Source organism: Polynucleobacter sp. UB-Tiil-W10 (assembly GCF_018881605.1).
In the GTDB taxonomy this organism is placed as follows: domain Bacteria; phylum Pseudomonadota; class Gammaproteobacteria; order Burkholderiales; family Burkholderiaceae; genus Polynucleobacter.
In genome coordinates, this window is sequence record NZ_JACVPZ010000001.1 from 1422227 (window position 1) to 1535279 (window position 113053).

The 113053-nt window shown below is 45.5% G+C and carries 124 protein-coding genes (2 of these 124 cut by a window edge); 70 read left to right on the plus strand and 54 right to left on the minus strand.

What is annotated here, in order from left to right; all coding sequences use genetic code 11:
• Positions 1–155, minus strand: partial view of a PP2C family protein-serine/threonine phosphatase gene (locus ICN33_RS07290; protein ID WP_216195798.1) — the beginning only. Its footprint begins 1174 nt before the window's first position; 155 of the gene's 1329 nt are visible here — the first part of the coding sequence; the start codon lies at positions 153–155; its stop codon lies beyond the left edge, outside the window.
• 244 nt (positions 156–399) lie between these two features.
• Between ICN33_RS07290 and ICN33_RS07295 the strand changes: the two genes are divergently transcribed.
• The 14 genes from ICN33_RS07295 (at position 400) to ICN33_RS07360 (ending at position 13192) form a co-directional block, all read left to right on the plus strand.
• Complete coding sequence (locus tag ICN33_RS07295) at positions 400–741, plus strand: STAS domain-containing protein (RefSeq protein WP_216195800.1); 342 nt, start codon at positions 400–402, stop codon at positions 739–741.
• Positions 742–780: 39 nt separating this feature from the next.
• On the plus strand, positions 781–1197 hold the full coding sequence (locus ICN33_RS07300; protein WP_216195802.1) for an ATP-binding protein: 417 nt from the start codon (positions 781–783) through the stop codon (positions 1195–1197).
• Between the two features lie 183 nt (positions 1198–1380).
• On the plus strand, positions 1381–1875 hold the full coding sequence (locus tag ICN33_RS07305; RefSeq protein ID WP_216195804.1) for an arsenate reductase ArsC: 495 nt from the start codon (positions 1381–1383) through the stop codon (positions 1873–1875).
• A gap of 93 nt (positions 1876–1968) precedes the next feature.
• Complete coding sequence (locus tag ICN33_RS07310) at positions 1969–4905, plus strand: ABC transporter substrate-binding protein (RefSeq protein ID WP_216195805.1); 2937 nt, start codon at positions 1969–1971, stop codon at positions 4903–4905.
• Between the two features lie 322 nt (positions 4906–5227).
• Positions 5228–5770 carry a YqhA family protein gene (locus ICN33_RS07315; RefSeq protein WP_216195807.1) on the plus strand — a complete coding sequence of 181 codons (543 nt, stop codon included), beginning with the start codon at positions 5228–5230 and terminating at the stop codon, positions 5768–5770.
• 36 nt (positions 5771–5806) lie between these two features.
• A complete protein-coding gene (locus ICN33_RS07320) occupies positions 5807–6604 on the plus strand; it encodes a ferritin-like domain-containing protein (protein WP_216195809.1) in 798 nt (265 codons plus the stop codon).
• Positions 6605–6613: 9 nt separating this feature from the next.
• Positions 6614–8512: a radical SAM protein gene (locus ICN33_RS07325; RefSeq protein ID WP_216195811.1), complete on the plus strand. Its 1899-nt coding sequence runs from the start codon at positions 6614–6616 to the stop codon at positions 8510–8512.
• A gap of 64 nt (positions 8513–8576) precedes the next feature.
• Positions 8577–9278, plus strand: coding sequence for a hypothetical protein (locus ICN33_RS07330; protein ID WP_216195813.1), 702 nt, complete (start codon positions 8577–8579; stop codon positions 9276–9278).
• Positions 9279–9304: 26 nt separating this feature from the next.
• Complete coding sequence (locus tag ICN33_RS07335; protein WP_255530700.1) at positions 9305–9982, plus strand: hypothetical protein; 678 nt, start codon at positions 9305–9307, stop codon at positions 9980–9982.
• A gap of 28 nt (positions 9983–10010) precedes the next feature.
• Positions 10011–10664: a 7-carboxy-7-deazaguanine synthase gene (gene queE / locus ICN33_RS07340; protein WP_216195818.1), complete on the plus strand. Its 654-nt coding sequence runs from the start codon at positions 10011–10013 to the stop codon at positions 10662–10664.
• Positions 10665–10680: 16 nt separating this feature from the next.
• The gene (gene queD, locus ICN33_RS07345; protein WP_216195820.1) at positions 10681–11145 is read left to right on the plus strand and encodes a 6-carboxytetrahydropterin synthase QueD; all 465 of its coding nucleotides are present in this window, start codon (positions 10681–10683) and stop codon (positions 11143–11145) included.
• On the plus strand, positions 11146–11604 hold the full coding sequence (tadA, locus tag ICN33_RS07350) for a tRNA adenosine(34) deaminase TadA (RefSeq protein ID WP_216195822.1): 459 nt from the start codon (positions 11146–11148) through the stop codon (positions 11602–11604).
• A complete protein-coding gene (locus ICN33_RS07355; protein WP_216195824.1) occupies positions 11601–12545 on the plus strand; it encodes an LD-carboxypeptidase in 945 nt (314 codons plus the stop codon). Before tadA ends, ICN33_RS07355 begins: the two co-directional genes overlap by 4 nt.
• Before the next feature lie 17 nt (positions 12546–12562).
• Positions 12563–13192, plus strand: a complete 630-nt coding sequence (locus tag ICN33_RS07360; RefSeq protein ID WP_255530703.1) for a heme-binding protein — start codon at positions 12563–12565, stop codon at positions 13190–13192.
• On the opposite strand, the gene ICN33_RS07365 is transcribed toward ICN33_RS07360, so the two are convergent.
• Genes ICN33_RS07365 through ICN33_RS07385 form a run of 5 tightly spaced genes read right to left on the minus strand, consistent with a single transcriptional unit; the run spans position 13189 to position 18743 of the window.
• A complete protein-coding gene (locus tag ICN33_RS07365; RefSeq protein WP_216195826.1) occupies positions 13189–14076 on the minus strand; it encodes a 23S rRNA (adenine(2030)-N(6))-methyltransferase RlmJ in 888 nt (295 codons plus the stop codon). The genes ICN33_RS07360 and ICN33_RS07365 overlap by 4 nt on opposite strands.
• Positions 14077–14079: 3 nt before the next feature.
• Entirely contained in the window at positions 14080–14871 is a 792-nt protein-coding gene (locus ICN33_RS07370; RefSeq protein WP_216195828.1) for a phosphatase PAP2 family protein, read from the minus strand.
• Between the two features lie 5 nt (positions 14872–14876).
• A complete protein-coding gene (locus ICN33_RS07375; protein WP_216195830.1) occupies positions 14877–16136 on the minus strand; it encodes a glycosyltransferase family 9 protein in 1260 nt (419 codons plus the stop codon).
• 17 nt (positions 16137–16153) lie between these two features.
• Positions 16154–17197 carry a lysylphosphatidylglycerol synthase transmembrane domain-containing protein gene (locus tag ICN33_RS07380; RefSeq protein ID WP_216195832.1) on the minus strand — a complete coding sequence of 348 codons (1044 nt, stop codon included), beginning with the start codon at positions 17195–17197 and terminating at the stop codon, positions 16154–16156.
• 49 nt (positions 17198–17246) lie between these two features.
• Positions 17247–18743 (minus strand): glycosyltransferase family 39 protein, encoded by a 1497-nt coding sequence (locus tag ICN33_RS07385; RefSeq protein WP_216195835.1) that lies wholly within the window; start codon positions 18741–18743, stop codon positions 17247–17249.
• Between the two features lie 47 nt (positions 18744–18790).
• Between ICN33_RS07385 and ICN33_RS07390 the strand changes: the two genes are divergently transcribed.
• Complete coding sequence (locus tag ICN33_RS07390; RefSeq protein WP_216195837.1) at positions 18791–19588, plus strand: DUF3047 domain-containing protein; 798 nt, start codon at positions 18791–18793, stop codon at positions 19586–19588.
• A 7-nt stretch (positions 19589–19595) separates the two neighbouring features.
• Here the strand turns inward: ICN33_RS07390 and ICN33_RS07395 are convergent, their stop codons facing one another.
• Positions 19596–21884 (minus strand): cation-translocating P-type ATPase, encoded by a 2289-nt coding sequence (locus ICN33_RS07395; RefSeq protein WP_216195838.1) that lies wholly within the window; start codon positions 21882–21884, stop codon positions 19596–19598.
• Positions 21885–21935: 51 nt separating this feature from the next.
• On the opposite strand from ICN33_RS07395, the gene ICN33_RS07400 reads away from it, so the two are divergent.
• The 12 genes from ICN33_RS07400 (at position 21936) to ICN33_RS07455 (ending at position 32978) form a co-directional block, all read left to right on the plus strand.
• A complete protein-coding gene (locus tag ICN33_RS07400; RefSeq protein WP_216195840.1) occupies positions 21936–22130 on the plus strand; it encodes a heavy-metal-associated domain-containing protein in 195 nt (64 codons plus the stop codon).
• 190 nt (positions 22131–22320) lie between these two features.
• On the plus strand, positions 22321–23409 hold the full coding sequence (gene apbC, locus ICN33_RS07405; RefSeq protein ID WP_216195842.1) for an iron-sulfur cluster carrier protein ApbC: 1089 nt from the start codon (positions 22321–22323) through the stop codon (positions 23407–23409).
• A gap of 32 nt (positions 23410–23441) precedes the next feature.
• On the plus strand, positions 23442–23957 hold the full coding sequence (locus tag ICN33_RS07410) for a DUF3305 domain-containing protein (RefSeq protein WP_370623234.1): 516 nt from the start codon (positions 23442–23444) through the stop codon (positions 23955–23957).
• Positions 23957–24508: a DUF3306 domain-containing protein gene (locus tag ICN33_RS07415; protein ID WP_216195846.1), complete on the plus strand. Its 552-nt coding sequence runs from the start codon at positions 23957–23959 to the stop codon at positions 24506–24508. The genes ICN33_RS07410 and ICN33_RS07415 overlap by 1 nt, the downstream gene beginning before the upstream one ends.
• An 11-nt stretch (positions 24509–24519) precedes the next feature.
• On the plus strand, positions 24520–26610 hold the full coding sequence (locus tag ICN33_RS07420) for a 4Fe-4S binding protein (RefSeq protein WP_216195848.1): 2091 nt from the start codon (positions 24520–24522) through the stop codon (positions 26608–26610).
• Positions 26607–27269 (plus strand): molecular chaperone, encoded by a 663-nt coding sequence (locus tag ICN33_RS07425; protein ID WP_216195850.1) that lies wholly within the window; start codon positions 26607–26609, stop codon positions 27267–27269. Before ICN33_RS07420 ends, ICN33_RS07425 begins: the two co-directional genes overlap by 4 nt.
• A gap of 115 nt (positions 27270–27384) precedes the next feature.
• A complete protein-coding gene (locus ICN33_RS07430; protein ID WP_216195853.1) occupies positions 27385–27606 on the plus strand; it encodes a hypothetical protein in 222 nt (73 codons plus the stop codon).
• A gap of 67 nt (positions 27607–27673) precedes the next feature.
• A complete protein-coding gene (locus ICN33_RS07435) occupies positions 27674–30652 on the plus strand; it encodes a molybdopterin-dependent oxidoreductase (protein WP_216195855.1) in 2979 nt (992 codons plus the stop codon).
• A 27-nt stretch (positions 30653–30679) separates the two neighbouring features.
• Positions 30680–31336: a formate dehydrogenase FDH3 subunit beta gene (fdh3B, locus tag ICN33_RS07440; RefSeq protein ID WP_216195857.1), complete on the plus strand. Its 657-nt coding sequence runs from the start codon at positions 30680–30682 to the stop codon at positions 31334–31336.
• Positions 31336–31572 (plus strand): hypothetical protein, encoded by a 237-nt coding sequence (locus tag ICN33_RS07445; protein WP_216195859.1) that lies wholly within the window; start codon positions 31336–31338, stop codon positions 31570–31572. Before fdh3B ends, ICN33_RS07445 begins: the two co-directional genes overlap by 1 nt.
• Positions 31573–31619: 47 nt before the next feature.
• Positions 31620–32675 carry a formate dehydrogenase subunit gamma gene (locus ICN33_RS07450; protein WP_216195861.1) on the plus strand — a complete coding sequence of 352 codons (1056 nt, stop codon included), beginning with the start codon at positions 31620–31622 and terminating at the stop codon, positions 32673–32675.
• A 9-nt stretch (positions 32676–32684) separates the two neighbouring features.
• Entirely contained in the window at positions 32685–32978 is a 294-nt protein-coding gene (locus ICN33_RS07455) for a hypothetical protein (protein WP_216195863.1), read from the plus strand.
• Here ICN33_RS07455 and ICN33_RS07460 read toward each other — a convergent pair whose 3' ends face one another.
• Entirely contained in the window at positions 32979–33686 is a 708-nt protein-coding gene (locus ICN33_RS07460) for an ATP-binding cassette domain-containing protein (RefSeq protein ID WP_216195865.1), read from the minus strand. It abuts the gene before it with no gap.
• Positions 33679–34374 carry an ABC transporter permease gene (locus ICN33_RS07465; protein ID WP_216195868.1) on the minus strand — a complete coding sequence of 232 codons (696 nt, stop codon included), beginning with the start codon at positions 34372–34374 and terminating at the stop codon, positions 33679–33681. The genes ICN33_RS07460 and ICN33_RS07465 overlap by 8 nt, the downstream gene beginning before the upstream one ends.
• Positions 34375–34440: 66 nt before the next feature.
• On the opposite strand from ICN33_RS07465, the gene ICN33_RS07470 reads away from it, so the two are divergent.
• Genes ICN33_RS07470 through cls form a run of 3 tightly spaced genes read left to right on the plus strand, consistent with a single transcriptional unit; the run spans position 34441 to position 36865 of the window.
• Positions 34441–34641, plus strand: coding sequence for a (2Fe-2S)-binding protein (locus ICN33_RS07470; protein WP_216195871.1), 201 nt, complete (start codon positions 34441–34443; stop codon positions 34639–34641).
• A gap of 38 nt (positions 34642–34679) precedes the next feature.
• A complete protein-coding gene (locus tag ICN33_RS07475) occupies positions 34680–35393 on the plus strand; it encodes an endonuclease/exonuclease/phosphatase family protein (protein WP_255530704.1) in 714 nt (237 codons plus the stop codon).
• On the plus strand, positions 35390–36865 hold the full coding sequence (gene cls / locus ICN33_RS07480; RefSeq protein WP_216195873.1) for a cardiolipin synthase: 1476 nt from the start codon (positions 35390–35392) through the stop codon (positions 36863–36865). The genes ICN33_RS07475 and cls overlap by 4 nt, the downstream gene beginning before the upstream one ends.
• Here the strand turns inward: cls and ICN33_RS07485 are convergent.
• Positions 36862–38046 (minus strand): CaiB/BaiF CoA-transferase family protein, encoded by a 1185-nt coding sequence (locus ICN33_RS07485; protein ID WP_216195876.1) that lies wholly within the window; start codon positions 38044–38046, stop codon positions 36862–36864. The genes cls and ICN33_RS07485 overlap by 4 nt on opposite strands.
• Before the next feature lie 12 nt (positions 38047–38058).
• Complete coding sequence (locus ICN33_RS07490; RefSeq protein WP_216195878.1) at positions 38059–39228, minus strand: acyl-CoA dehydrogenase family protein; 1170 nt, start codon at positions 39226–39228, stop codon at positions 38059–38061.
• 160 nt (positions 39229–39388) lie between these two features.
• On the opposite strand from ICN33_RS07490, the gene ICN33_RS07495 reads away from it, so the two are divergent.
• The 4 genes from ICN33_RS07495 to ICN33_RS07510 all read left to right on the plus strand — a co-directional run bounded on the left by ICN33_RS07495 (position 39389) and on the right by ICN33_RS07510 (position 42128).
• Positions 39389–39892, plus strand: a complete 504-nt coding sequence (locus tag ICN33_RS07495) for a YqaA family protein (protein WP_216195879.1) — start codon at positions 39389–39391, stop codon at positions 39890–39892.
• Positions 39893–40005: 113 nt separating this feature from the next.
• Positions 40006–40782 carry a 3-hydroxybutyrate dehydrogenase gene (locus ICN33_RS07500; RefSeq protein ID WP_216195882.1) on the plus strand — a complete coding sequence of 259 codons (777 nt, stop codon included), beginning with the start codon at positions 40006–40008 and terminating at the stop codon, positions 40780–40782.
• Between the two features lie 144 nt (positions 40783–40926).
• A complete protein-coding gene (gene sodB / locus ICN33_RS07505) occupies positions 40927–41505 on the plus strand; it encodes a superoxide dismutase (protein ID WP_216195883.1) in 579 nt (192 codons plus the stop codon).
• 29 nt (positions 41506–41534) lie between these two features.
• Entirely contained in the window at positions 41535–42128 is a 594-nt protein-coding gene (locus ICN33_RS07510; protein WP_216195885.1) for a urate hydroxylase PuuD, read from the plus strand.
• Positions 42129–42214: 86 nt separating this feature from the next.
• Here ICN33_RS07510 and ICN33_RS07515 read toward each other — a convergent pair whose 3' ends face one another.
• The 3 genes from ICN33_RS07515 to ICN33_RS07525 form a co-directional block, all read right to left on the minus strand.
• Complete coding sequence (locus ICN33_RS07515; RefSeq protein WP_216195888.1) at positions 42215–43384, minus strand: NAD(P)/FAD-dependent oxidoreductase; 1170 nt, start codon at positions 43382–43384, stop codon at positions 42215–42217.
• A 58-nt stretch (positions 43385–43442) separates the two neighbouring features.
• A complete protein-coding gene (locus tag ICN33_RS07520; RefSeq protein ID WP_370623235.1) occupies positions 43443–43610 on the minus strand; it encodes a rubredoxin in 168 nt (55 codons plus the stop codon).
• 61 nt (positions 43611–43671) lie between these two features.
• Positions 43672–44157, minus strand: coding sequence for a rubrerythrin family protein (locus tag ICN33_RS07525; RefSeq protein WP_216195892.1), 486 nt, complete (start codon positions 44155–44157; stop codon positions 43672–43674).
• Between the two features lie 144 nt (positions 44158–44301).
• Here ICN33_RS07525 and ICN33_RS07530 point away from each other — a divergent pair, with 144 nt between their 5' ends.
• Both ICN33_RS07530 and ICN33_RS07535 read left to right on the plus strand, forming a co-directional pair.
• The gene (locus ICN33_RS07530; protein ID WP_216195893.1) at positions 44302–45207 is read left to right on the plus strand and encodes a hydrogen peroxide-inducible genes activator; all 906 of its coding nucleotides are present in this window, start codon (positions 44302–44304) and stop codon (positions 45205–45207) included.
• 82 nt (positions 45208–45289) lie between these two features.
• On the plus strand, positions 45290–46390 hold the full coding sequence (locus ICN33_RS07535) for an alkene reductase (RefSeq protein WP_216195895.1): 1101 nt from the start codon (positions 45290–45292) through the stop codon (positions 46388–46390).
• Between the two features lie 57 nt (positions 46391–46447).
• On the opposite strand, the gene ICN33_RS07540 is transcribed toward ICN33_RS07535, so the two are convergent.
• The 5 genes from ICN33_RS07540 to ICN33_RS07560 form a co-directional block, all read right to left on the minus strand.
• Positions 46448–46624, minus strand: a complete 177-nt coding sequence (locus tag ICN33_RS07540) for a hypothetical protein (protein ID WP_216195897.1) — start codon at positions 46622–46624, stop codon at positions 46448–46450.
• Between the two features lie 23 nt (positions 46625–46647).
• Positions 46648–47184: a cytochrome b gene (locus ICN33_RS07545; protein ID WP_216195899.1), complete on the minus strand. Its 537-nt coding sequence runs from the start codon at positions 47182–47184 to the stop codon at positions 46648–46650.
• A 97-nt stretch (positions 47185–47281) separates the two neighbouring features.
• Positions 47282–47473, minus strand: coding sequence for a hypothetical protein (locus ICN33_RS07550; RefSeq protein WP_216195901.1), 192 nt, complete (start codon positions 47471–47473; stop codon positions 47282–47284).
• 23 nt (positions 47474–47496) lie between these two features.
• Positions 47497–48138 (minus strand): hypothetical protein, encoded by a 642-nt coding sequence (locus tag ICN33_RS07555; RefSeq protein ID WP_255530706.1) that lies wholly within the window; start codon positions 48136–48138, stop codon positions 47497–47499.
• A gap of 159 nt (positions 48139–48297) precedes the next feature.
• Entirely contained in the window at positions 48298–49443 is a 1146-nt protein-coding gene (locus ICN33_RS07560) for an L-lactate dehydrogenase (RefSeq protein ID WP_216195903.1), read from the minus strand.
• A 146-nt stretch (positions 49444–49589) separates the two neighbouring features.
• On the opposite strand from ICN33_RS07560, the gene ICN33_RS07565 reads away from it, so the two are divergent.
• Both ICN33_RS07565 and ICN33_RS07570 read left to right on the plus strand, forming a co-directional pair.
• Positions 49590–50492 (plus strand): DMT family transporter, encoded by a 903-nt coding sequence (locus ICN33_RS07565; protein WP_216195905.1) that lies wholly within the window; start codon positions 49590–49592, stop codon positions 50490–50492.
• Positions 50493–50616: 124 nt separating this feature from the next.
• Positions 50617–51765, plus strand: coding sequence for an aminotransferase class V-fold PLP-dependent enzyme (locus tag ICN33_RS07570; RefSeq protein ID WP_216195907.1), 1149 nt, complete (start codon positions 50617–50619; stop codon positions 51763–51765).
• A gap of 92 nt (positions 51766–51857) precedes the next feature.
• Here ICN33_RS07570 and ICN33_RS07575 read toward each other — a convergent pair whose 3' ends face one another.
• On the minus strand, positions 51858–52487 hold the full coding sequence (locus tag ICN33_RS07575; RefSeq protein ID WP_216195909.1) for an FABP family protein: 630 nt from the start codon (positions 52485–52487) through the stop codon (positions 51858–51860).
• An 81-nt stretch (positions 52488–52568) separates the two neighbouring features.
• Here ICN33_RS07575 and ICN33_RS07580 point away from each other — a divergent pair, with 81 nt between their 5' ends.
• A complete protein-coding gene (locus ICN33_RS07580) occupies positions 52569–52835 on the plus strand; it encodes a protein tyrosine phosphatase (RefSeq protein WP_216195911.1) in 267 nt (88 codons plus the stop codon).
• A gap of 15 nt (positions 52836–52850) precedes the next feature.
• Here ICN33_RS07580 and ICN33_RS07585 read toward each other — a convergent pair whose 3' ends face one another.
• Both ICN33_RS07585 and ICN33_RS07590 read right to left on the minus strand, forming a co-directional pair.
• Positions 52851–53828 (minus strand): DMT family transporter, encoded by a 978-nt coding sequence (locus ICN33_RS07585; protein ID WP_216195913.1) that lies wholly within the window; start codon positions 53826–53828, stop codon positions 52851–52853.
• Positions 53829–53834: 6 nt separating this feature from the next.
• Positions 53835–54719, minus strand: coding sequence for an NAD(P)H-hydrate dehydratase (locus tag ICN33_RS07590; protein WP_216195915.1), 885 nt, complete (start codon positions 54717–54719; stop codon positions 53835–53837).
• A gap of 64 nt (positions 54720–54783) precedes the next feature.
• Between ICN33_RS07590 and ICN33_RS07595 the strand changes: the two genes are divergently transcribed.
• Positions 54784–56199, plus strand: a complete 1416-nt coding sequence (locus tag ICN33_RS07595; RefSeq protein WP_216195916.1) for an MBL fold metallo-hydrolase RNA specificity domain-containing protein — start codon at positions 54784–54786, stop codon at positions 56197–56199.
• A gap of 14 nt (positions 56200–56213) precedes the next feature.
• Here the strand turns inward: ICN33_RS07595 and ICN33_RS07600 are convergent, their stop codons facing one another.
• The gene (locus ICN33_RS07600; protein WP_255530707.1) at positions 56214–57032 is read right to left on the minus strand and encodes an ABC transporter substrate-binding protein; all 819 of its coding nucleotides are present in this window, start codon (positions 57030–57032) and stop codon (positions 56214–56216) included.
• 58 nt (positions 57033–57090) lie between these two features.
• Entirely contained in the window at positions 57091–57297 is a 207-nt protein-coding gene (locus tag ICN33_RS07605) for a hypothetical protein (RefSeq protein WP_216195917.1), read from the minus strand.
• Positions 57298–57462: 165 nt separating this feature from the next.
• Here ICN33_RS07605 and ICN33_RS07610 point away from each other — a divergent pair, with 165 nt between their 5' ends.
• The 3 genes from ICN33_RS07610 to ICN33_RS07620 are packed head-to-tail and all read left to right on the plus strand — an operon-like array spanning position 57463 to position 60088.
• Positions 57463–58320: an LOG family protein gene (locus tag ICN33_RS07610; RefSeq protein ID WP_216195919.1), complete on the plus strand. Its 858-nt coding sequence runs from the start codon at positions 57463–57465 to the stop codon at positions 58318–58320.
• Positions 58321–58348: 28 nt separating this feature from the next.
• A complete protein-coding gene (locus ICN33_RS07615) occupies positions 58349–58861 on the plus strand; it encodes a hypothetical protein (protein WP_216195921.1) in 513 nt (170 codons plus the stop codon).
• Between the two features lie 3 nt (positions 58862–58864).
• Complete coding sequence (locus tag ICN33_RS07620; RefSeq protein WP_216195923.1) at positions 58865–60088, plus strand: aminoacetone oxidase family FAD-binding enzyme; 1224 nt, start codon at positions 58865–58867, stop codon at positions 60086–60088.
• On the opposite strand, the gene ICN33_RS07625 is transcribed toward ICN33_RS07620, so the two are convergent.
• Positions 60085–60846 (minus strand): TerC family protein, encoded by a 762-nt coding sequence (locus tag ICN33_RS07625; RefSeq protein WP_216195925.1) that lies wholly within the window; start codon positions 60844–60846, stop codon positions 60085–60087. The genes ICN33_RS07620 and ICN33_RS07625 overlap by 4 nt on opposite strands.
• 124 nt (positions 60847–60970) lie before the next feature.
• Positions 60971–61360 carry a group II truncated hemoglobin gene (locus ICN33_RS07630; RefSeq protein ID WP_216195926.1) on the minus strand — a complete coding sequence of 130 codons (390 nt, stop codon included), beginning with the start codon at positions 61358–61360 and terminating at the stop codon, positions 60971–60973.
• 104 nt (positions 61361–61464) lie between these two features.
• Between ICN33_RS07630 and ICN33_RS07635 the strand changes: the two genes are divergently transcribed.
• On the plus strand, positions 61465–61992 hold the full coding sequence (locus ICN33_RS07635; protein WP_216195928.1) for a hypothetical protein: 528 nt from the start codon (positions 61465–61467) through the stop codon (positions 61990–61992).
• A 50-nt stretch (positions 61993–62042) separates the two neighbouring features.
• Here the strand turns inward: ICN33_RS07635 and ICN33_RS07640 are convergent, their stop codons facing one another.
• Both ICN33_RS07640 and ICN33_RS07645 read right to left on the minus strand, forming a co-directional pair.
• A complete protein-coding gene (locus ICN33_RS07640; RefSeq protein ID WP_216195931.1) occupies positions 62043–62264 on the minus strand; it encodes a TIGR02450 family Trp-rich protein in 222 nt (73 codons plus the stop codon).
• A gap of 21 nt (positions 62265–62285) precedes the next feature.
• A complete protein-coding gene (locus ICN33_RS07645) occupies positions 62286–62603 on the minus strand; it encodes a hypothetical protein (protein WP_216195933.1) in 318 nt (105 codons plus the stop codon).
• Between the two features lie 128 nt (positions 62604–62731).
• On the opposite strand from ICN33_RS07645, the gene ICN33_RS07650 reads away from it, so the two are divergent.
• Positions 62732–63781, plus strand: coding sequence for a fumarylacetoacetate hydrolase family protein (locus tag ICN33_RS07650; RefSeq protein ID WP_216195935.1), 1050 nt, complete (start codon positions 62732–62734; stop codon positions 63779–63781).
• Positions 63782–63818: 37 nt separating this feature from the next.
• Here the strand turns inward: ICN33_RS07650 and ICN33_RS07655 are convergent, their stop codons facing one another.
• Positions 63819–65408: a rhodanese homology domain-containing protein gene (locus ICN33_RS07655; protein ID WP_216195937.1), complete on the minus strand. Its 1590-nt coding sequence runs from the start codon at positions 65406–65408 to the stop codon at positions 63819–63821.
• A 31-nt stretch (positions 65409–65439) separates the two neighbouring features.
• Positions 65440–66414, minus strand: a complete 975-nt coding sequence (locus tag ICN33_RS07660; protein WP_216195939.1) for a tripartite tricarboxylate transporter substrate binding protein — start codon at positions 66412–66414, stop codon at positions 65440–65442.
• A gap of 161 nt (positions 66415–66575) precedes the next feature.
• Between ICN33_RS07660 and ICN33_RS07665 the strand changes: the two genes are divergently transcribed.
• Positions 66576–66764, plus strand: coding sequence for a hypothetical protein (locus ICN33_RS07665; RefSeq protein ID WP_087909716.1), 189 nt, complete (start codon positions 66576–66578; stop codon positions 66762–66764).
• A 94-nt stretch (positions 66765–66858) separates the two neighbouring features.
• Here ICN33_RS07665 and ICN33_RS07670 read toward each other — a convergent pair whose 3' ends face one another.
• Positions 66859–67152, minus strand: coding sequence for a DUF1330 domain-containing protein (locus ICN33_RS07670; RefSeq protein ID WP_255530709.1), 294 nt, complete (start codon positions 67150–67152; stop codon positions 66859–66861).
• Positions 67153–67265: 113 nt separating this feature from the next.
• Between ICN33_RS07670 and mmsB the strand changes: the two genes are divergently transcribed.
• Positions 67266–68147: a 3-hydroxyisobutyrate dehydrogenase gene (mmsB, locus tag ICN33_RS07675; RefSeq protein WP_216196593.1), complete on the plus strand. Its 882-nt coding sequence runs from the start codon at positions 67266–67268 to the stop codon at positions 68145–68147.
• Between the two features lie 14 nt (positions 68148–68161).
• Here the strand turns inward: mmsB and selD are convergent, their stop codons facing one another.
• The 7 genes from selD to ICN33_RS07710 all read right to left on the minus strand — a co-directional run bounded on the left by selD (position 68162) and on the right by ICN33_RS07710 (position 73911).
• A complete protein-coding gene (gene selD / locus ICN33_RS07680) occupies positions 68162–69229 on the minus strand; it encodes a selenide, water dikinase SelD (protein ID WP_216195941.1) in 1068 nt (355 codons plus the stop codon).
• Positions 69230–69263: 34 nt separating this feature from the next.
• Complete coding sequence (locus ICN33_RS07685; protein ID WP_216195943.1) at positions 69264–69842, minus strand: TlpA disulfide reductase family protein; 579 nt, start codon at positions 69840–69842, stop codon at positions 69264–69266.
• Positions 69835–70944: a transglutaminase family protein gene (locus tag ICN33_RS07690; protein ID WP_216195946.1), complete on the minus strand. Its 1110-nt coding sequence runs from the start codon at positions 70942–70944 to the stop codon at positions 69835–69837. Before ICN33_RS07690 ends, ICN33_RS07685 begins: the two co-directional genes overlap by 8 nt.
• Before the next feature lie 73 nt (positions 70945–71017).
• The gene (locus tag ICN33_RS07695) at positions 71018–72298 is read right to left on the minus strand and encodes a DEAD/DEAH box helicase (protein ID WP_216195948.1); all 1281 of its coding nucleotides are present in this window, start codon (positions 72296–72298) and stop codon (positions 71018–71020) included.
• 135 nt (positions 72299–72433) lie between these two features.
• Positions 72434–73012: a hypothetical protein gene (locus ICN33_RS07700; protein WP_216195950.1), complete on the minus strand. Its 579-nt coding sequence runs from the start codon at positions 73010–73012 to the stop codon at positions 72434–72436.
• A 20-nt stretch (positions 73013–73032) separates the two neighbouring features.
• Positions 73033–73467, minus strand: a complete 435-nt coding sequence (locus tag ICN33_RS07705; protein ID WP_216195952.1) for a YbgC/FadM family acyl-CoA thioesterase — start codon at positions 73465–73467, stop codon at positions 73033–73035.
• A 6-nt stretch (positions 73468–73473) separates the two neighbouring features.
• Positions 73474–73911 carry a GNAT family N-acetyltransferase gene (locus ICN33_RS07710; RefSeq protein ID WP_216859653.1) on the minus strand — a complete coding sequence of 146 codons (438 nt, stop codon included), beginning with the start codon at positions 73909–73911 and terminating at the stop codon, positions 73474–73476.
• Positions 73912–74072: 161 nt separating this feature from the next.
• Between ICN33_RS07710 and ICN33_RS07715 the strand changes: the two genes are divergently transcribed.
• Positions 74073–74654, plus strand: a complete 582-nt coding sequence (locus tag ICN33_RS07715; RefSeq protein WP_255530711.1) for a hypothetical protein — start codon at positions 74073–74075, stop codon at positions 74652–74654.
• 105 nt (positions 74655–74759) lie between these two features.
• Here ICN33_RS07715 and ICN33_RS07720 read toward each other — a convergent pair whose 3' ends face one another.
• From ICN33_RS07720 to ICN33_RS07730, 3 genes are read right to left on the minus strand one after another with little or no spacing between them, the layout of a single operon-like run.
• Entirely contained in the window at positions 74760–74984 is a 225-nt protein-coding gene (locus tag ICN33_RS07720) for a molybdopterin-binding protein (protein ID WP_215348965.1), read from the minus strand.
• A gap of 8 nt (positions 74985–74992) precedes the next feature.
• The gene (locus ICN33_RS07725; protein ID WP_216195954.1) at positions 74993–75874 is read right to left on the minus strand and encodes a substrate-binding domain-containing protein; all 882 of its coding nucleotides are present in this window, start codon (positions 75872–75874) and stop codon (positions 74993–74995) included.
• 5 nt (positions 75875–75879) lie between these two features.
• Complete coding sequence (locus tag ICN33_RS07730; protein ID WP_216195956.1) at positions 75880–76704, minus strand: substrate-binding domain-containing protein; 825 nt, start codon at positions 76702–76704, stop codon at positions 75880–75882.
• A gap of 76 nt (positions 76705–76780) precedes the next feature.
• Here ICN33_RS07730 and ICN33_RS07735 point away from each other — a divergent pair, with 76 nt between their 5' ends.
• Positions 76781–77803: a substrate-binding domain-containing protein gene (locus ICN33_RS07735; RefSeq protein WP_216195958.1), complete on the plus strand. Its 1023-nt coding sequence runs from the start codon at positions 76781–76783 to the stop codon at positions 77801–77803.
• 50 nt (positions 77804–77853) lie between these two features.
• On the plus strand, positions 77854–78609 hold the full coding sequence (modA, locus tag ICN33_RS07740; protein ID WP_216195960.1) for a molybdate ABC transporter substrate-binding protein: 756 nt from the start codon (positions 77854–77856) through the stop codon (positions 78607–78609).
• Positions 78610–78616: 7 nt separating this feature from the next.
• On the opposite strand, the gene ICN33_RS07745 is transcribed toward modA, so the two are convergent.
• The 3 genes from ICN33_RS07745 to ICN33_RS07755 form a co-directional block, all read right to left on the minus strand.
• The gene (locus tag ICN33_RS07745) at positions 78617–79243 is read right to left on the minus strand and encodes an FMN-binding negative transcriptional regulator (protein WP_216195962.1); all 627 of its coding nucleotides are present in this window, start codon (positions 79241–79243) and stop codon (positions 78617–78619) included.
• Between the two features lie 68 nt (positions 79244–79311).
• Complete coding sequence (locus ICN33_RS07750; protein WP_216195964.1) at positions 79312–80073, minus strand: hypothetical protein; 762 nt, start codon at positions 80071–80073, stop codon at positions 79312–79314.
• Complete coding sequence (locus tag ICN33_RS07755) at positions 80073–80414, minus strand: cupredoxin domain-containing protein (protein WP_216195966.1); 342 nt, start codon at positions 80412–80414, stop codon at positions 80073–80075. Before ICN33_RS07755 ends, ICN33_RS07750 begins: the two co-directional genes overlap by 1 nt.
• Before the next feature lie 91 nt (positions 80415–80505).
• On the opposite strand from ICN33_RS07755, the gene ICN33_RS07760 reads away from it, so the two are divergent.
• From ICN33_RS07760 to ICN33_RS07770, 3 genes are all read left to right on the plus strand, one after another.
• A complete protein-coding gene (locus ICN33_RS07760) occupies positions 80506–80751 on the plus strand; it encodes a FeoA family protein (protein ID WP_216195967.1) in 246 nt (81 codons plus the stop codon).
• A complete protein-coding gene (locus ICN33_RS07765) occupies positions 80744–82657 on the plus strand; it encodes a ferrous iron transporter B (protein ID WP_216195969.1) in 1914 nt (637 codons plus the stop codon). Before ICN33_RS07760 ends, ICN33_RS07765 begins: the two co-directional genes overlap by 8 nt.
• Before the next feature lie 97 nt (positions 82658–82754).
• Positions 82755–83798 (plus strand): fumarylacetoacetate hydrolase family protein, encoded by a 1044-nt coding sequence (locus ICN33_RS07770; protein WP_216195970.1) that lies wholly within the window; start codon positions 82755–82757, stop codon positions 83796–83798.
• Between the two features lie 90 nt (positions 83799–83888).
• On the opposite strand, the gene ICN33_RS07775 is transcribed toward ICN33_RS07770, so the two are convergent.
• A complete protein-coding gene (locus tag ICN33_RS07775) occupies positions 83889–84776 on the minus strand; it encodes a fumarylacetoacetate hydrolase family protein (RefSeq protein WP_216195972.1) in 888 nt (295 codons plus the stop codon).
• 112 nt (positions 84777–84888) lie between these two features.
• Between ICN33_RS07775 and ICN33_RS07780 the strand changes: the two genes are divergently transcribed.
• From ICN33_RS07780 to ICN33_RS07790, 3 genes are read left to right on the plus strand one after another with little or no spacing between them, the layout of a single operon-like run.
• Entirely contained in the window at positions 84889–85875 is a 987-nt protein-coding gene (locus ICN33_RS07780) for a tripartite tricarboxylate transporter substrate binding protein (protein ID WP_216195974.1), read from the plus strand.
• Complete coding sequence (locus ICN33_RS07785) at positions 85875–86672, plus strand: class II aldolase/adducin family protein (protein ID WP_216195976.1); 798 nt, start codon at positions 85875–85877, stop codon at positions 86670–86672. Before ICN33_RS07780 ends, ICN33_RS07785 begins: the two co-directional genes overlap by 1 nt.
• Before the next feature lie 21 nt (positions 86673–86693).
• On the plus strand, positions 86694–87491 hold the full coding sequence (locus tag ICN33_RS07790) for a hypothetical protein (RefSeq protein WP_216195978.1): 798 nt from the start codon (positions 86694–86696) through the stop codon (positions 87489–87491).
• 12 nt (positions 87492–87503) lie between these two features.
• Here ICN33_RS07790 and ICN33_RS07795 read toward each other — a convergent pair whose 3' ends face one another.
• Positions 87504–88505 carry a tripartite tricarboxylate transporter substrate binding protein gene (locus ICN33_RS07795; RefSeq protein ID WP_216195980.1) on the minus strand — a complete coding sequence of 334 codons (1002 nt, stop codon included), beginning with the start codon at positions 88503–88505 and terminating at the stop codon, positions 87504–87506.
• Between the two features lie 106 nt (positions 88506–88611).
• Here ICN33_RS07795 and ICN33_RS07800 point away from each other — a divergent pair, with 106 nt between their 5' ends.
• From ICN33_RS07800 to ICN33_RS07810, 3 genes are read left to right on the plus strand one after another with little or no spacing between them, the layout of a single operon-like run.
• Positions 88612–88893 (plus strand): SemiSWEET transporter, encoded by a 282-nt coding sequence (locus ICN33_RS07800; RefSeq protein WP_216195981.1) that lies wholly within the window; start codon positions 88612–88614, stop codon positions 88891–88893.
• Between the two features lie 35 nt (positions 88894–88928).
• Positions 88929–89621, plus strand: a complete 693-nt coding sequence (locus ICN33_RS07805; RefSeq protein ID WP_216195983.1) for a fumarylacetoacetate hydrolase family protein — start codon at positions 88929–88931, stop codon at positions 89619–89621.
• Positions 89622–89642: 21 nt separating this feature from the next.
• A complete protein-coding gene (locus ICN33_RS07810) occupies positions 89643–90704 on the plus strand; it encodes an alpha/beta fold hydrolase (protein WP_255530713.1) in 1062 nt (353 codons plus the stop codon).
• 14 nt (positions 90705–90718) lie between these two features.
• Here ICN33_RS07810 and ICN33_RS07815 read toward each other — a convergent pair whose 3' ends face one another.
• Positions 90719–91498, minus strand: coding sequence for an enoyl-CoA hydratase/isomerase family protein (locus ICN33_RS07815; RefSeq protein WP_216195985.1), 780 nt, complete (start codon positions 91496–91498; stop codon positions 90719–90721).
• Positions 91499–91585: 87 nt separating this feature from the next.
• Here ICN33_RS07815 and ICN33_RS07820 point away from each other — a divergent pair, with 87 nt between their 5' ends.
• The 7 genes from ICN33_RS07820 to ICN33_RS07850 all read left to right on the plus strand — a co-directional run bounded on the left by ICN33_RS07820 (position 91586) and on the right by ICN33_RS07850 (position 97352).
• Positions 91586–91744 (plus strand): DUF5993 family protein, encoded by a 159-nt coding sequence (locus tag ICN33_RS07820; protein ID WP_216195987.1) that lies wholly within the window; start codon positions 91586–91588, stop codon positions 91742–91744.
• A gap of 6 nt (positions 91745–91750) precedes the next feature.
• Entirely contained in the window at positions 91751–92314 is a 564-nt protein-coding gene (locus tag ICN33_RS07825) for a disulfide bond formation protein B (RefSeq protein ID WP_216195989.1), read from the plus strand.
• 33 nt (positions 92315–92347) lie between these two features.
• The gene (locus ICN33_RS07830) at positions 92348–93343 is read left to right on the plus strand and encodes a tripartite tricarboxylate transporter substrate binding protein (RefSeq protein WP_255530714.1); all 996 of its coding nucleotides are present in this window, start codon (positions 92348–92350) and stop codon (positions 93341–93343) included.
• 216 nt (positions 93344–93559) lie between these two features.
• A complete protein-coding gene (locus ICN33_RS07835; protein ID WP_255530715.1) occupies positions 93560–95251 on the plus strand; it encodes a hypothetical protein in 1692 nt (563 codons plus the stop codon).
• Between the two features lie 11 nt (positions 95252–95262).
• Positions 95263–95619: a YcfL family protein gene (locus ICN33_RS07840; protein ID WP_216195993.1), complete on the plus strand. Its 357-nt coding sequence runs from the start codon at positions 95263–95265 to the stop codon at positions 95617–95619.
• 65 nt (positions 95620–95684) lie between these two features.
• The gene (gene lpoB / locus ICN33_RS07845; protein WP_370623236.1) at positions 95685–96269 is read left to right on the plus strand and encodes a penicillin-binding protein activator LpoB; all 585 of its coding nucleotides are present in this window, start codon (positions 95685–95687) and stop codon (positions 96267–96269) included.
• Positions 96270–96305: 36 nt separating this feature from the next.
• A complete protein-coding gene (locus tag ICN33_RS07850; protein ID WP_216195997.1) occupies positions 96306–97352 on the plus strand; it encodes a hypothetical protein in 1047 nt (348 codons plus the stop codon).
• Positions 97353–97376: 24 nt separating this feature from the next.
• Here ICN33_RS07850 and ICN33_RS07855 read toward each other — a convergent pair whose 3' ends face one another.
• The 5 genes from ICN33_RS07855 to trxA all read right to left on the minus strand — a co-directional run bounded on the left by ICN33_RS07855 (position 97377) and on the right by trxA (position 102961).
• Positions 97377–98768 carry an MATE family efflux transporter gene (locus ICN33_RS07855; RefSeq protein ID WP_216195999.1) on the minus strand — a complete coding sequence of 464 codons (1392 nt, stop codon included), beginning with the start codon at positions 98766–98768 and terminating at the stop codon, positions 97377–97379.
• 3 nt (positions 98769–98771) lie between these two features.
• A complete protein-coding gene (locus ICN33_RS07860) occupies positions 98772–100490 on the minus strand; it encodes a glycosyltransferase family 39 protein (RefSeq protein ID WP_216196001.1) in 1719 nt (572 codons plus the stop codon).
• Between the two features lie 89 nt (positions 100491–100579).
• Positions 100580–100927, minus strand: a complete 348-nt coding sequence (locus ICN33_RS07865; RefSeq protein ID WP_215293968.1) for a type B 50S ribosomal protein L31 — start codon at positions 100925–100927, stop codon at positions 100580–100582.
• 189 nt (positions 100928–101116) lie between these two features.
• Positions 101117–102379: a transcription termination factor Rho gene (gene rho / locus ICN33_RS07870; protein WP_011903147.1), complete on the minus strand. Its 1263-nt coding sequence runs from the start codon at positions 102377–102379 to the stop codon at positions 101117–101119.
• 255 nt (positions 102380–102634) lie between these two features.
• A complete protein-coding gene (gene trxA / locus ICN33_RS07875) occupies positions 102635–102961 on the minus strand; it encodes a thioredoxin TrxA (protein WP_068948270.1) in 327 nt (108 codons plus the stop codon).
• A gap of 98 nt (positions 102962–103059) precedes the next feature.
• Here trxA and ICN33_RS07880 point away from each other — a divergent pair, with 98 nt between their 5' ends.
• The 3 genes from ICN33_RS07880 to ICN33_RS07890 are packed head-to-tail and all read left to right on the plus strand — an operon-like array spanning position 103060 to position 110135.
• Positions 103060–106065: a PD-(D/E)XK nuclease family protein gene (locus tag ICN33_RS07880; protein WP_216196003.1), complete on the plus strand. Its 3006-nt coding sequence runs from the start codon at positions 103060–103062 to the stop codon at positions 106063–106065.
• Positions 106062–109577, plus strand: a complete 3516-nt coding sequence (locus tag ICN33_RS10490; protein ID WP_370623237.1) for a UvrD-helicase domain-containing protein — start codon at positions 106062–106064, stop codon at positions 109575–109577. Before ICN33_RS07880 ends, ICN33_RS10490 begins: the two co-directional genes overlap by 4 nt.
• A gap of 54 nt (positions 109578–109631) precedes the next feature.
• Entirely contained in the window at positions 109632–110135 is a 504-nt protein-coding gene (locus tag ICN33_RS07890) for a DUF1993 family protein (protein WP_216196006.1), read from the plus strand.
• A gap of 206 nt (positions 110136–110341) precedes the next feature.
• Here ICN33_RS07890 and ICN33_RS07895 read toward each other — a convergent pair whose 3' ends face one another.
• The gene (locus tag ICN33_RS07895; protein WP_216196009.1) at positions 110342–111328 is read right to left on the minus strand and encodes a tripartite tricarboxylate transporter substrate binding protein; all 987 of its coding nucleotides are present in this window, start codon (positions 111326–111328) and stop codon (positions 110342–110344) included.
• Positions 111325–112392 carry a tartrate dehydrogenase gene (locus ICN33_RS07900; protein ID WP_216196011.1) on the minus strand — a complete coding sequence of 356 codons (1068 nt, stop codon included), beginning with the start codon at positions 112390–112392 and terminating at the stop codon, positions 111325–111327. Before ICN33_RS07900 ends, ICN33_RS07895 begins: the two co-directional genes overlap by 4 nt.
• Before the next feature lie 218 nt (positions 112393–112610).
• On the opposite strand from ICN33_RS07900, the gene ICN33_RS07905 reads away from it, so the two are divergent.
• On the plus strand, positions 112611–113053 hold the 5' portion of the coding sequence (locus ICN33_RS07905; protein ID WP_216196013.1) for a LexA family transcriptional regulator. The gene runs 58 nt beyond the window's last position; 443 of the gene's 501 nt are visible here — the first part of the coding sequence; the start codon lies at positions 112611–112613; the stop codon falls past the right edge of the window.

Here is a 113053-nt window from a genome sequence, read left to right on the forward strand (position 1 = left end):
GTATTTGTTCTTGCTCGAATGAATTGAGCGGTAATCGTTGCAAAAGTCGCCGTTACTATTACCGTAATCGTGTGCGACTCCCAAAGGGTCAATTGCCCCTTAAAAATAGTTTCCTTTGCCAACTCATACAAAGCCATTAATATCGCGACGCACAAATATGTGCCAACCAATTGCTTGATTGAGAAGTTGGATCTATGGGGGGACGTTTTGGGTGCCTTAGTCATTGATTTATATACTAAATAACTTAGATTCTAAGGTGGGAATGAAAGTGGGAAGTCGGAAGTTGGTATTGTCATTAAAGTGTCATTATCTAATTAGATACTTGTAAAATTTAGAGTCTATTTAAAAGAAGCATAGCTTAAATTAGATCCTTTCACTTAATTACACTAAATTCACACCATGCCTATAGACTTTGCCGATAAAGATAATCTCAGACTCATTATGATTGATGGTCGACTTGACAGTGCCGGGTCCGATGAGATTGCAATGAGATTTGCAGCAATGTCATCAGGTGCAAAGCCGGCAGTAGTAGTCGATCTGTCTAAAGTTTCTTTCTTATCCTCCATTGGGATTAGGTTGATTATTCAAAATGCAAAATCGCTCCAAAACAAGGGCGGAAAAATGATTCTGTTTGTTGGGGACAACGAACAAGTCAGCACTACATTAGATTCCACGGGTATAAGTGCTTTGGTACCGATGTTTTCTGAACTCACCCAGGCTGAACAGGCCGCTATAGCTTGATCACCTGATTTAATTGTTAATGTGAAAATGGGGGCGCCCTTGTCTCAATTTGCTATCAATGCAGATCGTTCAGAAATCAGATCAGCATCCAATTGGCTTGAAAAGACATCCTTGCAGTATGGGGTGCCAACAAACAAAGCCCTAGTCCTAGATCAATGTTTGGATGAGATTTTGATGAACATTGTGATGCATGCAGGGTCAACTGCAACCCAAACCCCGGTAGAGCTTGAATTTGCTATTCATGGGGTTGTTGCAGGCAAAGAGATCGCCATTACTGTGAGTGATTCTGGTAAGCCATTTAATTCAGCCCTGGCATCTCCAAAAGCCATTGCCAGCACCCTAGAGGAGGCCGAACCCGGTGGATTAGGTTTGGCCATCATTAAGGGGCTTTCAAGTCGATTGGCTTACGAATTTAGGAATGGCCGTAATTTTTTAACATTCGCCATTTTGGTTTAAATGCATCAAATTGGTGCTATCCGTTCCTCATAAGCCGTCAAAATTCTGTCATAGATTTGTCATAAATTCTCAATAGACTGCAGTGTGTTCGCAGTGAGAAGATCAGACGAAAAACCTATTCTGAGGTTTTCATTCCTGTTCTTTAATAGAGGCGGTATGTAAAATATTTCTATTATTGGTGATATGAAAAAATATAAGGTTCTCTTTTTGTGTCACCACAACAGTGCTCGCTCAATCATTGCCCAAGCTCTTGCGACGACTCATTTAAGTGGTAAATTTGAAGGATTTTCAGCCGGACCTGTTCCCGCTGAATCTTTGAGTCCTTACGCCACCGAATTGATCCAAGAGCTAAATTATCACGGCGAAGCTCTAGAGCCAAAAAGTTGGGATGTGTATTCATCTCCAAACGCCCCCAAAATGGACTTTATTATTTCTTTGTCTGACAGAGCAATTGGTGAAGGTGTACCTCTATGGCCTGGAAGCCCGGCTACCGCCCATTGGGATTTTTCTGACCCAGCGCATACCAATGGTACAAACATGGAGATTAAAAGAGCTTATGTATCTTTATTGAATGGCTTGCAAGCACGTATAGATATTATGGCTGCCCTCTCTTTTGAGAGATTGGATAAATATAGACTTCAAGATGAATTAAAAGCGATTCATCTAAATTTGCAGTGAAATTATTTTCTGGGTCTAAAACTGGTTTTCTAGACTGTCTCCTACCCCTTGCGTGCATCATTTTCCTAGATTGGCTTTGAATTAATGCGGCCTATGAAAAAAATTGCCAATCATCTCTCTTTAAATTTGGATCAGATTAGGCATAAATCAAAAAAATGGAAGGCTATTGCAGTTTCCATCATCGTTGTCTTTTTGGTGACGCTGACTCTCGGCCTTACTGCGTATTTTGACTTGCCTCCGGGGGCGCTGGCTTTACATTATTTGCAATCTGAATCTGACAATCAGGCTGATTTGCTCGATGTCGTTGCTATTGCGGATTTCTCAGGGCCCACTCGGATGATTGGACAAGATCTTGCCCAGGGATTTAAAGATGCGGCAAGCGCAGGTAATATTTCAAATGATGTACGTCTCATTATTAGGGATGACCGCGGCAATGCAAATGCAGTAGCAGCCTTGGCTGATAGTGCTGCAGCAGGCTTTAGTACGCTGGCAGTAATTGGCCCAACCCAGGCACTGGGTTACCAAGATATGACCGCATCTTTGGAGGAGGGAATGGTTCCCGGGCTGGTTCCGATTAGTCCTCCAACCATTCATCAAAATGAAAAATGGATCTTTGCTCTACAACCAAGCCAAGAAAGACAAGGTGAGTTTGTTAGTAACCTACTTTTGAAGATCCAAAAAACGAACTCGACGGCATTCATTACTCTTGAGGGCGATGCCAAAAATGGTTACGCTAACGGGTTCCAAAAAGTTTTTTCTAAAATTGGAAAAAATAACTTTGCATTAAAGGCATGGCCGAAAAATGGTGATAAAGAGGTCATTGCGCAATTGCTCAAGTCTATTTCAGCTTATGATTTCGTTGCCTTTTCGTTGCCAACGGATGAGGCTGTTCTGTTGGTAAAAGGGCTGAAGGATGAAAATTTTGCAGGGCAGTTAATAGGCTTTGGCGGCGCAAGTCTCCCCACTTTCCCCGATCAATTTCGTGAGTTTCCAAAAGAGCGTTTAGCACCTGGGTTTTATACGAATGGCTTAATGAGTGTGACGCCATTTCTTCCAAGCATGGCGGATGAGCGTGCGCGTGAGTTTATTAATGTCTACCAAAAACGGCGCCAAGAAAATCCTTCTTGGGCATATGCCTATGGATATGATTCTGGTTACCTATTAAGCGCCTTCATTGAAAAGTTAAAGCGTGACACTCCCGATTGGAAAAAACTACCTCCCGAAGAGATTCGTAAAAGTTTCCAAAGCTATCTATCTTCCTTGAATGGTAGCCATGGCAAGGAGGGGGCTTTCACCGGCCGTATGCGCTTAGACCAAAATCAAGAGCGCGATATTCCTCCAACATTAGTTTCCTTTCGGAACGGCAAGCAATTACCTTATTTAATGCAGTATGGAACCGATGCTGCACGCTTCAACTTTGCTGAGAAAGTTTCTGACAATAAAATTCAAGTTGATAACCGAGTATATGATTTGGTCCCGGTCATATTTACTGGGCTCATCCCACGAGAAATCAGCTTTATTAATTTAGAAAAAAGAACTTTTACTGGGGAAGTTGATATCTGGTTCCGCGGAAGCTTGGCTATTGATGCTGACGATATCGTTTTCCCAGCCCTGTTTACTGATAATCCCTCATTTACCGTTCTGGAGTCCTCTGACGGTAAGCATGAAAAGTATCGACTTTATCGTTACCGTGGGGTCTTCAAATTTGAGGCATTAGCAAAAGATTTGGCCTTGGGTCAACTACCTTTGTCGATTGCTTATCGACACAAAACACTGGACTCTTCGCAATTGCGTTTTGTGATTGACGAGGGGAACATTGGCAGTGCAGCCTCAATCATTAAAGGGATGGAAAAGGCTGAGGTCTTAGCGCCGGAGATGGACTATCGCGCAGAAACTACCAGTCTCGCGATTGATACGGATATTGTTAATTCCTTAGGAAACCCTGCATCAGCCACCGGCGAAAGAAGTTTTTCAGAATTTAAGGCGTCTTATGGGTTGCGCAATAAGAATGCCATGCTTGGATCCTATTTGGGCAGCAAGCTGGACTGGAGAATCTCCAGCAGCATCACCTTTTTCTTCGCCCTGATCGCTTGCATCCCTTGGCTAATGAGGTCGTATTTTAAAACTCGTAAGAAACTAGGTCGTTTAATCACTATTGAATCTGGGTTATTGGCCGTCTTTTTTGTAGAGATCTGTTTATTTTTTAGCCCCGCCCTAGATAAGGTAAATGCTATCTGGTTAGTTACTATTCAGAATGCATTCACTGCTTTTTACTATTTTGCAATTGCCGCCACTTTAAATCTCGGTGTGGATTGGCTTATCGAAAGACAAAAGTCAAAGAAGACGGCGCTTCAGGGCTCTTTAAGGGTACTTCTGGCCACCATCATTTATTCAACTTTTTTTGGTTTCTATTACACGGATGTATTAAACCGTGACATTCTTCCTGTCTTGGCCGCCTCCTCGGTCATTCTTACCGTGGTCGGATTAGCCTTGCGGGAATTAATTTTAGATGCTTTGGGTGGAATAACAATAGGACTTGAAGGCGCAATTAAGCCAGGAGATTGGGTATTTATAAACGCTAAAGATCACAACATTGATGGAATGGTCGAAGAATTGGGCTGGAGGAATGTGCGAATTCATTCTAGAGATGGATTGGTGCACTTCATTCCAAATTCAATCCTCATTCAGCAAACAGTCACCAATGCATCCAGTGATGGTGGATTCTCCAGAGTTGAAATTCCATTTGAAGTAAGCACATCAGCCAACTTAGAACAGTTGATTGAAGTCATTAGATTGGCTGTCATTGACTTACTTAAGGACAATGAATTTGTTGATCATTCAAGGTCAATCCGAATCATTTGTGAAGAAATTGAGTCGGATGGAGTTCAGTTAGAAGCGCATATTTTCTATCGAGCCGATCAATCAAAAGATCAGTTATCTACATCCGTTCTAGAGTTGGTAAATCGCATACTACTAGAGCAAAACGCTTTGCCGTTTATGTCAATTGCTGTTAGGGAGCGATCTAACTAGAGCGCAAGAAGTTATTGCTTTAGTATTTGCGCTCTTAACGATGTGTCCGCTACACCTACGCCTGCAACGTACAACCAGTACTTGCGTAAAATACGTAAGCGTATAGAGCCTTCATTAATCAACAACTCTGCACCACCGAGTTACTTATGTAAAAGTTGCAAAAATATCATTAATAAATATAACTCATTGTTTTATAAGTATTTTTTAATAAAGTCACTATTGGATGTCAGTGGATAGTCGAAGATTTCCCAATTGGTTATTACCGCATAAATAAAGTTTCGCCTTTAATATACTGGTAGCCCAACAGACAAGGATATTGTTAATGAATCAAGATGCAACAAAAGGTCAGCCCGATAACTCTGGCTTTATTGAAAAAAGCTTAGAGCAGTTGATATTCAATAGCCGCTGGATTTTGACTATCTTTTACGTCTTTCTAGTGTTTGCACTCGTGATTTTGGCTATCAAGTTTCTACAAGAATTTGCGCATTTTAGTTTGAGTTTTTGGGATGCATCAGAAGCTGAATTTTTAACTAGTGTATTAGCGCTTGTTGATAAAACACTTTTAGCAAACTTATTAATCCTGGTTATCTTTTCAGGTTATGAAAATTTTGTTTCTGTTATTGGCGCCGCTAAAGACAGCGATGATAGGCCGCGTTGGATGGGGGAGGTTGATTTTGCTGGCCTTAAACTCAAACTGATCGGCTCAATTGTCGCCCTCTCTGGCATTAATCTTCTTGCTGCATTCTTGGAAATTTCTACTACTAATAAAGATGACTTGGGTTGGATGATTGGCATCCATCTTGTTTTTGTTGTTACTGGTGTGTTATTTGCGTTATCTGAGCGCGTGATGATTCATCACAAATAGAGTGTCTTAGGTCGTAAATGAAATCAATCAACACCCATGCTTGAGTTACGAGAAGCTTCCCTCGCAATATTAGCAAGCGCGGATGTAAGAACTAAGGTCAGTCAGTTATTCGAGTTGTACGACGGGTATCAAAATCACGAAGTCACTCTCGACCTTGCCCGTAAGATTAACGGTGGAGATTTCATTCTGCCTGGGCGCCCAGAAAAGCCTGAATTGGTACTTCCTAAGTTGGTTCCCAAAAGAAGAATGGATACGCCAGAAGGTAGGGCGGGATTATTGCATTCACTTGCCCATATTGAATTTAACGCGATGAACCTTGCCTTAGATGCTATTTGGCGATTTTCTGATATGCCCAAGGAATACTACGAGGACTGGCTTAAGGTTGCCAAAGAAGAGGCCTACCACTTCAGCCTGGTCAATGAGCATTTGCTTTCACTTGGATTTTCTTATGGAGACTTCCCTGCGCACAATAGTCTATGGGAGATGGTCGAGAGAACTACTGACTCAGTAATCGCCAGAATGGCGCTAGTTCCCAGAACAATGGAAGCAAGAGGCTTGGATGCGGTACCAATGATTCGTGATCGTTTCATGCAAATCAAAGAGACTAGAGCAGTTGAGATTCTTGAAATCATTCTGAATGATGAAATAGGCCACGTATTGATTGGCAATCGTTGGTTTAATTTTCTTTGCACAAAAGATCATCTTTCCCCAATTGCAGCCTATCGAGAGTTGGCAATGAAATATCGTGCGCCCGTATTAAAAGGGCCATTTAATATAGAGGCGCGCAAACAGGCGGGTTTTACAACTGAAGAATTAAATCTTCTTGAGGCTTAGTAGATGAATATGAAGGTATTAAGCCTCATTCCGCCAATGACGCAGCTTAATACGCCATACCCTTCCACGGCTTATCTCACTGGATTTCTGAGGTCTCGCGGCATTGATGCGGTTCAAGAGGATCTCGCATTGGCTCTTGTCCTGAGCTTTTTTACTCCTGAGGGCATGGCTGAGATTCGTTCTGAAGCGCTTAATATTCCTGAAGAGAATCGTAGTGCCAGCGTCAATTTTTTCTTAGATTATTTTGATTCTTATCGGTCCACCATCTCGCCGGTGATTCGATTCTTGCAGGGTCGCGATAGCACCTTGAGTCATCGCATTAATACCCGTGATTTTTTACCTGAGGGTCCTCGCTTTGCATCGCTCGATGTATTTGAAGACGAGGAAGCCTCTGACTCATTGGCTTGGGCTTTTGGCGCGCTCGGCTCACAGGATAGGGCTCGTCATCTGGCAACCCTATATCTCAATGATCTTTCGGATGTATTGCGTGATGCTGTTGATGATCGTTTTGAGTTTGTGCGCTATGCAGAATCACTTGCAAGCAGTCAGCCTACCTTCACACCTTTGGCTGAGGCACTCAAAGCCAGTCCAACACTGATGGATTTGCATTTACAGGCGCTTGCTAGTAATGCGATTGAGTGCCATCAGCCTGGCTTGGTGCTTTTGTCTGTACCTTTTCCGGGGGCGATGTACGCAGCCTTACGCATAGCCCAGGTGATTAAGGGTACTCATCCAGAAATCAAGATTGCATTAGGGGGTGGCTACGTCAATACAGAGCTACGAGAATTATCGGATTCTCGCATTTTTGATTATGTTGACTTCATCACGCTAGATTCAGGAGAGAGGCCGCTCTTGGCTTTGCTTGAGCATCTCAAGGGTAAGCGTTCTGCAGAGCGATTGGTCCGCACTTTTATACGCAACGCTAGCAATCAGGTGCAGTATTTAAATTGGCAAGAGCCCGACGTACCTTTTGAGGAGGTCGGCACTGCCACTTGGGATGGTTTGCCTCTAGATTCCTATTTATCACTTCTCGACATGCTAAATCCCATGCATCGCCTTTGGAGTGATGGCCGTTGGAATAAGCTAACAGTTGCACATGGCTGTTATTGGAAAAAATGTAGCTTCTGTGATGTGTCTCTCGACTATATTTCTCGTTATGAAACTGCTTCGGCAAGTTTATTGGTAGATCGTATTGAGCAAATAGTTGCTGAGACTGGTCAGACAGGCTTTCATTTTGTAGATGAGGCTGCTCCTCCGAAAGTATTAAAGGCCTTAGCTGAGGAACTTATCCGTCGCAAGGTACTTATCTCTTGGTGGGGAAACATTCGCTTTGAGAAAACCTTTACTTCTGAATTGGCTGATCTTTTGGCAAGAAGTGGTTGCATCGCCATGTCTGGTGGTCTTGAGGTGGCCTCTGATCGCCTGTTGAACCTCATGAAGAAGGGCGTCTCAGTTGAGCAGGTGGCTCAGGTTACTAAAGGATTTTCAGATGCTGGCATCTTAGTGCATGCCTATCTCATGTATGGCTTCCCCACACAAACCGTGCAAGAAACAGTAGATGCCTTGGAATATGTAAGGCAACTTTTTGAGAATGACTGCATTCAAAGCGGCTTCTTTCATCGCTTTATTTGTACAGTGCATTCTCCGGTTGGCATCAATCCACAAGAGTATGGAATTGAATTAATCCCATTACCAGAAATTACTTTTGCCAAAAATGACGTTAGCTTTATTGATCCCACTGGTGTTGATCATGATGCCTTAGGACAAGGGTTAAAAAAGGCTATTTATAACTATATGCATGGCGTAGGTTTTGACATCAAAGCGCAAACTTGGTTTGATGGGCTTGGAATGACTATTCCTAAGACAACAGTCCCTAAAAACTTCATTGAGAAAGTCTTATTTCAATAGCCCGCTTCTCAGATCCAGATTTACAATAATCCTAAGAATCTTTCATTAAAAGCAGGGGAAATAAATGAACTTATCGCGTCGTACTTTCATTGCATCAGCTGCCTTAGCGCCAATAGCTTGTGGTGTGCCACTGGCTTATCAAAGGGGAACGCCAGTGGCACAGCCGACTCCTACGCCCATTGTGCGAGCTCCTCAGGTGGGGCAGGAATGGACATATATAAAGCGCGATACTTTTAATGGCAAGGCATTAGATGTTATTACCGAAAAAGTGGTCAGCCTAGGATCAAGTGTTGTGATTGATCGTTCGGATGAGGGTGGTGCAAGGCTGCCTAGTGAGATTCAGGGCCCTTGGGGAATAGTGCAGACCGATACTTCTTGGCCGCGCGTGATTAGCTTTAAACCGCCAATTCCCTTATGGCCTCAAGAATTAACTTCCAGCTGGAGCAAGCAGTTCACTGCAAAATATAGTGTGTCAGGATATTCTGATGGTGCATTCGCTTGGCAGGAATATATGAGTGCACATGGTTGGGAGCAAATCACCGTGCCTGCTGGAACTTTTTTGACTTTACGTTATCAAAACCTCATCAACTATGACAGTGATGATGCCAATAAAGTGAACTGCATTCGCAAAGAGACTATTTGGTTTGCTCCTAGTATTGGCCGTTGGGTAGCTCGCGAATCATCTGGTTCTTACAGGATTCAAGGTCAAATTGGTGCAGAAATTTTAGAGGGCAGCTACCAATGGCAACTCACTTCCTACAAATAAAATATCCACAAAAATACTTTCTTTTCATGCTGCCATTTTTCTTGGCGGCCTGCATTTCTTCGCAACCTTACCCAAAGGGCATTGTTGAATCTCAACCCCAAACAACACCGGTAGTTCGTGCTCCAAAGGTTGGTCAAGAATGGGTTTATCAGGTTCGCAATGTATTTAATCAGGAGCTAGTTGATACAGTGACTGAGCGAGTGGTTTCCGTTGGGGACCAGATTCGAATCTCACGTGTTGGTGTTAAGGCTGGTCCATTGCCGGATGAAGTTCAATCGCCATGGGGGTATGTAGTTCAAGATCCACATTGGAATCCCCCTCAAAAACTCACTACTGCGATTCCCCTTTGGCCGGAGCAATTAAAGGCTAATTGGAGTGGTTTTTATCAATCGAGATACGAAGTCTTGGGTTACCCAGATGGCACTTATTACTGGGGCTTGAGTATGAACGCTTCCCAGTGGGAGCGTTTATCAGTTCCCGCTGGCCAATTCTTGACCCTCAAATACCGAAACGAAATCCCTTACTTTCAGAGTCAAGATATCTTTAGGCTCTCCAATTATCGTGAGGAGGAGCTCTGGTTTTCTCCTGAAATTGGTCGCTGGGTCGTTCGCAGATCCTCTGGACGCTATTTGCTTGGAGGTATGAGGTGGAATGGCGCTCTTTGGGAGGATTACCTGGAGTGGCAGCTAATCTCCTGGAAATAAGCAAAGCGCTTAAAATAGATGCATTGCTATGTATACCGTAAAAGAACTATTTCCCACGCTCCAGGGCGAAGGTGCCCACGCTGGTAGAGCGGCTGTGTTTTGCCGTTTCGCAGGATGCAATCTTTGGAGTGGGCGTGAAGAAGATCGTGCGTCGGCTATTTGCCAGTTTTGCGATACCGATTTTGTGGGCAATGATGGTGCAGGCGGGGGTAAGTTTGAGACTGCAGCTTTGCTTGCAGATGCAATTGAGGCCTCATGGCGAAGTACCTCTGCTGGACCTCAACAGCGATATGTCGTTTTCACTGGTGGAGAGCCCCTCTTGCAATTGGATGATGCATTAATTGCAGCGCTTCATCAAAAAGGTTTTGCAGTGGCAATTGAAACGAATGGCACCATCAAAGTTCCTAAAGGGGTTGATTGGATTTGTGTAAGCCCTAAAGCTGGCTCTGAATTAATTGTTCTTCAGGCGGATGAGTTAAAGCTGGTGATTCCACAGCATGATCTTCGAGAGTTGGAAAAGCAAATGGCACGATTCGAGGGAATGGATTATCGCAATCGCTTCTTGCAGCCTATGGATGGCCTAAACCTTAAAAGTAATACTGAGTTAGCGGTAAGCTTGTGTCAAAAACGCCCCTTGTGGAGATTGAGTTTGCAGTCCCATAAGCTTATTGGGATTCGGTAAATTAAATAAGTATCTAATGACAAATAAACAGCCAGACATCTCCATCACTCGCCGTCTTGAGTTTGACTCAGGACATCGCATTCCTAACCATGGTGGCCAATGTCGTCATTTGCATGGACATCGTTATGCAATTGAAGTCACGCTTACTGGAGAAGTGGCGGATCATCCCGGCAAAGCCGACGACGGCATGGTGCTGGATTTTGGGGATATCAAACGCTTAACCAATCAACATGTTGTTGATCTTTGGGACCATGCATTTTTGGTGGCTAAAGAGGATGAGGGTTTGGTGGCTTTCTTGGCAACCTTGCCCAACCATAAGACAGTCATCATGGAGCATGTTCCTACCGTAGAAAACTTGGCAAATGCTGCATTTGCAATATTAAAGCCGGTATTTAGCAAAGCCTTTGATGGCCATTTGGAACTATCTGCCATTCGTCTCTATGAGACGCCCAATTGTTGGGCTGATGTTCATTCGACCTAAATGACACAAGCAGAGCTTGATCAGCAATATATGCGAATGGCAATTGAGCAAGCTCAGTTGGCGGCGCAATCTGGCGAAGTTCCTGTAGGTGCGGTATTGGTTCGGGATGGCCAAGTCATAGCTAAGGCATTTAATAAGCCAATTGCCAATCATGATCCTAGCGCGCATGCTGAAATGCTGGCATTGCGAGAAGCAGCTCTGGTGCAAGAGAATTACCGCATTCCTGGAAGCACCTTGTATGTAACCCTTGAGCCCTGTGCAATGTGCTCAGGCGCCATGCTTCATGCTAGGATTGATCGAGTGGTCTATGGCGCAGCAGATCCAAAAACGGGAGCTGCCGGAAGCGTGCTAGATCTATTTGCTTCGAAACAGATAAATCATCAAACGAGTGTTGAAGGTGGCATTATGAGCGAAGAGTGCGGTCAATTGCTACGTGATTTTTTTAAGGGGCGACGTTGAAACCAATTCATCTCATTGCTCCATCTGGAGCAAGCTTAGATAATAAAAGTCCTCTGGCTGGGATCAATTGGTTAGAACAACAATCTATTGCCGTCCACAATACAAATTGCGTTCATCGAGTCTATGAGCGATTTGCAGGCAGCGACGAAGAGCGTCTAGCCGAATTCAATAATATTTCCGCATTAGATCCTCAGACCTTAGTGATGGCAATGCGTGGCGGTTACGGCCTCCATCGCTTACTTCCTGGTATTCAATGGGATGCTATTGCAAAGACCATTCAAAATGGTTTACAAGTTTGTGGTCATAGCGACTTCACGGTCTTTCAGTTGGGGCTCTTAGCAAAAACAGGCGCTATTACATTGGCTGGGCCAATGCTCAACTATGACTTTGGTCGGCTTGGGGACAATGGTGAGCCAGTTGTGCCAGATGAGCTCATGTGGAAGTATTTTAAGGCCGCCGTCCAAGACCGAAAACTCGATTGCCAAGTGTCAGCTCAACAATCCTTCTTGGGCAAAGACAGTTCGCGCTCGATCACGGGTTTGTTGTGGGGTGGCAATTTAACGATATTAGCCGGTCTTGTCGGAACGCCTTATCTTCCAAGTGCCAAGCAAACACATGGCGGTATCTTGTTTCTGGAGGATGTGAATGAGCATCCTTATCGCATTGAGAGAATGTTGATGCAACTTTTGGATGCGGGCATTCTTTCCAATCAAGGCGCAATATTATTGGGTGGCTTTTCTGCTTATCGTCTTTACGATAACGATAAGGGGTATTCGCTCGAGCGTGCAATTGAAGTCATTCGTAAACGTTTGCCACAAGAAATACCGCTTTTAACGGGTCTTCCATTTGGCCATCAACCAAACAAGCTGACCTTGCCAGTTGGCGCTCAGGCAGAATTACATTTTCGCCCGAGTGGCTTTGAAATCAAAGCGCAGTGGTAGCGTTATTTGGCGATCGTATGAGTCATTCTTTCTATAAGGGCGCACTCATTTCCATTGCGCTCACTTTTGCAGGAGCGGTAATGGCAACTGAAGAGCCCAAATATTCTATTCTCGAAAAAGAACCTCCTTTTGAAGTTCGATCGTATGCGCCAATGATTGTGGCCGAGGTTCAAGTCGATGGCAATTTAGATGAAGCCTCTAGTCAGGGATTTCGTTTGATTGCGGGTTATATTTTTGGCCAGAATCAAGTTAGTGAAAAAATTGCCATGACCGCACCCGTGATGGTTGAGGATCAACAACAAAAGAGTGCAAAGATTGCCATGACTGCCCCTGTGGGAATTGAATCTAACGCAGGTAAATGGACTGTGTCATTTGTTATGCCCGCAGAGTACACCATGGAAACAATACCTAAGCCAATGAATCCGCAGGTGCAATTACGTCAAATTCCCGCGACTAAAAAGGCTGTAATCAGTTTTACTGGTTTTTATAATCAGCAAAAAGTTGCTGAGAAAACGCTGGAGCTTGAGCAGTGGATGAAAACACGGAATCTTCAAGGTGTTGGAGTCCCTAATTTCTCCCGTTACAACCCGCCATGGACTTTACCCTTCATGCGGCGTAATGAGGTCATGATGAACTTGCGTGATTAGTTCTTAGCTTCGAGGCTTTTCAATAAAAATTGGCCGCCGCCATTGATTCCCAAGGCTTTAACCAAAATCGGTAGAGCCTGTGCCAAGTGTTTTTCTAGCGTCCATGGGGGATTGATGATGAACATGCCGCTTGCTTGTAAGCGACGCTCGCCCGGTGCATTTTCAACGCGCAACTCTGTATGCAGCCAAGAACGTTTATGAATGGCTGCGATCTTTTTCAGGCGATCTGGTAGAGCTGCCGACTCTCTTCTTGAGAGTACAGGGTACCAAATTGCATAGCAGCCAGTTGCAAAACGTTGCAGAGCTTCTTCCATAGCAACTTCTAGATAGCGATAGTCTTGCTTGTCTTCGTAGGAGGGATCAATTAAAACTAAGCCGCGTCGACTAGGAGGAGGGAGTAGGCCCTTGAGCCTGGCAAAGCTATCTTCGGCATAAATATTAATCTGCTTAGACTGCTTTAGCTGACCAATATTGTGTCTCAGGATATCAATTTCTTTAGGATGTAGTTCAAATAATTTGAGACGATCTTGCTGCCGTAACAATTGAGCCAAAATGAAAGGGGAGCCTGGATAGGTGGAGAGTTCTCCGTCTAGATTTTCTACATCAATAGATTTCACATACTCTTGGATGCTCTCTGGAATTGCTACGTTTGCGTGTTTGCATGTTTCTATAAACTGATGAAGGCGAAAAATCCCTCCATCAGCCTCTTTACTCACCGTAGAAAAGCCATCCTTTAGGCTGTAGATGCCAGCACCAGCATGTGTATCCACAATCGTGAGTGCCCCAGGCTTCTCTTGCAAGTACTCGACCAAATGAATTAAGGTTAGATGCTTCAGGATGTCAGCATGACTGCCAGCATGAAAAGCATGTCGATAGCTAAACATAAATTACTTTGGAGTTCCTGGGTTTTGATGAAATTGCGCTTTAACAAAAAAGACCAAGGTAATGGCTACGATAGCAATTGAGACGTATTGCAAAGGCAGATTAAGTTCGAGATCCATCGTTTGGGTGAAATGCGCATATATTGCAGCGCCACCACTAAGTGCAATGAAGCGAGGCCAGAAATTCTTGGGGGTGAGTTGATTTTCGGGAACGTATTGTGCAAGTATTGCACCGATCATTCCGCACCAAATACCAATCCCCGCTCCCGCTAAAACATCAGAAAGCCAGTGGGCTCCGACCCCAATTCGCGAGAGACCTACAAGTGAGGCCACAATAAATAACAAAGACATTTTGATACGCTTAGATTGATCGCAGGCGAAATACAGTGCGCTTGCGATAGCAAATGCAGTTAATGTATGACCCGATGGGAACGCCTTGCTCAGCAATGGCTCTCCGAAATGGTAAAAACTTTCGCTATTAAGAACGCTTTCAGGTCTTGGTAAGTCAAAGGTGCGTTTGAGACTAAAGCTTGCTAACGCAGTAATTGCCCCAGCAAATATCCCAGCAGTTAATAAGCGGGGCGCTATCAGTAGTAATGGAAAAGTTAAAGCAAACAATCCCCAGCCATTACCTAAAAAAGTCAGCCAAGCCCAAAGAGTGTCAGGTAGAAGCTGTGTAAATCGATTGATGAATAAAAAACTGCTGGTTTGCAGCTCGCCAAAGTAAATAGCGCAAGCGAGCGTAAGAGGAGCTAATGGAATAAACCAAGCAAACGCAGGAATTGCTTTGTTGTTCATCCAGCTTAGCGAGCCTTCACCTGATCAGCATCTTGAAGTTGATGGATTACTTTATCAAGAACTTGTGGGACAGTAATCGCCTGCATACACACGTTGTCGTGACAAGGTGTTTTACGATGATTGGCGGCACTCACGCAGGGAGAGCAGGCGAGATTTGCAGTAATGGCGATTGAGTTACCAACTGAGCCATAAAGGGCAGGAGTCTCAGGCCCAAAGAGAACTACCGTTCTCAATGGTGTGACTGCTGAAAAGTGGCCAGGACCAGAATCATTTGTCACCATCACATCCGAAAGGGTGTAGAGCGGCGGTAGTTCAGCAAAGCTGACCTGCCCAGCAAAGTTCAAGGCATTTTTAACATTAGCTACGGCACGCACTTTTTCTACGTAGACGAATTCAGCAGGTGAGCCAGTAATCAGAATGAGATCGTTTGGGAATTGCTGATGGATCGCTTGAATCAATTCAGAAAAACGTTGCTGTGCCCAGCGACGCTGTGGAAGTAAATCACTTGCATTCGGGTTAATCAGAATCAGACGATCCTTGCCTGCGGTGTAGTCGATGCGTGCCTCCTTGGCCATCTTCTCAATACGCTCACGCACCTTTTTTAGGGCGTCTGGATTGATGATGGCCTGTTCTAAGCGCACTTCAGAATCTTTAATCTCAATTTTGCTAAAAGGCACTTCAATCTTTTGGGCAAAGGCAGCATGAATTAAGGATAGAAAATTCTTGGTAATGTGAATGTGTGGGTTGTAATGCACCTTGCGAGTCAACATAAATCCACGCCATAGTCCTTCGCCGTGATAGATGTGATATCCCACGCGGCGACGTGCACCGCACATGCCGGTCAGTAGTGCGGTAAATCGAGAGAATAGCTCCAAGTCAATCACGGTATCAATGCGGTGCTTACGAGCAAGAATCAGAAAGCGCAGCGTATCCTTCATTAAGCCGCCCAAGCTTGATGAGTCAATAGTAAAAATATTTTCTGGTTTTACGGTATTGAGTAAGGTGAGGCTGGCACGATTACTTTTGAAGATTAAGAAAAATAACTCGGCTCCACGAGCTTGTGCATTACGCATTGCAGGGTCAACCAAAATAGCGCTTCCCATTTCAGAGAGTTCAATAAACAGTAATTTCTTTGGAGTCTCTGGTCCGCGATTGAAAATATTTTTCACGCCATCAATGAGGGCGATAAATGGGCTAACAACAGCACAAAGTGGTACGCCGACCCAGTGGTCAATGGCGCGCATGGTGTTGACGCTAATAGTCATAGTTTTACTCTAGAGAATTATTTTCGTTTTAATAAAAAATAGGCGCCTGGCAGTACAGACAAAACGGTAATTGCTCCGTAGCTAATGGAAGCTAGCACCGTTAATGATGGGTTAACACCCCATAAGGCCAAGACCGATGAAAGGGTTGCTTCGCGCAATCCCCATCCTGAAATACTAATTGGCAACATCAGTAACAAACTTAACGCAGGCAGGCCAATCATTAAGCCTTCAATTGGAGCGTCTACTCCGTAAGCTTTCATGCAAAACAGCAAGGCCAAAATAGTCAGAAAGTGAATACCAATTGCTAAGCATGCTTGAGCAATATTATTGGGCCACGCAAATGCAAGATTAATGCCAGGCATCGCATTATTCATGTTGAAGCGATCCAAGAATTTCTGGAGTAGTTGCTTGCTAGGTGCCCAGGCAAGGATCAGGGCAATTGCTACGCCTGCTAGCAACATGACTGCCATCACCGCATAGCCCAGGTCCTGACCCCAGGCTGCCAATGTGGCACCGCCCAATATCAAGCCAATTCCGCCAAGTAGGTTATTGCCGGCTAAGCCTAAGAGGCGGTCGACCAATACCATCGAAAAACTTAAACGCAATTTGGGTGTGGCGCTTTCGAGATCTACCGAATGGTGCAGCTCTTCATCTAATTCTTTTGTTTCGCTTAAATTGCCAGCACTCGTTAAATGGGTTGCAGTAATAGCGCGATAGCTATCGCCACCCAATGTACTTGGTAGACCTTGGTTAATTAGACCGCCTGCAAAATACAGACCAATGTAGGAGTGAATGCGCCGTGGAAATCCCACCGCTTGCATAAATAATCCCCAGCGATATCCACCGCAAATAAAGGCAAACATCATGCATGCTAGTGCCGCCAAGAACCATAAGGGTTGCATCTGAAGATGGGTATCAAATAGAGAGTGCCAATCAATTCCACTCGTTGCTTTCCAGAGGAGAGCAATCGAAAGTAGAGCGCGAATCGTGGGCCAAGCTCGTTTGAGAATGGATTTCCATCTCGATTGGGGTTTGGTGCTGGGCTGGGCTTGTGAACTCATAAGCGTAAGGATAATGCCTTGGGCGCCTAAGGTCTTGAATTTGGGGGAATTACTCCGAGCGGCTGGAGTCCTGCCAATTACTGCAAAGGCTAAAGTCAAATTTTGATAAAACTCGGCCAAAACGCTCAATTTCTAGACTATCTAGGGGCTCGCATGCCTCAAAACCGGATTTATTGCCGACCGGTATGGGGTGCGGCATGCCTGACCAGTTAATGAGTAGGACATTTGACCCTCTTGGTAAATCCCCAAACCACAGATCGAACTGATCTTGTCGCTGATCCAAAACAAATACCGGAGTGGGGTAGGCATACCAAGCCGCGCGACTGCCTAGCGTCCAGTTTTGAACTGCAATACCATCGACTTTGGTGGCCTTGCTAAGAGCCGCTGCTTTTTGACCTGCCACTTTCCAGCCATACAAATCAGCAATGGGATTCGATTTGATTGCAGCAGAACTAATGCCACCAGACAATACATAAGCAAAGCCGATGCAGCACAGGGCAATTTGGATAAAAAATAAAATACGAATCCAGTAGCGATGATGTGTAGCCCAAGTTTTTGCTAAACCAATTCCGGCAAATGGCGCCAGACAAAACCATGCGGGTGAGGTCCAGTGAGGAAGGCCGCCTCCACCGGAAAGGCCAACAAAGATTGCGAATGGAATCAGAAAGAATCCGAAGAGTGCAAGCAATGAAATCTTTGTAGCATGCATGGAGTCTTTTAAAAATACAAAAGCTCCCAATATGTAAAGAGGGCCAAAGACGAGTATTTGAATGCCAATATAAGCGCCCAATCTGCGCCAGAGCCACTCACCACCACCGCCATGGGCAAGTTGGTATTTAAAAGAAATCCAATCATTTGCCCAATTCCAATACAGAACAGGGGTGATGAGTAGCAATGCAATGACAACTGCTAGCCAAAAACCGACTTTAGTAATCCATGGTTTTCTTGGAGTACTCAGAAAAACACATAACAATGCAAACGCAGTGAAAGCGGCAGTGTATTTACTAAGGCCTGCTAGGCCCAATAAAACGCCAGTAACAATCCAGTCGCTAATGCTAAATTGATCTTTGTTCAGCCAACGTATGCCCATCAACATCAGCCCAAGACTGATGGGTGCCAGTAAGGTATCGGGCAGCAAACCAATTGCCAGAACATGCAGCATGGGCGCTGCGATCACAATGAGGATCGCTAGTAGCCCACACAAATTTGCAGATGGAAGAGCGCTTGTTAGATAGCCTGCGTTACGACCGCGAATAAAGTGATGCACTTCAACTGTGACTTCATATACCAGGTAACAGGAAAAAATCCACAACAGCTCTGGGATCAGGCGAATAACACCTTCTGAAGAGGTTAGCGCCACCAGTGGCCATTGAATCCAGCCAACCAAAGGCGGATGATCGAAATAGCTCCACGCTAAGTGTTGGGCATACAAAGCATAGTGAGCCTCATCAACTGAAAATTCTATTGAAAAGCCTAAGGCTAGATGCACTGCTGCAGCAATAATGACGCAGATTGCAGCCCAGCTTGAGGGTGATTGTTGGCGCATAAGATGATTTTAGACTCAGAAGCAGCATTCTTTGGGACAATTGAGACATGTTGAAGCGAGCCCCCCTATTTTTAATCATCAGTACGGTTCTATTTATGGCTGGATGCGCTGGGTTGAGTGGTGATTCTGTGCAAAACGAAGCTGGTCAATCGTTTAATGCGGATCAATTGCCGGCCCAAGAGGAGTTACCAAAATTCTCGGCTGAGACCGCGCGTGATGGCATGCCTAATGGCTGGAATTTCTATCGCATCGCGCCATTTAAAAAGAATACGGTGTATCGCCTTGAGAGCTATCAAGGTAAAACAGTACTTAGCGCTAACTCCAAAACATCTGCTTCTGGATTGGCTGTCAAATTACGTCCGCGTCAGGCTGCTAATTTATTGTTGCAGTGGGAATGGAAAGCAATTAACCCAATCATCAATGCTGATAATGCGGATGGTTATGCTGATGATGCGCCACTTCGCATACTGGTTGCATTTGATGGCAATAAATCCAAGCTGCCCTTGAAAGAAAAAATGACTTTTGAGATGGCTAATCTCATCAGCGGACAAGAGATGCCTTATGCAACTTTGATGTACATCTGGTCCGGAAAATCACCTGTCGACACCATCATTACTAATGCCCATACCTCTAGGGTAAAAATGATTGTGGTGGATTCTGGTTGGGATAGTTTAGGCCAGTGGCATAAGCATCAACGTGATTTGGCAGCTGACTATAAGCGTGCTTATGGCGAAGCGCCAGGCGAGGTTATTGGTATTGCCTTGCTTACTGATACAGACAATACCAAGTCAGAGACGCGTGCCTTTTATGGTGATATTGAATTGATTCGCAAGAATCAAAAGTAAACGTTTTCTAAGAATGGGTAGGGCGCCATCTTTTCAGGAGTAGCGCATTACTGAGAACGCAGAAGCTCGATAGTGCCATGGCGCTTCCAGCCAGCATGGGCGAGAGATAACCTAGTGCTGCCAAGGGAATGCCGATAGCGTTAAAGATGAAAGCCCAAAATAAATTTTGCTGAATCTTTTTCCAAGTGCGTTTGGAGATATCAATTGCATTCGCTACTAAGTTAGGATCGCCTCTCATCAAGGTGATGCCAGCGGCCTCCATAGCGACATCAGTACCCGTGGACATTGCCATACCAACATCTGCAGTTGCTAGAGCAGGCGCGTCGTTCACACCATCGCCCACCATTGCCACAAATTGGCGTTCACCATTTTTTGATTTGAGTTTGCGAATAATGTCTGCCTTATCGCTTGGCATAATTTGGGCAAATACTTCTTCAATACCAATGGTTTTTGCAACACGATTAGCCGCGGTATTATTGTCACCAGACAGCATCACTGCGCGGATATGTAAGTGATGCAAAGAAGCAATCGCCTCTTTCGCGCTGTCTTTAAGCTCATCCCCAAAGGCGATGATTGCAATCGGGAATGAGGGAGCTGAGGACGCTGAAGAAGATTCGTTACTCATCAATACACTCACAGTTTGCCCAGCATCAAAACATGCTTTGGCTTTTTCTAATATTGCGGAGTGATGTTGGCTGCCCTCTAAAGAAGTGATGCTTTGCAGACTAAGGCTTTGGCCCACAAAAAAGCCTGAACTGGGTGTACCGCTAATGCCGATACCCGGCATCGCTTTGCTGTCAGTTGGAGTAATGGGGCTGAATCCCTTTTGCTTGGCAGCATCTAAAAGTGCTTTTGCGAGAGGGTGCTCACTGCCAAGTTGTAAGCCTGCAGCAGTAGCTAAGATGTAATCCTTGGTAAATGTGTTTGAAACTGGAATGATCTCTAGCAAGCGAGGCTTGCCAGCAGTGAGCGTGCCTGTCTTATCAAAAGCAACCACATTTAAGCGATGTGCCAACTCTAATACCTGAGGGTCCTTAATGAGAATCCCAAAGCGTGCTGCAACACCAGTTCCGGCCATGATCGCTGCGGGTGTTGCAAGACCTAATGCGCATGGGCATGCAATAACAAGAACTGAGACTGCTCGCAAAATAGCAATTGATGCCGAGTCCAAATAAAACCAGTTCGCCAATCCAGTAAGGATCGCAATCGCAATCACGCTGGGCACAAAAATTGCGCTGACTTGATCTACTAATTTTTGTATCGGAGCTTTTTGGGTCTGAGCATCCTCTACCATGGAGATAATTTTGGAGAGAACGCTCTCCACGCCTACAGCTTGGGCCTCAATCACCAATAGGCCTTCGCCGTTGAGTGAGCCACCAATGACTTTTTCACCAATATGCTTTTTGACGGAGTCACTTTCTCCTGTGAGAAGGGATTCATCAATATGGCTGTGGCCAAGCAAAATGATTCCATCTACCGGAATACGCTCACCTGGCAATACTAAGACTCGATCTTTTGGAAATACCTGATCTAAGGGGAGGTCACGAAATTGGTCTAGTGGGGAGTGCTCAGTGATGACGATATTTTGATCAATCACTTTTGCGTGCTCGGGCCAAAGTTTCTGTAGCGCGCGAATGGCTTCGCTAGTTTGTTGTTTTGCTCTAGCTTCTAGCCATTTGCCAAGCATGACCATGCAGATAATGACGGCCGAACCTTCAAAATAGAGTTCATGTGTTGCATGAGTTGAGCTCACCATTTGATAGACACTTAAACCGTAGGCGGCGCTAGTACCAAGGGCTACCAATAAATCCATATTGCCAACGCCCGACATTAGGGATTTGAAGCCAGCCTTATAAAAGCGCCACCCTAAAAAAAATTGCACTGGGGTGGCGAGCAGAAGTTGCCATTTTGGCGAGAGCGCCCAATGAATGCCTAAAGGCATGAGAAACATGGGTAAAAAGAGTGGGGCAGAGAGCGTAAAGCCTAGGATGACGCGACCCAGACCATCGCTCCCCCAGAACAATTTAGAGGGTGCCAAGTCTGAAATTCCATGAGGGATGCTGATTTTGGCCTCATAGCCTGTCTTTTGAACTAAAGCGATGATTTCATCGATGCTGACTCCAGAATCCGCTTTTAGGCGAATTTTGGCTTGTTCGGTAGCCAAATTCACGCTAGCCGCCTCCACCCCCGGAATCTTGTGTAAAGCCTTCTCAACCCTGCCAACACAGGAGGCACAGGTCATGCCGCCGATATCTAGAGTAAAAAGCTCTGAATTAGCGTCTTTTGGGGGGTTCATATAGAAGATAATCTACTGCATTAAAGCCATATTTACATCAAAAGGGCCTATATGTTGAGTTTAAAAGTATCTGGAATGACTTGTGGGGGCTGCATTAATGCAGTAACTCGAGCTATTCAGGCCCAGGATCCGCAAGCAACAGTTCATGTGGATTTAGCGAGCCAGACCGTGAATCTGGAGACCAGCTTATCCGAAGAAAAGGCTAGTGAACTCATAAATGACGCTGGATTTCCAGTTTCTAAATAGTCATTGCTTGGGGTGTTTATAACCCCCCAATGAAATCCCTCAGCGCCTAGTATTTTTCAAGGCACTAAAAGGAAAGTGGTTGGACTCACTTTCAGCAAATATTTGCAGCTACGAGTAAGCTAGCGCTAATTAAGAAAAGTACTAAAAACCTAGAAGCACTTTCTAGGTTTATTCATATTAGGAGAAGGTAGTGTCAGTTACACCAGAGTCAGTACAGGCAGCACTCAAAAACTTAGTCGATCCCAATACGAAGATTGATTTTGTCACTGCGAAAAATATTAAAAATCTCCGCGTGGAAGATGGCGATATTTCTTTAGATATTGTCTTGGGCTATCCCGCTAAAAGCCAGTTTGATTCGATTCGTAAGTCGGTGATCAATGCTTTGCGTGAGTTATCTGGCGTTAAAAATGTCAGCGTTAATATTTCCAGTCAAATTGTTGCGCATGCAGTGCAGCGTGGCGTCAAACTTTTACCCGGCGTAAAAAACATTATTGCAGTGGCGAGCGGTAAGGGTGGAGTAGGGAAGTCCACAACTGCTGTGAATCTCGCTTTAGCACTTTCTGCCGAGGGTGCGCAGGTTGGCATTTTGGATGCGGATATTTATGGCCCCAGTCAGCCAATGATGTTGGGCATTACTGGTAGACCGGACTCTATTGAAGAAAATACGATTGAGCCAATGGAAGCCTATGGTTTGCAGGCAAGCTCGATTGGGTTCTTGATCGATGATGATGCTCCGATGGTGTGGCGTGGCCCCATGGTGACCTCTGCTCTAGAGCAATTGCTTCGCCAAACCCGTTGGCGAGATTTGGATTACTTAATAGTAGATATGCCGCCTGGTACAGGTGATATTCAATTGACTTTGGCGCAAAAGGTTCCCGTTACCGGATCTGTCATTGTCACTACGCCACAGGATATAGCCTTATTAGATGCGCGCAAAGGTCTGAAGATGTTTGAGAAGGTCGGCGTACCCATTATTGGCATTATTGAAAATATGAGCACTTACGTTTGTACAAAATGTGGACATGAAGAGCATGTATTTGGTACTGGCGGCGGTGAAAAAATGTGCAAAGAGTATTCAGTCGATTTCTTGGGCTCTTTACCGCTAAACCTATCGATTCGTGAACAGGCGGATGCAGGTCGTCCTACTGTAGTGGCCGATCCGGATGGCGCAATCAGCGCTATCTATAAAGGTATTGCTAGACAGGTCGCTATCCGTGTTGCTACTCTATCAAAAGACATGAGCAGTAAATTTCCGAACATTGTGGTTCAAAACACCTAAGGCTCTGAACATTTATGCGCTTTGCGGTAATCATGCGTAAACAAAATATTGATAACCCATGGGTTTCATACCGCTGGGCGCCTCAGGAAGTGTTGCCTGATTTTGGGCAATTTAATAGCAATCAAAGCAACGCCATCTCGGGTCAGTTTCTGGGGCGAGATGCCGATGGTGAGTCTTGGTTATTCACAGGTTACGAGCTTGATCTCTTCCCGGATGAGGCCGAGGGCTACTACCTCAATGTTTCAGCCACAGCCCCGAGTTGGTTTGTGATGTGGCGCCTTGAGGAAGATATTGAGCGTTATATCGATGAGCAATTTATTGCCTTGGCCAAAGCTGAAGCATCCTTTGCAGTACCACACCGTATTTGTGTCAGCTACAACGAAGCTGCGCGCTTACTGGATGGTGGCGAGTCAGTTGATACCGTTCCCATGATTGACGAGCATGCCGCTTGGTTGCAAGAGTACGTTAATGACAACTATCGTCCTGAGCCTAAAAAGCGCCACAAGCCTGCTTCATTCAAGGGTGCCCAACGCCCTGCGGAGGAATAATGGCCGATGGATTTCTGGGCCGTTGGTCTAAGCGCAAAGCAGGTAAGGAAGATGTCGCGCTCGAGAAGAAAGTAGAAACTCCCAAAGAGGTAGCTCAGGCTCCGCTCGTTGAGGGCGCCCAAGAGACTGCACCTCCGCCAGCCAACCTAGAAGATGTAGCCAAGATCGATCGCTTTGATCCTGACTTTTCTGCTTTTATGAAGCCAGATGTAGATCCAGTCGTTCAGCAAGCCGCCCTTAAGAAAATGTTTACCGATCCTCATTTCAATATCATGGATGGCTTGGACATCTATATTGGTGACTATAGCCAGCCAGATCCACTTCCTCCTGGAATGCTCGAGAGGATGGTCCAGAGTGATATGTTGAAGCTTTTCACTAAGTCAGCCGAGCCTGCAACTCAAGAGCCCAAGCCAATTGAGGGTCAAGAGGCTAGTTCGTTATTGGATGTGCAAAAGCAAAGTGATTTAACATCCACACAGCAAAAACCTTCTGCTCCGTTGGATGTCGTGCCAAATGAAGTGCCGATTGAGTCAGAACAGAAAAAAACCTAAGAAGATAGCGCATGAGTCAAAAATTAGTCTGTAACTGCAATGGCACTATGCCCTTAGATGCAAAAGAAATGGGTGTGCCGATTCACCAATCTTTATGCAGGCAGGAAGTAGGATCTTTTTTAAAAGCCCTCGACGGATCTGACTCATTGGTTGTGGCTTGCACGCAAGAGGGTGTGCTATTTAGAGAGTTGGCTGATCAATCTGAAAAGCCTTTGGTTGCGCCACTGCGTTTTGTGAATATTCGAGAGGTTGCCGGCTGGACGCAAGAGGCTAAAACCTCTGGCCCCAAAATTGCCGCATTACTAGCTTTAGCGGATATGCCGGAAGCTGAGCCTGTCCCAGTAGTAAATTATGAAAGCCAGGGAAGACTGCTCATCGTCGGCGCTGGCTCTCAAGCCATCCCTTGGGCTGAAAAATTAAGCCAGTCATTGGATGTGTCTGTTCTCTGTACTGAGCCAGGTGACTTGCCCCTTGCCCGCAGTTATCCAATCTTTACTGGTGTAGTCACTAAGTTAGATGGCTATCTAGGTAATTTTTCAGTGAACTGGGACCTGCAAAATCCAATTGACCCCGAGATGTGTACGCGCTGTGGAGCCTGCGTTGAAGTGTGTCCTGAAGGCGCCATTGATCTTTCCTTTCAGATTGATTTAAGTAAATGTAAATCCCATCGCGATTGCGTGACAGCATGCGCCAGTATTGGTGCCATTTCTTTTGATCGAAAAGAGCGTGAACGTAATTCTGAATTTGATCTCATTTTGGATTTAAGAGTAGACCCCAAAATGCGGATGAGCCAAACACCGCAAGGCTATTTCGCCCCTGGTGCGGATCCCTTGGAGCAAGCGCTGTCAGTAAATCAATTGTCAGAGATGGTGGGGGAGTTTGAGAAGCCTAAATATTTTGTCTACAACGAAAAAATTTGTGCCCATGGGCGCAATGGCAAAGTGGGTTGCAATGCTTGTATTGATGTTTGTTCAACCGGAGCCATTGGTTCGATCTTTAAAAATGGCCAAGGTTCTGTGGAGGTCAATCCAAATCTCTGCATGGGTTGCGGCGCATGTGCCACCACCTGCCCTTCCGGGGCAATGCGTTACAACTATCCAAGCGTTGCTCATCAAGGTAAAGAACTGAAAACGGTAGCAAGTGTTTTTACCGCCGAAGCTAAAAAGATCAATAAGGCAATGGCCCCAAGCTTGCTTTTGCATACATTAAAAGCTGGCACACACATGATTGATGGCTTAGGCCGCTCTTCACACATCATGCCAAAGCAGTTTGAAGGTCTTCCGTCATTTGTCATACCTTATGGCATTGAACATATTGCTTCAACAGGTTTGGACTTATGGCTTGGTGCCCTGACATATGGTTTTGCTGAGGTGACATTGCTATTAAGCGGTGATGAAGATCCCGCGTATCGTGCTGCGCTTGAAGAGCAGGTAGATTTAGCAAATAGCATTCTTAAGGCATATGGCTTTGATGGGCGAGTTCATTTGATCTTGGCGAATTCTGTTGAAGATCTATCGACATTGTCAAAAGCAATGGGAGCATTGCGTCAGCGTGGATCACTCGGTCCTATTTGCACGCCTGCAAGTATTGGTCTCTCCAATCAAAAACGCGAAACGCTAGAGGCGGTCCTAGAGCACTTACAAAAACAAGCCAAGACACCATTACCAGAGGCGGGAGTTGTACTTCCAAAATCTTCCTTATTGGGCGGGCTGACAATTAACAAAGACGCTTGTACCTTGTGCATGTCTTGTGTCAGCGGCTGCCCCGAGGGCGCGCTGTTAGATAACCCAGATGAGCCCATACTTTCTTTTATTGAAAAGCAGTGCGTTCAGTGCGGCATCTGCGTACAAACCTGCCCCGAGAAAGCCTTAACTCTTGCTCCTCGTTTGCAAACAGTAGAGCAGCGCAAGCAACGGACCACTTTGAATGAAACACAAGCCTTCCATTGCATTAGCTGTGGCAAGCCTTTTGGAACACTCAAGATGGTTGATCTTATGCTCACCAAGCTAGGTGCTCACGGTGCATTTGCTGGTGCTGCAATGGATCGATTGAAGATGTGCAGTGATTGTCGAGTTGTAGATATGGTGAAAAAAGAAACATGAGCGAAATAGCAAAAGACGCGGCTAATGCAGTGGCTAAAGATGATTTATCTGCTGAAATAGGGGATGTTGGTTTGCCAGAGGATTTAGCAAGGGCAGACTTATATGGCTTAATTGCTCGTTTTTTTCAGATGCCGCCTGATCAAGAGCTTTTAGATCAAATTGCAGCATCAGCAGAGCAACATGATGCTGCTGATGAGGCTCCATTGGCCAAGGCCTGGATGGACGTGGTTGAGGTAGCTAAAAATAATTCTGCTAAGGCTTGGCTTGATGAGTTTGATTTGAATTTCATTAGCGTTGGCAAGCCCAACGTTGTGCTCAATGGCTCCTTTTACATGGCAGGCCATTTAAATGAGAAGCCTTTGATCAATATTCGGAATGCATTGGCTGAATTTGGGCTTGAGGCTGCGCAAGAGATAACAGAGACTGAAGATCATATTTCCGCACTTTGCGAGGTGATGCGATATCTGATTGCAGGGGATGATGTTGAAATCTCAAACCTTACAAATCAAAGGGTTTTTTTCAACCAACACATTCGACCCTGGTACGACGAATTATGCGATGCAATAGAGGGCATTCCTGAGATGCATCTTTACCACCCAATCGCCACCTTAACCAGAGAATTCCTAGCCATTGAGGGTCAAGGTTTCGACATGATTTAATGTTGCAATGCAACATAGGGTAAGCCTTAGATGGGTTTTGTTACAACGATATGTCAAAAATGCAATTACCAATTACACTTGTCCAAAATCAAGAAAAACTACTTAGGAGCATGCCATGCGCACCAAATCTACCGTTGCTTTAAGCGAAGAAAATAAACCATCGCGCCGTAAGTTCTTTATTGGTGCAGGCGCCGCTGTTGGTGCTGTCGCAGTAGTGAGTCAAACCCCGGTTGGCAAGGCGGTTATTCAAGAAATTAGCGGCACCAAAGTGGTGAAAGATGTTGGTCAAACCATGACCGCTCACATGCGCAAGTACTACGAATCTACTTTGATTTAAGAAACCTTAATTTGCTTTTGTTTCAACAGTTATTCAATAAATAAAAAAACTTTATCAGGGACACCATATGAGTCTGACTCGTAAATCCAATACCCCACAAAGCAGTCGCACAACATCGCACCTGATTGGCAGTCTGTCACGCGGCTTAAAAGCTGCTGTGCCAACCATGGATCGCCGCGCATTCCTCAAGCGTTCAGGCGTAGGAGTTGGTGCTGGTATCGCCGCTAGTCAATTGAGCTTTGTTCAAAGGGCGGCCGCTGAACCAAGTAAGGCAATGCTTGATGGCAAAGGCAAGATCGAAGTCAAAAGATCAATTTGCACCCACTGTTCAGTAGGTTGCGCAGTGGATGCCACTGTTGAGAATGGTGTTTGGGTACGTCAAGACCCAGTATTTGATTCTCCAATCAATATGGGCGCTCACTGTGCTAAAGGCGCTGCCTTGCGCGAGCATGGTCATGGTGATTACCGCTTACGTTACCCAATGAAGTTAGTTGATGGAAAGTACCAACGTATTTCTTGGGACCAAGCCTTAACTGAAATTACTGCACAGATGAAGAGCATTCGTGAGAAGTATTCTCCGGATGCGATGTTCTTCATCGGCTCTTCTAAGCACAACAATGAACAGGCCTACTTACTCCGTAAGTGGGTTTCTTTCTTTGGTACAAACAATACAGACCATCAGGCTCGTATTTGTCACTCCACAACAGTTGCCGGTGTTGCAAACACCTGGGGCTATGGTGCGATGACCAATAGCTATAACGACATGATGAATGCCAAGGCTGCTTTGTACATTGGTTCAAATGCTGCGGAAGCTCACCCAGTTTCTATGTTGATGCTCTTGCACGCAAAAGAAAATGGTTGCAAAGTGATTGTGGTTGATCCACGTTACACCCGAACTGCTGCTAAGTCAGATCAATATATCCGTATTCGATCTGGTACTGATATTCCATTCTTGTTTGGCATGCTGTATCACATCTTTAAAAATGGATGGGAAGATAAGAAGTACATCAATGACCGTGTATACGGCATGGATGAGATTCGCAAAGAAGTCATGGAAAAGTGGACGCCTGCAGCGGTTGAAGAAGCTTGCGGAGTTCCTGAAGCGCAGGTTTATCAGGCAGCTAAAACCATGGCAATGAATCGTCCTAGTACGGTTGTTTGGTGTATGGGTCAAACCCAGCACACTATTGGTAATGCCATCGTGCGTGCTTCCTGTATTTTGCAATTAGCCTTAGGCAACGTAGGCAAGTCTGGCGGCGGTACCAACATTTTCCGCGGTCACGATAACGTTCAAGGTGCAACTGACGTAGGTCCTAACCCAGACTCCTTGCCTGGCTACTATGGCTTGGCTGCTGGCTCATGGAAACACTTCGCGGCTGTTTGGGGTGTTGACTACGACTGGATCAAGGGTCGTTATGCGCCTGACATGATGGAGAAATCCGGCACTACTGTTTCTCGTTGGGTCGATGCCGTTCTCGAGAAGAATGACATGATCGATCAGCAGACTAACGTTAAGGGTCTGTTCTTCTGGGGTCATGCTCCTAACTCACAAACTCGCGGCCTCGATATGAAGCGTGCGATGGATAAGTTAGATCTCTTAGTGGTTGTGGATCCATATCCAAGTGCTACTGCTGCAATGGCTGCGATGCCTGCTGCAGAAGGACAAGCGGTTAATAAGAATCGTAATGTGTATTTGTTGCCTGCAGCAACTCAGTTTGAAACTTGTGGCTCTGCGACGGCTTCCAACCGTTCATTGCAGTGGCGTGAAAAAGTGATCGACCCATTGTTTGAGTCTGTACCTGACCACGTAATCATGCAGGCTTTCGCTGATCGCTTAGGCTTCGGTGAAGAGTTGTCCAAGAATTACAAGATGCTCAACTCTAAATTTGCTGGTAAGCAATGGAAAGAGCCGCAGATTGAAGATATCTTGCGTGAGATTAATCGCTCTTGCTGGACCATTGGCTATACCGGTCAAACACCAGAGCGCCTCAAGGCACACATGAGAATGGTTGCCACATTTGATCCGAAGACATTGAAGTCACGTGGTGGTGTTGACCCGGTAACTGGCTATGACACAACCGGCGACTACTACGGTTTGCCTTGGCCTTGCTACGGCACAGCTGCAATCAAGCACCCTGGCTCACCAAATCTGTATGACACAAGTAAGAGTGTTATGGAGGGCGGTGGTAACTTCCGCGCTAACTTCGGTGTTGAGCGTGAAGGCAAGAGTTTGTTGGCTGAAGATGGTTCCTACTCTAAGGGCTCAGCGATCACCACTGGCTACCCAGAATTTGATCACGTGTTTGTGAAGAAATTAGGTTGGTGGGATCAGTTAACTGATGACGAGAAAAAACTTGCAGAAGGTAAAAACTGGAAGACCGACTTATCTGGCGGTATTCAGCGCGTAGTGATGAAAAACGGTTGCCATCCATTCGGTAACGCCAAAGCACGTGCAGTGGTTTGGAACTTCCCTGATGCAATTCCAATTCACCGTGAAGCGCTTTACAGTACAAACGCTCCAATGATGCGCAAGTACCCAACAGCTGCTGATAAGAAGAATTTCTGGCGCTTACCAACTCTCTATAAGACTGTTCAAGATCAAAACTTGAATCAGAAGTTATACGAGAAGTTTCCAATCATTCTGACTTCTGGTCGTTTGGTTGAGTACGAGGGCGGTGGTGACGAGACACGTTCTAATCCATGGTTGGCAGAACTCCAGCAAGAAAACTTTGTGGAGATTAATCCAAAGGCTGCTGCAGATCGCGGTATTAAGAACTGGGATTATGTTTGGGTGAAGTCGCCAACGGGTGCGCAGATTAAAGTACGCGCCTTAGTGACAGAACGTGTTGATCAAGGAACTGCTTTTGTGCCATTCCACTTTGCTGGCTGGTGGCAGGGTGCGGACTTGCGTAAATACTATCCAGAGGGTGCAGCCCCAGTAGTTCAGGGTGAAGCTGTTAATACTGCAACTACTTATGGTTATGACATGGTGACGATGATGCAAGAAACAAAAACCACTATGTGTCAAATCGAAAAATTTGCCTAAGTCAAAAAATAAAGTCAGGAGAACACAATGGCAAGAATGAAATTTATTTGCGACACAGAGCGATGCATTGAATGCAACGGTTGTGTCACGGCCTGTAAAAATGATAATGAAGTACCTTGGGGTGTTAATCGCCGCCGTGTTGTTACGGTAAACGATGGCATCATCGGTCAAGAAAAATCAGTTTCAGTTGCATGTATGCACTGTAGCGATGCTCCTTGTATGGCGGTATGTCCAGTAGATTGTTTCTACCGTACTGATGAAGGTGTTGTATTGCACGATAAAGATATCTGTATCGGTTGCGGCTACTGCTCTTTTGCTTGCCCATTTGGCGCGCCACAGTTCTTAAGCAAGGGCGCCTTTGGCTCCCGCAGCAAGATGGATAAGTGCACATTCTGTAGCGGTGGTCCAGAAGAAAACGGCAGCGTTGCTGAGTTCGAAAAGTATGGGCGCAATCGTTTGGCAGAAGGCAAGTTGCCACTCTGCGCTGAGATGTGTTCTACAAAAGCATTGATCGGTGGTGATAGCGATATTATTTCTGGCATCTTTAATAATCGTGTTGCGACACGTGAGAAGAATGGCAAGTACCCAGGATCCAAAGCCTTTGGTTGGACTACTGCGTACGGTGGACCGGATGCACCAGCGCCTACACCAACACCTGCTGCAAAAATTCCAGGAGCTCAATAATGAAAGTGAATTTCAAAACTCTCGGTTTGTGTTTTGCAGCAGCAGCTTTGTTGGGGGCTTGCTCTGAGCCTCCAGAAATTGCTGCAAAGGCTGCTAAGCGTCCAGATGTTGCCCCTTATATGGGCGCTAATAACGGGTTTGTTACTAAGGGCTGGACGCCAGGTAACCAGGCTAGTTGGACCGAGTCGATTGACAAGCGCAATCAAGGTCAAAACGAATACAGTCGCGTTAAGTGATCAACTAAATAACAATAAATAAAACGAAAACGTTTAAGGACATGTGTATGAAACGATCATTTTCTAAAGTTCTACGCACTTTGGTAGTGGCTGCAGGTTTGTCACTGACTCTAGCGAGTGGTATGAGCTTTGCTGAACGTGCACCGATGGCGCCTTTGCCTTCTCCTAGCGGAGTAGATGTGCCTCCTGCATCTGTGCCGGCAAATCCAAATGCTTTGGCCAATGGAACTCAAGCGCAGGCTCAGCCAGCAAATCCATCAATTTTCATGGCGCCAAACAGCGACCCACAAAACTACGTCAGTATTCCTGACAAGCAAGCAGGTGTTTTGATCCAACGTGCTGGTCAAGAATGGCGTGTGATTCGTAACGGCATCATTACCGTTTACGGTGGCTGGTTATTGGCGATTGCCTTCTTTGGCATTATTGCGATGTACACCATTAAAGGCTCAATCAAGCTGCATGAGCCATTGTCAAGCATTAAAGTGAAGCGTTTTAGTGCATTTGACCGCATCACTCACTGGGTGATGGCATTTAGTTTCTTGGCTCTTGCATTTACAGGTCTATTAATTCTGTACGGTAAATATTTTGCGATGCCTTTAATGGGGGGTGTTGCTTACGGCTCCTTCTTGATGGTTTGTAAAAATATTCATAATTTTACTGGCCCATTATTTACCCTGAGCATCGTGATTTTCTTCTTGCTCTTTGTGGGTAAAAATATTCCTGGAAAAGGCGACCTCAATTGGCTGTTAACTTTTGGTGGAATGTTTAGCGGCAAGCATGTGCCAGCTGGCTTCTTCAATATGGGTGAGAAATTTTGGTTCTGGTTTGGTATGACTTTCTTAGGCTTAGTAATTTCTGCCTCAGGATTTGTGCTCGACATGATCGTGCCGTTTATGCAGATCGAGTATCTGCGTGGCACGATGCAAATCGCCAACATCATTCATAGCAGTGCTGCAATCTTGATGACTACCATGGCGATGGGCCACATTTATATCGGTACCATTGGTATGCAAGGCTCAATCGATGGCATGAAGACCGGCTATGTAGATGCTACTTGGGCTAAAGAGCACCATGAGCTCTGGTATGACAAGTTAAATAAATAAGGACAAGCCATGAAAAAAATCATTGCTTTTACATTCTGTGCATTTGCTTCTGCATCATCTTTTGCGACTCTTCCACCCCTGACTCCGGAAGCTCAGGCAGCAGCAGATTTGGCTAAAGCAAAAACTGCCTACGGCGATAAAGTTGGTGCATATCAACTCTGCCAGGCTCAAAACCGGGTTGCTGATCGATTTAAGGTCTCCGGAACTGCGGCTCCAGCAGCTTGTACTGCACCACCACCATTTGTTCCGCCAGTTGCGTCAGCAGCTACTCCTGCCGCTCCAGCGGCACCCGCTGCCAAGTAATTAGTCGGTGAGCAGCTCTTGTTGTAAGTAGCGTTTAGCTGCTGGTGTTTGAGGATTGTTAAAGAAGGGGCCTACGGGTCCCTTTTCTTTTATTTCCCCTTGGTCAATAAAGATAATGTGTTCAGCTAGTCTTTGTACTTGGGCAAGTTGATGGGATGAAAAAATCACATTAACTCCCTGGCGGTCAAATTGACGGATCAACTCTTCAACTTGTTCGGTAGTCTTGGGATCGAGATTGGCAGTCGGCTCATCCAGTAAAACCAAATTGGGTTTTTGAAGAATTGCTCTTCCAAGGCAAACCTTTTGTCTTTCACCGGCAGATAATTTATGCGCTGGGCTGTTAGCTAGCTCGCTTAAACCTACTTGCTCAATCACGCGATCTATATCAGCATTCTCAATGGACCTATCCGCGTCACAAACCATTGTGATATTGGTTTTAGCTGAGGTTTTGATCATTGGTGTGTGATGTAAAACCAAAGCCGTTTTTGTTTTGAAGGAGTAACTTACCGTCCCGCTATCTGGCTTGATGAGGCCGTCTAGAAGTTTGAGAAGAGTGGTTTTGCCTGCACCATTAGGGCCAATGCAGGCTGTGATTCTGTCTGCTGGAATAATGGCATGGGGGATGTTGAGAATAGTTCTGCCATTGCTCTTGACGATGATTTCCTTGAGTTCAATGAACTTTTCGAAATTATCTGCAGCATTAACCATAGCGGCGCTCCGCAATTTGACGGACTGCAAAAGTAAATAGATTGGCTAGTAAAACAATGGTCAGTAGAACCATGCCTAGCGCAAGGGCTAAAGGCAAATCACCTTTACTGGTTTCCAAGGCAATAGCAGTGGTCATCGTTCTGGTGGAGTGATCAATATTGCCGCCGACGATCATGACAGCCCCAACCTCTGAAATCGCTCTAGCCAGGCCGGCAAGGATGGCAATCGTAAGCGAGAAGCGACAATCCCATATCAACCACTTAAAACGGGATAGAGGTGGCAATCTCAGACTTAGAAAGGAGTCGCGATGGATCTTCCACGCGTCTTCCAGTATTTGTCGGCTGAGGGCGGCAATTAAAGGGGTTGTGAGCAGTGTTTGAGCGACGATCATGCCTTTGACTGTAAATAGCCAGCCCCATACTCCAAGAGGCCCCGTACGGGAGAGCATGAGGTATACCAAGACACCCACAATGACTGTGGGCACTCCCATTAGGGTATTGAGGGTCACAATAATCGTTTTTTTACCTACAAACCGTTCGGTGGCCAGTAGGGCGCCGATAGGAAGACCTAAAAGTGTCCCAATCAAGAGGGCGCTTAGGCTTACTTGCAAGGAAACCCAGACGATTCCCAATACCCCTGCATCTAGATGGGCAAGCAAGGAAAGGGCGTCTTGAAAAGCTTTCAACATGCGCTTGATTCTATCAAGGCAATGGCAAAATGACTGTAATGAGATTGATTCCCCTATTTTTGACCTATGGCTGAAGTGGTTTGCCTCTGTAATGAGGTCCTCGACGTGGATTTGCGCGATTATTTAGATGCTCACCCGATAGACTCGATTGACGAGTTGCGGGAGCAGGCATCGATTTGTAATAAATGCATGCAGTGTCAGGATCTCGTTGAGGGCGAGATCTACTTAGCGCGAGTTAGACGACAGCGCGCAGCGGGACAGTTCTAATGGTTCTCAATAAAACTACCCGGTTCACCATACTGAGTATGAATGTTCATAAGGGTTTATCGCCTTTACATCGCCATTCGACTATTTATCAGTTGCGCCAAAAAATGCGCAGCCAACATCCAGACCTACTGTTCTTGCAAGAGTTTCAGCAAGAGCATCGAGGAAGGATTCGGCGTTTTAACCAATGGCCTTTGACAGAGTTGACACATTTTCTCTCTGAAGATTTTTGGCATGACTGGCATTACGGCAAAAATGTTGAGTATCAAGATGGGCATCATGGCAATGCTATCTTCTCTAAGCATCCTCAGCAAAAGGGCAATAACTACGATATATCGGCCTATCGCTTTGAGAGTCGCGGCCTGCTGCATAGCGTTGCAAAAATTGATGGTGTGGATACACCCATACATTGCTTTTGTGTTCATTTAGCGCTCTTTGAGCGAGGTAGAGAGCGACAGCTAGAAGCGATCATTGGGCATATTCGAGATTTGACTCAAAATGGTCCTGCGATCGTGGCGGGAGACTTTAATGATTGGCGCAATCGTGTGAGTGCTCCCATGAAGGCTGCTGGCTTTGACGAGGTATTTGAAGTGCTCACTGGCTCTCCAGCAAAAACATTTCCCAGTGTGAAGCCTCTACTACCCATGGACAGAATTTATGTGCGTGGAATAAAAATCCATTCTGCACAAATTTTGCATGAATGGTTAAAACTATCGGATCATCTAGGCATTACAGCTGAATTGGAACTTTTATGAATATTCTGGCGTTTATTTTCGGATACCTTTTTGGGTTCTCATTAATCTGGGTTCCGATCGCGCACACCATCATCGTATTCTTATTTGGTATTCATTTAATCTCCGTGAGAAGGCCAGTCGGTGTGGCGTTCGCATGGTTTTTAATTGTGATTCTGCTGCCTCTTCTGGGTATCAGTTTATATATTCTGATTGGCGAGCGACCAGTTGGGCGAAAGCTCACGCGCAAGATTGTTCGCATGAATCGTGAATTCGAAAAAATTACTGAAACGATGCGTCAGGAGTTCGCGGGTGATAGGCTAAAGTTACCTGTTGAGGGAAGAGCGCTCAGTCTTTTGGCTGAATCTAAAAACGGTTCACCGGTGGTGGCTGGCAATAAGATCGAATTGCACACCAACTCACTCAAAATCCTGCAAAATTTTATTGATGAAATTCATCAGGCCAAAAAAACTTTGCGCCTGGAATTTTATATTTGGGCCCTTGGTGGTGATGCCGACCGTGTGTGTGAAGCCTTAATTGCAGCCTCTGAGCGGGGCGTTGCCTGTCAAGTTCTGCTCGATTCATTGGGTAGTAAAGACTGGTTTAAATCTCAGTGGCCGGTACGTTTTCGTAAGGCGGGCATCAGGGTGACAGAAGCACTTCCTATTCAGATTGGTCGTTTTCAGTTTCGCCGCGCTGATTTAAGACTTCACCGGAAAATTTTTGTGATTGATGGCGCAGTTGTTTGGACGGGCAGTATGAATTTGGTTGATCCTCGGACCTTCAAGCAAGATTCTGGAGTGGGTGAATGGGTTGATGCCATGGTTCGTATTGAGGGCCCAGTGGCTGCGCAGTTTGAATTGACGTTTGCGTTCGACTGGAGCGTTGATGATCCTAGTATCACTAGCTTTAAAGACCGTGAACCACCTGCATCACCTCATGTGGGAGGCGCTCTGGCTCAGGAATTTTCGTCCGGGCCAGTCTATCGTGATGATATTTTGTACCAAGTTTTGTTGTCAGCCATCATGGATGCGCGCGAAGAATTAACCATTACTACTCCATACTTTGGTCCTGATGATGGATTACTTCAGGCGCTGATGGCCGCTGCTGCTAGGGGGGTTAAGGTGACCCTCATCGTACCTAAGTTAAATGACTCTACCTTGGTGGCATGGAGCAGTAAAAGTTTCTATGAAGATTTAATGAACTCAGGCGTAACCATTGCTGAGTTTCATGGCGGCCTATTACATACAAAGAGTCTATTGATCGACAAGCGGATTGCCATCTTTGGGTCAGTAAATTTTGACCAACGCAGCTTACGCCTCAATTTTGAAATCAGCTTGATTGTTTATAACGTCGACTTCTGCGCTAAGCTGGAAAAGTTAATTGAGTCTTATCTGGCGCAATCGGAGTATGTTGATCCTAAAGTTTGGGTAAAAAGACCGGTATGGAAACGCTATATTGAGAACGCAGCACATCTCACTTCACCACTGCTTTAAATCGCTCCGCTAGCGCGCATCTTCTTGATGTCAGACTCCGTTACACCCAGTTCTTTGAGAATGGAGTCTGTATGCTCTCCTACTGCAGGAATAGGGTCCATGCGATAGTCATAAGTATCATTTAGTCCGGGTGGTAAAAGGGCTGCAATAGCGCCATTAGGGGTATCCACTTCCGTCCAGCGATTTCGCGCCTTCAGTTGCTCGTGTTTCCAAAGACCTGCCATGTCATTCAGATGAGCATTTGCAATTTGTGCTTTCTCGAGTCTGGCGATGAGTTGTTCAGAGGTCAGTTTGCTAAAGCATGCATCAATAATCTCTAAAAGCTCAGAACGTTTTTCATTGCGCTTAAAGTTGCGATCAAACCGCTCATCCTTTGCCAGCGCTGGATTCTCCAAGACAGTCTCGCAAAACTGCACCCATTCACGTTCATTTTGTAGTCCCAGCATGACAGTCTTGCCATCTCCGGCTTTAAAAGGGGCGTAGGGATAAATGGTTGCATGAGATGCGCCATTTCTTGGGGGCGGCTCTGCACCTTTATAAGCGTAATACATTGGAAAGTTCATCCACTCACCAAGAGATTCGAGCATGGAGATATCAATCACCGAGCCTTTGCCTGTTTTACCTCTTTGCAAAAGGGCTGCCAAGATATTGGTATAGGCGTACATGCCGGCTGCAATATCAGCAATAGAGTTTCCAGCTTTGCTTGGAGTTTCAGGCGTTCCCGTAATGGAAAGGAAGCCAGCCTCGCTCTGAATGAGTAAGTCGTAAGCCTTTTTATCGCGATAGGGACCGTTATTGCCGTAACCTGAGATGTCGCACAGAATGAGTCGTGGGTTATCTTTTTGCAAGATCTCTGCGGTGAGTCCCATGCGAGCAGCAGCACCTGGCGCAAGGTTTTGTACCAAGACATCAGCAGTCTTTAATAAGGTCTTGAGTGTTGCAATTGCAGCTGGCTGTTTCAGATCCAAGGTCAAACTTTCCTTAGAGCGATTTACCCAAACGAAGTGAGAGCATAGTCCGTCTACCTGCGTGTCATACCCTCTCGCAAAGTCGCCGCCACCAGGCCGCTCAACTTTAATGACTCTGGCGCCTAAATCCGCTAATTGGCGAGTGCAGAAAGGTGCAGCAATGGCATGCTCAAGAGAAACAACGGTAATGCCATCTAATGGACGAATGCTCATATATCAGTTCTCTTAGAAAGACCTTGGTAGACCAAGTACATGTTCGGCAATGTAGGAGTAAATCAAATTTGTAGAAATTGGAGCCACTTGATAGAGGCGAGTCTCTCTAAACTTACGTTCGACATCGTATTCATTGGCAAAGCCGAATCCACCATGTGTTTGTAGGCAGACATTGGCTGCTTCCCAGGATGCTTTAGCAGCCAGGTACTTGGCCATGTTGGCCTCAGGTCCGCAGGGTTGGTGATTATCAAATAACTCGCAAGCCTTAAAGCGCATCAGGTTGGCAGCCTCAGTCTCGATATAGCTATCGGCAATCGGAAACTGAATCCCTTGATTTTTTCCAATTGGACGATCAAAAACAACACGATCATTAGCATAGCGACGGGCGCGGTCAATAAACCAATAGGCATCACCAATACATTCGGCGGCAATTAATACGCGCTCTGCATTGAGGCCATCCAGAATGTATTTAAAGCCTTGGCCTTCCGTGCCGATGAGATTCTCAGCGGGGATTTCAAGATTATCAAAAAACACTTCGTTAGTTTCATGGTTGACCATGTTGGCGATTGGCCTTACTTCCATCCCTTTGCCAATGGCATCAGCAAGGTTGACGATAAAAATCGACATCCCTTCCGACTTGCGTTGCACTTCATTCAGTGGAGTGGTGCGAGCCAATAAAATCATGAGGTCAGAATGTTGAATGCGGGAGATCCAAACTTTTTGACCGTTGACTACATACTTATCACCCTTCTTTACTGCGGTAGTTTTTAGTTTGGTTGTATCGGTTCCAGTTGTGGGTTCGGTAACCGCCATGCTTTGGAGTCGCAATTCACCCGAAGCAATCTTAGGAAGGTACATTTTTTTCTGGATCTCTGAACCATGACGCAATAAGGTACCCATGTTGTACATTTGTCCGTGACATGAGCCTGAGTTACCACCCGAAAAATTGATCTCTTCCATGATCACAGAGGCCTCAGCTAGGCCTAAACCAGAACCACCGTATTCCTCCGGAATTAAAGCAGCCAACCAACCAGCTTTAGTCATCGCATCCACAAAAGCTTCTGGATAGCCTCGCTCATGATCTATTTTTTGCCAATAGGCGGAATCAAAAGAACTACAAAGATCACGCAATGCTTCACGCATATCTTGATACTGGTCAGGCTTGGGGATAGGGTGATTCATGAAAGTCTCAATTTATAGGTTTTATGGGTGATTTACCGATTTAGGTGCTAGTTTAAGCAAGAATTGAAAATCTTGGGGATTGGGTAAAACAAGGCAAAATAGACTTAATGAGATCCAAAGTAATTCACCCGCATGCTGGCACCTTAAGGGCTATTGCTTAATGGAACATATGTTCGAGCATTTTTTTGGATGGTTTGGAATGCCCTCGGTGGGTTTGCCAGCGGTATTCATCAGCGCATTTATTTCCGCAACATTAATACCAGCCGGATCCGAGCCAATTTTATTTGGCTATATCACTCTGAACCCTCAATTATTTTGGGTTGCAATTATGGTTGCCACCGTTGGTAATACATTGGGCGGAATGGTTGATTGGTGGTTGGGGGTAGTGGCACGTAACAGCTTTAAGGCGATGGATGAGCCTAGTAATAGCCGCCTGAAGCGCTGGCTTGGGGAGTGGGGCCCTAAGTTATTGCTGCTATCTTGGTTGCCAGGATTGGGTGATCCCTTGTGTCTGGCAGCAGGATGGTTAAAGCTCCCATGGCAGCCATGCCTTATTTATATGTTTATTGGCAAGCTAATACGTTTCATTTTGTTTACTTGGTTGCTAACTTTAGTCCCAGATAGTTTTTGGCATCAACTGGGGCATTGGCTGCATCTGATTTAAATCTAGCTATTCTGGTGCATTACCTTAGGGTGTTTTCAGCACATCCTGTAACATCAAGTTTTGGGCATGGCGATAGGAAGAATGCCCTCTAGTTAACTTGATACGGTAAAGATATGTCCACATTAAAAGGTAAAACTGCTCTAGTCACTGGCTCTACTAGTGGCATTGGTTTGGGAATGGCCATTGCATTGGCAAAGCAAGGTGCAAATATTATGGTGAATGGCTTTGGTGAGAAGGATGAAGCCATTGCCAAAATTAAAGCCTGTGGTGTAGAGGTTGATTATCACGGCGCAGATATGAGCAAGCCTGCTGAGATCGAGGACTTGATTAAGCAAACAGAAAAACGTTTTGGTACGCTCGATATACTGATCAATAACGCTGGTATTCAATACACTGCAAACATTGAAGAGTTTCCAACAGATAAATGGGATGCCATCATCGCCATTAATTTAAGTTCTGCATTTCATACAACACATCATGCATTGCCCGGTATGAAAAAACGTAACTGGGGTCGCATTATTAATATTGCTTCAGTGCATGGCTTGGTTGCATCTACCCAGAAGGCAGCTTATGTTGCTGCTAAACATGGCATTATTGGCCTCACAAAAGTTACCGCTCTTGAAAATGCGCGAACTGGTATTACCTGCAACGCCATTTGTCCAGGTTGGGTTTTAACTCCGCTAGTGCAGAAACAGGTGGATGCTCGCGCAGAGCGCGAAGGTATTTCTATTGAAGCTGCCAAGACTGCCCTGGTATCCGAGAAGCAGCCCTCTGGAGAATTTGTCAGTCCCGAGCAATTGGCGGCCCTGGCAGTATTTCTTTGTGGGGCTGATGCATCTGAAGTTCGTGGGGTGGCTTGGAATATGGATGGCGGTTGGACAGCCCAATAAACTGCTTCAGGCTGAGTCCCGTTAGATGCCGGCGCGCTTTTTGCCGGCATTTTTCTTAGCCCAAACAAAAACCCCAGAATAGTCTATAGTTATCGAAAAATAGACCACATTTTGCTTAATGTAATTAAAAGGAATATAGATCAAATGGAACACACATTACCTCAGTTGCCATATGCACTGGATGCTTTAGCTCCATATATCTCCAAGGAAACTTTGGAGTATCACTATGGTAAGCACCACCAAACTTATGTCACTAATTTGAATAATTTAATCAAAGGCACTGAGTTTGAAAATGCTTCTCTTGAAGATATTGTTAAGAAATCAGCAGGTGGTGTTTTCAATAATGCCGCACAGGTTTGGAACCATACGTTTTATTGGTTGGGAATGAAGCCAAATGGCGGCGGTGCACCTACTGGCGCATTGGCCGATGCCATTAATGCTAAGTGGGGTTCATTTGATAAATTCAAAGAAGAGTTTACAAAGTGCGCTGTAGGAACTTTTGGATCAGGCTGGGCTTGGTTGGTAAAAAAAGCAGATGGCAGTCTCGATCTAGTATCTACTAGCAATGCTGCAACCCCGCTTACTACGGATGCAAAAGCACTGCTTACCTGCGATGTTTGGGAGCATGCTTACTATATTGATACTCGTAATGCGCGACCAAAATATTTGGAAAATTTTTGGAATTTGGTTAATTGGGATTTTGCAAATCAAAACTTTGCTTAATGAACTAACTCAATATTTAGGAACACTATATGACTTCTATCTTGACCTCTTTGGGACGTACCGTTTTTGCGGGATTTGTCCTCCTTGTTTTAATTATCTTGGCTTTGGGCGGCAACTTTAGCTCTGTTGAACTCCCGTTTATTTTCCGTTGGTTGCACGTAATGTTTGGTGTGATGTGGATCGGTTTGCTCTGGTACTTTAACTTCGTGCAAATTCCTTCGATGCCAAAGATTCCGGATGAGCAAAAACCTGCTATTGGTAAAGTGATTGCTCCAACGGCATTGTTTTGGTTCCGTTACGCGGCTTTGTTTACAGTAGTAACCGGTTTAATTGTTGCTGGTTTAAATGGTTACTTGCATCAAGCTTTTACCTTGCAAGCTCCGTTCCGAGCAATCGGTTTGGGTATGTGGATTGCTTTGATAATGGCCATTAACGTTTGGTTCATTATTTGGCCAAATCAAAAGCGCGCTTTGGGCATTGTTACCGTTGAAGCTGATGTAAAGGCAAAATCTGCTCGTGTTGCAATGTTGACCTCCCGCTTAAACACAATGCTATCAGTACCAATGTTGTTCTTGATGGTTGCACAATCACACAACACTACTTGGTTTGTGATCGTTTCTTAATCACTGTCAGTGAGACAAACAAAAAGGCCCGCTCTGCGGGCCTTTTTGTTTCCTTGATGCAATGAAGTCAAGGAGTAGGGCGATGTTTAAGCTAAGATGGCTGGCAATTCCTTGGTCAAGGCACCACGCTGCGCGGTAGCTGTTCCCATGAGAACAAAGCCCAATAACTTTCCATCCGCAGATTCGAAGCGAGACTCTAGACCGCCTTCAATGGATGTTGTGATCCACTTACCTTCGGCGCCTTTAGATGGCGGAGAAACGATGGTGGCTAAGGCAGGTGTTTTCACCATCACCGGCATTGCGGGATAGGTGAGTGCAGTAGTTTGCCCTATCAAGGTTGGAGCCAATGCTCTTGCAGCTTGCATGATGGGCATCACGTAAGGCAAAACCAAGCCTTCAACTTCGGCACAATCTCCAATAGCAAAGATATTTTTAATATTGGTTTCGAGTTCGCGATTTACCTGAATGCCAATGCCGGCATTGATACCAGTAGCTTTAGCCAATTCAATTCTAGGCTTTAGTCCAACAGCAGATAAAAAGACATCGCAAGAAATCAATTTGCCATTCGCTAGAGTGACTTGCAAAGAATCTCCTTGCCGATCAATTGCTTGAACTGTTGTAGAGAGATGCCAGCGTACACCGGCAGCGCTTAATTTACCTTGCAACTCAAGAGCTGCAGCCTCGGGCAAGAGGCGACCTAAAGCCTGTGGAGCTAGATCAATAACATCTACTTCATAACCACCCAACACAAGATCATTAGCAAATTCGCAGCCAATGAGGCCAGCACCTAGAATCGCAATCTTCTTTTTCCCATTGATGGCATCACGAAAACGCGCATAGTCCTCCAAATCATTGACAGTAATGACTTCATTGGCAGCGCTACCTTGGAGTGGCAAGCGGATTTGATCAGCACCCAAAGCCATGACCAGTTTTCCGTAAGGGATCTCTCCTTTATTGGTCTGAATGGTTTGTGTACCAACATCAATAGCGCTGACATCACACTCCACTAAAACGGTTAGCTCTAGTTGTGTTGCCATGCCATCTGTCGGCGTAGAGATTAACTGCGCAGCTTCTTTCTTGCTGGCGAGAGCGGTCGAGAGCATGGGCTTGGAGTAAAAATATCCAGGCTCGCGTGTCACCAGGGTAATTGGAACTGCTTTATCCAATTTACGGATTTCACGGATGACGGTGTAGCCAGCTAATCCACTGCCAATGATGACAATCGCAGATTGGGATTGAGGGGTGGTTTGATCCAAAGCTAAGCTCTCCAAATAACGAAAAAGTAAAACAGGGTACGGGGGTAATGAATTGGTCTTAGCTTACTTGAACCATTTCAAAGTCGGCCTTTGCTACGCCGCAGTCAGGACATTCCCAGTCATCTGGAACATCCGCCCAAAGTGTTCCGGCGGGAATCCCATCCTCCGGGATTCCTTTTGCTTCGTCATAGATATAGCCGCACACGATACATTGATAAGATTTCATATTCATTCCTTAAATAGTTTGTTGATTTTAGATTTAATTCCCAATTCTTTCTGAGTCCTGCTTATTGGGCTGCAAAAACCTTTGCTTTTTCCAAAGCTTGCTTATAGTGGTTCGCATGGCGCTCTTCAACATTGGCTAGTGCGGCGAAGCGTTTTGCTGCTTTAGCCAATACCGCCTGAAATTGCTCAGCATGCTCTTTGGATTCCGCAATTTGCCCATCAATTTCCTGTATCGCGGCAGCATTACCTTCTTCCACTGCTGTTTTACGAAATGATGGATACATTTCAGTGTATTCATAAGTTTCGCCTTCAATGGCGATCTCTAAGGCACGTTCGGGCGTGATTGTGCCAGCAGGGTAGAGTAAATCCAAGTGGCCAAACGCATGCATCACTTCTTGATCGGCAGTCGCTTCAAAGATCTTTGCAGTTTCTTCATCGCCAGCAGCGCGAGCCAATTTAGCAAAATAACGATACTTGATATGAGCCATAGATTCGCCTGCGAAGGCAGACTCTAAGTTGTGGATAGTTTTGATTTCTGGGCGGGTCATTTTGATTCCTTTGTTTAAACAGATGGTTTGTTGAGTTTTCAAGCTTGCTTTCTCAACCATGAATACAGTGTGCGCTTAATTTATTAATCAGTCCAATGAATCATTATGATAGTATTTATCTAATTATTCGATAATGGAGGGGAAATGGCCAATCTACCGTCTTTACGGCAACTGGGGTATTTCGTTGCATTGGCAAAAGAGCTCAATTTCACCCGTGCAGCCCAAGCCTGTTTTGTAGGGCAATCGACTTTAAGTGCTGGACTAAAGGAGCTAGAAGATGCTCTAGGAATTCATTTGGTGGAGCGTGATCGCCAAAATGTTTCCATTACCCCCATTGGGCTAGAGGTGCTCGAACGTGCCAAACTGATCTTGGCAGCATCGCAGGATTTGGTTGAATATGCAGGCGCTACTGGTAAGCCAATGACTGCAACCATTCGATTGGGCGTCATACCAACCATTGCGCCATTCTTACTGCCTGCAGTCTTACCAGAAATTCGCAGACGTTTTCCGGAACTCAAGGTCACCCTCAGGGAGGATCTCACTGCAAACTTACTGTCAAGATTGGCTGAGCATAAATTAGATTTTGCTTTGATTGCCTTGCCCTATGATGTTGAGGGTCTTCTTGTTCAAGAATTATTTGATGATCATTTTTGGCTAGTTGCTAAAGAGGGGGATCCTGCCTTAAAAGGAAAAGAAGTGACCTTGCCAGCCAAGATGGCTGAGCGCCTTTTATTGTTGGAGGAGGGTCATTGCTTGCGAGACCATAGTTTGCAAGCATGCAAGCGCGCCGATATTCGGAAGGCAGAAGGCTTGGAAGCCACTAGCTTGCTGACCTTGTTACAAATGGTGGAGTCTGGTCTTGGCATCGCCTTACTTCCTGGCTTGGCAGTAAAAAGCAGTCTATTAAATAATTCTGAATTAGTGGCAAAGGAGTTGGCATCCCCGGCACCTAAACGAGTGATAGCTTTAGTGGCAAGACCCTCTACCGCACATACCCAAGAATTTAGTGCGCTGGCCAACTGTATTCGTGAGCAATTTGGGGTAACTTAAACACTCCCACACTTGTTCTGCAAATTAAATCAATTCTTGTTAAAGTCTCCCATCTTATTTATTACTCACTAAAAGGCAGCAAATGTCAGGCAAAGAAATGATGTTCACTCCGGTCAATCTTGGATCGATTCAATTAAAAAATCGTCTAGTGATGGCGCCGCTTACTCGAATGCGTGCAGTTGACGGTGATGTACCCAGCCCGTTAGCAAAAACCTACTACGCACAACGGGCGAGTGCCGGATTAATTATTACTGAGGCTACGCAAATTTCTCCTTTGGGCAAAGGTTATCCAGCTACCCCTGGCATCTATTCTCCCGAGCAAACTACAGCTTGGAAAGAGATTGTTGCAGCAGTGCATGCTAAGGGCGGTTCGATTGTTGCCCAGTTATGGCATGTGGGCCGCATCTCTCATTCTTCTTTGCACCCAGAGCAGGGTATGCCTGAGGCGCCCTCCGCAATTGCTGCGGCTGGTCAAACCTATGGTGCAGATTGGAAGCTGCATGACTATGAGACACCAAAAGCAATGAGCTTGGAAGATATTGCTCGCTTACTCAAAGAGTTTGAAGTCGCTGCGCAAAATGCAAAAGCTGCTGGTTTTGATGGTATTGAGATTCACGCAGCGAATGGCTATTTGCTGGACCAGTTCCTGCAAGACAAAACCAATCAACGTACCGATGAATTTGGTGGCTCGATTGAGAATCGCCTGCGCTTGCTGAGTCAAGTGATTGAGGCTGTCAGCAAAGTATTTCCAAGTGATCGGGTGGGGGTTCGTCTTTCACCATACGGCACATTTAACGATATGAGTGATAGTGATCCAGTAACTTTGTTTACTGCAGTAATCGCAAAACTCAATACTTATAACTTGGCTTATGTGCACATGATCGAGCCTCGCTCAACTAGTGCTGGCGGCGGCGATCAAGTCTATGAAGATGCTCCTGTTACTTCAGAGATGTTCCGTACCGCTTATCAAGGAAAATTTATTACAGCTGGTGGCTATGACCAGGCAATGGGTGAAAAGGTGTTAGAAGAGGGCTTAGCCGATGCAGTCGCTTATGGACGACTCTATATTGCTAATCCGGACTTAGCGGAGCGATTCCAGCAGGGCGCTGCTCTCAATCCCTATGATCGCACTACTTTTTATGGCGGCAAGGAAGTTGGTTACACAGACTACCCAAGTCTTTAATGAGCGACCCCAGTAATGGGGTGTACTCTGATCAATCCCGCTCTTAAAAAAGCGGGATTATTTTTTGTCTTCGGGATCTTTTAGTAAATCGTACTGATTAGCGACAAGCAACATTGCAAGGGAAGCGCAACCCATCGCAAAAAATTGCCATTGGTGCAGCATTGCAGTTCCCACAACAGTCATCAAGACTGTCCAGCCTATTGCCATCTTGGCTTTTTTAGAAAGTGGCTTCATTTAATGATTGCTCCGTCTTTAGTTTAGGCGCGTACCTTGTTCAACATACGACGAAGTGTATCGTCCTTTATGACGTAATGTTGCCATAAGCCAGCTAAGGCATGAATACCAATTAAAAAGTAGAGTGAGTTTCCGAGAAATTCATGAATTCCTTCAACGACTTTTTTCATCTCTGGATTGGGGGTAAGCAGTTGAGGCCATACCAAGCCAAAGAAGTGGATTTCTTTGCCGCCATACTGAAAATACAGGATGCCAAAGATAGGGGATATCAAGAGCAGGGCATAGAGTAACCAATGCATTGCCTTGGCTAAGGTAACAAATAAAGGTTTTGGGTTCGTGGGTTTAGGAACGCCATACTTTAAGCGGATCACTAGGCGAATCGCCATTGCTATAAAAATAAGCTGTCCAATGACACCATGGACTGATTTGCATAGCTCACGAGGCTCACTTCCTTTAGGGAACTGCCCCTTGAGCTCAATCACCGCAAAAGCAGCCACAACTAGGGCGGCAACAAGCCAGTGGAAGAATATAGAAGCTGGGTGGTATTCAGTTCTTGTCATGGCTGCTAAGTATTAAGTTGATTCATCATAAATGATAATGAATCTCATTAACATTAGCAATATCAGGGGTATTTCCCTCTAATTTAGCCAACCAATCTCAGTTATTAAGCCTGACCTTGGCGCTGAGTTCGTTTACTGCGCCCCGTTTATCTACTTGGGAGAGTCTCAGAGCTTCAACTTCAAAGTCTAGTTGTCCAGGATGAAATTCTTCGTCATTTCGCAGGTGAATGACATAGGTCCAGACCAGTTCGCGACCACGGTTTTTAAAGACATCAACTACACGTTTCATCTGGACCGCCTTTATGGTGAAGCTTATTTATTACCGACAGATGGGCTACTTACATTCATCTGTTGAGCGAGGTTATTTTTTAATGCCACCAAGTTTCTGGCCTCAATACGAATGACCCCGCCCCTAGGGCTATCAATATCAGCAATTAAAAAGAAGGATACTGAAACGACAAAAGGGAAGATCATGAATAGACCAATATTCTTCTCAAAATTGCGCGCACCAAATCCGACCAAGAGGTTGGCGCAAATGGCGATCGCTGCCATCAATGCCCAGGCCGTAAAAGGGATGCGGTTCCACCAAGCAGCTTGTGCGTAACCTTGGGAATTAAGAACCTCATTCATGCCGGAGGCAACTAGTGCCATGACTGGGGTGGCCTGCGTGCGAACAGTCGGAAGAATTTCATTCCAAAGGGCAGTTTGCAATTGATCTGTTTTACTGCGGATTTCTTGAATCTTATCTGGACTCTGTTTTGAATAAAACAGAATGCGTTGGTCTATGTATTGAAGGAGTAAATCTTTAGTCGCTGCCGACGCTTTAGGGGGCAGTAGATCAGCCCTTAAATACTCAGTTCCAATGGCATTTGCCTCGCCCTCCTCAAATACCTCTCGCTGATCATGGCGATCAATAGCCATTGAAAAAGTAAAGCCAATAATCAGGGCTAACAAAGTTAATGTAGCCGTCTGAATAATGCCGAGATCTGCAGATGTCTCTGTGTCTTTTGTACGGAAGCGACCCAGTATGGCGTGCCCAAACCAAACGGAGAAGGAAAATACTAGGATCGATATGCCAAAGATTGCAAGAGGGTAGTTGAGGAGATGAAAAATTTAAAAGGTTCCTGGATACAAAATATCTTTAGTTACATTCTGAATATCGCGATGGCCAGTAAATGCCATAGTGATATCCAACTCGTTATGAATAATCTCTAAGCACTTGGTTACACCTGCTTCACCCATAGCGCCCAATCCATAGAGGAATGGGCGACCAATCATTGTGCCGCGTGCGCCCAAGGCCCATGCTTTTAGAACGTCTTGACCTGAACGAATACCGCCGTCCATCCACACTTCGATGTCCTTGCCAACAGCATCCACAATTCCAGGTAAGGCCTGAATGCTAGAGATCGCGCCATCTAATTGACGACCGCCATGGTTGGAAACAATTAATGCATCTGCCCCAGAGTTTGCTGCTAAGCGAGCATCACCTTCATCCAAGATTCCTTTGATGATGAGTTTGCCGCCCCAAAGTTTTTTGATCCACTCAACATCACCCCAATTAAGCCCTGGATCAAATTGCTCTGCAGTCCAAGAGGATAGGGAGGACATATTGCCTACACCGGTAGCGTGCCCAACAATGTTGCGGAAAGTTCTACGCGGCGTCATTGCCATTCCAAGACACCAGCGAGGCTTGGTGGCCATATTGATCATATTGGCAATCGTCAGCTTAGGAGGGGCTGAGAGACCATTCTTTAAATCCTTATGACGCTGCCCTAGGATTTGCAAATCTAAGGTTAAAACGAGAGCAGAGCATTTGGCTGCTTTAGCGCGCTCAATCAAGCGCTCAATAAAGCCGCGATCTTTCATGACATAGAGTTGAAACCAAAATGGTTTCGTAGTGCGCTCTGCGACATCTTCAATTGAGCAAATGCTCATAGTAGACAAACAGAATGGCACACCAAATTTCTCGGCAGCTTGAGCTGCCAATATTTCACCATCAGCATGTTGCATGCCAGTAAGGCCAGTAGGCGCAAGAGCAACTGGCATTGCCACTTCTTGACCGACCATCGTTGTCTTGGTGGTGCGGTTAGTCATATTTACTGCTACACGCTGGCGCAGCTTAATCTTTTGAAAATCAGATTCATTGGCGCGGTAGGTTGATTCAGTCCATGATCCAGAGTCAGCATAGTCATAGAACATCTTGGGGGTGCGTTTTTGATGGAGGACCCGCAAGTCTTCTATATTGGTAATGATTGCCACAATGGTTCCTTCGGATTGATGCTCATTTGTTGAAGCAAAAGCTTAATTTAAGCTCTATCTTAGCAATACCGGGGATTTGTTTCTACAATGCTAGGGTATCCCTTGCTTGGGGACCTCAAATAACTCATTCCCTAATACGCTGCTGAATGCATCAACTGAATTTTTCCACCATTTTCTCCTTGCTGACAGCTACGGCCTTATGGGCCGGCAATGCAATTGCTGGGCGCGTATTGGTGGGTAGCATTTCTCCAATTACCTTAAGTGCAGCACGCTGGGGATTGGCCGCCTTACTTTTGCTGCCTTTGGGTTGGCGCGTCTTCACGCCAGGAAGTGCCTTGTGGCAAAACAAGAAACGCTTCCTGCTCTTGGGTTTATTCGGGGTAGGTAGTTATAACGTGCTGCTCTACCTTGCGCTGCAAACCTCCACTGCTATTAATGTCACCTTGATTGGTGCCAGCATGCCGATTTGGATGTTATTCATTGGCGCAGTGTTTTACCAAGTGAAGCCTAGCATCTTGCAAATGGTTGGCGCATTGGTGAGTTTGCTAGGCGTGGGTATTGTGCTTTCACGAGGAGATCTGGCAGCTCTTCTATCTATGCAGATGGTTGTGGGGGATCTTTTAATAATGCTGGCCACTATCTTGTGGGCTTTTTACAGTTGGATGTTAAGTCGTCCGGGATCCAGTACAGAGCGTCAATGGCCGTGGGCTGAATTTTTAATGGCGCAAGTAACGGTAGGTCTGTTGTGGACAGGTTTTTTTGACAGCTTTGAGATTGCAGCTGGCCACGCTTTTATTGATCTCAATTGGTGGACTGCATCGTTGATTCTCTTTGTCGCCATTGGCCCCTCTCTCATTGCTTATCGTTGTTGGGGTTACGGTGTTAATGGGGCAGGCCCTACGGTGGCCGCCTTTTTTGCTAATTTCATCCCCTTGTTTACTGCGCTTTTATCAGCCGCGATGTTGGGTGAGCCTCCTCAGGTCTTTCATGGCCTTGCCTTTACTTTGATTGTTGCCGGCATTGTTATCTCCTCCAAAAGAGGGAAGTAAGTCAGATAAATCAGGCAAAACAGGCAAAAATGCCCTTTTAAGTGGGTTTTTGGCCCTGAGCCCCCAAAAAAGTCGTAAATCGGTATCATTTAGGGCTAATCACTGAAATCCCTAGGAAATTACTATGCCAGGCTTACTTCCCAATGTTGATCCAGACGGTTTATTAGAGTTCTCGGTCGTGTATACCGACCGCTCTTTGAATCACATGTCTGAAGAATTCAAGCGTGTAATGGTCGATATTTCGAGCGTCCTGAAAGACGCTTATAACGCCAGCTCTGCAGTGATCGTTCCTGGTAGCGGCACTTTTGGTATGGAAGCAGTTGCCCGCCAATTTGGCAATAATAAGAAATGCCTAGTCCTACGCAACGGATGGTTTAGCTATCGTTGGACGCAAATTTTCGACTTGGATAGTTCTTTCAAAGATATCTCCATATTAAAAGGTCGGCAAGTAGATAACTCTGCTCAAGGTGCTTTTGAGCCTGCTCCAATTGAAGAGGTGGTTGCATTCATTAAGAAGGAAAAGCCTGCGGTTGTTTTTGCGCCGCATGTAGAAACTTCAGCGGGCATCATTCTTCCTGATGACTACATCAAGGCAGTTGGTGAAGCAGTACGCTCTGTTGATGGTATTTTTGTATTGGACTGCATCGCCTCAGGCGCAATGTGGGTTGATATGAAAGCATGTAATGTTGATGTGTTGATTTCAGCTCCGCAAAAAGGCTGGAGTAGCTCACCATGCTGCGCGTTGATCGCGCTGGGCGAGAGAGGTCGTGAGCGCATTGACTCTACTCAAAGCACTAGCTTTTCGATGGACTTAAAAAAATGGTTGCAGATTATGGAGGCCTATGAAAAAGGTGGCCACGTGTATCACACCACTATGCCTACGGATGCCTTAAAGATTTTGCGTAACGTGATGAAAGAAACCCAGTCACTTGGTTTTGCAGCACTTAAAGCTAAGCAAATTGAATTGGGCACTAAGGTTCGCGATCTTTTGGTATCCAAAGGTTACCCTTCGGTGGCTGCTAAGGGCTATCAATCTCCAGGCGTCATCGTGAGCTTTACCAAAGATCCTGATATTCAATCTGGTAAGAAGTTCATTGCGCTAGGCTTGCAAACTGCTGCTGGCGTTCCTTTGCAGTGTGATGAGCGTCCAGACTTCCGTACCTTCCGTCTTGGATTGTTTGGTTTGGAAAAATTAGCCCATGTTGATCGCACAGTTGGACATCTTGCAACTGCATTAGAGAAAATTACTGAGGCTGAAGCTCAGCCTGCTTAATCAACTCAAGTAGTACAGTATTAAAAATAAAGGCCATCATCTGATGGCCTTTATTACCTTTAGCGAAACGAAATCCAAATTGATGAAGCGACTTATCTAGCCAAGGGATTCGGGGTAGCGTCACCAATTTTGTGAAGCGTGTTGTTATCAACGTGATGAAATAGTTCTGCCTGACCTTTGATCTTCATGACAGTGTCCTGCTCATAAGACCAGGTGCCATCATCATGAGTGGAAACCTGAATCCGAAACTCCACCGTTCTAAATGCGTAATCTAAAAATGGGTTGGATGATATTCCTGCGCATCGATCACCTTCTTTGGCATAAAGCTCAAATTGCTTTGCATCTGAGGTGGCATTACCTGTGGCCATTGTGATCATGCCACGCGGTATGCTAAGCGTATGAATCACGCTACCGGTAGCAGGCTCCCAGAGCCAGTAACCCACTTGGTCATGATAGGTCTTTACTTGATCGGGCTTGGTGATATGGGTGTGATACCTCAAGCCATAAAACAATTGAGGGCCATTCGTTTGGGGATCGATAGGTTGAAGCTCAATGCGTTCTTCATAAGCTTGTTTCTTTGGACCTTCAGCTTTGGGTTTGACATCTAAGCCACGAATGCCTTCCCAAATTCCGGCCATGCCAGTCAAGGGCCCAAGCTGCTCTAGGGTGTTCACTGAATAGCCTTGGGGCTCAGTAAAAATGTCGCTGGGGAAATGGCTCATAACCAACCTTTTAAAAATGAAGCATTAATGTCAAATTTTTGAGTATTATTAAACTATCCACAAACTCTCTTGGAGAATGACATGATTTCACGTATTGTGCGCTTGAGCTTAGCCTCCCTTATTACCGCTGCTATCGGTATTACTCCAATTTCCGTGATGGCTGCTGATCCAGCGCCTGCGCCAACTCCAGCCGCGGCTCCAGTTGCTGCGCCTGCTTCGACTCCAGCGGAAAAATCTGCAGAGAAGAAAGCTAAGAAGAAAGCAAAGAAAGAAAAAAAGGCTGAGAAAAAAGCCAAAAAGAAATCTAAGAAGAAATCTAAACCAGCCGCTGACGCTGCAGCTCAGTAAAGTAAATCAATCCCTTTAATTAAGGGGTTCTGCACTATCTAAATCATCAGATCTTTTGGGGTCTGGTGATTTTTTTATTGGAGCATCCTTGCGCACTAGCAACCACATCGCTGCCATAACCAAAGTCATGCCGCTAATTTGTATCCAGGTAATGGGCTCTGCCAAAATTAAATATCCCATGAAGATGGTAGACACTGGACCCAGTATTCCAGCTTGTGCTACCAAGGGAGACCCAATCCGATTAATAGCAATCATGATCAGTAGCATTGGAATGACGGTACATAAGCTAGCGTTCAAAAGACTAAACCCATAGATCTGCGGCAATTGTTGAAAAATTGCCAATGGATTGTGAATGGTTGACTGCGCAATACTCAGAATGGCGGAAGCGGAGCTTGCATAGACCACTAGGCGTACGCTACCAATGCGTTTGACCATCTCACCGGCACCAATCATATAAGCCGCATAGGAACAGGCGCTGCCAAATACAAGAGCCATGCCAAACCAAGCGCTGATACCGGTGGAGTTGGCATCTTGAATAAAAACGATAAAAACCCCGATGTAGCCAACGACTAGTGCATACCACTGCAAGCGGGAAATGGGTTTCTTTAAAACAAAATAGGAGATCAACAGAACAATCGTAGGCGTGAGATAAAGAACAATTCTCTCAAGACCAACCGAGATATATTGAAGACCCAAGAAGTCGACATAGCTTGCTAAGAAGTATCCTAAAAAGCCGAGGAAAAATAATTTACCGCGATCAAGCCAAGTAATTGGGCTCATTTCTTTACGGCGAGATTCCCACCAGAAGATTCCCCAAAACAAGGGAAGGGCCATGAGCATGCGTAAGGCCAAAAGTGTTTCTGCATTTGCTCCGTACTCAAACGCTAGTTTCACCAGAATGGCTTTTCCAGAGAAAAGCATGGAACCCACACCGGCCATCAAAATGCCATAGAGGTAGCGTCGATGATGGTGAGCTGCGCTTACAGAATGCATCGCTATTTATAACAGTTTATTGAGAAGTGCTCGCATTTCTAGAATGGTTTCGGAGGGAGTAAGGCCAATGGGTCCAACCCCTTTGCTTACTAGGTTATCTGCCGCATGGGCATGTAGCTCAACTGCAATCCCCGAGGCTTGCCATAGATCTAGCTGATGACGCACGCCTTGACCGGCGATAGCAGCAATACTTCCCGTCAGAATGTCTCCCATACCTCCAGTACCCATGCCTGGGTTACCGGCGAGACACTGAGCGGGTGGGTGCTGTGGTGAGGCAATGAGAGTGTGCTGTCCCTTCAGAACCACAATTGATTGTGTTAGTTCAATGAGTTGTTGAATGGCATCTACGCGATTGGCTTGCACTATTTCAGTTGTGGTCTTTAAAAGCTTCGCTGCTTCGCCAGGGTGAGGGGTGAGAACTGTAAGCCCCGGAAAATCGGAGTTACGCTTCTTCAAGCAATCTAATAGCCCAACATTCTCGCTAATAAGATTGAGAGCATCAGCATCAATGACCAGTGGAATATTGGGATAGGCAAGTGATGCGCGTAGACATTGATAAGCCAATTCTGATTTACCAAGTCCTGGACCGATGGCAATGACATCAGGCTGCGTAGCGAGGAGTACATCATTAATATTGTCTGTGGCAAGACGAATCATGAGTTCAGGTTGATTGGCATCGGCATGCGCTGAAGCGGAATCTAACATTTCTAAGATAGTCCAACCGGCTCCAAGATGTAAACAGGCATTTCCCGCCAAAATAAGGGCACCAGCCATTCCTGGCGCACCACCTATTAAAACTACTTTCCCAGCATTGCCTTTATGTTCTGCAGGTTTGCGTCGCAGTAGCTTGGCTAGCTTGAGAGTGTCTAGGGTGGCTGGTTGCGGCTTCATGTGGTTAGTATCGCTCTGAATTGGGCAGTATTGAGCTAATTATAGGAAAGAGTATGCTCGTCATATGAAGATCCAATTTCTTGGTGCGGCAGGCGAGGTAACGGGCTCACGTCATTTGGTTGAAGTCATGTTATCTGGAAAGCTAAGACATTTCATGGTTGACTATGGAATGTTTCAGGGTGGGCGAGAGGCAACCAATAAAAATCTCGAGCCACTACCATTCTCACCAAAAGATCTCGAATTTGTAGTGCTAACACATGCGCATATTGACCATAGTGGTTTATTGCCTCGTCTTTGCGCTCAAGGATTTTCAGGACCCATCTACTGTACAAATGCTACCTTTGAGTTATTGAAAATTCTGTTGCTCGACAGCGCCCATTTGCAGCGCGCAGATGTAGAGAGGGCTGAGAGAAAGATTAAGGTAGGCAAATGGCGCGGAGAAGTGCCGGTTGCCTTATATTCTAGAGAAGAGGTGGAGATGACTCTGACCCAGTTCCAGCCATTGGAGTATGGGCAGTTAGTTGAATTGTTGCCAGGAATCCAGTTAGAGTTTCGCAACGCTGGACATATTTTAGGTTCCGCAATTGCCCTTATCAATATCACCGAAGATGGGCTTGAGAAAAAGTTATGTGTCTTTTCGGGAGATATTGGTATGAAGGGGAAAGTCTTAATGCCTGACCCGGAATTAATTAAAGGCGCGGATATCGTGGTAGTTGAGTCTACCTATGGTGATCGCTTACATCGCAGCTTGCAAGATACTGAGGATGAGTTGGTTGAAGTGATTGCTTCAACAATGAGTGCACATGGCAATGTAGTCATGCCAGCCTTTGCGGTAGGGCGCACTCAAGAAATACTATTTCTTTTAATTGACTTGGTCAGAAGGGGGCGCCTACCCCATTTAAATATTTGGGTAGATTCACCGATGGCTACTGCAGCAACTCATCTCACACAGCACTTTTTCTCTCAATTAGATGGCCAGTCTCAAGCTACTTTTGAGTGGTATAAAAATAATCCAGGCGCAGCAGATCTTCGCTTTATCGCCGATGTTGAAGAATCTAAGGCGTTGAATAAAATTAAGGGTGGTGCAATCATTATTTCTGCCAGCGGTATGTGTGATGCTGGTCGTATAGTGCATCATCTAGCCAGCAATTTACCGCGAGCACAAAATGCTATTGTGATAACGGGATTCCAGGCTTATGGAAGTCTCGGTAGGCGCTTGGTGGATAAGGTGCAGAAGGTTCGATTGTTTGGTGAGGAGGTGCCTGTAAAAGCCTCGATCCATACGATTGGCGGTTTATCTGCCCATGCTGATCAGGCCGGATTGCTTGATTGGCTCAGGGGATTTGAGCGCCCTCCAAAAACAGTATTTGTTGTACACGGTGAGCCAGAGTCATCTTCTGTATTGGCTGCAAGCATCAGAGAAGAATTGCATTGGGATAACGTCATTATCCCTGAGCGTTTACATTCTTATCGGTGCTAACCCATTTAGAACAATTAGTCAGCTACTTTTGCGCCTTGGATGTTATGACGCTTCATGGATTCCGCTACAAATCCAGATTGCTTTAACTCTGCGATGACACTACTCAAGAAAGCATTTGTAGTTTCATAGCTGGACCTTGCCTTTGGAATGCCAATTGCTTGATTAATCACCATGAAACGACCCGGTAGCATACGAAGACCTTCGTAGCGCTTTGCATCACTCTCTAGCTGCTGCTTTACACCTGCCGCCACATTTCCTAGTCCAGACATAAAGTCATCAATGACCGCTTGCGAACTCGCTGCTCTTAATAGGGTGGCATTCTTAATCTCACGCGTCAGATAAAGATCATAAGCGCTACCTTTCCCAACGACGATTTCATTGCCTGCAGCATCCACCTCTGCATTTGTCTTTAAAGGGGATGAAGTCTTCACCATATAAGCCCCTTCAATTTGAATGTAAGCCGGGGTATAGCTGATATCGGCGCCGCGAACGGGATCGATGGCCACAAATACTAAATCGATATCTCCAGTCTTCACCGCGTCGACCGTTGCGCCCGCAGTTTTGAAAGGGATGAGTCGCACAGGCAATGAAATGCGTTTTCCTATTTCATTGGCTATATCAATGGTTACTCCATATAGATTTTTTGAGGCGAGATCTTCGTTTGCAAGAATGGGATTGCCTAAATTAATGCCGACACGCAGAGTGCCAGTTGGCGCAAAAGAGGTGAGCGATGTGGAATCAATGGTTTTCATAGTGGCAGATGATTGACTAATAGCAAATTGAGGTAAGCACAGAAGCGCAAGCGAAGTGATTAGAAAAAGTAGTGACTTCATCAAAATATTGAGATAAAAAAACCGCGGCGGACCGCGGTTTTATATGCAAATGAAAAGATTATTTCTTAGCATCAGCTGCAGCAGGAGCTGCTGCAGGAGCCGCAGGGGCTTCTGCCGGAGCATCTTTCTTAGCTTCTTCCATATGAGCAGCTTCTGAACCATGCTTTTCACCGCTCATATCAACGTTACCGTCGCCTTTGAGGAGTAAGTATGCTGTGGCACCGATTAAGACTAGTACCATGATGATGATTGAACGGTTGCTCATTGCTTATCCTTCGATTTAGTTGAAATTAAGCCGATATTAACTCGGGATGGACGCCGGGTAAATCCCAATAATCCCTAGAAGCCCATATCTTTGATTGAACTAGGTATTAACACTAATTTAGCCTGCGAGTTAAGATGGCGCTATAGAGACCAAGAAAGTTGCAATATGAGCCCCAAGCTACCCGTTCATAACTCGCAAACCATTACGGAGTTTTTGAATCTTCATCATAGTCAAATATCAGAGGAGGATTCAGACGATTCGTATAAGTTTGCATTTGATGACGAAGCATTTCTAGCTCGTAGAGAAACGATGGGCATTCGCTTTGAATTAGAGCTACTGAAACCCGAAGTTCTGCTCAAACAGCATGGTATTGACCATACGATTACTGTCTTTGGCTCTACTCGTTTTATTAGTCAAGAGCAAGCGCTGGAGCTAGAAGGGCGAGCCAAGACGCCAGAAGAGATTGCGCATGCTAATAAGGCTATGCTGCACAGTGAGTACTATGAGTCAGCACGAGAATTTGGATCCTTAGTCGCCCACTACAACGCAACCCAACAAAAAGATTCTAATAAGCTTCATATCTGTACTGGTGGTGGTCCTGGCATTATGGAGGCAGTAAACCGCGGGGCATTTGAAGCGGGCGATAAAACCATTGGTTTTAATATCAGCCTCCCTAGGGAGCAACAACCCAATCAGTACATTAGTCCAGGACTCAGTTTTCGCTTTCATTACTTTGCGCTACGCAAGATGCATTTCATGTTGAGGGCTAGGGCAATCGTCGCCTATCCAGGAGGCTTTGGCTCCTTTGATGAGTTGTTTGAGGTCTTAACCCTGATTCAAACCAAAAAGGTTGTTCGCATTCCGGTGATTTTGGTGGGCACGAGCTACTGGAATGAGATGCTGAACTTTAAGCAGATGGTGGAATTCGGTGTGATTGATGAAGAAGATATGCAGAGTATTCACTTTACAGAGACGGCAGAGGAGGCTTGGCAGGTAATTCAAGATTGGTATCAGTTAGGCTGAGCATCCTAGCCCCTGTAAAATCATCACCATGAATCCCCCGCAAGCCAATCTCGCCACTTCACTTGACCTTCCTGGCTATCTGCTTGGGGGTGCCATGTTATTGCTGGTGATGATTTTTCATGGCGTTGTATTGCTCCAGATCGCGAAGCGATATGAGGTGAAAACCTTTTTGTATTTGGCTGAAAAGAAATACTCTGCTGTAGCACTCTGTTTTTACGTTAGTGTCTTTTGCTTGTTCTTGACCCATATTGCTGAAATATTAATTTGGGGTATCGCTTTGTACGCATTTAAGCTGCTGCCTGCTCTGGGCCAAAGCATTTTATTTAGTGGCAGTACATACACTGCAATGGGATTTATGGAAGATATTCTTCCTGACGGATGGAAAATGCTTGCGGTCATCATCGCTTTTTCTGGGATGTTTTCTTTTGCATGGACTGCATCGGTCATGATTTCTATGACCAAGAACTTTCGTCAAGCGTACACCAAGCTTCATATGAGAAAACTCAATATCTCATCCGATATCATTGATCGTTTTGAGTAATGTATGAGTAAAGCTTGGGATGCCATCATTATCGGTGGTGGTGCTGCAGGTCTATTCTGTGCTGGAGTTGCTGGCCAGTTAGGAAAAAAAGTACTCGTACTTGATCACGCAGAAGTATTGGGTGAAAAGATTCGTATTAGTGGGGGTGGCCGCTGTAACTTCACCAATCTACATAGCAGCCCAGCAAATTTTCTATCCCTCAATCAGCATTTTGTTAAAAGTGCGCTTGCTCGTTATCCCTCAACGGAATTCATCAAGCTAGTTGCCTCTTATGGAATTAATTACCATGAGAAGCACCAGGGTCAATTATTTTGTGATGACTCTGCCAAACAAATTATCGACTTGCTTTTCGCTGAATGTGCCAAAGGGAATGTGGCCCTACGAAATCCAGTCGTGGTTCAGTCAATTCAGCAAGAGGGTGATCAATGGACTGTTATGACTAACGCTGGCACTGAAAAATCTAAGGCAGTAGTGATGGCAACTGGTGGTTTACCAGTTCCTGCGATTGGTGCAACTGCTTACTCTTTGGATATTGCCAAGCAGTTTGGGCTAAATGTGATAGATCCAAGACCCGCTCTAGTGCCGCTTTCATTTACTGCTGATAATTTTGGGAGTCTCAATGAGTTAGCCGGCCTTAGTGTCCCAGTCAGAATCGCTTCTGGCTCTAAAGGCCATCGTTATGGTGCTTGTAGATTTAATGAGGATCTGCTGCTTACTCATAAAGGGCTGTCTGGCCCTGCGGTTCTGCAAGCAAGTAGCTATTGGGAAGAGGGCGAACCCATCCATATTGATTGGTTGGGTGCAATTGAGCGTCCCGGTGGGTTTAATTGCGATACGCTTTTTAATGATGAAGAAAATCGCCTAAAGCTTGTCGAAACGATTCTGGCCTCGGTTCTACCGCAGCGCCTAGCCAAAGCATTTGCTGATCAAAAAAACTTAACGGGACGTAAGTGGGCGGAAGTTTCTAAAAAAGATCGTCAATCCCTCAAAGAGCTTATTACAAACTGGTCAGTTAAGCCTGCGGGCACATTAGGATGGAAAAAAGCTGAGGTGATGCTTGGTGGCGTAGACACTAAAGATCTCGATGGGCAGACCATGATGTCGCGTAAACATGCAGGACTATTCTTTATTGGCGAATGCGTGGATGTCACAGGCCACTTAGGCGGACATAACTTCCAATGGGCCTGGGCGAGCGGCTTTGCTTGCGCGCAGGCTTTATCAATTTAGGGCTGTCGCTTTTTCTTTTCTCGCGAGCGGATGTTTAAAAGCTCGACCGCTAGTGAAAATGCCATGGCTACATAGACATAGCCTTTGGGAATGTGAACACCCATACCCTCAGCTATCAGCACTACACCTACAACTGTCAGAAACGACAAGGCCAGCACTTTGATTGAGGGGTGGCGATGAACAAAATCACCAATTGGTTTTGCTGCAATCAACATAATAAGGACGGATGCCAGAACTGCTGCGATCATGATGCTAATTTGATCGACCATACCTACCGCGGTAATGACGCTGTCTAAAGAGAAGATAATATCTAGCAGACCGATTTGTAAAACGGATCCAATAAATAAAAAAAGCATCGACTTAGTATTACTTTTCCCTTGAGATTCACCTTGCTCGTCACCATGCTCCCCAACTTCGACCTCTACATAAATTTCTTTAGAGGCTTTCCAGATTAAGAAGAAGCCGCCAAGTAGCAAGATTAAATCTCTACCGCTAATGGATTTCTCGGCAATACTAAAAAGTGGCTCGGTCAGGCCCATGACCCATGAAAGGCTGAGCAATAAAAGAATTCGAGTGACTAAGGCAAAAATCAAACCAAAGCGGCGAACTTTCTCACGAATCTCTGCAGGAAGTCTGTTGGCGATAACGCTAATGAAAATAATGTTATCGATGCCAAGAATAATCTCTAGGGCGGAGAGTGTTAAAAAGGCGACCCATGCATTGGGGTCGCACAGAAGTTGCATGATGCTTTCGATCATTGTTTACTTTACAGATATGACAATAGACAAAGTGTATCTAAGTTAAATAACGGCCACCCCAGGTTCTGAAGCCCATACTAAATATCGGGACATTCTCTGAATGCCAGGTTTGACAGATTTATTACTATTTAGGCTGATTTCTCATCCAGTCGGCAGTATTAAAAAAGGATTCTTCTAATTGCTTTGCAGCATTGCCGTCAATTCCACATTCTTTCATAGCTGTATACATACAAGCTAGCCATTGATCTCGTTCCTTTAAGCCAATCTTGAACGGTAGATGACGTGCTCTGAGCATTGGGTGGCCATATTTTGGGGAGTAAATATCAGAACCCCCCATCCAGCCAGTGAGAAAAAATTTGAGCTTTTCACGAGAGCCTGACAAATCCTGGGGATGCATTGCGCGCAAATCGCTAAAAATGGGTTCTAGGGCCATCAAATCGTAAAAACGATCAACCAATTGGTCAATTTGGTCTATTCCGCCTATGGACTCATAAATGGATATTTTTTTAGTCATATTGTCATTTTAATGCGGTAAATTCGGGGAATTGGCAGTTGAGCAAATTCGGTATAGAGTTAAATGTTGAAACACTATTAACCCTTGTTTATAGGAGCGTAAAAATGGATGCAAAAGATTTACAAAAATGGCAAAGAGAAAAAGCTAAAGAACTATTTGACTACTCGCATACTCTTCTAGAGGCTGCTAAAAAGTTAAGTGAACATCATTTAGCCGAGATTGAATGGGGCATGAAGAATGCACTTGATAGCGCTAAGTCAGCTGCTAAAAATGATTTAGCTAAATTAAAAGATCTACAAGAAGAGGCAACAAAAGAGGCTGCCAAGCGTGCAACCGTTTATCAGAAGAAGGTAAAGTCGGTTTTAAAAGAGCTTGGTGATGGAGCTGCCGATGAAACTGAAAAGCATTTGGAAAAAGTTCGCAGCTCCTTAGTCAGCTGGTTGGAAGATGCTGAAAATAAATTGCCAGCTCATGCTGACAAGCTATCAAAAGTTGTCCATGAGATGTCGACTACAGGTCAGAATATGTTTAAAGAAGGTCGCCGTATTGTTAATGAAGTAGCCGAGACTGCGGAAAAGAATATTGACGACTTGGTTAAAAAATCTGCAACCAAGAAGAAGTCGGGTGAGTAGTAACTTCTGTTGATGTAAATACGAAAACCGCTTCAGAGATGAGGCGGTTTTTATTTCCAGCCCTGTAACCATAACTCGCTATTGCTGAGGTCACGCCAAGGAATCTGCGTGGTTTTCTTGGAATAGACCGCCTCAATTTCCACAAACTCAATTTTTTCGCTAGGAGGCTCAGGAAGTATTACCTTGCTAACCAAAAAATGTTTTTGCTTGGCGATGGGTTGAACTGCCGTCCATTTGGTCAGCAGTAATTTCTTGGGACTTAATCGATTCATCTTGTGCCGCTTATCCTATTCTTATAAAGCAGCGCATTGAAACTCTTGCCCATTATTCAGAAGCAACCCTGAGGAAGGGGTAAATGTAACGCTTGATTGTGTCGTTTGAGCCGGACATTTTTGATCAAAATAACTTTGATTGCCCAGACTTCCGCAGAAGTCTAATTGATCACCCTTAAATTCCATTTGGGCTTTGCGCAGCACCATGGAAATCTTTGCATCACTCGTGGAGCTGCAATTCCAAGTGGTGTAACTCTCTCGTCCACAGGCGCAGAGCCCCAAGAGAATTGAAAAGCAGGCAAGAAGGCGAATGTAGGCTGGGTTTTGCGGAGGGTGCATCCGCCAAGGATAGTCATTTTTTCAATATTCTGCCTAAGATCTGGGTTTGGTATTAATATTTACGGCAGATCGTTTGGACAACGTATCAGCATTCATAAAACATTAATAAAAAGATCAAAGGAGACGCTGTGGATACAAATCGTAGAGATGCTCTTAAATTAGGAGCATCCGCTGCTGTGAGTGGCATGTTTATTTCTAATGCCATTGCCGCCCCTGATGGCCAGCCACCCATTGTGGTTGAGCCTTTAACTGGTAATGCTGGTCTCAGAATTGCCAACTTCCTACCAAAAATGGGCGCCACTTCTAGATTAGGTTTAGTAACAAATGACGGCCTGGTAGTGGATATTCCTGTTGAGGCTGCTCGGCAAAAAATACAGCTCTCATTTGACCCCACTTCAATGATTTCACTGGCGGCTTCGGGGAACAAAGGTTTGCTTGAGTTGGCAGCGTTATTTAAGGGTCGCGGAAGTAATTTAATTAATGTTAATCAAGTGATTTTGTTATCACCTATTCCTAAACCACAAAGTAATATTTATTGTGTGGGCTGGAACTATTTAGATCATTTTGAAGAGGGTCTTAAACACCGTGCTGATACTGCTGTAAAGGAGTATCCAAAGGTTCCCGTACTCTTTACAAAAGGTACGCAAACCATGAACGGCCCCTTCGATCCCATTCCATACGATGGTAGTTACTCGACTATGATTGACTGGGAGGCTGAGTTAGCGCTAGTAATCGGTAAGAAGGGCAAAAATATCTCTGAAGAGAATGCGATGGATTATGTCTTTGGCTATTCCGCTTATAACGACACTACTGCTCGCGATGTGCAGCAAAAACGTCACTCTGGGCAATGGTTCAAGGGCAAGAGTTTGGATGGACATGGCCCAATGGGTCCGTGGATCGTTACTGCCGGTGGCGTTAATTTAGATGACACTCGCATTATCTGTCGCGTTAATGGGGTTGAAAAACAAAACGCCAGCTATAAGCAAATGTACTTCAAGATTCCGGTAATTATCTCCGAGCTCTCACGTAGTCTTACTCTATTGCCTGGTGACATCATTGCAACTGGAACTCCATCTGGGGTTGGTGCCGGAAGAACTCCTCAGGAGTTTATGAAGCCGGGCGATGTAATGGAGACAAATATCACCGGCATCGGCATCATCCGAAACAAGATTGTTTAACCGGTTAACCCAGCGCTTTCCTGATAACAGCAAGGACCTAGAGAACCCAGAAGTGATGGGTTCCGTCCTTGCCCAACTGCTCAACTAAACCAAACTCCCAGTCGAGATAGGCCTGCATTGCTGCGGGATCTACGTTGGTTCCTTCATAAGGGCGCTTGTAGCGATCTAGGGGAGGTGAGGCTAGATGACTTGGACCCTTCTCTAGTTCCAGTCCCGCTTTTACCCAAGCAGCATTTCCGCCTTCCAAAATAAGGACTTCAGCATTTGTTAATGCTTGAAGCTCTTGTGCTGCAAAGAGGCTGAGTTCGCTCGGTGAGCTCGTCACGATATAGCGATCTACCTGAGGAATCTTTTTCATGGCTTGTGCAAGCTGTGATCGCAGGGCGTACCAGCCACCAGGAATGTGTCCCTTAACGTAGTTAGCATGTGTGCTGAAGTCAATAGCAACCGTATTGCTATCTGTTTTTAACCAATTGGAGACTGTTGCCGCATCAACGGTGTCAAGTGCTGGAAGGGCGGGTAGGGGCGTCTTCCAGATTCCCTTTTCAGTCAGGTCAGAAAGCGTCACTCCATCAAGCACATATACATCCCAAGCCATTTGTGCCAACCAGGAAGCGGGCATATTTGCACGTACACCGCCACCACTAGGATCAACTAACACTACGCGAGCACCTCGGACTGGAGCAACCATCTCGGTTTCTTGAACTAGCTGTCCGCCAGGCACGGATCTAAATCCTGGAAGATGACCCGCCTCATATTCTTCGGGCGTACGTGTGTCAAAAAAATACGTGGTCCGTTCGGACTGCGCTTGCCATTTCTGAGTATCCGCAAGGCTGGCACGTTTAACGCCTGCTCTATCGGCAACGCTACGGGCGCGTTCTGCCGCATCATTTTTGGTAGCTTCACTCACTTCCTGAAATTTCCTGCTTTGACCTTTATCTAACTCTTGTCCTGCTAAGGTCCAACCAATCGTACCGTTGCGTAGCGCATTCACTTCGTTTGGAATACCGGCATTAATGAGCGACTGTGTGCCGATAATGCTACGGGTTCTGCCTGCGCAGTTCACAATCACTTTTGTTTTGGGATTGGGTGCTAATTCTGGGAGGCGAAGAACAAGCTCTGCACCTGGAACGCTAATTCCCGTAGGGATGCTCATCGTGTTGTATTCATCAAAGCGACGGACATCCACAACAACGACATCTTCTTTGCTATCGATTAATTGCTTTACCTCTTGGGCGGATAAGGATGGGGTGTGTCGTTTGGATTCAACGAACTCGCCAAAAGACTTACTTGGAACATTGACATCTTTAAATACTTCACCGCCTGCCGCCTTCCAACCCTTTACACCACCTTCGAATACGGATACATCGGTAAAGCCTAAATTGATTAAGCGCCCAGCTGCTAACTGGGCAAATCCTTCGCCGTCATCTAGCGTAATGATGGGTACATTTTTCTTTGGTAGCTTAGCGTAAGCATCAACTTCAACTCTAGAGAGAGGAAGGTTTGCAGCAAAAAGAGGGTGCTCTTGTGCATGAGGATCTTCTTCGCGCACATCTAGAAAGCCAATTTCTTCTTTGTTAAGAAGTTTGTTGCGAACATAGGAATAGTTTTTGGTCTGAATGGTCATGCTGTCTCTGATTAATTTGATTGATTGATTTTTAGTCTAATTTAGCGCCGGACTTTTTAACTACTTCGCCCCAGCGTGTAATTTCTTGGTTGATATAAGCAGCAAGCTCAGGGCGCGTCATCTTGGGTACGCTTGCACCCATGGCTGCCCAGCGCTCTTTGATCTCAGGTGAGGCTAATGCAATCTGTACTTCAGCGCTCATCTTATCGGCGATATCTTTAGGCGTTCCTTTGATTGCCCACATGGCGTACCAGCTAGATACGATGAAATTGGATATACCTAATTCCTGGGCGGTCGGTACATTCGGAAATGCATCTACTCGTTTAGAGGTTGCTACCGCTACTGCAATAAGTTGACCGTTCTTAATGAATGGTGCTGCACCTGCGAGGGTGTCAAACATCATGTCAACTTGGCCAGCAACTAAGTCTTGGAGAGCAGGCCCAGTACCGCGATAGGGAATGTGCGTAATGAACAATTTGTTCTGCATCTTAAAGAGTTCGCCGGTTAAATGTTGCGAGGTGCCATTACCCGTAGATGCATAGTTATATTTGCCCGGATGCTTGCGAATCTCTTCCATGATCGATTTCAGATCATTCTTTGGGAACTTAGTTGGGTTCACAACGATGACATGGGGAACGCTACCAATAATCGCAATAGGCTCAAAATCTTTGGTGATGTCATAAGAGAGGTTGGTATACATGCTTGGCGCAATGGAATGATGCACCGCACCAAGAAGCCAGGTATAGCCATCTGGCGCCATTTTTGCTGCAACTGCAGCACCCAGAGTTCCGCCTGCACCACCGCGGTTATCAACCACGATTGAGTCATTTAATTGGGTTGAAAGCTGTTTGGCAAGAGGGCGTCCAAAAGCGTCTACAGCCCCGCCTGGCGGGAAGGGGTTGATAAAGGTGATCGGTTTGTTAGGCGTTGGCCAGGAAGTGTTTTGGGCATTGGCTGAGAGCCCAATAAGGGCGCCAATAAGCAATAGAACAACTTTTTTAATCATGATGTATGTCTCTGGACTATATTTTTATTAATACTCCTATTTTGGCTGAACACGCCGATATAAGAGTTATCCCTGATTTAGGGGGCGATTTTCTATGGTTTTTATGGGGATATACTGACTTCGCTGTCGGTACAAATACTCAATTATTCATAGGAGACGAGATGTCACAACACGATACATTGTTGGCTGCTTTTGAGACTTACAAAGCTGAAAACGAAAAATTTATTGAAAAAGGTATTAAGGCATCTGCTGCACGTGCACGTAAGGCCTTGCAAGAAATCGCTGGCGCCTGCAAAGAGCGTCGTAAAGAAATTACTGCTACTAAAGAGGCAATGGAAGCAAAGAAGTAATTCTCACTCCAGACTGATTATCAAGCCTAGCTTTTACGAGCTAGGCTTTTTTGCTTGTGCGCAACGAAATTAAAAATAGCGCGAGATTGCAACCCTAAGTAGTAATGCTAAATAAAGTGAGTTTCATTGCCTTGCTTCTAATGGGAACAAGCGCTTGGTACTCAGGGCTATTGGCCCAAGTATGCGCATCCTGTGTACTTGGAAATTCCAGCTCTACAAAGGTGTTGAATGGTGCGCTACCTAGTTCATTCCAAAAGAGCTCGGCAACTGAGCCCCGATTTTTTATCGAGCCTTTATAAAGCTCAACCGTTTGACCAACTTGGGAGCGGTATTGCTCAAAGGCGCTCAGATCACCCAATTCCATTAGACCAATGACTTTGACCATCATGACTCCCTATATATAAATTACCGAAAACCAAAAGAGTATATCCACGCTATAGTGAAGGTGTGAATACAAGGCAATTTTTTCAGTTGGGCCTCAAGAAAGCAATCAAAAGGAGCATTATGAAAATCGGATTTATTGGGCTTGGCAATATGGGCTTACCAATGGCCCTCAGCTTATTAAAAGCAGGTCATCAAGTTACAGGCTTTGATTTAGTAAAGAGTCAACTAGATGCATTTGCTGCTGCAGGGGGTGTTGTTGCGGTCGATGCAAACGCTACAGCAAAGGATGCGGATGTATTAATTAGCATGTTGCCTGCGTCCCGCCATGTGGAAGGCTTGTATCTTGGAGATGCCGGCTTATTGGCAAATGCCAATCCTAAGACGCTCCTAATCGACTGCTCAACGATTTCACCGAACGTAGCGCAAACAGTTGCCGCTGCTGCCAAAGCAAAAGGATTTGTCATGATTGATGCGCCAGTCTCAGGCGGGACTGCTGGGGCACAAGCGGGTACCTTAACCTTTATGGTCGGCGGCGATACCGGTGGGGTTGAGTGCGCGCGTCCCCTTTTGGAAAAGATGGGCAAGAATATCTTTCATGCAGGCGCCAATGGAGCAGGACAGACCGTCAAAGTCTGTAAGAACATGCTTTTAGGTATTCAGATGCTTGGAACCAGTGAGGCACTACGCTTAGGAATTGCTAATGGCATGGACCCTAAAGTTCTTTCTGACATCATGTCTAAAAGCTCAGGACGCAATTGGGCTTTGGAGTTGTATAACCCGTGTCCGGGCGTCATGGAAAACGTACCATCCTCAAAAGGCTATGCCGGTGGCTTTGGTGTAGATCTGATGCTGAAAGATTTAGGCTTAGCAGTTGAGAACGCAGAAAATCTAGATGCAAGCGTTCCCCTCGGAAAACTAGCACAACAACTTTATGAAAATCACAGCAAGGCAGGCAATGGGCAGCTTGATTTCTCAAGCGTATTTAATCTCAAGAAATAAGAACTCAGAATTATTTATGAGATAACCAGAGGCTTTTCTTGTCGCTTACTCATTTGACCAATGACGCGAGCGCCCAAGAAGTGATGTTGATTAAAAATATCTAACACTTCTTTCACGCTATCTGGACTGCACGAAACTAGCAAGCCACCGCTGGTTTGTGGATCGGTTAATAAGGCGCGTTGGGCTGGTGTGAAGTCTGAGGGGATGCCAACTTCATCGCCATAGCTGAGCCAGTTGCGATCGGATGCGCCGGTAATGACACCATCATCAGCAAGATTTTGTACATTGGAGAGAAGAGGTACTTGGCTCCAATCAATATGCGCTGTGCAGTTGGAGCCTCGCGCCAATTCTAATGTGTGGCCTGCTAATCCAAATCCAGTAACGTCGGTAAGTGCATGAACGCCAGCAAGTTTGGCTAAATCAGGACCAGCGGAATTGAGTTTGGTGGTATTTGAGATCATCTCTCGATAGCCATCTGGACTCAGCAAATCTTTTTTCAGTGCGGCAGATAAAACGCCAACACCCAATGGTTTTCCGAGGATGAGTACGTCACCTGGTTGGGCGCTGGCATTACTTTTCACACGCTTAGGATCCACAATGCCAATAGCGACTAGCCCATAAATAGGCTCAACTGAGTCAATCGTATGTCCACCTGCAATTGGAATGCCAGCACTACGACAAGCCTCGGCACCACCCTCTAAAATTCGGGCAATCGTTTTATTGGACAACACTTTAATTGGCATACCGACTAAAGCAAGGGCAAATAAAGGCGTGCCACCCATTGCATAGATATCGCTAATAGCATTGGTTGCAGCAATTTTTCCGAAGTCAAATGGATCATCCACAATCGGCATAAAAAAGTCGGTTGTTGCTACGATGGCTTGAGATTCATTGATCTGATAAACAGCCGCATCATCGGAGGTCTCAATGCCAATTAGCAACTCTTTTGGGAAAGGAAGTTGCGGAACGTTCTTCAGGATTTCAGAAAGTACGCCGGGGGCAATTTTGCAACCACAGCCACCACCATGAGAGAGGGAGGTAAGGCGAGGTTCAGCGGGGTTGATTGTGTTCACAGTATTCATATGGCGAGGGTATCAGATGCTAAGAAATTATTACTTATTGGCGAAGTAAGGACTCTATTTTCCCTTTAACTTCATTGCTTTCGACATTTTCAATGGCGCCTATCCATACTCCTTCTATTCTGCCGCTCTTACTGACAAGAAAGGTGGTTGGTAGGCCGCGTGCCTTCCAGGTCTTATAGACCGTGCTATTGCGATCGAGAAGTATTTCAACGCTATTTTCTGAAAAGCCATTTCCTTTTAGAAACTGTATGACGCGTGGTTTCATTTCAGCAAGGTTAACCGCTAGCACGACTAGGCCTTTGGGCCCATAGCTTTCCTGCAGTTGAGTCAGCTCATCAAATTCTTCACGACAAGGCTCGCACCAGCTTGCCCAAAAGTTGACGACGACGACTTTCCCTTTGAGACTTGCTATATCCACTGGTTTGCCAGATAGATTGTTAAGCTGTAATGGTGGCGCTAATTGCGGGAGCCCCAATTTCGCCGGTGACTGCCATTCAGCTTGGACCGAATAACTAGTCAGCGCAAGAAAAGAAAAAATCAGCGCGAGAGCAAAGTCTCGGACTGACTTATGGGCGAACAACCCCATCAAATATCTCAGTAATGAATTAACCAATACGCCTACTAGTAATTTTGTACTTGAAATTATCTGGATCAAGAGAGTCAAAGCGACCTTCAGTATTTTCAGCCTGTGGATACATTAAGAACGGAATCTCGCCTTTCTTGCCCAAAGTGGAGCCTGGAAGAGATAGGTCATGGTCATAGTTATAGGCCATCCAGTTCATTTCCCAATTGCCAAAGAGGTAATCGCGAATAGCAATAACTTTAGGATCAGTAACGGCTAAACCACCAGTTTCTTCGAGAATGACTTTACGTACGTCTGCTGGATCTACTGGAACCCATCCATACCCTGAGGCATAGAACTCTGCGCGGCAATGTTGTGCTTTAGTGATATCGCCAGATTTTCCCAGGCTCTTATAGCCACGTGCAGAATCTGCAATCCGAATACCGTACACATCGCGGGCGGGCAAGCCAACTGAGCGTGCAAGCGCCACAAAGACCGCGTTGATATCAGCGCACTTGCCACCAAGGTTATTGGTTTCCAACATTAACTTGACATCACCTTGACCGCAACCACGTGTTTTTGGATCGCGGCGTGTGTTATCTACCACCCAGTTATAAATCGCTTTAGCTTTATCAACATCGCTAGCATTGGCTGGCAAGCTTGCGATACATTCCAGAGCCTTGGCTTTAACGATTCCATCGGTCGGGAGGTATTTGGTGCCACGGGTCCAAAAGCGCTGCTCTTCTTTGGAAAGCTTGAGAGACGGGTTGGGTGTAGCAAATTCAAGATTACGATTACGCGTGCTTACAAGGATAGAAACTTTAACTGTATGGTTGTTAGCAGATTTATCCCACTTAGTCCAAAGCATCCGAGCTTGTTTATTTGGAGTCTCATAAATCTGATTGATTGCTTTAGGGTCGCTGGCTTCGGGTCGAATAGCTAATGTTTTGAAGTAGTCGGTATCTAAAACAAGTGGCAGCGGTATCCAAGTTTCTGCAGTTCCATTAGGAGATTCCAAGTTCACTTCAGTCACAATCTCGTAAGTTGTCCACTCAGATGAAGACTGTGCAAAAGCGGATGCGATTGGGCTAAGTGTTGGGAGAGCAAATGCACCAACAATGGTTTTGATGGCCGAGCGACGTGATGTAGTCATGATTTCCTAATTACCTATAAAAATAGATATGACAGTATTAAAAATGAGGGATGTCTCTATTTTAGCGAATGGCCTAGCGATTAAAGCTTCTTTTAGGCGGGCTACTACGCTTGGCAGGAGCCTTTTTAGCCGGAACTCCACCTGATCCTGCGGGTCTTGGCTTTCTGGATTGCTGATGCTGTTGACTCCGCAACTGAATCGGTTGAGCCACCGCATTAGGATCTGGTTCAAAGCCGGCAATGACTTCTTGCGGCAGTTTTTGTTTGATGAGCTTCTCAATATCCCTGAGCATTTGATGCTCGTCAACGCAGACCAAAGATACCGCTACGCCATTTGAGCCTGCACGACCTGTGCGTCCAATGCGATGGACATAGTCTTCGGAGACATTCGGCAGGTCATAGTTCACCACATGAGGTAGCTGATCAATATCGATACCACGCGCAGCAATATCAGTAGCAACTAAGGCGGTTAATTTACCCGCCTTAAAGTCAGCCAAAGCTTTGGTACGTGCGGATTGGCTTTTATTACCATGGATGGCCATACTAGTGATGCCATCTTTTTCTAATTGAGTTACTAATTTGTTCGCACCATGCTTAGTGCGCGTGAAGACCAACACTTGCTTCCAGTCATTGCTCTGAATGAGATGGGCTAAGAGCGGATGCTTCTTTGTTCTATCCACTGGGTGAATCAATTGGGCAATCGCTTCGTTAGCGCTATTGCTACGTGCCACTTCAATTAGCTCAGGCGCATTTAATAAGCCATCAGCCAATGCCTTGATCTCAGTAGAGAAGGTTGCTGAGAAGAGAAGGTTCTGACGCTTCTTTGGAAGAGCGGCCAAGATTTTCTTAATATCGCGCAGAAAGCCCATATCGAGCATGCGATCTGCTTCATCGAGAACTAATATTTCAATATCATTTAATGACACACAATTTTGTGACATCAAATCCAATAAACGTCCAGGTGTAGCAACCAAAATATCTAGACCACTAGCAATGGCTTTAATTTGTGGATTAGCACCAACACCACCAAAGATGACGGTGGACTTAAGGCCGGTGTATTTGCCATAGGTCACAACAGACTCTTGGACTTGAGCTGCTAATTCACGAGTAGGCGTCAGAATTAAGACACGTAAAAGACGTTTTCCTGAGCTTGGTTTGGTTGATGTTAAACGTTGCAGAATCGGCAGAGTAAACCCAGCAGTTTTGCCTGTGCCAGTTTGTGCTGCCGCTAAAAGATCGCCGCCTTTGAGAACTGCCGGAATGGATTTAGCTTGAATCGGGGTGGGGCTGGTGTAGCCTTCTTCTGCAATAGCGCGAAGAATAGGTTCTGATAAACCAAGATCTGTAAATAACATAGGGACCAATAAAGTATTGGCCCGTATTCAATTAAACGACTATCCCGGCCAATGGGGTGAGCTGCCACGCTAGAGCGTTTGCAGTAAGAAGCTCTATTTTAAGTCATCGCCATCAAAATCCAGCGAATTAGTGAATTACGCAGGATTCCATAGGTTTGGTACGACAGTATTAGCATATCCAGAGACGAATGATTTCTCAGAGCCAGTTGCAGGGTCAAACACTGAACGATGAATGCGTCCGATATTGCCTCCATACACATGAATGCTGATTGAAGTCTTATCGCTCAGACTGTTCTCCACTATATGAATGTCATGAGTATCCGGTGACACGGTATCAACGTGCCCAGGCGAACTAATGCAGGCCTCTCCCGCCTTGAAGCTGCCATTTGCTTGGCGATAGTAGGGTGTGCCTGTTTCTTCGCCGCGCAATTGGCCAATCATTCCCCAAACTGTGTGATTGTGAACGGGTGTCTTTTGACCTGGTCCCCACACAAAACTCACAACAGAAAATCGATCTAATGGATCGGCATAGAGGAGGTATTGCTGATAGTACTGTGGGTGCGGTTTAGTAAATTCTTCTGGCAACCAATCATCTTGTGCAATCAGTTTCTCCAGTATCTTTTTTCCATCAGTAAAAATAATCTCTTCACTAGGCTGCTTCTCAAGCAGAACGCTCAGTTCTTTTACAAAGGTCAGTAATTTTCCATCAGACATATTGGGCTCCATTGCGAGCATCACTCGGCAAGAAATAATCCATCAGGCCAAGCCTTTGGTTTAAGGGTATTGGTATCCACACAGACGATATGCAATACAGCGCTAGCAATAACTTGCAATTCATCGCCATCGGGAAGCTTTCTCTGTGCAGTTTGTTTAACCGTTACTTGAGTGCGTCCACGATGCTCAATCACTTGGTCAATATAGAGAATGTCATCAAGGCGACCTGGCTTATAAAAGTTCATCGTAAGTTCACGCACGGGCATGACGATATTCATTTCGTTGATGAGCTTGGTAGGGCTAAGGCCACGTTGGGCAAGCCACTCTGCACGACTACGTTCAAATATTTCCAGATAGCGTCCGTGATAAACAAAGCCAGCGGCATCCGTGTCGGAATAACAAACGCGATGGGTGTAAGTACAGACAGGGGAGTTTGGGGTAGAGGTAGTAGTCATTGCTGGTTAAATCAAACTTGGTAATAAAAGAATCATATTACGATGGGGAATGCCTGCTTCATCGTAGGTAGAACCCTGTACCTGAAAGCCGTGTTTTTCATAGAAAGGGATGGCAGTCACTTGAGAGTGCAGGACGATGGAATCCGTTTTTTGTGATTGAGCGAGATCAATCAGCTTTTTTAGGATTTGCTTGCCCAGCCCCTGATGTCTATATTGGGCTAAAACGGCCATACGTCCAATTTGAGCTTGTCCTTTACCCAAATCCACCAGTCTTCCCGTGCCAATGCAGCGTCCATCTTGCAGGGCTAGAGCATGAGCGGCCAAAGGATCAAATTCGTCTAATTCGAGCTCGGCTGGAACCCCTTGCTCTCCAATGAATACCTCCTGGCGCACCAAAAAGGCGCCTACCTCAGCCTCTGTCCACGGTTTTATCAGTATTTCCAAGATAGATGGAGTCTCAAATTGTTATTAATGGCTCAATTTACCAAGGAAGAAGGATTTTATATAGTTCTATGCCGGACAAAAAGCGCCCCTTTCCGTGGTTACAATGAATTGTGGCTCCATATTGAGCCCATCTGAAACCTTTTACTCAATTAGGAGTTATTTTGAAGAAATCTTTATTAGCTGGTTTGTTTGCTGCAGTTGGCATTACCTGTGCAGCTTCTGTTTTTGCACAAGCACCCGCAAAAATGTTGCCTTTAGCTGCTGAAGTTGTTGTTCTTAGCGCAACTGTTGACTCTGTGGATGTTAAAAAACGTATCGTTGTTTTGAAAGATGCAAACGGTAATTTGGCGCAAATGAACGTTTCTAAATCTATCAATGATTTAGATAAAGTTAAAAAAGGCGATGTGTTCTTGGTTGAGCATGCTCAAGCGATTGCTGTTGGATTGACAGCGGTTGGCAAAGATCAGAAGCCAGGCGTTTCTGGTGTGCGCTCTGTAGTAGTAGCGGGCAAAGGTTCTGCTAAGCCATTTGAAGAAACTACAGAAACTGTTTACGCAACTGTAAAGATTTCAACGATTGATCAAAAGACACGTATCGTTACTTTCACACTGCCAAGCGGCGAGAAGCAAAAAGTTAAAGTGGATCCATCTGTTCTTGGTCTTGAGAAATTCAAAGCTGGTGATGACGTAATGGTTGAGTTCGTTGACGACACAGCTATTGGTTTCGTAACACCGAAGAAATAAGTCTGAAGAATTATTGAAAAGACTGGGTAGTACACCAGTAATAAAAAAGCCCGCAGATGCGGGCTTTTTTATGTCTAGACCACTCCAAATAGATGGGGCGATAATTTATGCACTCTTGGCAATCATGACATCAGAAGCTTTGATAACTGCCCAAGCCTGATCTCCAACCTTGAGGTTGAGTTCATCAACCGCTTCATTAGTGATAGACGCAGTCACAATATGACCCCCTCCGATATCAAGCTTTACATGAGAAGTGGTCTGACCCATTTTGAGTTCCACTACTTTTCCGTTAAGGGTGTTACGTGCGCTGAGTTTAACTTTGAGTTCCATGATTTCTCCTAATGAACGTATTGCTTGGCATATGCAGCATCATTGTAAAGAGGCTCTTGATATTTGGACTTTCCATAATTGCGAATAATTGTCTGACCCTCATTTGAAGCGACAAATTGAATGAATTTCACGGCTATATCGCGATTTGGGGTGCTGCCAACAGGTGCCGCTAGAGCGTCATAGGTATTTACCAAGAACTTATCCCCGCGGTACAAAATCACCAGATTGGGTGCAACATCCTTTTCAGCAACCCAGGTGCTGCTATCAGTCATGAAGTAGGCGTTATCGGTGTTGGCTTTTTTAAGGGATGCCGTCATGAAGTCGTTGGTAACGATATACCAACTGCCTTCTGGAGTGATATCCGTCTTTTTCCAGATATCCATTTCCTTCTGGTGCGTGCCAGACTTATCCCCTCTAGAAATGAAGTTGGCTTTTGCTTTTGCTATCTTGGAGTAAGCGTCTGCGCCGCTGCTTGCTGTTTTAATATTCGCCGGGTCGCTTTTAGGTCCAACAATGTAAAACTCGTTAGAACCAATCAGTGTGCGGCTGGTTGCCCATCCCTCAGCAATGGCCTTATTGACCGCATCCGGAGCATGCACCATGATCATATCCACCTGCCCGGTTTTGAGTAAATTTAGAGAAGCGCCGCTGCCCGCTTTGATCCAGATTAAGCGAGCACCTTCTTTTTTATCAAACGCTTCACCAAGGGCTTGCAGAAGCCCTAATTCACCTGGACTGCCTGTAGCCAATGTAAAGCTTTGACTTCCTTGACCGTAAATTGCTTCTGGTTTTACTGGATTGGATTGTGCCATGGTAATTTGCACTCCCATGCCAAGAGCAACACTAGCAATGAGAGTCTTGAGGGTGATTAGGAATTTCTGATTTTTCATTTCGATTACTTCTTAGCATTCGGGAAGAAGAGTTGTTCGCCATCAATCTTGTAACTGGCAATCACATCTTGACCATTCTTGGAAATGAGCCAATCAATAAATTCTTGACCTTGTGCTTTTTTCACATGAGGGAACTTAGCTGGATTAACTAACATCACACCATACTGATTAAATAACTTCGGATCACCTTGCACCAAGATCACGAGGTCACCACGATTCTTAAAGCTCAGCCAAGTTCCACGGTCGGCCAAGATATAACCATTCATTGCTGAGGCGGTATTTAGAGCGGGCCCCATACCTGAGCCAGTTTCTTTGTACCAGGATTGGCTAGAAGAAGGGCTAATCCCAGCGCCTTTCCAATAGCGTAGCTCTGCTGCATGCGTACCGCTTTTATCTGCGCGGGAAACAAATGGTGCTTGTGCTGCAGAAATTTTCTGAAGTGCAAGCTGAATATCTTTGCCACCACTGATTTTTGCTGGATCAGATTTAGGCCCAATCAGGACAAAGTCGTTGTACATCACTTCGTAGCGCTTCGCTGAAAAACCTTCTTCAACAAACTTTTCTTCGGCAGGTTTGTCATGAACAAACACGACATCCGCATCTCCGCGGCGACCGATGTCCAATGCTTGTCCGGTACCTACAGCAACTACTTTGACTTCAATGCCAGTCTTCATCTTAAAAATAGGGAGCATGTAATTGAAGAGACCGGATTGCTCAGTAGAGGTAGTGGATGAAACCACAATACTTTTCTCTTGCGCATACACCTGAAGGGAGGTGATTGAAAGGGTGGCTAGGGCGGTGAGGAATAGTCTGCGAATCATTTTTTTCATTGCTGCACTCTAATTGGTTGATTAAAAGTCTATGATCGCATACATTAATACTTATTGAATATGCAAAAGATTACATATGCGAATTGAAGTGCGCCCAACCCTTATTGTTAAAACCCAGGCAGATGGAAACAGCTCCGTTGACCTGATCTGGCTTTCTCAATTGCTCAAGGATATTGGCCAAGGAAGTTCTTTGGTGGTTGCCAGCAAAAAATCGGGCACTTCCTATAGGGGTGCCTGGGGCAAGGTTAATCAGGTCGAAGATGCCTTAGGTATGCCCTTGATGATTCGAACCAAGGGTCATGGGTCTGAACTTACTGAATTTGGCATCTTTTTGATTCAGTTTATTGAGGATATGCAGGCAGGATATCTAAAGCATGATGCTCAATACCATGACATTCTGCTCAAGGAAATTAAGAAAATACAAAAGTCAGAAAGTCTTCGTTGGAAATTTTTCTCTAGCAGTGATTCAGTGATTCAAAAAGCGGCTGGAGAAGTGGCGGGGATAGATCTAAAAATTGCTGGCTCGGGAGAGTCTTTGGAGAGATTGTTGAATAACGAGGCGCATATCGCCGGATATCATGTCTCGGATCAAAAGAGTTCAAAAGCAATTTACCAACGCCTATCAAAAAATGACATTCAGATATACCCAGTCATGAAGCGAACTCAGGGATTAATTGTTAAGAAGGGCAATCCTCTGCATATTCGCTCCATAGAAGATCTGGTTGGAAAAAAAGTGCGTTTTATTAATCGACAGATTGGCTCAGGAACTCGACTCTTATTAGATACCTTGCTCATAGAGGAGGGCATTGATCCCTCAGAGATTAATGGATATGTGGCTGAGGAATTTACTCACTCTGCTGTTGCTAATGCTATTTTGGCCGGTAAGGCAGACGTCGGTTTGGGCGTAAAGAATATCGCCTTAGAAAATGGCTTGGGATTTGTGCCACTCAAAGATGAAATTTTCTTCATTGCTATGAATAAAGAAATGGCTACCCAATCAGAGTCTTCAAAGTTGATCCGTAAGATACGGAGCGCCTCTGGAGAGACCCCGGGATATAAAGCAGTTAGCCTCAATAGGCAAATACAGGATTGGCTGTAGCTTCCATTTGAATCGTCAAAGTTGTATGTATCCGCTAGAATGAATTTCATATGACCATGCGGATCCTTACTTTATTAGCAACATGCTTCTTGTTTACTGGTAGCGTATTTGCACAAGTCGCGACTATTGCCGTAGCTGCCAATATGAAGGATGCCTTTGCGGAGATAGCTACTGTATTTAAATCTACAGGTCGACCAGAAATGAGGGTGGTTTATGGCTCTTCAGGTAATTTCACCACGCAAATAATGAATGGGGCGCCATTTAATTTGTTTATTGCTGCTGATGAGCATTTTCCGCTTGAGTTGTATAAAAATGGCAAGACGGTGGACGAGGGCTCTGTCTACGCCATTGGTAAGCTAGCCATCATTGCTAAAACATCTTCTGGCATTAATTTGTTAGGTGGCAAAACAGAAATGGCCCAAGCCATTGCAAGGGCCAATAAAGTGGCCATTGCAAAACCTGAGCTGGCTCCCTATGGAAGAGCAGCAGTGCAGTATTTAAAAACAGAGGGGCTCTGGAATCTCGCTAAAGACAAGCTGGTTTATGCCGACAACATTGGGGCAGCTACAACATACGTAGTAAGCGGCGCTGCTGATCTTGGTTTTACCGCTTCTTCTTTGGCCAAATCGCCTGAGATTAGCAAGCAAACGAGTTTCTTATTAGTCGATCCAAAGCTGTATGAGCCTATTCAGCAGCGCATGGTACTAATCAAGGGTGCGCCTCAAGAGGCGGTAGATTTATATCGCTTTATGCAGGGACCTCAAGCCAAATTGATTTTGCAAAAATACGGTTACAGCATTCCTTAAGCGCTAATTACTCAGGTACTTTCATGTATTGAAGCATTTCTTGTAAGGCCTCTCTGGGAGATTTGCTTAGCTTCTCTACAACCGCCGCATAGTCTTGTTCGGGACGGTTCTGGCTTAGTTTAAATTTACCAGTCAAGCTTTTGATATCAATCTCGATGCCAATAATAGCCTTGAGCATCATTTGCACATATTCTTCCGGGGCGTCGTCTAACTTCCAGCTTGATTGATAGGTTGGTTCGTGAGTATTGGTCATTTGTGAGACGTGTGCTCTGATCCATTGTGGATCATCGATTAACTTGATGCTACCTTCTGCATGAACAGCAGCATAGTTCCAAGTAGGAACCACTTTTCCACCTTTTTGTTTGGAGGGATACCAGGAGGGAGTGATGTATGCATTAGGCCCATTAAAGATGGCTGTAACCAATAGATTGCTGCTGCCCGCCACTTTAACGAGTGGGTTCATTCTGGCGACATGTCCATATAGCTTGGTTTTGTCTGTGCTTAACATGAGGGGCAGGTGGTTAATTTCAAAATGACCATCCAGATTCGCAACGATAGTCGCTAATGGATATTCAGAAATCAGATGCGCTAATACCGTTTGGTCTTCAACTAAAAAATGTTTTGGTAAATACATAAGAGGCTAAGCAGAATGGATAAAAGGTTATATTTAAAAGGAACATAGCAGAGATTGAACCCTTTCCTTTAAAATTCGTACTCTATCTGCATCCTGATGGTATTTTTCGGTGATGCCGTGGTGGTTCCCCAAAGATAGGCTACGTTATATTTCAAAGCCTCCTTACGGCCCAGTTTGGTTTTTCCAAAAATGGCTGGCCCCGCACTAGATTGTTGTTGTTCATTGGTGTTCCAGTTATTCACCTGTCCTAGCCACGAATAAATCTGGGCTCCAAGCTCCAGCTCTGGCTGAAGTCGATATTTAACCTGACCTTGATAGCCAAAATAAGTGCCCTGATTTTCGGTGCCCGTGTAATGTCCTTGCATCAGGACGTTGAGGTTGGCTACCCACTTTTTCCATTCGCTTTGAAATAAGAAACCATATTTCGCTTCATAGCCTTCATTGCGATTTTGAGGACGCTCTACTTCAAGCAGGAAGCCAATATCGACGGGATATTTTCCAGTTTCCGTTAGCTGAAATTTATTTTCCCATTCAACCGCATCAAATTGGGAGTTAGTGCCATCCCAAGTAACTTTCCCATAAATCTCTGTGAACCACCAGGAGTTCACGCCGTAACCAAAACCAATAGAGGCGCCCGATTGTCTATTGTCCTCAACGCTTCTTGGGGTTTGGGTTCCAAGCTTCGTGTCTATCTCCCTTTCGCCTTCTTCGACTCTTGGGGTGTAGATGTAATCTGCTGGCCCACTTAAGTATTCACCAGCATGTACAAAAGTGCTTGTGCAAAGGAGGGCGGCCCATAAAAATCGCCATAGAAAATATTGATACTTCATCACTTAACTCTGACCACACCTTGAGCAGTTTCTGGGCTAAATTCACCTTCAAATTTATAAATACCAGGACTTAAAGGTCCAATGTAGAAAGAGGCTTTGCTGTTGGCCTTAATTAATACCTCCCTGTTGAGGTCGTAGCTTTCAAATTCCTCTGGAGTGTCATCCAGGTTTTCAATCGTGAGTTTTACCTTGGTATCGGCGGGGATATCAATTTCTGATGGTAGAAATCGCCCGTTTTTAATTGAAATCTGGATATCGCTGCTTGCCCCGTAGGAGATATTTATCAAACTCAACAATACGAAAATGCTGATAAGTAATTGTTTTAGATAAGTATTTTTCATGAATGTGTGCATATGTTAATGAGAACCATTCTCAAGTATAAGGTATATAATGAGAATCGTTCCTATTTATTGATAAAAGTGACAATCCTCCATGCATTTGGACCAGGTTGATTTGGAAGTTCTTTGCCGAGTGAGCGCGGTTAACGCGCCTAAAGGTGCCCCTCAAATTAAAGGGCAACTGGAAGATATTGGGTTTTTACCGGGCGAACAGGTGACCGTTCTTCGCAAAGGTTTGCTTGGTAAGGGTCCATATATGGTTCGCGTCGGAGCCTCCACTTTTGCATTGCGTCAAGCCGAAGCGCGCATGATTACAGTTGAAACTGTCCCGCATGTCTGAAGCTAAAGTTCATTTTTACTCGAGTGAGCCACTCGTTGCGTTATTGGGTAATCCCAATTGCGGTAAAACAGCTTTATTCAATTTACTCACTGGCAGTCGACAGAAGGTTGCCAACTATTCGGGTGTCACTGTTGAGCGCAAAGAAGGGCGTCTAACCCTTGAGTCGGGTAAAAATATTCGTGTTCTCGATTTACCGGGTGCGTACAGCCTTTATCCCAGATCGCTCGATGAGAAAGTAACTTGCAATGTATTGCTCGGTAGGGCTGAGGGTGAAAAGCGTCCCGATTTAGTGATCTGCGTTTTGAGTGCAATGAATTTGCGTCGAAATCTGCGCTTAGTATTGGCAGCCAAGCGGCTAGGTTTGCCCTGCGTAGTGGTGCTGAACATGTTAGATATTGCCAAGCGTCAGGGCTTGCAGATCGATACAGTTGCCTTATCAAATGAACTCGGATTACCAGTTCTAACCAGCATTGGAATTCAATCTGATGGTGCTGATGAGATCAAGCAGTTTTTATCGAATCTGGATTGGCGTAATTTGAATGGCTTGCGAACAGGTACAAGTGATGCCACTCTTGAAAATGTTGCCTCTCATATTGCCCATACAGAAACCGATAACATTCAAGTCCAAAGAATTCTGCAAAACCTCAAGCTTGATCAAATTATCCCCGACCAATTAAGCGATCGTTTGGATGCCGTGTTGTTGCATCCCGTCTTTGGCCCCATTATTTTGGTTGGCCTACTCTTTTGCATTTTTCAGGCAGTCTTTAGCTGGGCAACAGTACCAATGGACTTAATCAAGGGCGCCGTGGAGTACCTTGGCGGTCAACTCGTTGAGTTTGTGCCTAATGGTTGGTTGCGCAGCTTATTAATCAACGGAATTTTGGCGGGCTTAGGTGGTGTAGTGATTTTCTTGCCGCAAATTTTGATTCTGTTCTTCTTTATTTTGTTGCTTGAAGAATCTGGTTACCTGCCTAGAGCTGCTTACTTGCTAGACAGGGTAATGGGATCGGTAGGCCTTTCTGGTAGATCTTTCATTCCTCTGTTATCTAGCTTTGCCTGTGCCATTCCTGGAATAATGGCCACGAGAAGTATTACGAACGCTCGCGATCGCATGGTGACAATTCTCATTGCACCCATGATGACGTGTTCTGCGCGGCTCCCGGTTTATGCCTTATTGATATCTGCCTTCATTCCAGAGCAAAAACTTTGGGTTGGGATTGATTTGCAAGGCCTTGTCTTGTTCCTGCTTTATCTTGCAGGGATTTTGGGGGCCATGGCAGTGGCCTGGATTCTGAAACGCTTTACGAGTGAGCAATTTAGGATGAATGCGCTCATGATGGAGCTTCCTAGTTATCACTTGCCACGCATCGGCAATTTAGCTATTAGCTTATGGCAGCGCGCAGAAATATTTTTACGTCGTGTTGGCGGAATTATTTTGCTAATGACTATTGCATTGTGGGTGTTGTCTAGCTTTCCGTTCCCGCCTGAGGGTGCAACAGGATCGCCGATTCAATATAGCTTTGCGGGAATGATTGGACAGGCCTTGGCCCATGTGTTCTCACCCATTGGATTTAACTGGCAAATCAGTATTGCTCTAGTGCCGGGCATGGCAGCTCGTGAGGTTGTGGTTAGTTCATTAGCAACGGTATATGCGCTATCTGGATCGAGTGTTGACGCGGCTGATGCACTAATTCCCTTGATCTCCAGTGGCTGGTCCTTAGCCACAGCTTTATCTCTATTGGCCTGGTTTGTATTTGCTCCTCAGTGTTTATCCACCATTGCAGCAGTGAAGCGTGAAACTGGCGGCTGGAAGATTCCAATCATTATGCTGAGTTACTTATTTGGTTTGGCCTATATGGCGTCCTTTATCACCTATCACCTAGCTATGTATCTGGGTCTAGGTTAAATCTCCAGATGTCTATATTTGCTGCGGCACCGCATAAAAGGGTGCGGTAGTATTCCTTTTGTATTTAAAAAATAGATAACAACAAAAGGAGATATTAATGAGTTCTAGACGTCAATTTATGAAGACTGCTTCTGCTGCGGGAGCTGGTTTAGTGGCAGCCTCTACCATGGGTGTCATGCAGGAGGCTTCAGCTCATCCAACTTCGACCTGGGGAGGGGGGATCTACTCTGGTCCTCGTGAAATGGTAAGAAATAGCAAAATTCTCTCGATCCAAAATGCGGATGGAACAGAAACCTTGGGTGTAGTTACCCCAAAAGGGGTTATCGATATTCGTGCTGTAGCTAAGAAAATGAAGATTGCAGCACCGACTACTTTGGATCAATTATTGCAAGAAGGTAATGCTGCTGGATTTAATAAGGTAGTAGCAAGCGCCGATAAATCTGGCGTGCCTTACTTAAAGGAATCCGACATTACTTTCGGGCGCCTATTTAAAAACCCTGGAAAGATTGTTTGCGTTGGCTTAAATTACCGTGCGCATGCGGATGAGGTTGGTATGGCTCACCCACGAGTACCGCCGCTATTCAATAAGTACAACAATAGTCTTACGTCCCATAATTGTTTATTACAAATTCCACCACCATCAGTTTCTTATAAGCTAGATTATGAGACTGAGTTGTTAATTGTTGTTGGCAAGCAGATGCGTAACGTTCCTGAATCAGCTGCTTTGGATTATGTGGCGGGTTATTGCACCTCAAATGATTTCTCATCACGTGATTTGCAATTGGAGTTACCGAGTGGGCAATGGATGATTGGAAAGACATTAGACCAATACGCGCCAATTGGGCCTTACTTTGTTACCTCTGACTTGGTGGGTGACCCGAATAAGCTTCAGGTGAAGACATGGGTTAATGGCGAGTTACGTCAGAACTCAAATACCTCAGACTTTATTCACAACACTCAAAAAATGTTGTCTTATATCAGCACCTACTGGACTCTGGAGCCAGGAGATATTGTTTTCACTGGCACACCTCAAGGCGTGATTGCTGGCATGCCAAAAGACAAGCAGGTCTGGTTGAAGAAGGGCGATAAGATTGTAAGTTCAGTAGAAAAGCTCGGAGAACTGAAGTTCACTTTGGCTTAATCTTCATAAGATTGCCTGCAAAAAGAAAGCCACCCTAGGGTGGCTTTACTTAGACTTGAATAGCTAATCAACCTAAGAGCTTAATGCAACTTATTCGGCAATAAAAGTATTCTCTAGCTTTCCAATGCCACCCATCTCAACAACAACAACATCGCCGTTAACTAAATACTTGGGGGGTTTAAAGCCAATACCAACGCCTACTGGTGTGCCTGTAGCAATCAGATCGCCAGGGTAAAGCGTAATGCCTGCAGAGACGGTTGCAATCATATTGGGGATGTCAAAGATCAGATCTTTGGTATTCGAGTTCTGACGTAACTCACCATTGACCCAGCACTTAACAGAGATGTCTTCCGCATCAACTTCGTCTGCTGTAACAACCCATGGACCCATTGGGCAGAAGGTATCAAAACTTTTACCTAAAAACCATTGCTTGTGCCTTTGCTGCCAATCACGTGCAGTCACGTCATTGATTGCTGTGTAACCCCACACATGCTTCATGGCATCTGCTTCAGTAATCCCCTTGCCACCTTTGCCAATCACAATAGTGAGCTCGGCTTCGTAATCAATGCAAGTTGATACTGCAGTTGGAATGATGACGTTGGTATTGGGGCCAGTTACAGACTCAGGTGGCTTTGTGAAAAAGATTGCATGGCTTGGAATATCTTCGCCAGGTTTAGCGCTGCCATCAAATCCACTGTTGGAAAATTCTTTAGCATGTTCATGGTAGTTTTTTCCGACGCAGAAAATATTGCGGCGTGGTCTTGGAACAGGGGCAAGAAGGCGAATATCACTAAACGTATGGGTAGAAATGGGTTTTGGTAATTTCTCGGCTAGATCGGATTTGAGGATAGCCACGATCCCATCCTCGCTAACATCAATACCTAAATCGAGTTCTTGAACTGTATTGCCGTCGGCAGAAACAATTCCCACGCGAGTTTTGGTGGGCTCTTTGGCTAAAACAAATGCTGCATATTTCATGATTGCTATCTCCGGCAGGGTTTTGTCTACGCTAACCCCTATTTATTGTGATGAATCTTGTAGTAGGATAAAGAACATAAATAATAACTAAATTACGTACTAGAGACAAAAAATGAGGCAAAAATATCTAGCCATTCCAATCGCAGCCTTGTTATGGGTCAATTTGCTCTGTCAAAGTGCATTTGTGCAAGCCCAAGATGCTTGGCCCACGAAACCCATCACCATGGTTGTCCCATTTCCGCCAGGCGGGGTTGCAGATACTGTAGGAAGACCGGTGGCGGAGGCTCTTTCTCGTGGTTTGGGTCAACCAGTGATAGTGGAAAATAAAGCTGGGGCTGGCGGTGGTATTGGTATGGCTGCAGTGGCTAAAGCCAAGCCTGATGGCTACACTATTTTGATGGCCCTATCTTCTATATCGATTATTCCTGAGGCGGATAAGATCGTTGGTAGAGAGCAATCATTTCAGCTTAACCAGCTGAAGCCCATCGCTCGTTTTACAGCAGACCCAACAGTTTTGGTGGTGAGAGCAGATAGTCCTTGGAAGGACTACAAATCTTTTGTGGCGGCAATGCGCGCCAATCCAGGCAAATACAACTTCGGTTCGTCAGGTAACTACGGAACAATGCACGTGCCAATGGAGATGCTCAAATCTTCCGAGAAGTTTTATATGGTGCATATTCCTTACACAGGTGCGGGACCGGCAATTGTGGGCTTACTTGGAGGTCAGGTAGATGCAATTGCTACAGGGCCTTCTTCTATCGTTCAGCAAATTAAGGCGGGCAAGGTTCGTGCTTTGGCTCATTGGGGTGATGGCAGGCTGGCCAGTATGCCCGATGTACCGAGCTTTAAAGAGATGGGGGTGAAGATAGAGTTTTTTCAATGGGCTGGTTTATTTGTGCCTAGTGCAACCCCTGACTACATAACAAACAAATTACGTGAAGCTGCAAAACAAGCCGCAAATGATGAGCGTGTTCGCACCGTAATTAATGGCGCTGGAAGTCCAATTCAATATATGGATGCGCCTGAATTTAAAACCTATTGGGATAAAGAATCTGCTCAGATGGGTGAAGTTGTCAAAAAGATCGGCAAGGTGGAATAATGCAAAATCGATTACTTCTTGCGTTTCTGATTATCTTTATTGCTCAGGCTGACGCCGCTACCGTTCAGGAGCAGATGGATCAAAATCCAGCGGTCAAGACGGCAGTTGAAGAGCTTGTTCTAGCAAATCATATTTTGTACGACCAGAATGCAGTAGATGGGTATGGCCATATTAGTGTCCGTAATCCAGCCAATCCCAATACATTCTTTCTGGCGAGAAGTGTTGCACCTTCCGTAGTCAAAGTTGAAGACATCATGGAATTTGATATGAACGGTAAAGCTTTAAATGGTGATACTCGAGTAGCTTATGGTGAGCGTTACATTCATAGTGGTGTTTTTAAAAATCGTCCGGATATTAATTCAGTAATTCATGGCCATGCTTCTCCAGTCCTTCCTTATGGCTTAACGGGGGTTAGTCTTAAGCCGGTTTATCACATGAGCGCTTTCTTAGGTGAGGGCGCACCTGTTTTCGAGATTCGTAATTTTGCCAAGCCTAATCCAGATACAGACATGTTTGTTAGTAATGTCGAGTTAGGCGATGCCTTATCTAAGACCATGGGCTTACAGTATTTTGTTTTGATGCGCGGTCATGGATACGCTGCAGGTGCAGATTCGATTAAGAAAGCTGTGTTCAGGACTATCTACGCGATTCAGAATGCCAGTATTCAGGCTGAGGCAATGAAGATGGGGCAGGTACAGTACCTTAGCCCTGGCGAGGCTATTACTGCGCAAGAGACGATCGAGAAAACCATTGGTCGCCCATGGCAACTTTGGAGTGAGCGCGTCAAAAAACCCTAATCATTGTTAAACTGACGCATCATGCAGATGCAAGCTCGTCCTCCAATCAAAGTACTTATCCAGGGCTTGCTGTTAGCTTTAATCTTACTTTCGCCCTCCATTAGTATGGCGGTGTTGCAAGATGAAATTCAGGTGTATGACGACGAAATTAATGCTAAGGGTGAGGCAAGTCTAGAGGTGCATTTAAACAGCACGCCCCGAGGCATTCAAAGCCCTTCTTATCCTGGGGAGGTAATGAGTAACAACGGTGTGCGGGTAACACCAGAGTTTGCTTATGGCCTTGGTCATGACCTCGAGGCTGGTTTGTATATCTCTTATGTGAACTACGACAACAAGTTTCAATATGCTGCTACTAAGCTCCGCATGAAGTGGTTACCAATGCGTGAAGATAAGGGCGACTCTTTTTTCGCAGGTGCAAATCTAGAGTTAGCTAACGTACAACCCCAGTTTGATGAGTCCAGATATAACAGTGAAATGCGTTTCATTATCGGCAAGCATTTTGATGAGTGGCTTTTCTCTTTCAATCCAATTATAGATATGCCGCTTTCACAACCCTATGTCCATCAAGCACCCTATTTTTCTACGGCTACGCGCCTATCAAGAGAAGTGACCCCAGAGTTGGCTCTTGGAGTTGAGTACTACTCCAATCTGAATCAAATCAATCAGCCAATCAATTATCAAAATACCCAGCAAATGGGTTTCTTAATGATGTACTACGATGGCAAACCACTTTCTTTTCAGGCTGGAGTAGGTAAAGGTTTTTCTAACAGCACGGATTCATTAACGCTCAAGGCGATTTTTTCTATTCCATTGAATTAAACGCCGGCAGCTTTAATCGGGCTTGATATTGGCATCTTTAATCACCTTGCTCCACATATTCATTTCCCGTGTAATGCGTTTGCTGGAGTCTGCTGGAGACAGGAAGTTCACATATACGCCAGCCGCCAACATCCGCTCTTGAACCTCAGGTCGTTGCAAGATGATTTTGATATCCCCGCTGAGCTTATCAATGATTGGTTTAGGCGTCCCTACTGGAGCCAAAATACCAAACATACTGACTACGTCAAAGTTCGGCAAGCCAGTAGCCTCAGTGACTGTTGGCACGTCTGGTAGTTGGCTAATTCGTTTAGCAGTTGTTACCGCAAGAGCTCTTAACTGCCCAGACTGAATAAATTGCAAAGCTGCGGGAACGGTCTCAGACATGGTCAATACCTGTCCACCCACTAAATCAGTCATCGCTGGTCCGCTACCTTTATAGGGTACATGCAATAAATCTAAGCCAAGTTGATAGCGAAACATTTCCATCACAAGGCGTTGTGGGGCCCCAGCACCAGATGAGGCGAAGGTAAGCTTGCCTGGGTTAGCTTTTGCATAAGCGATGAACTCTTTCATGTTCTTTACGGGAACTGAAGGGTTTACTACAAACACAAGCGGGACAACTCCCACTACATCAACAGGTGTGAAATCCTTTTCTAGGTTGTATTTGATCTTGTCTTTATCTAGATTGGCATTGATAGAGTGTGACGTAAGGGCTCCCATCAATAGGGTATAGCCATCAGCTGGTGACTTGGCAACCATATCGGCACCGATATTCCCACTATCACCTGCACGATTGTCAGGAATCACTTGCTGGTTTAGCGACTTGGACAATTCTTGCGCCATGATGCGTCCGATGACGTCGGTTGCTCCACCGGGCGGATAGGGAATTACCAGCTTAATGGGTTTGTCGGGATAGCTTTTGATTGCAGAGGGATTCGTTTGCGCAACTAGTGGAGCACTGATTAAGCTACTGCAAAGGAGTAGGCCTAGGCCCTTAATAATGGGATGTCTCATGTTGTATTTTTAATGGTGAGTTGAGTTACGATTTTCTATTATCTACAGAATATAAATTCATGCGCTGCGTCAATGATTTGCAAATTTCTCTAACTACAATGGACAAATGACTCTAGAGCCTCACCAAATCGAGATTATTGGCTATTGCGCTGCATTTTTAACGACGCTTGCCTTTTTGCTGCAGGCCATCCAGTCCTGGCGCACTAGGGATCTATCCGGGATTTCATTGGGGATGTATTCCTTGTTTACGGGTGGGGTGGGCTTGTGGCTGGTTTATGGACTCATTATTGAAAAGTGGCCGCTCATTCTGGCTAATGCAATGACTTTTGCCTTGGCACTTAGCATCCTTTTATTGAAATTGCGTCATACTTCTAGACACCAGAAATAAAACAGATATTCATCAAAATTCTTAGAAAGGTTTTTATGTCTTCAGCATTTGTGATTGATCCGCCAACAGTTATTTCATTGCCTGTAACAGGTGATAGCCGTCGCTTTGCAGTCAATCGCATTTATTGCGTAGGACGTAACTATGCTGATCATGCCCGTGAGATGGGTCATGATCCTGATCGTGAGCCGCCATTCTTTTTTATGAAGCCCGCTAATTCGATTGTCACAGATGGAAAAGAGATGGCATACCCAAGTCTATCGAGCGATGTGCATCACGAAATTGAGATGGTAGTTGCGATTGGGAAGGGTGGTGCGAATATTGCCGCTGATAAAGCCCTTGAGCACGTTTATGGATACGGTGTGGGTTTAGATATGACTAGGCGCGATCTTCAAGGTGAAGCCAAGAAAATGGGGCGTCCTTGGGATACCGGTAAAGCATTTGATCAATCTGCACCTTGTGGTGAGATCACTCCTGCAACTCAATGTGGTCATCCTGCTCAAGGCGCCATCAAGTTATTGGTCAATGGAGAAGTTCGCCAAGAGGGTGATCTCAATCAACTCATTTGGAATGTTCCAGACACAATTGCTTATCTCTCTACCTTATTTACTTTGGAACCCGGCGACTTAATTTTCTCTGGAACTCCAGCAGGAGTGGGCCCCGTGAAAAAGGGTGATGTTCTCGAAGGCAGTGTTGCTGGCTTAGCGAACTTAAAGACAAAAATTGCTTAAATACGAAAGAGGCTGAGAGTAATGAAAATTCTACTCAAGAAAATGGCGCTGGTTTGTGCGACGATAGCCGCGCCTATCTTCTTGATTTCATGCGCTAGCTCTGAGCAATCATCTTCAACCCCCGCGGTGAGTCCCGCGGTGAGTCTCTATGCCAATGCAACCCCCTTAGATTTGCGCATCAGTAACTGGCCTTATCCATATCCTCTAAAAGAATTTAAGACCTCTTTACAAGGACAGCCCGCTAGCATGATGTATATGGATGTGGCTGCGCTGGATAAGCCAAAGGGTGTAGTGCTCTTGTTTCATGGCAAGAATTTCTCCAGCGATTATTGGGCGCCAACGATTGCGGGCCTGTCTCAGGCTGGCTATCGTGTAATAGCGCCTGACCAGATTGGCTTTGGAAAATCTTCTAAGCCAGATGTTGAGTATCACTTCGATGATTTGGCGGTGAATACCCAAGCTTTATTAAAGTCTCTCAATATTCAGCGAGTCGCAGTGATTGCTAATTCCATGGGTGGCATGCTGGGCATTCGTTTTTCCCGTCTATACCCGCAGACTGTGCAAAAACTCGTGCTCGAAAATCCACTAGGCCTTGAGGATTACAGCAAGGCTATTCCTCCGCAGAAGAATGATGACTTGCTCAAGTTAGAGATGGCCCAAACAGAAACGAGCTATCGCCGTTTTCTACAGAGCTATTTTCCAAGCTGGCAACCAAACTATGAACAGTTTGTAGAAGTCTATGTCCGAGTTCAAAAAGGCCCTGACTATGCAAATTATGCAAAAACTTCGGTTCTGACATATCAGATGATTGCAGAAAAGCCTGTGGTGAATGATTTGCCGCAATTACAGATGCCAGTCTTATTGGTCATCGGTCAAAAAGACCGTACGGTATTTGGCCGACGCTTTGCGCCGCCGGAGGCAGTGAAGTCATTAGGTAATTTTCCCGAGTTAGGTAAGAAAGCCCAAGTAGTCATACCGAATGCAAAATTGGCTCCGATCGACAATGTGGGTCATGTACCCCATGTTGAAGTACCCGATCAATTTGTGAAAACTGTTGTGGAGTTCTTAAACTCCAAGGGCTAGACTAAGAGTGCTACTTATTGCCCCAACCACTGCGGCGGACGACTTTCCAAGAAAGCGTTCACACCCTCTTTAAAGTCTTTGCTATTGTAGGTTTCACGCATTAGCTCAGTACAGTCTGGAAGATTGCTTTGAAGAAGGCGCGCTAGAGTGAGTTTGCTTGCTTTTTGAGTAAGCGGCGCAAGGGCCGCTAATTTCTGTACCAGCGTATTTGTCACGGATACAATTTCGGTAGAGGCTGCCGTTTGATACAAGAAGCCTGTCTCTAATAATTCTGGTGCCTTGATAAGTTCTGCAGTCAGCAGCATTTTTTTGACTGTCGGAACTCCTAAGTGAGCGGCGAGCCAAGATAGATTGCTTGGCGATAAACAGTTTCCTAAAGTCTTTGCTACTGGTATGCCAAAACGGGCATCTGGAGTGGATATGCGAAAGTCACAAGCAGTTGCAATTAAAAGGCCGCTTCCTACAGCTAACCCTTCAATCATGGCAATGGTTGGCATCGGGAGTTGTTGCAGTGAGGCAAAGATCTGATCGACAGCGACTTCATAAGCTTGATCTTTTTTGAGATCAATAAACTGTTGAATATCGCTGCCTGAAACAAATGCTTTATCTCCGACGCCCCTAAAAATCACCACCCTAATATCGGGATTGGTTGCTAGGGCGTCACAGATCTTTTTGAGCTCTTCATACATTGGCCAAGTCAGGGCATTGCGGGCGCTGGGGTTATTGAATATGACCCGCGCAACCTTTCCGTTGAGCTCTAAATTGAGGCAAGGTGGGGTGGGGCCAGTAGTCATGGAGCCATTCTAAACAAAAGACCATTCTCCAGGCCCTGTATTTACAGAATTACCCCTACTAATAGTGTCCTGCGCTAGAATTCTCTTATGTATATGTTCCTACCTTTTCTGACGGCTTTTATAGGACTTGTTTTGGTCTGGCTTGAGAAACGTCTTGCGGGTTTGATACTTTTGGCGATTACCGTCGGAATTCTTTTAATTTGGTTCCGCGTTCATGCAACCGACCATCTCAACATTAGTCTGTAATTGATTGTGAGTAGACATTCTTTTCCTTCATTAGCGGCACTAGGTAATCAGCTTGCATTATTAGCTGTCGTTGGCATGCTTTCCTACGCATTTGTAGATCAGCTGTATTTTGGTGAACTTCCTTGCCCTCTATGCTTAATGCAACGCATTGGATTTGTGATTATTGGTTTTGCATTGGTTTTAAATATTCGTTTCGGTGCTCACTCTGCTCACTACGGTTGGGGCATTATTGGCGGCTTAGTTGGAATGATGGTTTCACTTCGTCAGGTGTTTTTACACATCCTGCCGGGTGACAAAGGATTTGGCGCAACATTTTTAGAGCTCCATTTTTATACCTGGGCTTATGTGGGGTATACCGGCTTGTTAATGGGGCTGGCAGTCCTTCTGATGCTGCCTAATCGTGAGGTTCGCTCTCGCTCTTGGTTTGCAAATGCATTAGTCATTGCATTTATTCTTTTGGTTTTAGGTAATCTCGTATCTACACTGCTGGAATGTGGCGTCGGTCCTTGCGCTGATGATCCAGTGAAGTATGAGGGCTGGTTGTGGCTGCGCTCTCGCTTTGGCTTCTAATCTAGACCATTCGGTCTGGCCCTGATTTTTATCATGCAATTCTCCAAAGTTCTGAAGAGCTTCTTCATTGCATCGATGTTGTGGGCTATTGCGCTCTCGGCTCACGCACAAGCTGAGCAGAAAAATGCTGTCTGGCCCAAGCAGGCTATTCGTATCATCGTAACCTTCACTCCTGGTGGGGCGCCGGATATTTTGGCGCGTGTTTTAGCGGAGAGTTGGCAGCAAACTTTGGGTGTGTCGGTGCTAGTAGAGAATCGTCCTGGCTATGGCGGTAATATTGGCGCTGACCTGGTTGCTAAGAGCGAACCCGATGGCTACACCTTGCTGATTGGTACAGTAGGCATCCACGCAATCAATGGCGCCCTTTATGAAAAGATGTCTTTTGATCCTGTAAAGGATTTCACGCCCATTAGTTTTTTAGCCAGTACGCCGAATGTATTAATCGTCAATAAAAAATTAGGCGTGAACAATCTCCATGAATTAATTGAGCTAGCAAAAACAAAACCAGGCCAATTGACTTTTGGGTCATCGGGTATTGGCACCTCACTGCATATGTCTGGTGAATTATTTAAAGAAATGGCTGGTCTACAAATACGGCATATTCCATACAAAGGTCGCGCGCAATCTTTGCCAGACTTACTGAGTGGCCGCATCTCGATGCTCTTTGATAATCTTTCCTCCTCTTTGGCCCTCATTAAAGCAGGGGAGGTTCAGGCTTTAGGGGTCACCACACTAAAACGTTCACACGCCGCTCCTGAAATTCCAACCTTAGCCGAGCAAGGCCTGACAGGTTTTGAGGCGACATCTTGGTTTTCTTTGATGGCACCAGCAAATCTGCCGCCCAATATTCAAAAGCGCCTAAATCAGATGGTGCAACAAACCCTGAGTAACCCAGAGGTTAAATCACGTCTTTTGGCTAGTGGTTTGGATCCTGCTCCAGGTAGCCCCAAAGACCTTTCTAGGTTAATTGCCGCCGAAGCAAGCAAATGGGGTAGGGTAGTGCAGCAATCAGGTGCAAAATTAGACTAAAAATCAGTGCAATAAAGAGATTTTCTTGTCAGCTCCAGCCTATTTTCACGCGTTAAAGGAATGAGAACCATACGCTTGAAATCACTTTCTACTCATTACCCCATTTTCAAGTCTCTAAATTTGCCTAAATTATTAGCATTAGACTTTTCTAAATTCGGGGCAACTTTGCTTGTTTGTTTATTGGTGGGCTGCGCTACGCAAACCCAGCAAATCAAAATGAATGAGTCCAAGGAGCAGTTTAAAAACGGTGACCTGCAAAATACAGCCGCCGCCATACAAGGTGCATTTAAAGATAAGAATACTTTGTACTTCATGGAGCTGGGCGAAGTGCAAAGGTTGCAAGGCTCTTCTCAGATTCCGAGTAGCACTCAAAACCTGCTGGCTGCCGACCAACTGGTTAGTCGTTGGGAGGTCACTACTAGTGACAAACTCAGACGCTCCTTCTCTGGAGCCAGTGCTTATGTTTTGTCTGAAGGCTTTAGCAGCGAGTACGACCCTAAACCATATGAAGTGAGTCTATTAAGTCAGACTTTGGCATTAAATCACCTCTCTCAAGGTCGCTGGAATGATGCCATGGTGGAAGCCAAAAAAATGGCGCAACGCGAGAAAGTAATCGAAGAGCTGATTCAAAGCCAAGTTGTTGCGGTATCAAACGTAGAGCGTGACCAACAATCTAATCCTAATACTCGAGGTGCTACTAGTCGTATAGAAAATATTAACGGCTATCCCATTAATTTATTAGATGACGAGGAAACGCGTAGTCTCAAGAATTCTTATCAGAATCCTGGCGCGTACTACCTGTCTGGCTTTATTCACGAATCGCAAGGCGAGGCTAGTTTGGCTGCACCAGGTTATCGTCTGGCAATTGAGTTAAGACCGCAGGTGAACTTTTTTAAAACCAGTATTGCCAAGCTCGATTCCAACATTGCAAATCAAGCTAAAAAATCCTTTGCCGATACTTTGATCATTATTGATACGGGATACATGCCTAAAATCATTCCCTATCAAATTAGCCAATCTTTTAATATTGGCGGCAATCCAAAATTAGTCACCCTCACTTTTCCGGTAATTGAAAAGTCTACCGAGCGTTATCGGCCAACCATGGTTCAACTAGGTGATAGGGTTGCCAATCCAGAGTTGGTGGCAAACATCGATGCCATGGCTCGTAAGAACTTGCATGATCAAATGCCGGCCTATGTTTTAAGGGCTTCCTCTAGGGCGCTAGTTTCCTTGGCTGCACAATATGCAGCAGATCGTGCTGCACAGCAGGCAGCTAACAGAAATAACCAGAACAACCAAAATAATGGCGGCGCTGCTCTTATTGGGGCGATTGCAGGATTGATTACGGGATATAGTCTGCAAGCAATCAATGTGACGGATGTGCGGCATTGGTCAACCTTGCCTGCGCAAACCTATATGGCCAGAATGGGTTTGCCAATAGGGCCTACGGTTCTTAAGTACACCTTACCATCTGGAGTAACTGCTTCTCAAACCGTCAACTTGGTAGGTGGCTATAACGTGGTTTATATCCGCATGTTCAGAAATCGAGCAACAGTACTCACCTCAAATGATCCGGCTGCAATTTCGCCTACAGCACCAGTTGCAAGCGCTCCTGCAGTTGCCATCCCCGCTCAGCCTGCTAGCGTATTACCTGCAACTTTGGAGCCCAAACCATCTGAGGGTACATTTGCAGGCTTTAAGAAGTTATGGGGCGGTTTTCAGGATCCTCAGTCTGAAGCGCTTACTCCAGTGGCAACCCCGGCCCCTGCAGTTCCTGTCCCGGTTTCTAGCTCCAATCTAACTCCAGCTCCAACTCCCAGCAATAGTCCCGCTAGCGGTAATATAGAAGAGGCGAAGCCTTACGAGCCACCCAATCTGCTGAATAGCTTTCAGCAGCTTTTTAATTAGGAAAGATTCAGATGAAAAAATACCTTGCAATCCTGATGGCGGCACTTGCTTTAGTAGCATGTAGCTCAACCCCATCAATGAAGGATATGACGGTACGCATGGGTGATACCGATAGCATTCAAATTACCGATATGAGAAGTCTAGTGCGCAATGGCGTTCTCACTGCACAAGTGACTATTCAAAATGACAGTAAATCAAATCTGGTTTCTTATCGATTTAAGTGGATTGGTAAAAACGGCATGACTGTGACAGATGAAGAGGCATGGAAGCCTGTGACGGTGGGGAAGGGACAGTCGACCGTTATTATGGGGATAGCCCCAACACCTGATGCTACTGACTTTCGCTTTGAGTTAAATCAGTACAAGTAACCATAAAATAAAAATCAAGCAAACATTCAATATTAAAAAGATATTAGGGCTTATTAAGGATGATCATGAACACTAAAACTATTCGCTTATCAGCCATCGCATTATCAGTAGCAGCGCTTGCAGCTTGCTCTGGTCCACAGGTTCGTTACGGCGATGCTAAGGCTGTTGAGACCGTGAATGCCGACTACGGATCAACGGATTTACAGATGATTGCTGAGGCAATGACAAGATCATTGTTGCAATCAAAAGCGATCTCTGGAAGCAAGGATGCGCCGATTGTGACGCTGGCAGATGTGAAGAATAAGACTTCTGAATACATTGATACACGTGTAATAACCGATAAGATCCGTACGCAACTCATGAAGAGTGGTCAGGTGCGATTTGCAGTCAGTGTCACTGAAATGCAAAATCAGACTGATGAGCTTAAGCGTCAGAATCAGTCAGGGCTATATAAGAACAGCACGATTGCAAAGACTGGCAATATGCAGGGCGCGCAATATCGTATCGAGGGATCGATTGCATCCATTGTGAAGAATACTAAAGACGTTAAAGATGTTTACTACGTCTTTAATTTGAATCTCATTAACAACGAATCTGGTTTGCTCGAGTGGGCTGACGAAAAAGAGATTCGTAAGACTGCTACGCGCTAAGACGCTACAAAAATTTAGTTAAGGATTGAGTCATTCATGAAAAAAATCTTTTTAGCTTGTACGGGAGTGAGTCTAGTCTTTTTGGCTGGCTGCGCTTCCAAGCCGCCTGCTCCAGTAGTGGAGTCTGCTATTGTGGGTCAAGTTCCAGCAGATCCACCCAAGAACCCAGTGATTACTGCAGAAGCCCTGAAGGCGGACTCCAAGTCAATCGCTGTAACTGATATCTACTTCAAAAAAGAAGGTAAGAACTTAACGTACATCGAAGAAACGAGAACAACGACTGATAACAGTATTTCTTCTACGATTACGCCGAAGATAATTGAGATTGATGCTGATAAAGCGGATGCCTCTGCTCTAACTGGAGGTGCAAATTCATCTGCGTTTCCAGTGAAGTTTACTAATCTGGCTGATCCCAAGTCGACTAGCCCTGGCACAGCTTCACCTCCTGCGCCCGTAGTTGATGCATCAACGCCAAGCAATAGCTCTTCAAGCGCCAACACCCAAAGCATGAAGAAGTCTGGCTATCAAAGCAATAATGAGTACGGTGAGTTGCGCTATCTGGCTAACCCAATACGTGGCTTACTGATTAAGTCAGGCTATAAGGTAGTACAAGCCAAGTCCACTCCTGCAGTTCCCAATCAAGGTGATGAGTATTTTGATATTGTGAAGCGTATTAAGGCTGGCGATTTTGGTGATGCAGACTACGTCCTGTATGGCGTTTTGGCTGAAATCTCTAGTACGGATAATGTTTCTGATATTCCTGGAACAAAATCTACCTCACAGCAGGTAACACTTGAGGTAACGGTAGACTTTAATATCGTCGATGCTAAATCCACGCAAATCGTAGCTTCCTTTGTGGCGTCAGGCGAAGGAAAGGATGTTCAGATCGATGGTAGAGATACAGGACATAAGCCAAGCATGGCGAAGTTGATGAAGTTAGCTTCTTTAGATTTGGCAGAAGATGTTCGTAAGCACTTGGCTGAGCAAAACTTTATTACGAATAGTCCCGGCTCAGCAGGACAAGTGCGCAATCTTAAAAGACGCTTAGATGATGATGCTTCTACCTTGAAGGTTTACAAATAAAGGTAAGCAACAAAGTAGTTTGTATTAAACCTCTACCGGCGGATGCGTTTTCTCATAGCGCTCCGCCGTTCTTCTAAAGAGATAGAGCAAGAAGCATGCGGCCAAGCCTAAGCTTAAGCTATTGCCAGCCCAGAAGCCGTTGGCGCCTTGCAAGAACGTAGGCGTATTGCCCAATACATTGAAGCCCATGAGGTAACCGCCACCTAGGCCTACACCCCAGAGAGATCCGGCATAAATTACCATAGGCAAAAACGCAATACGATAGGCTCGCAGAATAAATGCTGCAGTGATTTGTAATGCATCGAAGACTTGGTAAAACGCAATAAACAAGAAGAGCGGTATGGCAAATACCTTTACCTCTGCTGGTGGATCATATAGGTCAAGTAGCTGAATTCTAAGCATCCATACTGCAATGCCAATGGTGACGCAAAGTGTAGTTGTGAAAAATACAGAGGACCAACCAATCTCTTCAGCGCGCTCAGGCTTATTGGCGCCAATAGATTGCGACACCAAAGTCATGGTCGCAATCGAGAGTGATAGCGGCACCATATAAATCACGGTACCCATATTTGCCACAATTTGATGGCCTGCTAATGCCGTGGTTCCAAGGCGAGCAATAAATAAAGACATAAAAGTGAAAGAAGTTACTTCGATCAAGTAGCTAAAGCCGATCGGTGCGCCTAGCTTTAGTAATGTCCAAATGCGGTGCCAATCCGGCAAGCTAAAGCGCGCAAAAATCTTAAATGGCCTGTAAAACCGATCAAATATTACAAAGCTCAGAGTCATCAGCAGCCAAGACCAGTTGATGATCACGGTAGCCACAGCGCAACCTGGCCCACCCATGCCCTCGATACCAAAACCTCCATATATGAATAGTAGGTTTAAGGGTAATTTCAGGGCAAGCCCAATGATTTGCACCACAGTAATAACAGTAGGGCGCGAGACAGCATTATGAAGCGCCATCAGCACGCGCATAGCCATGCTCGCGGGCAATCCTAATGCCAAGATATTGAGATACAGTTTCGCTTTACCTTCGATAGCCTCATTGACTTGCGAGATTGCTAGTAAGTGATCGGCATTGAGCAAAATAAAGCAACCCAATCCAGTAAGGCCTAAGGCAAGCCATGTAGCTTGCCGTACTTCTTCGCCGATTTCTGAAAAACGTTTAGCGCCAAACAGTTGCCCTGCAATTGGCGCAAGAGCCGAGATCACTCCAGTTAAGCCAACGTAAATACTGATAAAGATGGCTGAAGCCATTGCAAGCGCCGCCAAATCGTCAGCAGAGTAACGTGCAGTCATGGCGGTATCTAGCACCCCAAACGCAATTACGGCGAGCTGACCAATTAACAAAGGCCCAGCTAGTTTTAGTAAGGAGGGAATATCCTCGCGGAGACGCGATATTTTAAAATGCAGCACGATTTATTCTGGGATAACTTCGTAGAGGCGCAGACGTTCATCGCGGTCCGCTGCACGACGATCTTCCCAAAGTAGGGTCAACTTTTTACTGTTCAGTTGTGCATATGCTTTTGCCTCGGATTGGCTGTGTGTCAGCATCCATGGGCAATTGGGGTCATCGCGTAACTTGAGCTTGGAGAAGTATTCAAAAGAGGCTAACTGGGCAGAGCCAAGGTTGCTCGTATCGATGCAGCCACCGCCAGCCGGGATTACTTGAGCTAAGCGTGCAGAAACGTGCCGATAGGTTTTGGCGTAGTTAATGGTGGGCAACCATAACGTCATCAGCAGTACCCACATCAAAGTAGTGCCTGATGCCGAAATGATGAGACAGCGCCAAATTTCTTTCGGAGCGCGCGAAGTTCTCCAACGCACTACTGCTAACCATAGGCCAGTAATCGCCAGCGCTATGATAAAAGCCAATACATTAAATTGACTCTCGAAACCCGGCAGCAGACGCGCAATATTGGCTGCAGTTGTCACAGGATAACCAGTCACTTTTGCTAACCAAATAATCCAAATGGCGAGGGCAATCAGCGTAAAGCTGAACATCGCAAACCAATCAATAAAGCTAATAACACTCCGCTTCAAAACGGGTAAGCTAAATGCAGCAATGATGGAAAGGCTTGGAATCAAAATCATTAAGTCATGTTCATTTGCTTCTAGCCGGAACAGGACATAAATTAAGCTACCAATAAATAAACTCAATGGGATTGCTAGGTGTGGGGCGCGCCATGCGCCTGCTGCTTTAACACGACCCCAGTGTGCAAGGGAGACTATCGCGAGAGGCCAGACAGGCCAGGCATAAGCCCAGAAGTTCACACTCAAGAAACCTAGTGACTCGATTGATGGGGTAGCGCGCATTTCTGGCACGTTTCGCCAACCTTCTTCAGCGATATGGCGCCACTGCGTAGGAATATCAGCTAAATACCAAAGGATTGGCCAAATTGCAAAACCCATTAAGCCTAAAACAGTACTTGTAAGCGTCCAACGAAAACGTAACTTTGCATTGCTAGCGATTACCGCAATGATCGTAGATGTAACGATGATTAAGCTCAGCGTGAGATTGCTAGATAGCGATACGATAGCAATGCCAAGACCAGTCCATAAGCCGCCTTGCCAAGGTTTATCTAAACCACGCACTGTGCCATACAGCACGATACTGATGCCCATGAGCTGCGCCATCATCGGTGTTGTTTCATGAGCGCGTTGAGCAAGACCTACGCACGCCAAGAAAATCAGCAGTGCGCCATCAGCCAAAGTCATGCCGTAACTCTTCATGTCTGGCTGACCGCCAACAGCTAATGCCATTGGTTGGACTTCGCGACGACGACCTAGTAAGTAGGTTGCATACCAAATCGCTAGAGCGGCAGCGAAGAAGCAAATGGCTGCATATATACGCGCGGCATTAGCAGCGCCGATAAATGGGCCAAACCATTTAATTAATGTTGCACCCATCCAATACGGCAGAGGTGCGCCAAGGGAGATATCGCGACCAGCTAGGTGTGGAACCAGCCAATCAATTGAGTTGCCGCGAAAGAGGGTCCACATACCGCCAAAGCCAATCGCGTCTTCATTCTTCCAGGGGTCCCGAAAGAAGAGGCCGGCAAAACCATAAACCAAGGTCAACGCAAAAATAACAATGCGCGGAATCGATTTAGTGGCGGCGGCGGTAAGTTTGACCATGAGTGAAGTTCAAAATAAAAAAGGCAGCAAACGCTGCCTTGATTATCTCGCAGAGCAGGTATTTCACATACCCTGCGAATAGAAGTGGTTTAAGCCTTCTTCTTAGCTGGCTTTTCAGCAGCTTTAGCTTCTGCAGCAGCAGCTTTTTTCTCAGCTGTTTTAGCAGCGCCATCACCGGTAGCTTTAGCAACAGCTTTAGTACCGAATTTCTGACGGAATTTCTCAACACGACCAGCGGTATCCATAATTTTCTGGGTACCTGTGTAGAAAGGGTGTGACTCAGATGAAGTCTCGATCTTGGCCAATGGGTATTCGTTACCATCTTCCCACTTGATTTTCTCTTTAGTGGACATGGTGGAGCGAGTTTTGAAGCTGAAGTTATTGGAAACGTCTACAAAGACGATTTCGCGATATTCGGGGTGAATGCCAGGTTTCATGTTGAGTCCTATGAGCGGGTAGCCGTTAAAGTCAAATTGACTTAAATACTTTCCCAGGTTTTAAAAGCAGTTATGGGTGCAGCAAAAGCGAAATTATGCCATGAAATCAACAACAAAGCGCTGTTTAGATGTGCAAAAGGGGCTAAAAAGCCCCTTTATGCCTATAAATCGCCCCCAAGGGGATCTAAATTAGCCTCCGCGACGCATTAGGTCGAAAAATTCACCATTGTTTTTGGTGGATTTGAGCTTATCAACGATAAAGTTCATTGCCTCGATATCGTCCATATCTGCCAGCAATTTGCGCAATACCCAGATCTTCTGGAGGTTCTCCGCTTTAACCAAGAGCTCTTCACGGCGGGTACCGGACTTATTGAGGTTAATTGAAGGATAAACACGACGTTCAGCCAAGCGACGCTCAAGGTGAACTTCCATATTGCCGGTACCTTTGAACTCTTCATAAATGAGGTCATCCATACGGCTACCGGTTTCAATCAAAGCAGTAGCAATGATGGTTAATGAGCCACCTTCCTCAATATTACGAGCTGCACCGAAGAAGCGTTTTGGACGTTGCAATGCATTGGCATCCACACCACCAGAGAGAACTTTGCCTGATGAAGGGACAACGGTGTTGTATGCGCGTGCAAGACGAGTGATCGAATCAAGCAAGATGATGACGTCTTTGCCCATCTCAACTAAGCGCTTGGCTTTTTCAATCACCATCTCAGCAACTTGAACGTGACGCACTGCTGGTTCGTCAAAGGTAGAAGCAACAACTTCACCGCGAACAGAGCGTTGCATTTCAGTAACTTCTTCTGGACGCTCGTCAACGAGTAATACGATCAAAATCGCTTCAGGATTATTGGCTGCGATCGCATGAGCAATGTGTTGCATCATCACGGTCTTACCGGATTTTGGTGAAGCTACGATCAAGCCACGTTGGCCATAGCCAATCGGAGAGATCATGTCGATGATGCGGCCCGTTAAATTTTCTTCAGCCTTGATATCGCGCTCTAAGCTGATCACCCGGTTTGGGTGTAATGGCGTTAAGTTTTCGAACATGATCCGGTTCTTAAGGGCTTCTGGAGCCAAACCGTTGATCTTGTCTACTTTTACTAATGCAAAGTAACGCTCACCATCTTTAGGAGTTCGCACTTCGCCTTCGACGCTGTCACCAGTGTGTAAGTTAAAGCGACGAATCTGCGCAGGAGAGATATAAATATCATCAGGAGAAGCCATGTAAGAGGCTTCAGGAGAACGCAAGAAACCAAAGCCGTCGGGTAATACTTCTAAAGTACCGTCGCCGAAAACGGTTTCGCCAGCCTTCGCACGTTTTTTCAGAATGGCAAACATCAATTCTTGTTTGCGCATCCGTTGAGTATTTTCAATCTCCAAGCTAGCCGCCATTTCAAGCAGTGCGGATACGTGGAGGACTTTGAGTTCAGTTAATTGCATGTGGTTCTCGGGTGTTGATAAAGATAAATTTGAATGAGGGAATGTGTTTTGAGGTATCGCTGCGCTGATTTAGATCAAGCAGATATGGAAAAACAGAATTTTGGAATTTGCTAAAAGAAGGAGGGGGATAAATTGCTGAAAATCGGAGCACTGATTAGTGCGTTTGAGTAATACTACACCAAAAAAGGGGTGTGACAAGCGTTTAAAGCGGGAAAAACCACAGGCTCAGCTGGTGAACCTGTGGTCTGAGACTATTTACAGATGACTATCAATAAATGCAGTCAACTGCGATTTGGCCAAAGCGCCTACTTTTTGAGCAGCTACTGTGCCATTTTTAAAGAGAATGAGGGTAGGAATGCCGCGAATATTGAACTGGGCAGGAACGCCTTGGTTCTCATCCACGTTCATTTTTGCGATCTGTAGCTTGTCGCCATACTCACCAGAGAGCTCTTCTAGGATCGGACCAATCATTTTGCAAGGACCGCACCACTCAGCCCAGAAATCGAGCAAAACAGGTTTATCGGACTTGAGGACGTCTTGTTCGAAGGAGGCGTCAGTTACATATTTAATGCCGGCACTCATGAAAATTCCTTATTTAGGCTTATTTAGTTATTGCGTTACAACGCTTATATTAGCAATAAGCGGAACGTTCTGCTCAAAATAGATAAATTACTCAATTAATGCTCCAGTCTTTCCCCATTCTTTCTGACCAAAAGCAGTTGCAGCAGTGGGCCATTACGCCCAATGCTGGAGCGCTTACCCAATTGGCTAAAGGTATTTGGGATTGTGCAATGCAAACCAATCAGCGCCCCCTTGTGGTGCTAAGCACTGCGGGACCACTCATTGGGGTGAGGGCGGCTCTTGAGCTAAACCGACCAAATGACCTGCCAAACAACATCGCCTTCCTACCTCAAGTGATTAGCTTTACCGATTGGCTGGAAGCAGCACCAGGCGCATGGAAATTCCCAAAGAAGCAAAGTGATTTGGAGAGGTGGTTATCGGTTTTTGTGAATTTGCGCAAACATAAAACTTTGCAGACGTGGTTTAAAGCGGAGAGTGAAGCTGGAGCATGGGGATTGGCGCAAGCAGTAATTGATGCGTGCGACTCATTATCTGAATTGGTGGTCCCGCAATTACAAGGTGAGCTAAACACTCTCTTGGATACACATTCATTAGATGCCGAAACTTGGCTTAAAAAAGTGGAGTTTGTTTTAGATCAGGCAATTGCTAAAGCCTATGTCGGACTCTCTAAAAAAGTGGTTGATGAAGAGTCTGCTGTGCTTCTCACATTTTGGCGTTATCTGACTAATGTAGGTGACCCAGTCATCCGCAAACATTTGGCAATGGCTGCATATATGCAATTGGCAAAGTCCAATGCAGGAAATCAACACAATAATGTACGCCCATTTATTTGGGTGCAGACCGCAGATCCAAAACCAATTGACCAAGAGTTAATTGATCGCTACACAAGTGATTACGCACAGTTTGCACCAGTGGTGCGCGTAGACCTTGATTGGAATTCAGTAGCCTTATGGTCTGAAGCGCTTTGTGGGCTTGATGCAGAAGGTCATATCGCATCTGCAAACCCTGTAGAAGAATCTCAAGTGAATAGCAATATTCAAGCAAATAGAAATGATGATTGGCGTTTGCTGGCAGCAAGACGCTTTGAAGAGCTGGCATGGGCAGCAACGAAATCGATTGAGTCGCATCTCATTGCTGGTAAGAAAAATATTGCTCTGGTTGCGCAAGATCGTTTAGCGGCTAGAAGGGTGCGAGCACTGTTAAGTCGCTTTGGTAATGCTTTGCGTATACGCGATGAAACCGGTTGGAAGTTATCGACCACTAGAGCGGCAGCAGCTTTTGATAGCTGGCTTGAAGTGATGCGCGCTCCCAAGGAGGGGCCTAGCGCAAGTGCATTATTGGAGTTTTTACAAAATCCTTATTTTGATCTAGCGCATAGCCTGAATAAATCTCCAGAGGCATGCATCGGGCTGCTTGCTCAGTTAGAGGATATTTTGATTGCCAGCCAAGCAAAGTCAGGATGGGAAACTTTCCTCATGGCAATAGAGCGAGCCAATAGGTATGCAGCATCTAATGGTGGATCTCCTAACGAGCAATTAATCGATCTCATCAAGTTTGTTAGAAGCCTGCACGTTGCTTGGCAGCAGTTATCAGTGGACTGCTCCAACGCTTACGAACTGTTACAAAAAAACCTGATAGAGACAGGCATGGCAGGCCGTTTGGATCGCGACGCTGCTGGTAAGCAGCTTCTAGAGGTCCTTGATCGCTTTAATCTGAGTGGTGGCGTGTATAGCGGCCTGAAGATGAGATTGTCAGAATGGCTCAGTTTGCTGAAAACGGTTATTGAAGAGGCAACTTATGAGGAAGCGGGTAAAGAAGCGCAAGCTACCTTAAGCATTTTGCCGCTGAGTTCAACACGCTTGCGTCAATTTGATGCAGTCGTGTTAGTTGGATGCGATGAGCAGCAGCTGCCAGCATTCGCTGAACCGCCATTATTTTTCTCAGACACACTGAATCGCTATCTCAAGTCCTCAACGATTGCTGCTCAATACGTACAGCAAGCAAGAGATCTCTCTCAATTGCTAGTCTCCTGTAAACAGGTAGATCTTCTTTGGCAGAGCAAAAGTAAAAGTGGTGAACCTCTACGTCCTTCAGCGTGGATACAACGCTTGCAGACCCAATTAAAACACTGGAAGGCGTTAGAGGTCAAACCAGGGATTTATGAAGGTAAATCACAACCGATTCAGATGTCAGTGACTGTGCCAGATGCGGATTTGGCAATTCCGGTAACGGTTTCGCCCAGTGCCTATAAGGCTTTGCGTGATTGTCCTTATCGCTATTACGTCAGCAGCTTATTAGGTTTACGTAAAGCAAAAGAATTTGAAGAGGGGTTTGATGCCTCTTTAGCGGGTCAAACCTTGCATGCTTTATTAAAGACCTTTTTTCAAGCACTCAAAACTGAAGACGAAAAATTGCACTCACCAATTCATGATGGTACCCAAGCGCGCCGTCAGTGGATGATTGATCATTTAATGAAATGTTCAGAGAAAGAGTTTGAGCGTTTGATTGCTGGTGATGCTAGGGTATTGGGAACGCTAAGGGATTGGCAAAAGCAAATCCCCAGTTTTATTGATTGGCAGATTCAGAGAGAAAGCGAAGGCTGGCGTTATCACGATGCCGAGTTGACGGTTGGCTTTACATTGAGTTTGACTGATCCAGATGGTGTTCAAAGAGATATTCGTATTGCAGGGCGTGCCGATCGATTTGATATTCATCAATCTGATAGCACTGCAGCAGCCGTGATTGACTATAAAAATCAAAAGATGAAAAAGATTGTGGATCGTGCCGAGAATCTCTTGGATGATCCACAGCTTTTAATTTATGCCCGTGCTGCCAGTGAAAATGCTGTTGTAGCCCATATTCCGGGGCGAACTGTAGACCAAGCAGAATGGGTAAGCCTCAAGGCTGAGCTGGATAAAGGCGAGGATAAAAATATCCGGGCACATGTAGTAGAAAATATGCCTGAACTGATGACTCAGTTTTCTGAACAGATCACCAAAGATTTAAATAGCTTGTGGGCACGCAAGCCCATGCAAGCATTTGCACCAGATAGCGTATGCCAGTACTGTGAAGCCAGGGGCATCTGTAGGAAGGGCATGTGGTGAGCGAAGAGTTCAATTATTCCTTAGCCTGCAATCCGGAAAGATCCGTAATCGTTTCTGCCTGTGCGGGTAGTGGCAAAACTTGGTTATTGGTAGCTCGAATGATTAGACTTTTGTTAGCTGGCGCAAAGCCACAAGAGATCTTGGCGCTTACCTTTACCCGTAAAGCTGCACAAGAAATGCGCGATCGTCTCTATGGTTTATTGGAAGAGTTCTCCACTGCGGATGACGCAACACTCATACATGAATTGCAAATCAGGGGGCTTACAAAAGAAGAGGCTACTCTGTTGCTGCCGCAGGCCAGAGCCCTCTATATCAAGGTCTTATCGAGCCCACAGGCCATCGTTATTGACACCTTCCATGGTTGGTTTGGGCGCCTACTTGGTGCAGCCCCTGTATCAGCAGAGGTGCAACCTGGATTCAATCTCAGAGAAGATGCCAAGCGCCTGCAAGAAGAGTGCATGGAGGATTGGTGGGGCAATCTGCCGGAGGATTTAAAAGAGCGCTATGACGTATTGCTGGCAGAGTTTGGCGCAAGCGAAACTCAAAAGTTCTTAATGGGTAATTACAGTCTCTTTAAGCAAAGAGGCGCATGGACTTTCTTTAAAGATGCCTGCATTACTAAGAACATCAAACCAGTCGATTATTTAAGCAAAGTCTTGCCGTGCCTTAGCAAGAAAAACCCGCTTGAAGCATTTTGGCAGCGCTCTGGTACCAAGAAGGATCTAGAGGAGATCTATAAATGCTTTAGTAACGGCACGCCAACACAAATTGGTAAAGCAGAGTATCTAAAAAAAGTCATGGAGCATCATGATGTCAATGGCTCGGTAATGGATGTCGCAAATGAGTTCCAGGCTTACTTTTTGACTCAGGCCCGAACTCCTTTGGCGGACATTGCAAAAACTTCTGCTCCCATGCTGAAGTATTTGGAGAAGATCGGTGGCGATCCGACGGAGATTACGGCGATTCGTAATGGCTGGGTAGAGGCTTATGAAGCTTTATTTGCCTGGCAAAGTGAGCATCTGATTTATGAGCTCAATCTTGCTTGGTTTGCCATGAGCGAAGTAATGCTCGCTCATATGGAAAAAGCCAAAGAGGCTATGCGTGTCCGTGACTTCGATGATTTAGAGATTGGTGTGAGCCAATTAATGGCCAGCTCTGCCAATGCTTCTTATCTACAAGCTCGCTTGGATGCAAAGTACAAACATATTCTGATTGATGAGTTTCAGGATACCAACCCATTGCAGTGGCAAATCTTGCGCTCATGGTTAGATGGTTATGGTGATGATGGTTCAATGCCGAGCGTCTTTATTGTGGGTGATCCCAAACAATCGATCTATCGATTCCGCCGTGCCGATCCAAGGCTCTTTGATAGCGCTAGAGATTTTCTGGTGAAAAAACTCAGTGCGGTAGCTTTATCGCAAAATACAACCCGCAGAAATGCACCATCTATTAACGATGCAGTAAATCAGGTGTTCTTGGCAGGCGCCTTGCCGGAGAGTTATCAATTTACCAAACAAGCTACTGCCTGGAAGGCTCTACAGAATGGGCTTCCAGCAGAATCTTATGCAGCCAATGGCGAAGCGCAATTGCTACCCCTAATTGAGCGAGTGGCGGATGAGCAGCCAGAGAGATGTGGCACTGCTTTTGATGCTGCGATTCAGGATTCTGGCCAAACCAGCGATGTGCAGCAGCGCTATGAAGAGGGCAAGCAGATTAGTCGCTTAATTCACCACGTGATAGCAACACGTCAGGTGATGGATAAAAAAGATAGCCAAGATTGTTGGCGCCCAGCAAGAGCGAGTGATTTCATTCTGTTGGTTAAGCGTCGAAAATATTTGCCGCAATTCGAGAGAGCTTTGCGTGAAGCAGGATTGGCTTATGACAGCACTCGTTTGGGCGGCCTCCTCAATACCCTGGAAATTGATGACCTCATTGCGTTGCTTACAGTCTTGGTTTCTCCTCGCCATGATTTGCCATTAGCTCAGGTTCTACGTAGCCCGATTTTTAGCTTTACCGAAGCACAGATGCAAGAACTCAGTATGAGTGTGAACGGCAATCAGCAAGGCTATCGCTGCTGGTGGGATGCTTTGCAGGATAATCAAAATCCACATATCCAAAAGGCTGCTAGGTATTTAGAACACTGGCGTGGGCTAGGCGAGGTCTTGCCAGTACACGATTTGCTGGATTTGATTTATCACGAGAGTAATTTGCGTGTGAGCTATGCTGTTGCCGCTCAAAATCTGGCTAGGGCACAAGTCCTGGCCAATCTAGATGCCTTTATAGAGCTTGCCTTAAATCAAGATGGTGGACGCTATCCGAGTTTAAGTCGCTTTATTGATGAGATGAATGCAATGCGTCGCGGCGATGATGATGAAACGCCAGATGAAGGTGATGTTGAGGCAGAGACTAATGAAGATATTGGTGAAGTCGATGAGCAAAGCGAGATGTCTGAAGAGGATAGACATAAGCGCGTCCGATTAATGACCATTCATGGGGCCAAAGGATTAGAAGCGCCTTTTGTCATCATGCTCGATGCAAATAATACTGAGTGGCGCGCTCCACATCGCGGCGTTCTCCTGGATTGGTCTCCTGAAGATACGAACCCTACACATCTTTCCCTATACACCTCCAAGACACTTACGGGTGAGCGTAGCGCTATCTTCAAAAAGGAAAGTGAAGTTAGTCAAAATGAAAATTGGAATCTTCTCTACGTTGCTATGACTAGGGCTAAGCAGGGCTTATGGCTGAGCGGCGCAGCTAGCAGCAGTAAGACTGGGCTTAATGAGCGATCGTGGTACGGCAGGGCTTTAGCGGCGGGTGTCCCAGTCTTAGATATCAATGCCCTTGGCCTTGAAAATGCATCTTCAGGGCAAGCTGACATGAAGATGGATCTGGGAAGTGTGCCCTTCAAGATTGATCACTTTCAGATTGCATGGGATCAAGCCCAAATCAATTATCAGGACTCCATCTCAAAGATTGAAAGTGGCGCACTTGCGAAAGAGCTTGTAGAAAAATCACTGGAACAGGAAAGTGAGGAGCCTGATCCAGAAATCCTGGAAGAGGGCACAAACTTCCATAAGTTGCTAGAGTTCATTACCCCCGACTCCGCCAATCACAGCAAGCCGGCAATGCCAAGTGAGCAAGAGCTCATGAACTGGCTTGGGGTTGATCAGGAGGGCGCAATCAAACTTATTGCGCACGTCCAAAAAGTGCTGACAACCCCAGAGTTAAAACGCTATCTGACATCAGGCGAGTGGGTACAGGCTTGGAATGAGTTGGATATCGCTAGCGAACAAGGCAAGAGCTACCGCATGGACCGCTTGGTAGAGTTTGACGACCATCTTGCAATCTTGGATTACAAGCTCACTATTCCGGAAGTGGGTGGTGAGAAGTATGAAAAGTACCGCAAACAGTTGCAAGGCTACCAGGCCGAGCTCAAACGCATCAGAAAAGATAAGCAGAGCAAGGCTTACTTGATTTCATCCAAGGGTGAGATCAAAGAGATCAATTAAACTGAGCAGAGTAGGAAAGCAATCCCACCTTACTTCACCCTTTAGGACATCCTCATGGCAATTTCAATGTACCAAGCGTCAATCCCGCAATTTACGCAGATGCTCACCAATCTTTCGAATATCCTCAAAAAGGGTGAAGCGTTTGCGGGCGCTAAGGGTCTCGATAGCAAGGTGCTGGCAGAAGGTCGGCTTGCTCCAGATATGTTTCCGCTAACTAAGCAAGTGCAAATCGCCTGTGATCTAGTGAAAAATGGCATGGCACGTATAGCTGGAGTGGAGTCACCTAAGTTTGAAGATGATGAGGTAACCCTCGCAGACCTTCAGGAGCGCATTGCTAAAACCATTGCTTTTGCCAATAGCCTCAAGCCAGAGCAGATTAATGGCACCGAAGCGAAAGAAATTAAGTTCTCCATTCAAGAATGGAATTTTGAGTTTGTCGGCGAGCAATATCTGCTGACTTGGGTCACGCCTAATTTCTATTTTCATGTCACTACGGCTTATGACATCCTGCGTCATAAAGGAGTGGAGATTGGGAAGACCGATTACTTGGGCGGCTAAGTAGCGCTTACAATTGACACATGGAATATTTTTCACAAATCATTGATGAAGTAAATCCTTGGCTTTTCCGAGCTAGTGTTTATTTATCCAATGCCTTTTTGGATGATCCAGCGATTCTGGCATTTGCTTTTTGCTAAAAACAAAGTAAGTACCCAATAAAAAAACCACCACATCGGCGGTTTTTTTATTTGAGGCTAAAAATCACCTTACTTAATCATTCCTGCGTTCTTGGCATCATCCATGGCTTGAGCGGTTTTCTCTTTCATGAATGCGGGCATTTTTGCCAAAGGTACATCCACAATCACAAATCCAGCGTCTTCTAATTTCTTCTTAGTTTCAGGATCAGCATTGAGTTGTGCGAAGTAGTCAGACATTTTTTGCTGCAGCACTAGTGGAGTTGCTTTTGGCACGGCAACGCCACGATAAGCGCCGTCTACCCAATTAAGACCCAATTCTTTGAAGGTGGGTACGTCAGGTAAAGCAGGGTTACGCTTCTCAGTAGCAATGGCTAGCGTGCGCACCTTCCCTTTTTGCTGAATAGCTAAAGGCAGATAACCCATAGCGCCATCAACGTGCATTCCAATTAGAGCGGTAATCAAATCACCTGTACCTTTAAAGGGTACGTAATTGATTTTGACGCCCGCTAATTTATTCAGGCGCTCAACTGCCATATGGTTGGCAGAGAATTGTGCTGAGCCTGCTAAAGACATCTTGCCTGGTTCTTTTTTGGCGGCGGCAATAAACTCTTGATAGGTTTTATAGGGGCTATCTGCAGAGACCATCAAAGCATCAGGGGTGAAGTGGTAGTAGTAGATCGCATTAATATCTTCGGTCTTGTACTGAATGCCTTCTTGAAGTGGTTGCAAGATGGTGTGCGGAATATTGACGCCCACCACAGTCGCGCCATCAGCTGGATAAGTATTCAGGGTGCTCCATACCAACGCACCCCCAGCACCAGCGCGATTCATTACTACCATCGGTTGCTTGAACTTCTTAGCGGAAATGTCGGCCTGATAGCGCGCTACTAAATCGGATTCACCGGCCGCAGGGAAGGGGATGATGTACTGAATGGTTCTGTCAGGGAAGGGTTGAGCATTTGCACCTGATAACAGTCCGAATGAAATCAAACACGCACTCAGTAGGCTGCTCAGTAGGCCGCTCAGTAAGCCACCCAGTAATTTAAATAGCTTCATTTGGAGATCTCCTCAATGACTGCATTGGTAACTTCGCTCATCATGGCTGTGCCGCCTAAATCACGAGTGTGTAACTTTGGATTGGCCGTCACTTTTTCGATGGCAGCCATTAACTGTGCGCCGAGGGCTTTCTCGCCTAGGAAATCGAGCATCATCACCGCGGACCAGAAGGTGCCAATTGGATTAGCGAGACCTTTGCCCATGATGTCAAAAGCAGAACCATGAATCGGTTCAAACATCGATGGATAACGACGCTCTGGATCGAGGTTGGCAGTGGGTGCAATGCCTAGGCTACCGGCTAGTGCGGCCGCTAAATCGCTCAGGACATCGGCATGTAGATTGGTGGCGACGATGGTATCTAAAGATTCTGGACGATTAACCATACGCGCAGTAGCGGCATCCACTAATTCTTTATCCCAAGTCACATCCGGAAAGTCTTTGGCAACGATGTTGGCAATCTCATCCCACATCACCATGCCATGGCGCTGTGCATTGGATTTGGTGATCACAGTGAGGTGCTTACGAGGGCGTGATTGCGCTAACTGAAAGGCAAAGCGCTGGACACGTTCAACCCCAACGCGGGTCATGATGCTCATATCAGAGGCCACTTCAATGGGGTGACCTTGGTGAGCTCTACCACCTACGCCAGAGTATTCGCCTTCGGAGTTCTCGCGCACGATCACCCAGTCTAGTTGGCCTGGTTTGCAATTGCGTAACGGAGTTTCGATACCGGGAAGAATACGAGTGGGGCGCACGTTCGCGTACTGATCAAAGCCCTGGCAAATTTTGAGGCGCAAGCCCCATAAGGTAATGTGATCCGGAATTTTGGAATCGCCTGCAGAGCCGAATAAGATAGCGTCTTTGGAGCGCAAAGGCTCAAGACCATCATCGGGCATCATGATGCCGTGCTTGCGGTAGTAATCGCCACCCCAATCAAAGTGCTCGAATTCAAAAGCGACTTCAGGATGTTTTTTGCTTAAGGCATTTAATACCTTTTCGCACTCTGGGACTACTTCTTTACCAATGCCGTCGCCCGGAATGGACGCGATCTTATACGTCTTCATATGTCTCCTACTGTTCTTTTTATATGAGCTACTTAGTGAGTAAGCACCTTAGTAACTTCTAGAACCATTATGCAATCCCTTAGGCTCGAATAGGGCTAGGGTGAACTCGGGTATGCCCATAGAAAGCGGTGGTGGAGGAGTGCCCATAGCCCCAAAACAACAAAAATAACCTCTTTTTTGCGGTTTTTACATATACTGTATAAACATACAGTATATTAATGACTATGACGCAAGTAATGAACCCCGCAAAAGTAACCCTTAGCCAAGCACCACAAGCCTTAGCGGGCCATTTTGCCGCCTATGAGCTCAAACTTCTAAGTCACCGGATTTCAGCTGGATTCCCCAGTCCAGCAGCAGATTACGCTGAAGATGGCCTCGATCTGAACCATTATCTAGTCCAAAACAAGCCAGCCACCTTCATGTTCACCGTGCAAGGGGATTCAATGCTGGGCGCAGGGATTTGTGATGGCGACAAGGTAGTCGTTGATAAAGCCCTGAAGCCAAAACATAAAGATATCGTGGTTGCCGTTGTTGATAGTGAATACACCATCAAGCGCCTCTACCAATTGCGTGGCCGTATTGAACTGCAACCAGAAAACCCCATTTATCAGCCCATCACCTTTAACGAAGGTAGTGAGCTGCAAATTTGGGGTGTAGTGGT

Coding starts and splice junctions, on each gene's coding strand:
- ICN33_RS07880 (WP_216196003.1), top strand. CDS start 103,060: ATGCTCCAGTCTTTCCCCATTCTTTCTGACCAAAAGCAGTTGCAGCAG.
- ICN33_RS07895 (WP_216196009.1), bottom strand. CDS start 111,328: ATGAAGCTATTTAAATTACTGGGTGGCTTACTGAGCGGCCTACTGAGC.
- ICN33_RS07460 (WP_216195865.1), bottom strand. CDS start 33,686: ATGGTTAATGCTGCAGATAATTTCGAAAAGTTCATTGAACTCAAGGAA.
- ICN33_RS07550 (WP_216195901.1), bottom strand. CDS start 47,473: ATGAAACGTGTAGTTGATGTCTTTAAAAACCGTGGTCGCGAACTGGTC.
- ICN33_RS07765 (WP_216195969.1), top strand. CDS start 80,744: ATGTCTGAAGCTAAAGTTCATTTTTACTCGAGTGAGCCACTCGTTGCG.
- ICN33_RS07595 (WP_216195916.1), top strand. CDS start 54,784: ATGAAGATCCAATTTCTTGGTGCGGCAGGCGAGGTAACGGGCTCACGT.
- ICN33_RS07805 (WP_216195983.1), top strand. CDS start 88,929: ATGTCTTCAGCATTTGTGATTGATCCGCCAACAGTTATTTCATTGCCT.
- ICN33_RS07860 (WP_216196001.1), bottom strand. CDS start 100,490: ATGGTCAAACTTACCGCCGCCGCCACTAAATCGATTCCGCGCATTGTT.
- ICN33_RS07320 (WP_216195809.1), top strand. CDS start 5,807: ATGCTTGAGTTACGAGAAGCTTCCCTCGCAATATTAGCAAGCGCGGAT.
- ICN33_RS07570 (WP_216195907.1), top strand. CDS start 50,617: ATGCCAGGCTTACTTCCCAATGTTGATCCAGACGGTTTATTAGAGTTC.
- ICN33_RS07310 (WP_216195805.1), top strand. CDS start 1,969: ATGAAAAAAATTGCCAATCATCTCTCTTTAAATTTGGATCAGATTAGG.
- ICN33_RS07420 (WP_216195848.1), top strand. CDS start 24,520: ATGAGTCAAAAATTAGTCTGTAACTGCAATGGCACTATGCCCTTAGAT.
- ICN33_RS07705 (WP_216195952.1), bottom strand. CDS start 73,467: ATGACTACTACCTCTACCCCAAACTCCCCTGTCTGTACTTACACCCAT.
- ICN33_RS07375 (WP_216195830.1), bottom strand. CDS start 16,136: ATGACTATTAGCGTCAACACCATGCGCGCCATTGACCACTGGGTCGGC.
- ICN33_RS07695 (WP_216195948.1), bottom strand. CDS start 72,298: ATGTTATTTACAGATCTTGGTTTATCAGAACCTATTCTTCGCGCTATT.
- ICN33_RS07335 (WP_255530700.1), top strand. CDS start 9,305: ATGCTGCCATTTTTCTTGGCGGCCTGCATTTCTTCGCAACCTTACCCA.
- ICN33_RS07610 (WP_216195919.1), top strand. CDS start 57,463: ATGAGCCCCAAGCTACCCGTTCATAACTCGCAAACCATTACGGAGTTT.
- ICN33_RS07325 (WP_216195811.1), top strand. CDS start 6,614: ATGAAGGTATTAAGCCTCATTCCGCCAATGACGCAGCTTAATACGCCA.
- ICN33_RS07820 (WP_216195987.1), top strand. CDS start 91,586: ATGTATATGTTCCTACCTTTTCTGACGGCTTTTATAGGACTTGTTTTG.
- ICN33_RS07890 (WP_216196006.1), top strand. CDS start 109,632: ATGGCAATTTCAATGTACCAAGCGTCAATCCCGCAATTTACGCAGATG.
- ICN33_RS07730 (WP_216195956.1), bottom strand. CDS start 76,704: ATGAAAAAAATGATTCGCAGACTATTCCTCACCGCCCTAGCCACCCTT.
- ICN33_RS07815 (WP_216195985.1), bottom strand. CDS start 91,498: ATGACTACTGGCCCCACCCCACCTTGCCTCAATTTAGAGCTCAACGGA.
- ICN33_RS07605 (WP_216195917.1), bottom strand. CDS start 57,297: ATGAGCAACCGTTCAATCATCATCATGGTACTAGTCTTAATCGGTGCC.
- ICN33_RS07415 (WP_216195846.1), top strand. CDS start 23,957: ATGGCCGATGGATTTCTGGGCCGTTGGTCTAAGCGCAAAGCAGGTAAG.
- ICN33_RS07630 (WP_216195926.1), bottom strand. CDS start 61,360: ATGACTAAAAAAATATCCATTTATGAGTCCATAGGCGGAATAGACCAA.
- ICN33_RS07795 (WP_216195980.1), bottom strand. CDS start 88,505: ATGAGACATCCCATTATTAAGGGCCTAGGCCTACTCCTTTGCAGTAGC.
- ICN33_RS07330 (WP_216195813.1), top strand. CDS start 8,577: ATGAACTTATCGCGTCGTACTTTCATTGCATCAGCTGCCTTAGCGCCA.
- ICN33_RS07785 (WP_216195976.1), top strand. CDS start 85,875: ATGCAAAATCGATTACTTCTTGCGTTTCTGATTATCTTTATTGCTCAG.
- cls (WP_216195873.1), top strand. CDS start 35,390: ATGAATATTCTGGCGTTTATTTTCGGATACCTTTTTGGGTTCTCATTA.
- ICN33_RS07665 (WP_087909716.1), top strand. CDS start 66,576: ATGTCACAACACGATACATTGTTGGCTGCTTTTGAGACTTACAAAGCT.
- ICN33_RS07400 (WP_216195840.1), top strand. CDS start 21,936: ATGTTGAGTTTAAAAGTATCTGGAATGACTTGTGGGGGCTGCATTAAT.
- ICN33_RS07690 (WP_216195946.1), bottom strand. CDS start 70,944: ATGACTACATCACGTCGCTCGGCCATCAAAACCATTGTTGGTGCATTT.
- ICN33_RS07780 (WP_216195974.1), top strand. CDS start 84,889: ATGAGGCAAAAATATCTAGCCATTCCAATCGCAGCCTTGTTATGGGTC.
- ICN33_RS07655 (WP_216195937.1), bottom strand. CDS start 65,408: ATGACCATTCAGACCAAAAACTATTCCTATGTTCGCAACAAACTTCTT.
- ICN33_RS07725 (WP_216195954.1), bottom strand. CDS start 75,874: ATGAAAAATCAGAAATTCCTAATCACCCTCAAGACTCTCATTGCTAGT.
- ICN33_RS07435 (WP_216195855.1), top strand. CDS start 27,674: ATGAGTCTGACTCGTAAATCCAATACCCCACAAAGCAGTCGCACAACA.
- ICN33_RS07700 (WP_216195950.1), bottom strand. CDS start 73,012: ATGTCTGATGGAAAATTACTGACCTTTGTAAAAGAACTGAGCGTTCTG.
- ICN33_RS07790 (WP_216195978.1), top strand. CDS start 86,694: ATGCAGATGCAAGCTCGTCCTCCAATCAAAGTACTTATCCAGGGCTTG.
- ICN33_RS07585 (WP_216195913.1), bottom strand. CDS start 53,828: ATGCATTCTGTAAGCGCAGCTCACCATCATCGACGCTACCTCTATGGC.
- ICN33_RS07540 (WP_216195897.1), bottom strand. CDS start 46,624: ATGAAGCCACTTTCTAAAAAAGCCAAGATGGCAATAGGCTGGACAGTC.
- trxA (WP_068948270.1), bottom strand. CDS start 102,961: ATGAGTGCCGGCATTAAATATGTAACTGACGCCTCCTTCGAACAAGAC.
- queE (WP_216195818.1), top strand. CDS start 10,011: ATGTATACCGTAAAAGAACTATTTCCCACGCTCCAGGGCGAAGGTGCC.
- ICN33_RS07495 (WP_216195879.1), top strand. CDS start 39,389: ATGGAACATATGTTCGAGCATTTTTTTGGATGGTTTGGAATGCCCTCG.
- ICN33_RS07525 (WP_216195892.1), bottom strand. CDS start 44,157: ATGACCCGCCCAGAAATCAAAACTATCCACAACTTAGAGTCTGCCTTC.
- ICN33_RS07625 (WP_216195925.1), bottom strand. CDS start 60,846: ATGATCGAAAGCATCATGCAACTTCTGTGCGACCCCAATGCATGGGTC.
- ICN33_RS07360 (WP_255530703.1), top strand. CDS start 12,563: ATGAGTCATTCTTTCTATAAGGGCGCACTCATTTCCATTGCGCTCACT.
- ICN33_RS07425 (WP_216195850.1), top strand. CDS start 26,607: ATGAGCGAAATAGCAAAAGACGCGGCTAATGCAGTGGCTAAAGATGAT.
- ICN33_RS07770 (WP_216195970.1), top strand. CDS start 82,755: ATGAGTTCTAGACGTCAATTTATGAAGACTGCTTCTGCTGCGGGAGCT.
- tadA (WP_216195822.1), top strand. CDS start 11,146: ATGACACAAGCAGAGCTTGATCAGCAATATATGCGAATGGCAATTGAG.
- ICN33_RS07760 (WP_216195967.1), top strand. CDS start 80,506: ATGCATTTGGACCAGGTTGATTTGGAAGTTCTTTGCCGAGTGAGCGCG.
- selD (WP_216195941.1), bottom strand. CDS start 69,229: ATGAATACTGTGAACACAATCAACCCCGCTGAACCTCGCCTTACCTCC.
- ICN33_RS07735 (WP_216195958.1), top strand. CDS start 76,781: ATGCGAATTGAAGTGCGCCCAACCCTTATTGTTAAAACCCAGGCAGAT.
- ICN33_RS07775 (WP_216195972.1), bottom strand. CDS start 84,776: ATGAAATATGCAGCATTTGTTTTAGCCAAAGAGCCCACCAAAACTCGC.
- queD (WP_216195820.1), top strand. CDS start 10,681: ATGACAAATAAACAGCCAGACATCTCCATCACTCGCCGTCTTGAGTTT.
- ICN33_RS07430 (WP_216195853.1), top strand. CDS start 27,385: ATGCGCACCAAATCTACCGTTGCTTTAAGCGAAGAAAATAAACCATCG.
- ICN33_RS07575 (WP_216195909.1), bottom strand. CDS start 52,487: ATGAGCCATTTCCCCAGCGACATTTTTACTGAGCCCCAAGGCTATTCA.
- ICN33_RS07530 (WP_216195893.1), top strand. CDS start 44,302: ATGGCCAATCTACCGTCTTTACGGCAACTGGGGTATTTCGTTGCATTG.
- ICN33_RS07670 (WP_255530709.1), bottom strand. CDS start 67,152: ATGATGGTCAAAGTCATTGGTCTAATGGAATTGGGTGATCTGAGCGCC.
- ICN33_RS07640 (WP_216195931.1), bottom strand. CDS start 62,264: ATGAATCGATTAAGTCCCAAGAAATTACTGCTGACCAAATGGACGGCA.
- ICN33_RS07450 (WP_216195861.1), top strand. CDS start 31,620: ATGAAACGATCATTTTCTAAAGTTCTACGCACTTTGGTAGTGGCTGCA.
- ICN33_RS07380 (WP_216195832.1), bottom strand. CDS start 17,197: ATGAGTTCACAAGCCCAGCCCAGCACCAAACCCCAATCGAGATGGAAA.
- fdh3B (WP_216195857.1), top strand. CDS start 30,680: ATGGCAAGAATGAAATTTATTTGCGACACAGAGCGATGCATTGAATGC.
- ICN33_RS07485 (WP_216195876.1), bottom strand. CDS start 38,046: ATGAGCATTCGTCCATTAGATGGCATTACCGTTGTTTCTCTTGAGCAT.
- sodB (WP_216195883.1), top strand. CDS start 40,927: ATGGAACACACATTACCTCAGTTGCCATATGCACTGGATGCTTTAGCT.
- ICN33_RS07545 (WP_216195899.1), bottom strand. CDS start 47,184: ATGACAAGAACTGAATACCACCCAGCTTCTATATTCTTCCACTGGCTT.
- ICN33_RS07645 (WP_216195933.1), bottom strand. CDS start 62,603: ATGCACCCTCCGCAAAACCCAGCCTACATTCGCCTTCTTGCCTGCTTT.
- ICN33_RS07830 (WP_255530714.1), top strand. CDS start 92,348: ATGCAATTCTCCAAAGTTCTGAAGAGCTTCTTCATTGCATCGATGTTG.
- ICN33_RS07590 (WP_216195915.1), bottom strand. CDS start 54,719: ATGAAGCCGCAACCAGCCACCCTAGACACTCTCAAGCTAGCCAAGCTA.
- ICN33_RS07445 (WP_216195859.1), top strand. CDS start 31,336: ATGAAAGTGAATTTCAAAACTCTCGGTTTGTGTTTTGCAGCAGCAGCT.
- ICN33_RS07305 (WP_216195804.1), top strand. CDS start 1,381: ATGAAAAAATATAAGGTTCTCTTTTTGTGTCACCACAACAGTGCTCGC.
- ICN33_RS07615 (WP_216195921.1), top strand. CDS start 58,349: ATGAATCCCCCGCAAGCCAATCTCGCCACTTCACTTGACCTTCCTGGC.
- ICN33_RS07500 (WP_216195882.1), top strand. CDS start 40,006: ATGTCCACATTAAAAGGTAAAACTGCTCTAGTCACTGGCTCTACTAGT.
- ICN33_RS07840 (WP_216195993.1), top strand. CDS start 95,263: ATGAAAAAATACCTTGCAATCCTGATGGCGGCACTTGCTTTAGTAGCA.
- ICN33_RS07810 (WP_255530713.1), top strand. CDS start 89,643: ATGAAAATTCTACTCAAGAAAATGGCGCTGGTTTGTGCGACGATAGCC.
- ICN33_RS07490 (WP_216195878.1), bottom strand. CDS start 39,228: ATGAATCACCCTATCCCCAAGCCTGACCAGTATCAAGATATGCGTGAA.
- modA (WP_216195960.1), top strand. CDS start 77,854: ATGACCATGCGGATCCTTACTTTATTAGCAACATGCTTCTTGTTTACT.
- ICN33_RS07755 (WP_216195966.1), bottom strand. CDS start 80,414: ATGAAAAATACTTATCTAAAACAATTACTTATCAGCATTTTCGTATTG.
- rho (WP_011903147.1), bottom strand. CDS start 102,379: ATGCAATTAACTGAACTCAAAGTCCTCCACGTATCCGCACTGCTTGAA.
- ICN33_RS07390 (WP_216195837.1), top strand. CDS start 18,791: ATGTTGAAGCGAGCCCCCCTATTTTTAATCATCAGTACGGTTCTATTT.
- ICN33_RS07745 (WP_216195962.1), bottom strand. CDS start 79,243: ATGTATTTACCAAAACATTTTTTAGTTGAAGACCAAACGGTATTAGCG.
- ICN33_RS07865 (WP_215293968.1), bottom strand. CDS start 100,927: ATGAAACCTGGCATTCACCCCGAATATCGCGAAATCGTCTTTGTAGAC.
- ICN33_RS07520 (WP_370623235.1), bottom strand. CDS start 43,610: ATGAAATCTTATCAATGTATCGTGTGCGGCTATATCTATGACGAAGCA.
- ICN33_RS07720 (WP_215348965.1), bottom strand. CDS start 74,984: ATGGAACTCAAAGTTAAACTCAGCGCACGTAACACCCTTAACGGAAAA.
- ICN33_RS07465 (WP_216195868.1), bottom strand. CDS start 34,374: ATGTTGAAAGCTTTTCAAGACGCCCTTTCCTTGCTTGCCCATCTAGAT.
- ICN33_RS07850 (WP_216195997.1), top strand. CDS start 96,306: ATGAAAAAAATCTTTTTAGCTTGTACGGGAGTGAGTCTAGTCTTTTTG.
- ICN33_RS07370 (WP_216195828.1), bottom strand. CDS start 14,871: ATGAACAACAAAGCAATTCCTGCGTTTGCTTGGTTTATTCCATTAGCT.
- ICN33_RS07580 (WP_216195911.1), top strand. CDS start 52,569: ATGATTTCACGTATTGTGCGCTTGAGCTTAGCCTCCCTTATTACCGCT.
- ICN33_RS07565 (WP_216195905.1), top strand. CDS start 49,590: ATGCATCAACTGAATTTTTCCACCATTTTCTCCTTGCTGACAGCTACG.
- ICN33_RS07475 (WP_255530704.1), top strand. CDS start 34,680: ATGAATGTTCATAAGGGTTTATCGCCTTTACATCGCCATTCGACTATT.
- ICN33_RS07455 (WP_216195863.1), top strand. CDS start 32,685: ATGAAAAAAATCATTGCTTTTACATTCTGTGCATTTGCTTCTGCATCA.
- ICN33_RS07600 (WP_255530707.1), bottom strand. CDS start 57,032: ATGAAGTCACTACTTTTTCTAATCACTTCGCTTGCGCTTCTGTGCTTA.
- ICN33_RS07470 (WP_216195871.1), top strand. CDS start 34,441: ATGGCTGAAGTGGTTTGCCTCTGTAATGAGGTCCTCGACGTGGATTTG.
- ICN33_RS07315 (WP_216195807.1), top strand. CDS start 5,228: ATGAATCAAGATGCAACAAAAGGTCAGCCCGATAACTCTGGCTTTATT.
- ICN33_RS07410 (WP_370623234.1), top strand. CDS start 23,442: ATGCGTAAACAAAATATTGATAACCCATGGGTTTCATACCGCTGGGCG.
- ICN33_RS07635 (WP_216195928.1), top strand. CDS start 61,465: ATGGATGCAAAAGATTTACAAAAATGGCAAAGAGAAAAAGCTAAAGAA.
- ICN33_RS07750 (WP_216195964.1), bottom strand. CDS start 80,073: ATGAAGTATCAATATTTTCTATGGCGATTTTTATGGGCCGCCCTCCTT.
- ICN33_RS07835 (WP_255530715.1), top strand. CDS start 93,560: ATGAATGAGTCCAAGGAGCAGTTTAAAAACGGTGACCTGCAAAATACA.
- lpoB (WP_370623236.1), top strand. CDS start 95,685: ATGAACACTAAAACTATTCGCTTATCAGCCATCGCATTATCAGTAGCA.
- ICN33_RS07900 (WP_216196011.1), bottom strand. CDS start 112,392: ATGAAGACGTATAAGATCGCGTCCATTCCGGGCGACGGCATTGGTAAA.
- ICN33_RS07535 (WP_216195895.1), top strand. CDS start 45,290: ATGTCAGGCAAAGAAATGATGTTCACTCCGGTCAATCTTGGATCGATT.
- ICN33_RS07510 (WP_216195885.1), top strand. CDS start 41,535: ATGACTTCTATCTTGACCTCTTTGGGACGTACCGTTTTTGCGGGATTT.
- ICN33_RS07295 (WP_216195800.1), top strand. CDS start 400: ATGCCTATAGACTTTGCCGATAAAGATAATCTCAGACTCATTATGATT.
- ICN33_RS07660 (WP_216195939.1), bottom strand. CDS start 66,414: ATGATTAAAAAAGTTGTTCTATTGCTTATTGGCGCCCTTATTGGGCTC.
- ICN33_RS07395 (WP_216195838.1), bottom strand. CDS start 21,884: ATGAACCCCCCAAAAGACGCTAATTCAGAGCTTTTTACTCTAGATATC.
- ICN33_RS07365 (WP_216195826.1), bottom strand. CDS start 14,076: ATGTTTAGCTATCGACATGCTTTTCATGCTGGCAGTCATGCTGACATC.
- ICN33_RS07800 (WP_216195981.1), top strand. CDS start 88,612: ATGACTCTAGAGCCTCACCAAATCGAGATTATTGGCTATTGCGCTGCA.
- ICN33_RS07620 (WP_216195923.1), top strand. CDS start 58,865: ATGAGTAAAGCTTGGGATGCCATCATTATCGGTGGTGGTGCTGCAGGT.
- ICN33_RS07385 (WP_216195835.1), bottom strand. CDS start 18,743: ATGCGCCAACAATCACCCTCAAGCTGGGCTGCAATCTGCGTCATTATT.